The 114,308-nt window shown below is 59.5% G+C and carries 108 protein-coding genes (2 of these 108 only partly in view); 56 read left to right on the forward strand and 52 right to left on the reverse strand.

The annotated features are described in order from the left end of the window. The 4 genes from Q1B16_RS08540 to bchF form a co-directional block, all read right to left on the reverse strand. On the reverse strand, positions 1-2,546 hold the 5' portion of the coding sequence (locus Q1B16_RS08540; protein WP_299786603.1) for a magnesium chelatase subunit H. 1,024 nt of this gene lie to the left of the window's left edge; the window shows 2,546 of its 3,570 coding nt (coding positions 1-2,546); its start codon is at positions 2,544-2,546; the stop codon falls past the left edge of the window. Further along, on the reverse strand, positions 2,536-4,092 hold the full coding sequence (gene bchB, locus Q1B16_RS08545) for a ferredoxin:protochlorophyllide reductase (ATP-dependent) subunit B (protein WP_299786605.1): 1,557 nt from the start codon (positions 4,090-4,092) through the stop codon (positions 2,536-2,538). Before bchB ends, Q1B16_RS08540 begins: the two co-directional genes overlap by 11 nt. Positions 4,093-4,153: 61 nt before the next feature. Further along, positions 4,154-5,440, reverse strand: coding sequence for a ferredoxin:protochlorophyllide reductase (ATP-dependent) subunit N (locus Q1B16_RS08550; RefSeq protein ID WP_299786607.1), 1,287 nt, complete (start codon positions 5,438-5,440; stop codon positions 4,154-4,156). Then, complete coding sequence (gene bchF / locus Q1B16_RS08555) at positions 5,437-5,946, reverse strand: 2-vinyl bacteriochlorophyllide hydratase (RefSeq protein WP_299786609.1); 510 nt, start codon at positions 5,944-5,946, stop codon at positions 5,437-5,439. Before bchF ends, Q1B16_RS08550 begins: the two co-directional genes overlap by 4 nt. Before the next feature lie 294 nt (positions 5,947-6,240). On the opposite strand from bchF, the gene Q1B16_RS08560 reads away from it, so the two are divergent. The 7 genes from Q1B16_RS08560 (at position 6,241) to Q1B16_RS08590 (ending at position 13,936) form a co-directional block, all read left to right on the forward strand. Then, positions 6,241-7,026, forward strand: coding sequence for a hypothetical protein (locus tag Q1B16_RS08560; protein ID WP_299786611.1), 786 nt, complete (start codon positions 6,241-6,243; stop codon positions 7,024-7,026). Between the two features lie 62 nt (positions 7,027-7,088). Continuing rightward, the gene (ppsR, locus tag Q1B16_RS08565) at positions 7,089-8,447 is read left to right on the forward strand and encodes a transcriptional regulator PpsR (RefSeq protein WP_299786613.1); all 1,359 of its coding nucleotides are present in this window, start codon (positions 7,089-7,091) and stop codon (positions 8,445-8,447) included. 82 nt (positions 8,448-8,529) lie between these two features. After that, positions 8,530-9,435, forward strand: coding sequence for a chlorophyll synthase ChlG (gene chlG, locus Q1B16_RS08570; protein ID WP_299786615.1), 906 nt, complete (start codon positions 8,530-8,532; stop codon positions 9,433-9,435). Beyond that, a complete protein-coding gene (locus Q1B16_RS08575) occupies positions 9,435-10,718 on the forward strand; it encodes a BCD family MFS transporter (RefSeq protein ID WP_299786617.1) in 1,284 nt (427 codons plus the stop codon). The genes chlG and Q1B16_RS08575 overlap by 1 nt, the downstream gene beginning before the upstream one ends. Positions 10,719-10,720: 2 nt before the next feature. Next, positions 10,721-11,905, forward strand: a complete 1,185-nt coding sequence (locus tag Q1B16_RS08580) for a geranylgeranyl diphosphate reductase (RefSeq protein ID WP_299786619.1) — start codon at positions 10,721-10,723, stop codon at positions 11,903-11,905. Then, positions 11,902-12,450, forward strand: a complete 549-nt coding sequence (gene idi, locus Q1B16_RS08585) for an isopentenyl-diphosphate Delta-isomerase (protein WP_299786620.1) — start codon at positions 11,902-11,904, stop codon at positions 12,448-12,450. The genes Q1B16_RS08580 and idi overlap by 4 nt, the downstream gene beginning before the upstream one ends. Before the next feature lie 88 nt (positions 12,451-12,538). Beyond that, on the forward strand, positions 12,539-13,936 hold the full coding sequence (locus tag Q1B16_RS08590; RefSeq protein WP_299786622.1) for a DUF4214 domain-containing protein: 1,398 nt from the start codon (positions 12,539-12,541) through the stop codon (positions 13,934-13,936). A 3-nt stretch (positions 13,937-13,939) separates the two neighbouring features. Here the strand turns inward: Q1B16_RS08590 and dxs are convergent, their stop codons facing one another. The 13 genes from dxs to Q1B16_RS08655 all read right to left on the reverse strand — a co-directional run bounded on the left by dxs (position 13,940) and on the right by Q1B16_RS08655 (position 26,955). After that, positions 13,940-15,865, reverse strand: a complete 1,926-nt coding sequence (dxs, locus tag Q1B16_RS08595; RefSeq protein ID WP_299786624.1) for a 1-deoxy-D-xylulose-5-phosphate synthase — start codon at positions 15,863-15,865, stop codon at positions 13,940-13,942. 195 nt (positions 15,866-16,060) lie between these two features. Then, positions 16,061-17,137: a photosynthetic reaction center cytochrome PufC gene (gene pufC, locus Q1B16_RS08600; protein ID WP_299786626.1), complete on the reverse strand. Its 1,077-nt coding sequence runs from the start codon at positions 17,135-17,137 to the stop codon at positions 16,061-16,063. Next, positions 17,137-18,126, reverse strand: coding sequence for a photosynthetic reaction center subunit M (pufM, locus tag Q1B16_RS08605; protein ID WP_299786628.1), 990 nt, complete (start codon positions 18,124-18,126; stop codon positions 17,137-17,139). The genes pufC and pufM overlap by 1 nt, the downstream gene beginning before the upstream one ends. A 2-nt stretch (positions 18,127-18,128) precedes the next feature. Further along, positions 18,129-18,968 (reverse strand): photosynthetic reaction center subunit L, encoded by an 840-nt coding sequence (gene pufL, locus Q1B16_RS08610; protein WP_299786630.1) that lies wholly within the window; start codon positions 18,966-18,968, stop codon positions 18,129-18,131. Positions 18,969-19,105: 137 nt separating this feature from the next. Then, positions 19,106-19,261 carry a light-harvesting antenna LH1, alpha subunit gene (gene pufA / locus Q1B16_RS08615; protein ID WP_085627475.1) on the reverse strand — a complete coding sequence of 52 codons (156 nt, stop codon included), beginning with the start codon at positions 19,259-19,261 and terminating at the stop codon, positions 19,106-19,108. 14 nt (positions 19,262-19,275) lie between these two features. After that, positions 19,276-19,425 (reverse strand): light-harvesting antenna LH1, beta subunit, encoded by a 150-nt coding sequence (gene pufB / locus Q1B16_RS08620; RefSeq protein ID WP_072778079.1) that lies wholly within the window; start codon positions 19,423-19,425, stop codon positions 19,276-19,278. A 117-nt stretch (positions 19,426-19,542) separates the two neighbouring features. Then, positions 19,543-19,770 carry a cytochrome PufQ gene (gene pufQ, locus Q1B16_RS08625; protein ID WP_299786633.1) on the reverse strand — a complete coding sequence of 76 codons (228 nt, stop codon included), beginning with the start codon at positions 19,768-19,770 and terminating at the stop codon, positions 19,543-19,545. After that, a complete protein-coding gene (bchZ, locus tag Q1B16_RS08630) occupies positions 19,767-21,233 on the reverse strand; it encodes a chlorophyllide a reductase subunit Z (RefSeq protein WP_299786635.1) in 1,467 nt (488 codons plus the stop codon). Before bchZ ends, pufQ begins: the two co-directional genes overlap by 4 nt. Then, a complete protein-coding gene (bchY, locus tag Q1B16_RS08635; RefSeq protein ID WP_299786637.1) occupies positions 21,227-22,801 on the reverse strand; it encodes a chlorophyllide a reductase subunit Y in 1,575 nt (524 codons plus the stop codon). Before bchY ends, bchZ begins: the two co-directional genes overlap by 7 nt. Before the next feature lie 49 nt (positions 22,802-22,850). Then, complete coding sequence (locus Q1B16_RS08640) at positions 22,851-23,852, reverse strand: chlorophyllide a reductase iron protein subunit X (protein WP_299786639.1); 1,002 nt, start codon at positions 23,850-23,852, stop codon at positions 22,851-22,853. Beyond that, positions 23,849-24,790 (reverse strand): chlorophyll synthesis pathway protein BchC, encoded by a 942-nt coding sequence (gene bchC / locus Q1B16_RS08645; protein ID WP_299786641.1) that lies wholly within the window; start codon positions 24,788-24,790, stop codon positions 23,849-23,851. Before bchC ends, Q1B16_RS08640 begins: the two co-directional genes overlap by 4 nt. 148 nt (positions 24,791-24,938) lie before the next feature. Next, complete coding sequence (locus Q1B16_RS08650; RefSeq protein WP_299786643.1) at positions 24,939-26,078, reverse strand: methyltransferase; 1,140 nt, start codon at positions 26,076-26,078, stop codon at positions 24,939-24,941. Between the two features lies 1 nt (position 26,079). After that, positions 26,080-26,955, reverse strand: a complete 876-nt coding sequence (locus Q1B16_RS08655) for a polyprenyl synthetase family protein (protein WP_299786648.1) — start codon at positions 26,953-26,955, stop codon at positions 26,080-26,082. Between the two features lie 95 nt (positions 26,956-27,050). Here Q1B16_RS08655 and crtD point away from each other — a divergent pair, with 95 nt between their 5' ends. Both crtD and crtC read left to right on the forward strand, forming a co-directional pair. Further along, a complete protein-coding gene (gene crtD, locus Q1B16_RS08660) occupies positions 27,051-28,622 on the forward strand; it encodes a 1-hydroxycarotenoid 3,4-desaturase CrtD (RefSeq protein WP_299786651.1) in 1,572 nt (523 codons plus the stop codon). Next, positions 28,577-29,467, forward strand: coding sequence for a carotenoid 1,2-hydratase (crtC, locus tag Q1B16_RS08665; RefSeq protein WP_299787846.1), 891 nt, complete (start codon positions 28,577-28,579; stop codon positions 29,465-29,467). Before crtD ends, crtC begins: the two co-directional genes overlap by 46 nt. On the opposite strand, the gene Q1B16_RS08670 is transcribed toward crtC, so the two are convergent. From Q1B16_RS08670 to Q1B16_RS08680, 3 genes are read right to left on the reverse strand one after another with little or no spacing between them, the layout of a single operon-like run. Further along, positions 29,464-29,946 (reverse strand): TspO/MBR family protein, encoded by a 483-nt coding sequence (locus Q1B16_RS08670; protein ID WP_299786652.1) that lies wholly within the window; start codon positions 29,944-29,946, stop codon positions 29,464-29,466. The genes crtC and Q1B16_RS08670 overlap by 4 nt on opposite strands. 5 nt (positions 29,947-29,951) lie before the next feature. Further along, positions 29,952-30,992 carry a 15-cis-phytoene synthase gene (gene crtB / locus Q1B16_RS08675; protein WP_299786654.1) on the reverse strand — a complete coding sequence of 347 codons (1,041 nt, stop codon included), beginning with the start codon at positions 30,990-30,992 and terminating at the stop codon, positions 29,952-29,954. Continuing rightward, complete coding sequence (locus Q1B16_RS08680) at positions 30,989-32,539, reverse strand: phytoene desaturase (RefSeq protein WP_299786656.1); 1,551 nt, start codon at positions 32,537-32,539, stop codon at positions 30,989-30,991. The genes crtB and Q1B16_RS08680 overlap by 4 nt, the downstream gene beginning before the upstream one ends. A 123-nt stretch (positions 32,540-32,662) precedes the next feature. On the opposite strand from Q1B16_RS08680, the gene crtA reads away from it, so the two are divergent. From crtA to bchO, 4 genes are read left to right on the forward strand one after another with little or no spacing between them, the layout of a single operon-like run. Continuing rightward, entirely contained in the window at positions 32,663-33,370 is a 708-nt protein-coding gene (crtA, locus tag Q1B16_RS08685) for a spheroidene monooxygenase (RefSeq protein WP_299786658.1), read from the forward strand. Beyond that, positions 33,367-34,371, forward strand: coding sequence for a magnesium chelatase ATPase subunit I (gene bchI, locus Q1B16_RS08690; protein ID WP_299786660.1), 1,005 nt, complete (start codon positions 33,367-33,369; stop codon positions 34,369-34,371). Before crtA ends, bchI begins: the two co-directional genes overlap by 4 nt. Then, a complete protein-coding gene (locus Q1B16_RS08695) occupies positions 34,368-36,056 on the forward strand; it encodes a magnesium chelatase subunit D (RefSeq protein ID WP_299786662.1) in 1,689 nt (562 codons plus the stop codon). The genes bchI and Q1B16_RS08695 overlap by 4 nt, the downstream gene beginning before the upstream one ends. A 4-nt stretch (positions 36,057-36,060) precedes the next feature. Continuing rightward, positions 36,061-36,915, forward strand: coding sequence for an alpha/beta fold hydrolase BchO (gene bchO / locus Q1B16_RS08700; RefSeq protein WP_299786664.1), 855 nt, complete (start codon positions 36,061-36,063; stop codon positions 36,913-36,915). On the opposite strand, the gene Q1B16_RS08705 is transcribed toward bchO, so the two are convergent. The 3 genes from Q1B16_RS08705 to Q1B16_RS08715 are packed head-to-tail and all read right to left on the reverse strand — an operon-like array spanning position 36,888 to position 39,168. Then, positions 36,888-37,472: a Smr/MutS family protein gene (locus Q1B16_RS08705; RefSeq protein ID WP_299786666.1), complete on the reverse strand. Its 585-nt coding sequence runs from the start codon at positions 37,470-37,472 to the stop codon at positions 36,888-36,890. The two genes, bchO and Q1B16_RS08705, sit on opposite strands and share 28 nt — an antisense overlap. Then, entirely contained in the window at positions 37,469-38,470 is a 1,002-nt protein-coding gene (locus Q1B16_RS08710) for an MltA domain-containing protein (RefSeq protein ID WP_299786668.1), read from the reverse strand. The genes Q1B16_RS08705 and Q1B16_RS08710 overlap by 4 nt, the downstream gene beginning before the upstream one ends. Positions 38,471-38,508: 38 nt before the next feature. After that, a complete protein-coding gene (locus tag Q1B16_RS08715) occupies positions 38,509-39,168 on the reverse strand; it encodes a Tim44/TimA family putative adaptor protein (protein WP_299786670.1) in 660 nt (219 codons plus the stop codon). A gap of 104 nt (positions 39,169-39,272) precedes the next feature. Here Q1B16_RS08715 and Q1B16_RS08720 point away from each other — a divergent pair, with 104 nt between their 5' ends. Next, positions 39,273-39,764, forward strand: a complete 492-nt coding sequence (locus Q1B16_RS08720) for an FxsA family protein (RefSeq protein ID WP_299786672.1) — start codon at positions 39,273-39,275, stop codon at positions 39,762-39,764. A 66-nt stretch (positions 39,765-39,830) separates the two neighbouring features. Beyond that, positions 39,831-40,337, forward strand: coding sequence for a protein-export chaperone SecB (gene secB, locus Q1B16_RS08725; RefSeq protein WP_299786674.1), 507 nt, complete (start codon positions 39,831-39,833; stop codon positions 40,335-40,337). A gap of 2 nt (positions 40,338-40,339) precedes the next feature. Here secB and dnaQ read toward each other — a convergent pair whose 3' ends face one another. The 4 genes from dnaQ to Q1B16_RS08745 are packed head-to-tail and all read right to left on the reverse strand — an operon-like array spanning position 40,340 to position 43,041. Continuing rightward, on the reverse strand, positions 40,340-41,029 hold the full coding sequence (dnaQ, locus tag Q1B16_RS08730; protein WP_299786676.1) for a DNA polymerase III subunit epsilon: 690 nt from the start codon (positions 41,027-41,029) through the stop codon (positions 40,340-40,342). Continuing rightward, on the reverse strand, positions 41,022-41,615 hold the full coding sequence (gene coaE / locus Q1B16_RS08735; protein ID WP_299786678.1) for a dephospho-CoA kinase: 594 nt from the start codon (positions 41,613-41,615) through the stop codon (positions 41,022-41,024). The genes dnaQ and coaE overlap by 8 nt, the downstream gene beginning before the upstream one ends. Further along, on the reverse strand, positions 41,612-42,445 hold the full coding sequence (locus tag Q1B16_RS08740; protein WP_299786680.1) for a shikimate dehydrogenase: 834 nt from the start codon (positions 42,443-42,445) through the stop codon (positions 41,612-41,614). Before Q1B16_RS08740 ends, coaE begins: the two co-directional genes overlap by 4 nt. Further along, positions 42,442-43,041: a Maf family nucleotide pyrophosphatase gene (locus Q1B16_RS08745; protein WP_299786682.1), complete on the reverse strand. Its 600-nt coding sequence runs from the start codon at positions 43,039-43,041 to the stop codon at positions 42,442-42,444. Before Q1B16_RS08745 ends, Q1B16_RS08740 begins: the two co-directional genes overlap by 4 nt. Before the next feature lie 511 nt (positions 43,042-43,552). Between Q1B16_RS08745 and rho the strand changes: the two genes are divergently transcribed. Genes rho through Q1B16_RS08775 form a run of 6 tightly spaced genes read left to right on the forward strand, consistent with a single transcriptional unit; the run spans position 43,553 to position 50,320 of the window. Continuing rightward, positions 43,553-44,821 carry a transcription termination factor Rho gene (gene rho, locus Q1B16_RS08750; RefSeq protein WP_299786684.1) on the forward strand — a complete coding sequence of 423 codons (1,269 nt, stop codon included), beginning with the start codon at positions 43,553-43,555 and terminating at the stop codon, positions 44,819-44,821. A 21-nt stretch (positions 44,822-44,842) separates the two neighbouring features. Then, entirely contained in the window at positions 44,843-46,126 is a 1,284-nt protein-coding gene (mnmE, locus tag Q1B16_RS08755; RefSeq protein WP_299786686.1) for a tRNA uridine-5-carboxymethylaminomethyl(34) synthesis GTPase MnmE, read from the forward strand. Between the two features lie 3 nt (positions 46,127-46,129). After that, entirely contained in the window at positions 46,130-48,013 is a 1,884-nt protein-coding gene (mnmG, locus tag Q1B16_RS08760) for a tRNA uridine-5-carboxymethylaminomethyl(34) synthesis enzyme MnmG (RefSeq protein ID WP_299786688.1), read from the forward strand. Continuing rightward, positions 48,010-48,597, forward strand: coding sequence for a 16S rRNA (guanine(527)-N(7))-methyltransferase RsmG (gene rsmG / locus Q1B16_RS08765; RefSeq protein ID WP_299786690.1), 588 nt, complete (start codon positions 48,010-48,012; stop codon positions 48,595-48,597). Before mnmG ends, rsmG begins: the two co-directional genes overlap by 4 nt. Then, positions 48,590-49,402: an AAA family ATPase gene (locus tag Q1B16_RS08770; RefSeq protein ID WP_299786692.1), complete on the forward strand. Its 813-nt coding sequence runs from the start codon at positions 48,590-48,592 to the stop codon at positions 49,400-49,402. Before rsmG ends, Q1B16_RS08770 begins: the two co-directional genes overlap by 8 nt. Before the next feature lie 9 nt (positions 49,403-49,411). Continuing rightward, the gene (locus Q1B16_RS08775; protein WP_299786694.1) at positions 49,412-50,320 is read left to right on the forward strand and encodes a ParB/RepB/Spo0J family partition protein; all 909 of its coding nucleotides are present in this window, start codon (positions 49,412-49,414) and stop codon (positions 50,318-50,320) included. Between the two features lies 1 nt (position 50,321). Here Q1B16_RS08775 and hemW read toward each other — a convergent pair whose 3' ends face one another. From hemW to rph, 3 genes are read right to left on the reverse strand one after another with little or no spacing between them, the layout of a single operon-like run. After that, positions 50,322-51,467 carry a radical SAM family heme chaperone HemW gene (gene hemW / locus Q1B16_RS08780; protein ID WP_299786696.1) on the reverse strand — a complete coding sequence of 382 codons (1,146 nt, stop codon included), beginning with the start codon at positions 51,465-51,467 and terminating at the stop codon, positions 50,322-50,324. Next, positions 51,460-52,071: an RdgB/HAM1 family non-canonical purine NTP pyrophosphatase gene (rdgB, locus tag Q1B16_RS08785; protein ID WP_299786698.1), complete on the reverse strand. Its 612-nt coding sequence runs from the start codon at positions 52,069-52,071 to the stop codon at positions 51,460-51,462. The genes hemW and rdgB overlap by 8 nt, the downstream gene beginning before the upstream one ends. After that, positions 52,068-52,781: a ribonuclease PH gene (gene rph, locus Q1B16_RS08790; RefSeq protein WP_299786700.1), complete on the reverse strand. Its 714-nt coding sequence runs from the start codon at positions 52,779-52,781 to the stop codon at positions 52,068-52,070. The genes rdgB and rph overlap by 4 nt, the downstream gene beginning before the upstream one ends. Before the next feature lie 106 nt (positions 52,782-52,887). Between rph and hrcA the strand changes: the two genes are divergently transcribed. Next, positions 52,888-53,958: a heat-inducible transcriptional repressor HrcA gene (hrcA, locus tag Q1B16_RS08795; RefSeq protein ID WP_299786702.1), complete on the forward strand. Its 1,071-nt coding sequence runs from the start codon at positions 52,888-52,890 to the stop codon at positions 53,956-53,958. A gap of 4 nt (positions 53,959-53,962) precedes the next feature. Then, complete coding sequence (locus Q1B16_RS08800; RefSeq protein WP_299786704.1) at positions 53,963-54,529, forward strand: nucleotide exchange factor GrpE; 567 nt, start codon at positions 53,963-53,965, stop codon at positions 54,527-54,529. Here the strand turns inward: Q1B16_RS08800 and mutS are convergent. Beyond that, the gene (mutS, locus tag Q1B16_RS08805; protein ID WP_299787849.1) at positions 54,526-57,159 is read right to left on the reverse strand and encodes a DNA mismatch repair protein MutS; all 2,634 of its coding nucleotides are present in this window, start codon (positions 57,157-57,159) and stop codon (positions 54,526-54,528) included. The genes Q1B16_RS08800 and mutS overlap by 4 nt on opposite strands. A 115-nt stretch (positions 57,160-57,274) precedes the next feature. Here mutS and Q1B16_RS08810 point away from each other — a divergent pair, with 115 nt between their 5' ends. Both Q1B16_RS08810 and Q1B16_RS08815 read left to right on the forward strand, forming a co-directional pair. Beyond that, on the forward strand, positions 57,275-59,530 hold the full coding sequence (locus tag Q1B16_RS08810; protein WP_299786706.1) for an NADP-dependent malic enzyme: 2,256 nt from the start codon (positions 57,275-57,277) through the stop codon (positions 59,528-59,530). A gap of 2 nt (positions 59,531-59,532) precedes the next feature. Next, entirely contained in the window at positions 59,533-60,408 is an 876-nt protein-coding gene (locus Q1B16_RS08815; RefSeq protein ID WP_299786708.1) for a ribokinase, read from the forward strand. Here Q1B16_RS08815 and msrA read toward each other — a convergent pair. After that, complete coding sequence (gene msrA / locus Q1B16_RS08820; RefSeq protein WP_299786710.1) at positions 60,405-61,067, reverse strand: peptide-methionine (S)-S-oxide reductase MsrA; 663 nt, start codon at positions 61,065-61,067, stop codon at positions 60,405-60,407. The two genes, Q1B16_RS08815 and msrA, sit on opposite strands and share 4 nt — an antisense overlap. Before the next feature lie 161 nt (positions 61,068-61,228). Between msrA and Q1B16_RS08825 the strand changes: the two genes are divergently transcribed. From Q1B16_RS08825 to Q1B16_RS08835, 3 genes are all read left to right on the forward strand, one after another. Next, complete coding sequence (locus Q1B16_RS08825) at positions 61,229-61,948, forward strand: HAD family hydrolase (RefSeq protein ID WP_299786712.1); 720 nt, start codon at positions 61,229-61,231, stop codon at positions 61,946-61,948. A gap of 95 nt (positions 61,949-62,043) precedes the next feature. Beyond that, positions 62,044-62,457, forward strand: coding sequence for a hypothetical protein (locus Q1B16_RS08830; RefSeq protein ID WP_299786714.1), 414 nt, complete (start codon positions 62,044-62,046; stop codon positions 62,455-62,457). 309 nt (positions 62,458-62,766) lie between these two features. Then, positions 62,767-62,961: a DUF1508 domain-containing protein gene (locus Q1B16_RS08835; protein WP_299786717.1), complete on the forward strand. Its 195-nt coding sequence runs from the start codon at positions 62,767-62,769 to the stop codon at positions 62,959-62,961. A gap of 44 nt (positions 62,962-63,005) precedes the next feature. Here Q1B16_RS08835 and Q1B16_RS08840 read toward each other — a convergent pair whose 3' ends face one another. Next, a complete protein-coding gene (locus Q1B16_RS08840) occupies positions 63,006-64,229 on the reverse strand; it encodes an argininosuccinate synthase (protein WP_299786719.1) in 1,224 nt (407 codons plus the stop codon). A gap of 102 nt (positions 64,230-64,331) precedes the next feature. On the opposite strand from Q1B16_RS08840, the gene Q1B16_RS08845 reads away from it, so the two are divergent. The 3 genes from Q1B16_RS08845 to Q1B16_RS08855 are packed head-to-tail and all read left to right on the forward strand — an operon-like array spanning position 64,332 to position 67,161. Beyond that, positions 64,332-65,084 carry a hypothetical protein gene (locus Q1B16_RS08845; protein ID WP_299786720.1) on the forward strand — a complete coding sequence of 251 codons (753 nt, stop codon included), beginning with the start codon at positions 64,332-64,334 and terminating at the stop codon, positions 65,082-65,084. A 38-nt stretch (positions 65,085-65,122) separates the two neighbouring features. Further along, positions 65,123-66,349, forward strand: coding sequence for a threonine ammonia-lyase IlvA (ilvA, locus tag Q1B16_RS08850; protein ID WP_299786722.1), 1,227 nt, complete (start codon positions 65,123-65,125; stop codon positions 66,347-66,349). Then, positions 66,349-67,161: an SDR family oxidoreductase gene (locus tag Q1B16_RS08855; RefSeq protein WP_299786724.1), complete on the forward strand. Its 813-nt coding sequence runs from the start codon at positions 66,349-66,351 to the stop codon at positions 67,159-67,161. The genes ilvA and Q1B16_RS08855 overlap by 1 nt, the downstream gene beginning before the upstream one ends. Here Q1B16_RS08855 and Q1B16_RS08860 read toward each other — a convergent pair. Next, the gene (locus tag Q1B16_RS08860) at positions 67,158-67,490 is read right to left on the reverse strand and encodes an Hpt domain-containing protein (protein WP_299786726.1); all 333 of its coding nucleotides are present in this window, start codon (positions 67,488-67,490) and stop codon (positions 67,158-67,160) included. The two genes, Q1B16_RS08855 and Q1B16_RS08860, sit on opposite strands and share 4 nt — an antisense overlap. Positions 67,491-67,643: 153 nt before the next feature. On the opposite strand from Q1B16_RS08860, the gene Q1B16_RS08865 reads away from it, so the two are divergent. Beyond that, on the forward strand, positions 67,644-68,909 hold the full coding sequence (locus tag Q1B16_RS08865) for a fused response regulator/phosphatase (RefSeq protein WP_299786728.1): 1,266 nt from the start codon (positions 67,644-67,646) through the stop codon (positions 68,907-68,909). On the opposite strand, the gene Q1B16_RS08870 is transcribed toward Q1B16_RS08865, so the two are convergent. Further along, the gene (locus Q1B16_RS08870; protein WP_299786730.1) at positions 68,877-69,341 is read right to left on the reverse strand and encodes an NUDIX hydrolase; all 465 of its coding nucleotides are present in this window, start codon (positions 69,339-69,341) and stop codon (positions 68,877-68,879) included. The two genes, Q1B16_RS08865 and Q1B16_RS08870, sit on opposite strands and share 33 nt — an antisense overlap. An 86-nt stretch (positions 69,342-69,427) precedes the next feature. Here Q1B16_RS08870 and Q1B16_RS08875 point away from each other — a divergent pair, with 86 nt between their 5' ends. From Q1B16_RS08875 to Q1B16_RS08915, 9 genes are all read left to right on the forward strand, one after another. After that, positions 69,428-70,417, forward strand: a complete 990-nt coding sequence (locus Q1B16_RS08875; RefSeq protein ID WP_299786732.1) for an Hsp33 family molecular chaperone HslO — start codon at positions 69,428-69,430, stop codon at positions 70,415-70,417. Next, positions 70,410-71,006, forward strand: a complete 597-nt coding sequence (locus Q1B16_RS08880) for a CoA pyrophosphatase (RefSeq protein WP_299786734.1) — start codon at positions 70,410-70,412, stop codon at positions 71,004-71,006. Before Q1B16_RS08875 ends, Q1B16_RS08880 begins: the two co-directional genes overlap by 8 nt. Next, positions 71,003-72,148: a CCA tRNA nucleotidyltransferase gene (locus tag Q1B16_RS08885; RefSeq protein ID WP_299786737.1), complete on the forward strand. Its 1,146-nt coding sequence runs from the start codon at positions 71,003-71,005 to the stop codon at positions 72,146-72,148. Before Q1B16_RS08880 ends, Q1B16_RS08885 begins: the two co-directional genes overlap by 4 nt. A gap of 139 nt (positions 72,149-72,287) precedes the next feature. Next, a complete protein-coding gene (locus Q1B16_RS08890; protein ID WP_299786739.1) occupies positions 72,288-74,132 on the forward strand; it encodes an ABC transporter ATP-binding protein in 1,845 nt (614 codons plus the stop codon). Then, positions 74,133-75,986, forward strand: coding sequence for an ABC transporter ATP-binding protein (locus Q1B16_RS08895; RefSeq protein ID WP_299786741.1), 1,854 nt, complete (start codon positions 74,133-74,135; stop codon positions 75,984-75,986). Beyond that, the gene (locus Q1B16_RS08900) at positions 75,983-77,812 is read left to right on the forward strand and encodes an ABC transporter ATP-binding protein (RefSeq protein ID WP_299786743.1); all 1,830 of its coding nucleotides are present in this window, start codon (positions 75,983-75,985) and stop codon (positions 77,810-77,812) included. Before Q1B16_RS08895 ends, Q1B16_RS08900 begins: the two co-directional genes overlap by 4 nt. A gap of 39 nt (positions 77,813-77,851) precedes the next feature. Then, entirely contained in the window at positions 77,852-79,072 is a 1,221-nt protein-coding gene (locus tag Q1B16_RS08905) for a class I SAM-dependent RNA methyltransferase (protein ID WP_299786745.1), read from the forward strand. 12 nt (positions 79,073-79,084) lie between these two features. Then, positions 79,085-79,849, forward strand: coding sequence for an ion transporter (locus Q1B16_RS08910; RefSeq protein WP_299786748.1), 765 nt, complete (start codon positions 79,085-79,087; stop codon positions 79,847-79,849). 88 nt (positions 79,850-79,937) lie between these two features. Beyond that, entirely contained in the window at positions 79,938-80,423 is a 486-nt protein-coding gene (locus Q1B16_RS08915; protein ID WP_299786750.1) for a L,D-transpeptidase family protein, read from the forward strand. 62 nt (positions 80,424-80,485) lie between these two features. On the opposite strand, the gene Q1B16_RS08920 is transcribed toward Q1B16_RS08915, so the two are convergent. Then, positions 80,486-81,040, reverse strand: a complete 555-nt coding sequence (locus Q1B16_RS08920; protein WP_299786752.1) for a CAP domain-containing protein — start codon at positions 81,038-81,040, stop codon at positions 80,486-80,488. Between the two features lie 173 nt (positions 81,041-81,213). Between Q1B16_RS08920 and Q1B16_RS08925 the strand changes: the two genes are divergently transcribed. Both Q1B16_RS08925 and Q1B16_RS08930 read left to right on the forward strand, forming a co-directional pair. Continuing rightward, complete coding sequence (locus Q1B16_RS08925; protein ID WP_299786754.1) at positions 81,214-81,813, forward strand: L,D-transpeptidase; 600 nt, start codon at positions 81,214-81,216, stop codon at positions 81,811-81,813. A gap of 147 nt (positions 81,814-81,960) precedes the next feature. Further along, positions 81,961-82,152, forward strand: coding sequence for a ferrochelatase (locus tag Q1B16_RS08930; RefSeq protein ID WP_299786756.1), 192 nt, complete (start codon positions 81,961-81,963; stop codon positions 82,150-82,152). An 80-nt stretch (positions 82,153-82,232) separates the two neighbouring features. Here Q1B16_RS08930 and hemH read toward each other — a convergent pair whose 3' ends face one another. Continuing rightward, on the reverse strand, positions 82,233-83,297 hold the full coding sequence (hemH, locus tag Q1B16_RS08935; protein WP_299786758.1) for a ferrochelatase: 1,065 nt from the start codon (positions 83,295-83,297) through the stop codon (positions 82,233-82,235). A gap of 56 nt (positions 83,298-83,353) precedes the next feature. Next, positions 83,354-84,175 carry a methyltransferase domain-containing protein gene (locus tag Q1B16_RS08940; protein ID WP_299786760.1) on the reverse strand — a complete coding sequence of 274 codons (822 nt, stop codon included), beginning with the start codon at positions 84,173-84,175 and terminating at the stop codon, positions 83,354-83,356. 14 nt (positions 84,176-84,189) lie between these two features. Here Q1B16_RS08940 and Q1B16_RS08945 point away from each other — a divergent pair, with 14 nt between their 5' ends. From Q1B16_RS08945 to Q1B16_RS08960, 4 genes are read left to right on the forward strand one after another with little or no spacing between them, the layout of a single operon-like run. Beyond that, entirely contained in the window at positions 84,190-84,918 is a 729-nt protein-coding gene (locus Q1B16_RS08945) for a ComF family protein (RefSeq protein WP_299786763.1), read from the forward strand. A gap of 30 nt (positions 84,919-84,948) precedes the next feature. Beyond that, positions 84,949-85,206: a glutaredoxin 3 gene (gene grxC / locus Q1B16_RS08950; RefSeq protein WP_299786766.1), complete on the forward strand. Its 258-nt coding sequence runs from the start codon at positions 84,949-84,951 to the stop codon at positions 85,204-85,206. 5 nt (positions 85,207-85,211) lie between these two features. Further along, entirely contained in the window at positions 85,212-86,045 is an 834-nt protein-coding gene (locus Q1B16_RS08955) for a carbon-nitrogen hydrolase family protein (RefSeq protein WP_299786769.1), read from the forward strand. Further along, entirely contained in the window at positions 86,042-86,503 is a 462-nt protein-coding gene (locus Q1B16_RS08960; protein WP_299786771.1) for a MarR family transcriptional regulator, read from the forward strand. The genes Q1B16_RS08955 and Q1B16_RS08960 overlap by 4 nt, the downstream gene beginning before the upstream one ends. Here the strand turns inward: Q1B16_RS08960 and ubiG are convergent. Then, positions 86,500-87,255: a bifunctional 2-polyprenyl-6-hydroxyphenol methylase/3-demethylubiquinol 3-O-methyltransferase UbiG gene (gene ubiG, locus Q1B16_RS08965; protein WP_299786774.1), complete on the reverse strand. Its 756-nt coding sequence runs from the start codon at positions 87,253-87,255 to the stop codon at positions 86,500-86,502. The two genes, Q1B16_RS08960 and ubiG, sit on opposite strands and share 4 nt — an antisense overlap. 35 nt (positions 87,256-87,290) lie before the next feature. On the opposite strand from ubiG, the gene pip reads away from it, so the two are divergent. The 5 genes from pip to Q1B16_RS08990 all read left to right on the forward strand — a co-directional run bounded on the left by pip (position 87,291) and on the right by Q1B16_RS08990 (position 93,788). Then, a complete protein-coding gene (pip, locus tag Q1B16_RS08970; protein WP_299786777.1) occupies positions 87,291-88,262 on the forward strand; it encodes a prolyl aminopeptidase in 972 nt (323 codons plus the stop codon). Between the two features lie 83 nt (positions 88,263-88,345). Continuing rightward, positions 88,346-89,341, forward strand: coding sequence for an ABC transporter permease (locus Q1B16_RS08975; protein ID WP_299786780.1), 996 nt, complete (start codon positions 88,346-88,348; stop codon positions 89,339-89,341). Continuing rightward, a complete protein-coding gene (locus Q1B16_RS08980) occupies positions 89,338-90,540 on the forward strand; it encodes an ABC transporter permease (RefSeq protein WP_299786783.1) in 1,203 nt (400 codons plus the stop codon). The genes Q1B16_RS08975 and Q1B16_RS08980 overlap by 4 nt, the downstream gene beginning before the upstream one ends. Next, positions 90,537-92,183: an ABC transporter ATP-binding protein gene (locus Q1B16_RS08985; protein WP_299786786.1), complete on the forward strand. Its 1,647-nt coding sequence runs from the start codon at positions 90,537-90,539 to the stop codon at positions 92,181-92,183. Before Q1B16_RS08980 ends, Q1B16_RS08985 begins: the two co-directional genes overlap by 4 nt. A 63-nt stretch (positions 92,184-92,246) precedes the next feature. Then, positions 92,247-93,788, forward strand: a complete 1,542-nt coding sequence (locus Q1B16_RS08990) for an ABC transporter substrate-binding protein (protein ID WP_299786789.1) — start codon at positions 92,247-92,249, stop codon at positions 93,786-93,788. A 70-nt stretch (positions 93,789-93,858) separates the two neighbouring features. Here Q1B16_RS08990 and Q1B16_RS08995 read toward each other — a convergent pair whose 3' ends face one another. From Q1B16_RS08995 to regB, 11 genes are all read right to left on the reverse strand, one after another. Further along, the gene (locus Q1B16_RS08995) at positions 93,859-94,536 is read right to left on the reverse strand and encodes a D-lyxose/D-mannose family sugar isomerase (protein ID WP_299786792.1); all 678 of its coding nucleotides are present in this window, start codon (positions 94,534-94,536) and stop codon (positions 93,859-93,861) included. 98 nt (positions 94,537-94,634) lie between these two features. Continuing rightward, positions 94,635-95,945, reverse strand: a complete 1,311-nt coding sequence (gene hslU / locus Q1B16_RS09000) for an ATP-dependent protease ATPase subunit HslU (RefSeq protein ID WP_299786795.1) — start codon at positions 95,943-95,945, stop codon at positions 94,635-94,637. A 38-nt stretch (positions 95,946-95,983) separates the two neighbouring features. Beyond that, positions 95,984-96,541, reverse strand: coding sequence for an ATP-dependent protease subunit HslV (gene hslV / locus Q1B16_RS09005; RefSeq protein WP_299786798.1), 558 nt, complete (start codon positions 96,539-96,541; stop codon positions 95,984-95,986). Between the two features lie 114 nt (positions 96,542-96,655). Next, entirely contained in the window at positions 96,656-96,976 is a 321-nt protein-coding gene (gene trxA / locus Q1B16_RS09010; RefSeq protein ID WP_299786801.1) for a thioredoxin, read from the reverse strand. A 48-nt stretch (positions 96,977-97,024) separates the two neighbouring features. Next, positions 97,025-100,420: a double-strand break repair helicase AddA gene (gene addA / locus Q1B16_RS09015; RefSeq protein ID WP_299786804.1), complete on the reverse strand. Its 3,396-nt coding sequence runs from the start codon at positions 100,418-100,420 to the stop codon at positions 97,025-97,027. Beyond that, a complete protein-coding gene (gene addB / locus Q1B16_RS09020) occupies positions 100,417-103,362 on the reverse strand; it encodes a double-strand break repair protein AddB (RefSeq protein ID WP_299786807.1) in 2,946 nt (981 codons plus the stop codon). The genes addA and addB overlap by 4 nt, the downstream gene beginning before the upstream one ends. Beyond that, the gene (locus Q1B16_RS09025; RefSeq protein ID WP_299786810.1) at positions 103,355-104,035 is read right to left on the reverse strand and encodes a nucleotidyltransferase family protein; all 681 of its coding nucleotides are present in this window, start codon (positions 104,033-104,035) and stop codon (positions 103,355-103,357) included. The genes addB and Q1B16_RS09025 overlap by 8 nt, the downstream gene beginning before the upstream one ends. After that, positions 104,035-105,000 carry a phosphotransferase gene (locus Q1B16_RS09030; RefSeq protein ID WP_299786813.1) on the reverse strand — a complete coding sequence of 322 codons (966 nt, stop codon included), beginning with the start codon at positions 104,998-105,000 and terminating at the stop codon, positions 104,035-104,037. Before Q1B16_RS09030 ends, Q1B16_RS09025 begins: the two co-directional genes overlap by 1 nt. Continuing rightward, entirely contained in the window at positions 104,997-105,470 is a 474-nt protein-coding gene (gene tsaE / locus Q1B16_RS09035; protein ID WP_299786816.1) for a tRNA (adenosine(37)-N6)-threonylcarbamoyltransferase complex ATPase subunit type 1 TsaE, read from the reverse strand. The genes Q1B16_RS09030 and tsaE overlap by 4 nt, the downstream gene beginning before the upstream one ends. Positions 105,471-105,515: 45 nt before the next feature. Continuing rightward, positions 105,516-107,036 carry a PAS-domain containing protein gene (locus Q1B16_RS09040; protein ID WP_299786819.1) on the reverse strand — a complete coding sequence of 507 codons (1,521 nt, stop codon included), beginning with the start codon at positions 107,034-107,036 and terminating at the stop codon, positions 105,516-105,518. Positions 107,037-107,115: 79 nt separating this feature from the next. Then, the gene (gene regB, locus Q1B16_RS09045; protein WP_299786822.1) at positions 107,116-108,510 is read right to left on the reverse strand and encodes a sensor histidine kinase RegB; all 1,395 of its coding nucleotides are present in this window, start codon (positions 108,508-108,510) and stop codon (positions 107,116-107,118) included. A 117-nt stretch (positions 108,511-108,627) separates the two neighbouring features. Between regB and Q1B16_RS09050 the strand changes: the two genes are divergently transcribed. Then, entirely contained in the window at positions 108,628-109,254 is a 627-nt protein-coding gene (locus Q1B16_RS09050; RefSeq protein WP_299786825.1) for an SCO family protein, read from the forward strand. Positions 109,255-109,332: 78 nt separating this feature from the next. Next, entirely contained in the window at positions 109,333-109,887 is a 555-nt protein-coding gene (locus tag Q1B16_RS09055) for an ActR/PrrA/RegA family redox response regulator transcription factor (protein ID WP_299786828.1), read from the forward strand. Between the two features lie 6 nt (positions 109,888-109,893). Here Q1B16_RS09055 and Q1B16_RS09060 read toward each other — a convergent pair whose 3' ends face one another. Beyond that, positions 109,894-110,382: a GNAT family N-acetyltransferase gene (locus Q1B16_RS09060; protein WP_299786831.1), complete on the reverse strand. Its 489-nt coding sequence runs from the start codon at positions 110,380-110,382 to the stop codon at positions 109,894-109,896. Continuing rightward, positions 110,379-110,975, reverse strand: coding sequence for an HD family hydrolase (locus Q1B16_RS09065; protein ID WP_299786834.1), 597 nt, complete (start codon positions 110,973-110,975; stop codon positions 110,379-110,381). The genes Q1B16_RS09060 and Q1B16_RS09065 overlap by 4 nt, the downstream gene beginning before the upstream one ends. A 123-nt stretch (positions 110,976-111,098) precedes the next feature. Between Q1B16_RS09065 and ahcY the strand changes: the two genes are divergently transcribed. Both ahcY and Q1B16_RS09075 read left to right on the forward strand, forming a co-directional pair. Continuing rightward, the gene (gene ahcY / locus Q1B16_RS09070; protein ID WP_299786837.1) at positions 111,099-112,487 is read left to right on the forward strand and encodes an adenosylhomocysteinase; all 1,389 of its coding nucleotides are present in this window, start codon (positions 111,099-111,101) and stop codon (positions 112,485-112,487) included. 114 nt (positions 112,488-112,601) lie between these two features. After that, on the forward strand, positions 112,602-114,308 hold the 5' portion of the coding sequence (locus tag Q1B16_RS09075) for a DUF4214 domain-containing protein (protein WP_299786840.1). 144 nt of this gene lie beyond the right edge of the window; 1,707 of the gene's 1,851 nt are visible here — the first part of the coding sequence; its start codon is at positions 112,602-112,604; its stop codon lies beyond the right edge, outside the window.

Consider the following 114,308-nt stretch of genomic DNA (forward strand, 5'->3'; position numbering starts at 1 on the left):
GATTTGATGTTGTCCGATCCCCAAAGCACCAGCGCAACGGTGCGCGGCAGGCTCTTGTGGGTCTCCAGCAGCAACTGCGCCTGTCTCGCGCCATCGCGGCAGGCGTATTCGGTGGGCATACGGAACGGATCGAAAGCATGGATGTTGCGGCCCGTGGGCAGCACATCGGCAGAGCGGATCAGATCGCCACCCGGCACCGGCGGGGTATACCGCCCGTCCAGCGCGCGCATGAGACCGGCGAGTTCGGTTTCCTGCTGCAAAAGCGCATCGACCCGCGCGCGTGTGTCGTCATCGGCGGCTTCGATCAGCTTGAGATACTCGGCCCGGGCCGCATCGCTGAACGGCTTGCCAACGATGTGCAGCCCATCCGGGATCAGCGCGTCTTCGGTTTCCAAGAGCTTGAGCCAAAGCGCGTCGGGCGCCGTGCCCTCCATGTCCACCGCTTCGGCCTGTTCGGCGATAAGCGTCTCTAACTCGGCCCGTTCATGGTCTGACGGATCAAGCGAGCGCCACCGCGTCAGGCTGTCCTTCAGCTCTTGCAGACCTTTATAGAGACCAGATTGCGCCAAAGGCGGCGTCAGATGTGTGACTGTCACGGCACCCGAGCGGCGCTTGGCCAAGGATGCTTCGGACGGATTGTTCGACGCGTACAGATAGACGTTGGGCATTTCGCCGATCAGCCGATCCGGCCAGTCGCGCGCGCCAAGGCCCGCCTGCTTGCCCGGCATGAATTCGAGCGCGCCGTGCATGCCGAAATGCAGGACCACATCCGCACAGAACGTGTTGCGCATCCATTGGTAGAACTGGACGAAGGCGTGCGTCGGGGCGAACCCCTTTTCGAACAGCAGGCGCATCGGGTCGCCTTCGTAACCGAAGGTGGGCTGAACGCCGACAAACACCTTGCCGAACCGCGCGCCCAGAACGAAGACACCGCGTCCGTCCGACTGAATCTTGCCGGGGGCCGGGCCCCAGACCGCTTCGATGGCCTTCAAGGGCGGCGTGGTTCGCACGATGTCATCGGCGCTCACATGGGCGGCGACGTTGGCTTCCTGTCCGTATTGCTTGGCGTTGCCTTTGAGAACGGCGGCGCGCAGAGCGTCGACGGTTTCAGGCGGATCGAGGTCGTAGCCTTCGGCCTTCATCTGGTGAAGCGTGTTGAAAAGCGACTCGAACACGCTCAGATACGCGGCTGTGCCGACCGCACCCGCATTGGGCGGAAAGCCGAAGAGGACTATCCCGACATTCTTGTTAGCGTTGGATTTGCGGCGCAGCGTGGCCTGACGCAGGGTCTTTTCGGCAAGGCTGTCGATACGTTCGCGGCAGGGGGCCATTGCCTTGGACTGCGTGTCACAGGGGCACTGGTACTGGCAGCCATTGCAACCCTCGGGACCGTGACGCCCGCCAAAAACGGTTGGACAGGTCGCGCCATCGAGTTCGGGCAGCGCAATGAGCATCGTGGTCTCGATCGGACCAAGGCCCTGGTCGCCATTGGCCCATTGGCCCAGCGTCTGAAATTCGAGCGGGTGCGCCGCGATATACGGGATGTCGAGCTCTTCAAGAACCGCGACGGCAGCTTTGCTGTCATTGTAGGCCGGGCCACCAACAAGGCTGAACCCTGTCAGGGACACCATCGCGTCAATCGATGTCTGACCGTCCTTGCGGAAGAATTCGGCAATGGCCGGTCGGCCATCAAGGCCACCGGCGAAGGCGGGAACAACGGCCATGCCTTTGGCTTCGAAGGCGCGGATCACGGCGTCGTAATGTGCGGTGTCGTTGGCCAGCACGTAGGACCGCATCATCAGAAGACCGACTGTCGCCTTCACCTCGGCCGGGCGGGGCAGATCGGCGATATCGGTTGTGATCCGGTTGGGCAGATCGGGGTGATACAGAGCCACATCCGGGTATTCGATGGGCGCTTCGGCCTCGGCCCCCAGCCACTCTTCCCGGCCTTTGGCGTACTTGCCCAGAAGGTAGCGCACCATCGCTTCGATGTTGTCGTCGGAACCGCCCAGCCAGTACTGCATGACAAGGAACCAGGACCGCAGATCCTGCGCCTTGCCGGGGATCAGCTTGAGCATCTTAGGCAGGCGGCGCAGTTGCTGCATCCGCTTTTCGCCCTTTTCGACCTCTGAATCCTGCGACTTGGGCTTGAGCGATTTGAGCAGCTTCATCAGTCCCGAGGCAGGTTTGCTCATGTCGAGCTTGCCCAGCTTGGTCAGCTTGATGATCTGCGCGTCGGCGATCACGCCAATCATCCCGTCAACACGTTCGCGGGCGGCGCGCAGATCGTCCATGATCGGGGCGATGTGCTCTTCGAGGAACAGCAGGTTTGCCACGATCATGTCGGCATCGGCAATCGCAGCCTTGGTTTCGGCCAGAGTCTCGGGCGTTTCGGCCCACTCGGCCGCGGCGTGGACTGTTACGCTCAGGCCGGGGAAATCCTTGGCAAGGTTCAACGACGCCCGGGCCACGGGACCAGCAGCGTGGCTGTCCAGCGTGATGATGGCGATTTTATACGCCCGGGTTTCATCGAAACTATCGCGCATAATGGGCCTTCGCCTCGTAAAGGGTGTCGACGCTGATTTCCTGCACCCCGCGCTCGGACGCGAAGGTTTCGGTGTTGCGCTTGGCTTTGCCGCGCACGAAAAACGGGATTTTCTTCAGCTCTTTTTCGGCGGCAGGAAGCCACACAATTTCGACAGGACCGGTGTTCGCTTGCACGGATTCCGGCGTTTTCGTCTCTGTTTCGGAGGTTGCGTTGATGCCCATTTCGCGCAGCTTTGCCTTGCCGCCGTGATGGCTGGCACCGGCGTCGTCGTGGAATTCGAAATCTTCGCGGAACATGGTGAGCAGGTGCTCTTCCAGCCCCATGACCAGCGGATGCACCCACGTGTCGAAGATCACGTTCGCGCCTTCGATGCCCATCTGCGGCGAGTACCGCGCCGGGAAGTCCTGCACATGCACCGGAGCGGAGATGACGGCGCAGGGAATGCCAAGGCGCTTGCCGATATGGCGTTCCATCTGGGTGCCGAGGATCATCTCGGGGGCCAGCTCCTCGATCCGGCCCTCGACCTCGAGGTAATCGTCGGTGATGAGCGCCTCGACGCCGTACTCCTTGGCCAGACCGCGCAGCATCCGTGCCTGTTCGCGGTTGTAGCAGCCCATGCCGACCACTTCGAACCCCATCTCGTCCCGGGCGATGCGGGCGCAGGCGGCGACGTGGGTGCCATCGCCGAACAGGAACACGCGCTTGCCGGTCAGGTAGGTGCTGTCGACGCTGGCCGAATACCACGGCATCCGCAGGCGGCTGTCGTCCAGAACAGGCTCTAAATTGGCGATTTGGGCGACTTCCTTGACGAAATCACGGGTCGCGCCGACGCCGATTGGGACGGTTTTGGTGTAGGGCTGGCCAAACTCGCGCTCCATATAGCGTGCAGCGGTTTCTGCGGTTTCGGGATACATGAGTACGTTGAAATGCGCCTGACCCATCTTGGCGATATCGGATGGCGACGCGGGCATCGGGGCCGCGACATTCACTTCAATGCCCATGTCCATCAGGAGGCCGGTCACTTCGACGATGTCGTCGCGGTGCCGGAAGCCGAGGGCGGTGGGGCCGATCAGGTTCGCGGTCACACGCGCGGTCTTTTTCATCGGGCGGGCCAGAGCCTTGACGATCTGGTAGAACGTCTCGTCCGCGCCGAAGTTTTCCTTGCGCTGGTAGCTGGGCAGTTCGAGTGGAATGGCCGGGATCGGGAGACCGAGTGTTTCAGCCAGACCGCCGGGATCGTCCTGGATCAGTTCGGCGGTGCAGGACGCGCCAACGATCATCGCTTCGGGTTTGAAGCGTTCGTAGGCGGCCATCGCGGCGTCCTTGAACAGATAAGCCGTGTCCGCGCCCAGATCGCGCGCCTGGAAGGTCGTGTAAGTGACCGGCGGGCGGTGGTTGCGCCGTTCGATCATGGTGAACAGCAGGTCCGCATAGGTGTCACCTTGCGGGGCGTGCAGCACGTAATGCAAATTGGTCATGCCCGTGGCAACGCGCATCGCGCCGACATGGGGCGGGCCTTCGTATGTCCAGACGGTGAGCTTCATGAGAGCCTCCCGGGGCGCTGCCCCGGACCCCGGAGTTTATTTGGCAAAATGAAGGAGCGGATCATTCTGCCGCCTCCAGCTTGAGGAGGTCGCGGCGGCGCATGGGGCGCGAGAAGAGCCCCGCGAGGTCGCCCGCCTGCTCGTAGAAATGCACCGGCGTGAAGACCAGTTCGATGGCCCACTTGGTGGTCAGGCCCTCTGCCTCGAGCGGATTGGCAAGGCCAAGGCCGCAAACCGTGAGATCAGGGCGCGCGTCGCGGCAACGGTCGAGCTGTTTGTCCACGTCCTGTCCTTCGGCGATCGTTGGACCCTCGGCCAGCAGATCAAGATCGGGTGCCATGACCGTCTTGTGGATAAACGGCGCGCCGACTTCGATGGCATCCATGCCGCATTCGCGGGTCAGGAAACGGGCAAGCGGGATTTCCAACTGGCTGTCCGGGAAGAAGAAGACCGACTTGCCGCGCAGGGCTTCGGACGCCTGGGCCACGGCTTTGCGGGCGCGGGCGCGGGGCGCGTCGGTGACTTCGGCAAACTTCGCGTCGGACACGCCGAACTGATCCGCGATTGCGCGGAGCCATGCAGTTGTACCCTCTTCTCCGAACGGGAAGGGTGCCGCGATGTGATTGGCACCACGTCGCTGCAAGGCTTCATGCGTTTCCGTGAGAAATGGCTGTGTCAGCGCATAGAGCGTATTGGGGCCGATCCCATATTCGTCATTCACACGCGACGCGGGCAGAACACGGATCGGGCCAATGCCCATCGCCTCCAGCAAGCCAACCGCCTGTTCCTCGACAATATCGGGCAGCGCACCGACGAGCAGCAATTCACGCGCATCGGTCTGCGGCAGAACCGGCACCATCGCGGCAAGGCAGGCGTCTTCGCCTTGGGTAAAGGTGGTCTCGATCCCGGAACCCGAATAGCTCAGCACCCGGACGTTCGGCGCGAATTGCGCGCTCATCCGTTCGGCGGCCTTGGCGAGGTCCAGCTTGATCACCTCGGACGGGCAGGACCCGACGAGAAACAATTGCTTGATGTCGGGGCGGCGTTCGAGCAGTTCGCTGACCACGCGGTCCAGCTCTTGTTGTGCGTCCGCCATGCCCGCCAAATCAGTCTCTTCAAGGATTGCCGTCGCGAAACGAGGTTCCGCAAAGATCATCACGCCCGCAGCGGATTGCAGAAGATGCGCGCAGGTGCGGCTTCCGACAACAAGGAAGAACGCATCCTGCATCTTGCGGTGCAACCAGATGATGCCGGTCAGACCGCAAAACACTTCGTGCTGACCCCGTTCCTTCAACACGGGCGTGTTGGAACAGCCACGTGACGGCGGAGGCGCGAATTGTTCGGTCATGCCGGGACCTCTTCGGTCAGAGGTGTGTTCGCTGCTTGCAGACGTGCGACGCGCAGCTTCCAAAGAAACTGACCGGCATTGATCACGTAGGCGGCATAGGCCGCGAGTGCGAGCCACATTTCCTCGGCAGGGCTCAGTGCCCCGCTGAAGAGCGCCCAGACATATGCCATGTGCAATGCGATCACGAGAAACGAAAACACGTCTTCCCAGAAGAACGCCGGAGCGAAGAGATACTGGCCGAAGACGACCTTTTCCCAGATCGCTCCGGTAACCATGATAGTCAGGAGGAAAACCGTCTTGATCAGGATCGATATGGTCGCGGCCTCGTATCCCGCTCCGGTCAGGAGATAGCGCAGAACCAGTGCTAAAGAGACAAGGAAAACAAGGAATTGCAGAGGTGCGAGCACGCCCTGAATCGTCGTCCAAATACTGCTGTCCCGACGTGCGCGTTGCTCCTCCGTGTAGAGAAACACTGGCTTTCCAGCGGCGCGATGCGTTCCTGTCATGTCTGCGATTCCGTGTTCTGATGATTAAAAAGTATCGTCAGCTTCGGCTAAGTGTCAACTAAAACTTACACTCTGAAATTGACAGTTCGGCGCCGCTGGAAAAGTTTGCCTGATTCTCGATAATCACCACAAAACAGCTTTTTCTTTGGGTTTTTCGCTGCCATACGGCGTTGAAAGAAAAGCCTTCCACTCATATGTGTCAATTACCTTTGACATTAAGGCACAAGAATCAGAGACTATTGATGTCCGATATGCTTGACAGGTGTTGGGCTGTATCGGTTACGAGGGTTTGACATGGCAAACGACCATACCGACGACCGCGCCTCTTCTGAGGAAAGCCGGCTGGACATCTCTGCCTTGGCCTCGACGGTTCTTTCCGTGCTCAGTGACAAAGGCGAAGAGGGCGCGCAGACCATCAGAAGCAGTGTCGTTCAGAAACTTGTGGACGTCGCATTGCAACCAGGCGCGTTCAATTCCGAGTCCCTTCTCAATGATCTCAAGGATCGCCGGATCACCGCCGATCAGATCGTCGACATCTACATCCCCCAAGCAGCGCGCGAGATGGGCCGCATGTGGAGCGAAGATGTCATCGGCTTCGCCAAGGTCACGATCGCGACGGCACGGCTTCAGGGATTGCTGACGCTGCTGGCTCCGCCCTGGGCGGCGAAACCGTCCGAGAGCGTCGACGGCATCAATGTGCTTCTCCTGCTTCAAGGGAATGACAGCCATACGTTGGGACCACACGTGGCCACCGCACAAATGCGGCGCGCCGGTGCGTCGGTTCGCATTCTTTTCGGCGCGCGCGACGAGACGGTTATCATGGCGCTGTCGGAAGAAAGCTACGACATGGTTCTCTTTTCGGGCTCGCGCCCGGACGCGCTTGCATCAATTGCAAACTTGGTTAAACGCATTCGGACCGGTATCTTGACGCCCCCACCTCTCGTCTTGGGAGGAATTGTTCTCAACCTTGCGGACGGCGTCAAAGAGAAGACTGATGTCGATCTGGTGACAAACGATGTGAAGGTTGCGCTGAAGCTTTGCGAAAAGAACAAGTCCAGAAACAGGTCTTTGACGCGGTAATGAATACGAGTGGGTCCAGTTTCTGGAGCAGCGGCTCCGTTCCCCTCATCGACGCAGAAGTCTTGTCGAGTATCATCAAGGTTGCGTCGGACATCGCGTTGGTGGTGTCGCGGGACGGCAAGGTCTTGTCCGTCCTTATCAATCCGAACGAAACGTCGTTCGGAAAGTTGAACCATTGGGAGGGTCGGCCCCTCGTCGAATTCCTGACCCGTGAAAGCCGTCCCAAGATCGAAGCCGTCATGGAGTCGATGGAGAAGGGCGAAACGCCGTCTCGCTCCATCGAGCTCAATCATTCCGATAACGCCGTTTGGGAATTTCCGATCCGGTACAGTTTTCATCCGTTCGGTTCGGACGGATCGTTTCTGATGCTTGGCCGCGATCTGCGGCCAATCGCTGAAACGCAGCAACAGCTTGTTCAGGCTCAGATGTCGCTTGAACAGGGATACGAGGCAAGACGCGAATTCGATGCGCGTTACCGTCTTCTTCTGCGTACCGTTCGGGATTCAATCGTCTTCGTGTCGGTCAATGACGGGAAGATCAAGGATCTGAACGACCCCGCGGCGACTCTATTGCAATCCACGCGAGACGACCTCATCGGTTCGTCCTTCGCGCAGGAATTCCGGGACAAGCGGCCCGAGGAGTTCACCGAAGCACTCATCAATGCGTCCATGTCGGAAAGCGCGACCGGTCTCGAGGTGCAAGCCCGTCGGGGACGTCAGCGCGTGCTGGTCACGCCGCAAGTGTTTCGTGCCGCCGGAGAACGCATACTGATCTGCCGTCTGACCACGGCCGAAGAAGTCACCGCCCGTTTCGACAATCTGAGCAATAACCTCGCCTCGATGTTCGAGAAGGGTTCGGACGCGATCATCTTCACGTCCGACGCCGGTATCATCGAATCGTGTAATGACTCGTTTCTCGATCTGGTTGATGCCGCGCACGCGGTCGACGTGCGGGGGCGCAGCTTTGCCGATTTCCTTGGACGCGGTCAGATCGACATGAGCGTCCTCGTCGAGAATGCGCGGCGAACCGGGCAGATGCGGATGTACTCCACGAAGCTTCTGAACGATTTCGGCGCGAAAACCCCGGTCGAGATGTCAGTGACCTATTTTGAGGATCGCGGTGAGCCGACACTGGGCTTTGTCATTCGGGACATCAGCCGCGTCGACGCCATGCGCAAGGCGCCGATGCAGACGAACGAGGAATCGAGTCGCAACGTGATGGAGCTCGTCGGATCTGCGACGCTCAAGGAAATCGTGTCCGAGACCACAGATGTGGTTGAGAAGATGTGTATCGAAACCGCCGTCAGCCTGACGCGGAACAACCGCGTGGCCGCGGCCGAGATGCTCGGCCTGTCGCGTCAAAGCCTGTATGTGAAGCTGCGCAAGTACGGTCTTCTCAACAAGGATGCCGACGGCGAATAAAGCCGCGCCCGTTGTGCTCAAATGACAATTTGTCCATCCTGTTTCGCTTGATGTGAATCGATTTGTCGTGTCTAGTTGACACATGACTGTCAGCGTAAGTTTACATCAAGATCGCTACCCTGCCCCTTCGGCCATGCTGGAGCTGATCAAACCCGTCACATGGTTCCCGCCGATGTGGGCCTACGCGTGCGGGGCTGTCGCTTCGGGTGTGGCGATTACCGAACATCTTGGCCTATTGATCGTCGGCGTGATCCTGGCTGGTCCGGTCGTATGTGGCATGAGCCAGGCCGCCAATGACTGGTGTGACCGGCATGTCGATGCGATCAACGAACCCAACCGCCCCATTCCATCCGGCCGCATCCCCGGCCGCTGGGGGCTGTGGATCGCGCTGGCGATGTCCGTGCTGTCCTTGGCGTTGGGGGCGTTGCTTGGCACATGGGGCTTCATCGCCACTGTGGTCGGTGTGATCGCTGCATGGGCCTATTCCGTCGAACCGATCCGGCTGAAGCGGTCCGGGTGGTTCGGTCCTGGCCTGGTCGGATTGTCCTACGAATCCCTGCCTTGGTTCACCGGCGCTGCCGTTCTGAGCCAGACACTGCCCTCCGGCCCGATCATCCTGATCGCCCTTCTTTACGGCATCGGCGCGCATGGCATCATGACCCTCAATGATTTCAAGGCCTTGGAAGGGGATGCCCAGATGGGGGTGAATTCCCTCCCGGTGACACTCGGTCCTGAAAAGGCAGCGAAGGTCGCCTGCATCGTCATGATCGTTCCGCAGGTCTTCGTGATCCTTGCGCTGGCCAAGTGGGGGCAGTCGACCCATGCGGCAATCGTTCTCGCCCTTCTTCTGGGTCAGCTTTGGGCGATGTCCGTCATGCTGAAAGACCCGAAGGCCAAAGCGCCGTGGTACAACGCGACGGGCGTTCTGATGTATGTCTCGGGCATGATGGTTTCGGCCTTTGCCCTGCGCGCGGTAGGAGCGTTCTGATGACGCTGGGTTGGTTCGCAATCGTACGCTTGGGTCTGGTGCAAATGGCGCTTGGCGCGATCGTGGTCCTGACCACCTCGACGTTGAATCGGTTGATGGTGGTCGAGCTGGCGCTTCCCGCCGTTTTACCCGGCATGCTGGTCGGCCTGCACTACGGCATCCAGATCACCCGCCCGAATTGGGGCTTTCTGTCTGACAAGGGTGGCAACCGCACACGCTGGATCCTGCGCGGCATGTTGATCCTGGCGGCAGGCGGGATCCTCGCCGCGTTGGGTGTCGTCGAAATGAAATCGAGCTATTCGCTTGGCCTGACCCTGTCGGTCATCGCCTATGCCCTGATCGGTTTGGGCGCCGGGGCATCCGGCACGTCCGTTCTGGCCCTGCTCGCCACCGCAACCGCGCCGCACCGTCGTGCGGCGGCGGCGACAATCACCTGGCTGATGATGATTTTCGGCATTGCCATGACCGCTGGTGTCGTCGGGCAGCTGCTTGACCCGTACACCCCTGCCGTCCTGATCCGTGTCGTGTCCGGTGTGGCCCTCGCCGCGCTCGCGATCACCGTTCTTGCCACATGGCGTATCGAACGGGGTGTCGAAGCGGCGCCCGAACCCGATCCGGTGCCCTTCCGCGAAGGTCTGGCCGAAGTGTGGGGCGAACCCAGGGCACGGCTGTTCACGATCTTCGTTTTCCTGTCGATGACAGCCTACTTCATGCAAGAGTTAATCCTCGAGCCCTATGCCGGCTTGGTCTTTGGCTTCACTCCCGGCGAAAGCACGACTCTGTCAGGCATCCAGAACGGCGGCGTGTTTCTCGGGATGCTGACAGTCGGCATTGCAGCAACCGCGCTACGGTTCGGGTGTCTGCGCAACTGGGTCATTGCCGGATGCCTCGGCTCGGCAGCGAGCCTTTGTGTGATCGCGATGCTTGGCGGATACGCCCTGCCCCAAACCCTACTGCCCTCGGTCTTTGCCCTTGGGTTTTTCAACGGTACGTTCGCCGTCGCGGCCATCGGGTCGATGATGGCGCTGGCGGGAGAAGGCCGGGAAAAGCGCGAGGGCACGCGCATGGGTCTTTGGGGCGCGGCGCAAGCCATTGCCGCCGGGTTCGGAGGTCTGACCGGGGCGGCGGCCGCTGACGTGATGCGGACGCTGACCAGCGACGCACCGGCCTTCGGGGCCGTCTTTGTCTTCGAAGCGGGATTGTTCCTCTGCGCGGCCTTCATGGCTTTGCGCATCATGGAGGGCAGAAGCCCGCGCCAACCCGAACTGATCGCAGGAGAGTGACCATGTATGATGTCGTTGTCGTGGGCGGTGGCCCGTCGGGTGCAACCGCCGCCGAAGACCTTGCCCGGTCCGGGCACTCGGTCGCGCTTTTGGACCGTGAAGGGCGGATCAAACCCTGTGGCGGAGCCATCCCCCCGCGCCTGATGCAGGATTTCGACATCGGCGAAGAGCAACTCGTCGCCAAGGTGAACACCGCTCGGATGATCTCGCCGACAGGGCGGCATGTCGACATTCCCATCGAGAACGGTTTTGTCGGCATGGTGGATCGCAAGGATTTCGATCCCTTCCTGCGCGCCCGCGCCGAAGCCGCCGGAGCCGTACGGTTCACTGGCACATTCGTACGGATCGACCGCGACAAGAAGGCCAAGCGCCGTTGGGTGGTCTTCCGCGACAAGGAAAGCGGCGAAGAGCGCACACTCGAGACCAGGCTGATCATCGGCGCGGATGGTGCGAATTCCCGCGTTGCGCGCGACGAAATTCCGGGCGGCGACAAGGTGCCCTTAGTATTCGCCTATCACGAAATCATCGCCGCCCCTGAGAAGAATGACATCTATGACCCGATGCGCTGCGACGTGATCTATGACGGCGCAATCAGCCCCGACTTTTACGGTTGGGTCTTCCCGCACGGAGGCACCACATCCGTCGGAATGGGCACCTATATTCAAAGCGTAAACCTGAAAGACGCCACCGCTGCGCTGCGCGAAGCATCCGGGCTTGCAGGTTGTGAGACTCTGCGCAAGGAAGGCGCGCCCATTCCCCTGAAACCTCTGCGCTTCTGGGACAATGCGCGTGACGTGGTGCTGGCGGGCGACGCTGCCGGTGTGGTTGCGCCCTCAAGTGGTGAAGGCATCTACTACGCGATGATCTGCGGCCGCTTCGCCGCGACCGCTTGTGCGGCGACTTTGAAATCCGGGCGGATCACCGACCTCGCCCTCGCTCGCCGCCTGTTCATGAAAGAGCACAAGACAGTGTTCCGCGTGCTGGGCCAGATGCAGGACGCGTACTACAAAAGCGACTCGCGCCGCGAAAGGTTCGTGTCACTGTGTCACGATGTCGATGTTCAAAAGCTGACCTTCGAGGCGTATATGAACAAGAAACTCGTGAAGGCACGGCCCATGGCGCATCTGAAAATCGGCTTCAAGAACGCGCGGCATCTTCTGGGACTCGTGCGGGAGACGCATGTATGAGCCAGACACTGATCCCTGCTTGGCGCGGTGACACGCTCGAACCCGTCGAAAAGCTCGACGCTCATATCCGTGGGCTAAAGCACAAGGCGATTTCGGTGTTTGTGCTGCGCGGAGACGAGATCCTGATCCAGCGTCGCGCAATGGGCAAATACCACACGCCCGGTCTTTGGGCGAACACATGCTGCACGCATCCAAACTGGAAAGAAAGCAGTCTGGATTGCGCAAACCGGCGTCTGAATGAAGAGCTGGGCATCACCGGTCTGACGCTCGACTTCAAGGACCAGGTAGAGTACCGCGCCGATGTTGGTGGCGGACTGATCGAACACGAGGTTGTGGACATCTTCGTTGCCGAGGTCGATGCGGCCCCGAAGCTTTCGCTCAATCCCGACGAAGTCATGGCGACTCGGTGGGTGCGCTATGGCGATTTGATGCAAGAGGTCGTTAACGACCCCGGTCGGTTTACCCCCTGGCTCCGCATTTACCTTGACATGTATGCGCCACAAATCTTCGGAAAACTGGCGGTTTCCTGCGTAAACCAAGCATAAATTAGCTACTTTTAAACACAATCGCTCCTGTTTGTTGCCCCAGTCCGTCCCTAGACATTTATGTGGGGCTCGAACTGGGGAGTTTGAGATGTCTGCTGCCACCGCCAGTGATCTGGAACGGTATATGTTGGACCTCGTCAACGAGGAGCGCACAAGCCGTGGCTTGAATGCTCTCGTGCTCGACAAGGTCCTGAACGCATCTGCCGACGCGCATTCTTCGTGGATGCTCGACAATAACGTTTTCAGCCACTCCGGGATTGGTGGCTCAACGCCCACCGAAAGGATGGAGGCCGAGGGCTTTGATTTGTCCGGTTCGTGGCGCACGGCGGAAAACATCGCGGCACAGAGCGAGCGGGGCGATGAGGGCCTGTTCGACGATGTCTACGACCTGCACATCGCCTTGATGAACAGCGCCGGACACCGGGAGAATATCCTGATGCCCGAGCTCGAAGTCGTCGGCATCGGCATCCAGACCGGGACGTATTCCTACGACAGTGGCACGTATTACTCGGTCATGGTCACGCAGAACTTCGCAATGACCGGCGGCGAGACGACGCCCGACATTTTGGGCCCGTCGGCATCGGTGCCGGAGAACACCAATTCGCAACCGGACACGGCCGGTGTCCTCGTGGGCACTGCAACCGCAGAAAACCTTGTCGGGACCGATCAGAATGACACGATCACCGGGTCAGGCGGCAACGACATTCTGTCAGGACAAGGCGGGATCGACACCGCCGTCTACATGAACGATCGATCGAACTACGGTTTGACGATCAGTGATGACACGATCATCATCGAAGACCGCAGTGGTCGCGACGGGACAGACACCTTGAACAGTATCGAAATCCTCGACTTCGATGATACTTCCTTTGATCTGACAAAATTCACCAATGTGGGCAAATTGACGGATGCCGACATGCTGGCGTTCTGTGAACTCTATGTCGCCTATTTCAACCGGGCACCCGACGCCACCGGGCTTCTTTTCTGGGGATCGGAATTGGCGAGCGGCTCGTCCATGGACGAAATCGCACGGAAATTCTACGACTCACCCGAGACACAGTCCTTGTATGGCGGGTCGAACTCGACTTCCGACTTCGTGACCGCAGTTTACTCAAACGTTCTTGGTCGCGCGCCGGATGCCGCAGGCTTTACCTATTGGGTCGACGCGTTGGACTCGGGCTCGGTGGATCAAGCGTCCTTTATCCTCGCGATGATCGGCGGGGCCAAGGCGGCCACCGGAAGCGCGGTCGACGCGCAATACCTCGAGATGAAAGCCGAGATCGGCGCTTACTTTGCTGTGGTCAACGGGCTGAACAACGGTTCCGTGGCGCAGGCCGCGATGCAGGCGTTCGATGGGACCGTCGACTCCGTCTCAGAGGTCAAATCGATCATTGACGACCACGCGACCCTGGTCGACACGGCGCAAGGGTCGGAGTTCACCATCAGCGTGACCGGCCTCACAGACGACGCGTTGGATTGGGTCTGACCTTCACGCGCCTTTTGTAAGCGGCACGACCTTGCCATCGCTGGACGTCAGGGACACCGCTACCTTGTAAAGGTCAAAGCGCGTCATGCCCGCGTCAGCGTACATTTCGTCCGGGGACGCCTGATCGATGAATCGGTCGGGCAAGGTCATGGTCCGGATCTTGAGCCCGTGATCCAGCGCACCGCGATCCGCCAACTCGTGCAATACCATCGCCCCGAAACCGCCACGCGCGCCCTGCTCTACCGTGATCAGGGCATCGTGAGATCTGGACAGCTTGAGGATGAGGTCGATATCCAAGGGCTTGGCAAAGCGTGCGTCGGCAATCGTGACGCTCACACCATCTTTTTCGAGCAAGCGTGTCGCCGCTTCGACTTCGGCGAGATGCGCGCCGAAGCTCAGGAATGCGATATCGCTCCCCTCTTGAAGCACACGCCCCTTGCCGATTTCGAGCACCTCGCCGCGTTCAGGAAGCGCGACACCATTGCCGGACCCGCGCGGATAGCGGAAGGCGATGGGGCCGCTGTCATGCGCGACCGCAGTGGCGACCATGTGTTTCAGCTCCGCTTCATCGGCGGCGGCCATGATCGTCATGTTGGGAAGCGCGCTCAGGTAACCGACATCAAACGCCCCGGCGTGGGTTGCGCCATCTGCTCCCACAAGCCCAGCGCGGTCGATTGCAAACCGCACCGGCAAGTTTTGCAAAGCCACGTCGTGCACGACCTGGTCATAGCCCCGTTGCAGGAAGGTCGAGTAGATCGCGCAGAACGGCTTGAGACCCGAAGCCGCCATCGCCGCCGCGAACGTCACCGCGTGCTGTTCCGCGATACCGACGTCGAAGACACGCGCGGGAAAGCGGTCCGCGAGAATGTCGATGCCCGTGCCTCCGGGCATGGCAGCCGTTACACCGACAATGTTGGGATCGCGTGCGGCCTCTTCGGTCAACGCGTCGCCGAACACCTTGGTGTAGCTGGGCGCGTTCGGTCTGGATTTGGCCTGAGTGCCGGATTCGACATCGAATTTCGAAACACCGTGATACTTGTCGGCGCTGTTTTCGGCGGGGGCATACCCCTTGCCCTTCACGGTGCAGCAGTGGATCAGAACCGGACCGGTGGCGCGGGCGCGGGCGGCGCGCAGGACCGGAAGAAGCTGGTCCATGTCGTGACCGTTGATCGGCCCGATATATTCAAAGCCAAGCTCTTCGAACAGTGTTCCGGTGCCTTGCAAATTGCCCGTCACGAGCTGGCGCGCGCGTTTCGCGCTTTCGCGCATCGGTGCGGGCAAGGCTGCTTCGAACCCTTCGGCAAGGGACTTCATCTTGGCGAGCGGGTCGTTCGCGTACATCCGGCTCAGGTAGGATGACATCGCGCCGACTGGGGGGGCGATGCTCATCTCGTTGTCGTTCAGGATCACGAACAGCCGGCGGCCTTCGTGGCCCGCGTTGTTCATCGCTTCATAGGCCATGCCGGCACTGATGGAGCCATCACCGATGACGGCGATCGCATCGCCGGTCGGGCGGCCCATCTCGCGGCCAACGGCAAAGCCGAGGGCTGCGGAAATGGAGGTCGAGGAATGCGCCGCGCCGAAAGGATCGTATTCGGACTCGCTCCGCTTGGTGAAGCCGGACAGCCCGTCCTTCTGACGCAGGGTGTTCATTCGGTCGCGACGACCCGTGAGGATTTTATGGGGATAGCATTGATGCCCCACGTCCCAGATCAGCTTGTCCATTGGCGTATTGAACACCGCATGGATGGCGACTGACAGTTCGACGACACCGAGGCTGGAGCCAAGATGACCGCCGGTTTGAGACACGGCCGAGATCACCTCGGACCTCAGCTCATCGGCGACATCCTTGAGCGAGGCGTCGTCCATCTTGCGAAGGTCGGCCGGACCGGCGACGCGGTCGAGATGGGGGGTCTGGGGGCGTGTCATTTGGCAGTCTCCTCAAAGGACGTAGGGAAAAGAGGCGCCACGTTTACCAGGGGCTGCCCAGAAACGTGGCGCCGGTTCCTGTAGCCAACAGGAAGGGAACCGGGGTGTTGAGCCCCGCATCCGGTTTTGCATTTGGGAACCTATCAAAACCGGATCTGGCGACCCAAGCGATATCTCTACCGCTTGGGAATCGTATCAGGACTCGGGATCGGTGAGGGCCAGTTCCGGCCATTCATCGATCACGTTGAGACCTTGCAAAGGCTGCTGGTAGCCTTTGTGGCATGTCTTGCAGGCGGCTTTTGGTGCGTCAGCAAAGACCGGGCCAAGACGTTCTTCGGGATACAGTCCTTCGAGCGGAACAAGCCAATCGTTGTTGATTTCCTGAACCATGGTGATCCCCAGCATTTCCGTTGCCCATTGCGGCGTCACTTGCTCCGGGTCGTAGAACGCGCGGCTGTTGTGACAGAACACGCAGTTCACGCCGAGCGAGTTGGACACATAGTTCATGAGGCTGAACGTGCGTTCCGTGTCCTGCCAAGTCGGATAACCCTCTTCCGACGGATATGCGGCGACGTGAGCCTCAAGATCGTGAACTCCGATGCGACCGTAATCGAGAAGGTAGGACTCGAGCGCGTCGGACGGCAGTGAGGTGTACTGGCTTTGCACTGTCACGCGGTTCTGCACCGCAGCCCATCCGCCAGCGGCCTCGTTCACCGGACCAAGCCTGAACCAGATCTCGCTCGGAACCGCTTGGCCACGGTGACAGGTGTAACAGTTCACCCCCACCACCGCGTTCGATTGTACGTGGCCGATCCAGTCTTCGTTGATGGATTGGACCATGCCCACCATCGTGTACGCGATCTGGGTCTGGTAGTTGTCCGGGTCTTCCATCAGGTCGGGAATACCTGTCCAGGACCGCATCGCCACGACAAGTCGGGCGTAGTCTTCGTCCGATATGTTGCCCAAGGCGGGTGGCACGTTCTGCAACGCTTCGGCGCTGACCCCGGCGATATCTTCTTCCGTGATATCGTCGCGGCGCAGATACCCGGCGATTGTCGGATCTGCGTCACGGACTTCGCTGACGAATTCCGGCACGGACATGCCGGTGCCACGCGGTCCGGTTTGCAGACTGTCGGTCTTGAACGGTTGGCCGACGACAACGATGAAGGCGGCGACGGTGACGGCCACTCCGGCCGCCCCCACAAGGATCGCCGGACCGTAGATGTTGGTCGGGTTATCCCTGTTCCATGTATTGAACCACTTGGGAAGCATCAGTTCGACTCCTGTCCAATGAAGCCCTGGTACGTGGTGCCAAACGCTTCGTATCCGTAAGAGCCGTCATACATCGGAGCGAAGTGATGCTCCTGGGCCCAGATGAACCAGTTGTCCACAACGGTGCCGGTCAGAAGAATGCCGATGCCGCCGGTGATCGGGGTCAGAACCGCGAACCACCACGCCCAGCGGTGGATGCCTTCCATCGTGGCGTTGAAGCCCATCGTCCAGCGCCAGAACAAGGCGGCGCGTTCGGTGGCGGTGCCACGGTCCACGATCTGTTCCAGTTCCCGGTCGCCGCCATAGCGGGTGACAGCCAGAATGGTCGCGCCGTGCATCGCGAAAAGCAGGACAGAGCCATACAGGAACACGATCGAAAGCGCGTGGAACGGGTTGTAATAAAGGTTGCCGTACCGGATCGAAAACGCGGTGGTCCAGTCGAGGTGCGGGAAGATCCCGTAAGGCACCGCTTCTGACCAAGACCCCATCAGGATCGGACGGAAGAGACCCAGCACAAGGAACAGCCAGATTGCAGAGCCAAACGCCCAGAAGACGTGTTTGCCCATCTTGTGTTCCATGGCGAGCAGATAGGTCCGTGCCCACCAGCTCATCACCGACACCAGCAAGAAGAAGCTGGCGATGATGTACCATCCACCATCGTTCAGCGGTGGAATGCGCAACCCGTATTCCGGGCTTGGCGGTTCGAGCGCGAGCCAGAACAGCTGACGGATGAACTCGGGGATCGACCAACCGACCTGGGCCAGCATGTTCAGGCCGATGATGTTCAGCGCGAGGATACCCGTCGCGAGGGACACCATCCCGGTCCAACCAAGCCAAACGGGGCCAAGCTGTGCGTTGCCGATCCAGCCGATCAGGGTCGAAAAGCCGGGTCGGCCCATGCGTTCCTGACCGGATTGTTCGGTCTCCATGCCCCATTCAGGTGTGCCCTGAACCTGGACCTGTGTGAAAATGTTTTGATATTCAGCCATGATTACATCCCCACATTGGCGCCCCAGATGGGCAGTTCGAGCCACCAGTTCCACCACTCGGGCCAGCCTTTCGTCCAGACGGGACCAGAGATGATGATACAGATCGCGGACCAGAAACCGGCGTTCAGCGCGAGAAGCAGACCAACGCGGTGGATACCAAGTGTTCCGACCGAGTAGCCGATGAAATCACGAAAGAAGGTATCTTCGTGATCCGGCGTCTTCATCTCTTCACCCTTTTCGGGGTTCGCCGCCGACAGGATCAGGCCACCATGCAGCGCAAGCGCCAGGGTGGTGGTGAAGAAGAACGTCACCGCGATCATGTGGGCCGGATTGTAATGGAAGTGCAGATAGGCGTAGCCCGTGTTCGACACCCAGTCGAGGTGGCTGAAGATGCCATACGGGAAGCCATGCCCCCAGGCGCCCATGAGGAGCGGCCGGAAGATCACGAGGGTCATGTAAGCGAAAATCGCGACGCTGAAGGCGAACGGTACGTGATAGCCGATCCCCAGCTTGCGGCAGATTTCCACTTCGCGCAGCGCCCAGCTACAGAAAGCGCCCACTGCGCAGAACGTGATGATCTGCCAGAGGCCACCTTCCATCAGCGGTGCCATGCCCAGACCGTAACTCAGGTCGGGCGGCGCGATGTTGATGAGCCATGGATTGAATGTGCCTTGATCAGCCGCTCCCCACAGAATGAGGATCGTGCCGAGCAGAGCGAAAAAGGCGGTCGTGACTCCGAAGAAGCCTACGTAAAAAGGCCCAACCCAGAAGTCGAACAGATCGCCGCCGATCAGCGTCCCTCCGCGGACGCGGTATTTCTTTTCGAAGCTGAGCAGCGCCATCTTCTTAATCTCCGCGTTTGCCGGCGCGTCCCTCAAAGAGGTGCAGCCGTCATGTTTCAGTTCGGTTTTGCCGCGGGCGGTCCGGAATCGGGTGCCGCCCGCAGCGATCTTTTGAGCTCTTCCGAGCTCGCGAGCATTTACATGCCAGCGGCTGCTGCGGTTTCGAACCAGTTGATGCCGTTGGACAGCACCACCAGGTGAATCATTGCAGCCAGCAGGAAGAGGAAGACGCCCTGCGCGACAAACACGCGACGGGGATCAAAGATGAGCCAGATCTTGTAGAACTTTGCCATTTTCTAATCCTTCCTCAGAACCACGGGCGCCAGATGAAGGTTGCGAGGTGTGCAACCACTGCAACCGCCGAGAACAGCCAAAGGCCGCTCATGTAGACGGAATGCAGCTCCTGGGCCTGCTCGTCAGTAAGACCTGTGAATGACAGGTCGGTATTATCAGCCATGAACTTTCCTCCGGAACGTTATGCTGACGCCGCACTCCCTGCGGCCGGGTCCATCGGGGCTTGCGCCCCTCAGGTCCTGTCCACCCCGCCGGGTGGCCAGTCTCGTGATCTCGACCATCAGGCCGAGAAAATCAGGGGCGTGATCCGATCCGCTTCGCACCATGCGCGGGCCAATGGGCCGCGCAGGTTGAGCGTCTGTTTCTGGAACACATCGAGCATCCAGATCGCGGTCGCGAAGGGGATCGCGACGATGAAGATGATGCTGAAATAAACCAGGAACTCGGTTCCGCGTTTTGTGTGACCGTGCTTGTGAGGGCGCGTGTCAGAAGAGGTGAAATCCGTCATGTGGTCGGTCCTCCTTGGGATTTGGACAGGGCCTGAACCGTCTCGAAGACGACGCGTTCAGCACCTTGTTTCAGGGCTGCGGCCTCTGCGGCATCGCGCAGGTTCTTGGCGGCAGAAATTCGAGTGAGCACCGGATGCTCGGAAACGATCCGGTCCAGTTCGGCTTGCGCATCGGTGTCCCAAGGGAAATCCCGGCGCAGCGGTGTGAGGGTGGCATCCGCCCGATCCATTTCCGTGCCCAGCGGCAGGATATGGAACAGCGCATCGAAGAGGCCGTTGCAGACTTCCTGAAGCAGGTAGGTCGCGCCTGCATAGCCCATCATCGGTGTTCCGGTATGCCTGCGGATCGCGGCCCCAGGGAATGACGCAGGAATGAATGTCGGCTGCGGGCCATGCCCCGCCTTCATTTCGGCCAGGTACATCTTTTCGTTGATCGATCCCATCAGTACCAAGGGCTTCTTGGTGTGGATCATCGACCGCACTTCTTCGTTGTTGGTCTTCGCCCCGGCAACGCGGGCGACGGCAAAGGCGCAGGGCAGGCCAAGATCACCTTCGAGATAGTTGCGGATGCCACGGGCATAGGTCTCGTTCGCGACGATCCCAAAGGATGCTGTCGCAAAGAAGTCCTGCGTGACCGAGCGCCAGAGGTCCCAGACGGGCTTCAGCGTCGAATGCTTTTCCTGTTCGATGAACGGTTCCGGATCGAGACCCAGCATTTCTCCCAGCTTGCGCAGGAACTTTGTGGTGGAATCCATGCCGATGGGCGCTTGGAGGTACGGCTTGCCCAAGCATTCGCACAGGCCGCGACCGAATTCGCGATACATGCAGATGTTGACGTCAGCGTTCACGAGGTTCCGCATCTCGGCCAGATGTACGCCCAGCGGCATAACCATGTTGACCTCGGCCCCCATGCCTTCGACCAGACGCCGGATCTCGGCAAGATCAGACGGCATGTTGAACGTGCCATACATCGGGCCAAGGATATTGACGCGCGGTTTGGCATCTTCTTCGCGCTTCTTCTCGGGCGGCATACGACCCTTGGTCATGCCGAATTCCGTAAAGATCCACGTCATCGCGCGATCCGCGCTTTCCCACTGATCCTCGTCGATGGTCCGTGGCAGGAACCGCTGAAGGTTCGTGCCCATCGGAGTCACACCACCGCCGATCATCTCGGCGATCGACCCAGTAACCACGACCGCAGGTAGAGCTGGATCGAGCACACCCCAGGCGCGCTTCATCGCGCCCTCGGTCCCCTCTCGACCCAGCTCCTCCTCACCGAGGCCAGTCACCACGATAGGGAGTTCATGCGGAGGAAGCGCGTCAGTGTAGTGCAAAACGGATGTGACAGGCAGGTTTTCGCAGCCGACCGGTCCGTCGATGACAACTTGCAGACCCTTGACGGCAGTAAAGGCGTAAACCGCCCCCCAATAGCCGCCCGCGCGGTCATGATCCTGGATCAGCATTTCACACCCCCGTTCGCGGCGATGCGTGCCTTTTCGGCGCGTTCGAGCTTCTTGAGGTTTTGGGCGCGGTAGTCGGGACGCAGGTTCGGGGATTTTTCCCAGACGCCAGCCGTGTCACCGGTACCGACACCTTCGAAAAACGCCTTCATGTCGTCCATGCGAGACTTGCCCGCGATGGCTGCGTTGATCACTTCGGCCAATGATCCTGCCCCGGCCGGCCCCATAAGCGGACGGGCCGAAATCAGGTTCGTGTAGTAGAGACCGGGAATGCCCATCTCCTTGGCCTTCTGCACGACCGGAGTTGTGCCGATGGCAAGATCGGGCTTAACGGCTTCCATCGCGGCGCAGTCGTCTTCGAGCGACGCGCGATAGGTGACCTTGATGCCCTTGCTTTCCAACCACTCGCGATCCGGCTCGGACCACTTGGTCCGTGGGCAGGCGGTGCCGACATAGCGCAGGTCTGCGCCACTTTCGACCAACAGGCGCGCGACCAGCAACTCCGACCCTTCGTAACCGGACAGCGTGATCGTGCCCTTGATCGGCATGGCCGCAAGCGCGCCCTTGATTGCTGGCAGGAACGCGTTTTGTGCAGCGGCGATTTGGTCTTTCGGGATGTTGAACGCATCACCGATGTTCGCAAACCAAGCGGCTGTGCCGTCGTGGCCAACCGGGGCAGAGCCGACGATCGGGCGACCCGCCGCTTCGAATTCACGAATTGCGGCGGTGTAGAAAGGATGGATCGCTGCGACGACACCGCAATCCAGTGCTGCGTACAATTCGCGCCACTCACGGCAGGGAACCACGGGGCCAGCCGCAAGACCCATCGGGGCCAGCATCGCACCGATCATCATGGGATCAGCCGGGAACATTTCGCCCAGAAGGGCGACGGTCGGACGATCCGACTTGCCGCCATCGGGGGCTTGCACCGGACCTGCCTTCACCTCTTCACGGGCGTAGTTGAGCATCGCTCCGGCAAGAACATCTTTCGCCTCGGCGTGGGTCGGGATACCGAAACCGGGAACGTCGATGCCGACGATCCGAACGCCGTTGATTTCTTTCGGAAGCAGACGCAGCGGCACCCCGGAGGCGGTGGGCACGCACAGGTTGGTCACGACAATCGCGTCGAACCGATCCGGGTCGGCCATTTCGTGAACGCTGTCTCGGATATCTTCGTACAGCTTGCCAGTCACCAAAGTCTCGGAATTAAACGGCACATATCCAACCGAGCGACGTGCGCCATAGAAGTGAGACACAAAGGTCAGACCGTAAACGCAGCAGGCCGATCCCGACAGGATCGTAGCTGTGCGTTTCATCCGGAGGCCAACACGCAGCGACCCGAAGGCCGGACACATGGATTGCGGCTGGTCGTGCGGGCCTTTCGGATAATCCTTGGCGAACTGGTCCAGCATCTCGGAATTGCCCGCCATGCGTGCGGCCTTTTCCATTTCGGAGCCCGAGTGACACCCAAGCCCATCCGCCAGCACCGGCGCATCGGGGGCGTCGACCCGTGGTTCCCCACGGATCACCTCAACCTCTGCCGTCTCGTCGTATGTTGCTTCGTTTGTCACGTTTTCAACTTCTCATTTGGTTCCCAAGAGGCGGTCAGGGGGCTAGCCGTCACGCGTCGTCGTAGATCACTTCCAAAGACTCGGCCGGGGCCGCGTTTTTGCCGCGCATGTCCGTGTCGGTTGCGGGCACAAGCGTGTACCCGGCGCCAGTTTCGGACCCGTCGAACAGCTCAAGAAGTTGGTCCTGATTCAGGGGAGCGGGGCGCACGGGCGGCGCTTCGCCCACGTTCAGACCAAGCTCGGCAAAAAGGCTTCCCCAGGGGGACGCATCAGTGCCAACGATCTGGTAATTCGCGGATTTCTTGCGCAGGTCGTCATCCTGCGGGATTGAGGCCAGAACGGGGATTTTGACCGCCTCGGCAAAAGCCTGCGCCTCGCCCGAGCCGTCATCCTTGTTGATGACAAGACCGGCCACACCCACATTGCCACCAAGACGGCGGAAATATTCGACAGCGGAACAGACATTGTTCGCGACGTAGAGCGATTGAAGATCGTTCGACGCGACAAGGATCACCTTCTGCGCCATGTCACGCGCGATCGGCAGGCCGAAGCCACCGCAGACGACATCGCCCAGGAAGTCGAGCAAGACGTAATCGAAATCCCAATCATGGAAGCCCAGCTTTTCAAGCAGCTCGAACCCGTGGATGATCCCACGGCCACCACAGCCACGACCCACTTCCGGTCCGCCAAGCTCCATCGCAAAGACACCGCCGCGCTTGAAGCAGACATCGCCGATCTTCACCTCTTCCCCGGCCAGCTTCTTCTTGGTCGAGGTTTCGATGATCGTCGGGCAAGCCTTGCCGCCGAACAGCAGAGAGGTCGTGTCGGATTTGGGATCACAGCCGATCAGCAACACCCGCTTGCCCTGTTCGGCCATCATGTGGCTGAGATTCGCGAGCGTGAAGGATTTGCCGATCCCGCCCTTGCCATAGATCGCGATGATCTGGGTTTTCTTGGTGGCCTCGGTGGGCAGCACATCGGCAAGATCTTCGTTTGCCTCGTCACGTAGGCGCTGGTCGAAGTCTTTGAGATTTGGAACGTCGTCTTTCACGAAGGCGTCTCCCAGTTGAGGATCATTTTCAGGCAGGTCGGATCCTCGAACGCCGTGCGATAGGCGTCCGGAGCATCGGTCGCTGCCGCTTGATGTGTGATAAGGCCGTCAAGGCTCAGCGCGCCGTTCTCGACCAGCGTCCGTGTGGCCGCGAGATCATCGCGCGCCCATTCGGCGGCCACGCGGAACCGCGCCTCTTTCATGAAGGCGGGCGGGAAGGCGAATTGCAGCGGCTGGGTGTAGAAGCCGGCAAGCACGATCTCACCACCTTTGGCGATCCGACCGACAAGATCGTTCAGCAATCCGCCATTGCCGCTTGCGTCGTAGATCGACCGATAGTCCCTGCGGTCGTCGGCATCGGGATGCTTGACCTCGTACCCGTCGGCACCGTCGACACGATCGGGATTGATTTCCCAGACGGTTGGCGCTGGGGCGCCTGCGGCGATGGTGAGACGAGCGAGCAGCCGACCGAGAACACCGTGCCCGACGATCAGATCGGGCACCGTCTTGTCGAGCCCAGCCATCGCATGACGCGCCGTCGCTGCCAGGGCGAGAAGAGCACCCTGAGCGCCCAGCGCCCGGTCGATCCGAGTGACGCGATCCTGCGATGTGACCAGGCGATGCGTCGCGCCGCCGAACAGGCCGAACACGCCATCATAGCAGTTCGCACCCGGCACGAAGACATGATCTCCGGGCTTGTACCCGGTATTCGCACCCGCCTCGACGACTTCGCCGGACGCTTCGTAGCCGGGAATGAGCGGATATCCCATACCCGGAAACGGCGGCATGTCACCCGTCCAAAACAGCTTTTCCGTCCCGGTCGAAATGCCGGAATGAGCGATGTCCACCACCAGATCGTCAGGACCGGGATCGTTGAGTTGTACGGTTTTGAGAGCAAGGGTCTTGGGTGCGTTCAGCACAATGGCGTTCGTTTGCATCCTTACCTCCTCCGGTTCGAGTGCGACGGTTTCCTAGAATCGAATCCGGGGTGTCATCGGCACGTCTTCATGTGTCAGTTTATTCTTACACACATATCTGTCAACTATATTAGACACTTTGGAATGGAAAACACTGGTCTCGCAGGTTTCATGGCTTTGCAGCGGTCAGTGTGGTGGTCACAAACGGGCGGCGCGAAGGATATGTTTTGACGCTCGTGAAACCTGCATCGCGGCACAGAGCCCCGATCCTGTCGGCGCTGCGTACAGTGCCGGTCTGCAACGCCATGCAGTAGAAACTGAAATACACATCGCCAGCGATTTCCGGCGTTGTGCCGCCGGACATCGGTTCTGAAACCAGTAGCTGCCCGCCTTTCGGAAGTGCCTCGAAAACCTTGGCCAGCAACGCGACGACAGTGTGATCCTCGTGGTCGTACAGCACTCGGATCACAGAGATCACATCCGCGCCCTCAGGCAGCGGATCGTCACGAAAGGAGCCGGGAACAAAGTTCAGGCGGTCGCTTGCTTTCGACGCGCGCAGACGCGTCGTGGCGTTTGGCGCAACCGCAGGAAGGTCAAATACGGTCGCTTCAAGCTTCGGATACTTCAGAGCGGCAGCCTCGGCGAACACGCCGTACCCTCCGCCGATATCCAGAAGATGCCGAGCCTTGCCCAGGTCGACGCTGGCCAGCGTGTCCGCAGCAACAATCTCTTGCGACCGCGCCATCAGGTCGGAATATCTGTCGGAGGTGTCCGCGTCGGTCGCGTTGCCCGCGCCAAACACGTAAGGCCAGAAAGCTGCGAGTTCCGTGTCAACGTCGCCTCGCAACAAAGCGACCGGATCGCTGAGATCCCGGTAAAACGCAGCGTGATGACGGATCATGTCCTCAAGCCCCGGAACGCCGATCATCGCAGCGCCCTTGCGGGCCAAAGCATACCGGCCCGCACGATCGCGTTTGGTCAGCTTCATCGCTGTGGCTGCCATCAGAAGACGGTCCATTTTCTCGGATCGCAGTCCCAAGACCTGCGCCAGCTGATCGGCGCTTTGGGCACCCTCCATCAGCCGATGCAGAACGCGCAACTCAACCAAAGCGAAAAGAATCTGCGATTTGACGAAGCCCTGAACGATATCGAAAAGCTCAGCCCCATCTTTCGCAGCTGTTCCACGTGTCAGGGGAAACGAGGACGCCCAGCGCTGAAATGCGGGCCGAGCAATGATCCGCATCAGACGGGTGCGAAGCCCCAGCTTTGGACGGTATCCAACAGGCGGGATATCCGAGGCCAGCGCCATTCTACCCGGCTCGGGCGGCGCGGGTTTCGAGAACGGGGGTCAGACGTTCCGCTTGCATGCGCACCATTTCCGCCAATTGCGCCTCACCGGGGCAGGACGGGATCGACGAGATCGCGCCGGACAAGATATCCCTCAGCCGCGACTGCGCGCCGTCGACACCCAGCACGGTGACGGCATTGGGTCGTCCGTGCAGATCGTCTTGGCCCACTGGTTTGCCAAGCACTTCGCTGTCATACAAAGCGTCGCGCAGATCATCGGCGACCTGGAACGCCTCGCCGATGCGGGCCCCCAATTCGTACCACGGCTCTTCGTCCTGACCGGCGGCGATGGCACCCATCTGGGTCGCCGCGATGAACAAAGCGCCGGTCTTGGATTTGTGGTAGGCTGACAGGTCGATCTTGGCTTCGCTCTCCCATCCCTGCCCCGCGCAAATACCGTGCGGCATACCGGATTGTCGGCTCAGCGCTCGAATAAGTCGGATTGCGCGATCCGGCGAATGCTCCGCTGCCAGGGCAAGCACTTCGAATGCCAGAATGATCAGCGAGTCACCTGTCAGAACGGCAAGAGGCTCCGAATAGGCACGGTGCACCGATGGCTTGCCACGGCGCAGGTCAGCATCGTCGAAACAGGGAAGATCGTCATGCACCAGGCTGGCGCAATGGATCAACTCGAGCGCAGCTGCGGCCGCATCCGCCACCTTCGGCGAATCGTCTCCGCAAGCCATCGCGACCGACATCAGTATTGTCGGACGGATGCGCGCGCCGCCGGGCGTACACGCATAATGCAAAGCGTCCGACAACTTGGCGGGGGCAGTCCCGCCCTGTCCGATGCGAATTGCCGCCTCAACAGCGGAATTGATACGGGTCTGAAGTCCCATCGAACACTCCTGAAAACATTATATTGTCATCTTGATCTGACACACTAGTGTAAACCATACTGGACACTTGGCAATTGCGAGTCAACAATTCGATAATGAAAAAGCCACGACACAGTTCTGGCCGCGTCATTGTGATTGGTGCGGGGATCGGGGGGCTGGCGACCGCCCTGCCTCTGGTGCACCGTGGATTCGATGTGACCGTCCTCGAACGGCAGTCCGTTCCCGGCGGCAAGATGCGTCAGGTCAATGGCGTCGATGCAGGGCCGACCGTGCTGACCATGCTCGACGTGTTCGAGGCGTTGTTCGACGATGTCGGGGAAATGCTGTCGGATCACGTCACGCTGATCCCGCAAACCATTCTGGCCCGTCATTGGTGGCCGGGCAGCGGACCGCTTGATCTGTTCCCGGGTCGCGCCCAAAGCGCAGAGGCCATCGGAGCCTTCGCTGGGGATACGGCCAGATCGGAGTTCCTCACCTTTGCCGACCGCGCCGCGCGGCTTTTCGACGGGTTTCGGGACCCCGTGATGATTCACCCTGAGCCCAAGCTGGGCTCTTTGACATCGCATGTAATGAAGCACCCGTCGCTGATACGGGATATGGGCGTTGGCCAAACCCTGAAGAAGCTACTTGATCGCAGCTTCACGGATCCGCGCCTGCGTCAGCTTTTCGGTCGGTACGCAACTTATGTGGGCGGATCGCCGGATCGATCGCCTGCCCTATTATCCCTGATTTGGGACGCCGAAGCGCGTGGCGTCTGGTGCGTCAAAGGCGGGATGAGCGCGCTTGCGCAGGCAATTGCATCCCTGATCGAGCGCAAGGGCGGCACAATCAGAACAAACGCGGCGGTCCAAAAGATCAATACGGCCTTTGGCGGTGTGTCCGGCGTCACGTTGGAATCAGGTGAAACGCTCTACGCCGACCATGTCGTCTTCAATGGCGATCCGCGCGCGCTGGCCCTTGGTCTTCTTGGCGCCGCGACATCCGAAACCGCCAAGATGACCACCAAGCGTGCGCGTAGCCATTCGGCAAACGTCTGGAGCTTCCGCGCGACGCCGTCGGAAATCGACCTGGTTCATCACAATGTCTTCTTCTGTGATCCGTCGAAAAACGAATTCGCCGAGATCGAGCGCGGCTTCATCCCGTCCGATCCCTCGCTTTACGTCTGCGCGGAAGATCGCGGACAGGATAGCCCGACGCCCAAAACCGAACGGTTCGAAATCATCATGAACACGCCGCCTCTGACGCAGCGTGCGGCACAGCCCGAGGATTACGAGATATGTCACACACGGACTTTTCCCCTTCTTCGCCGCTTTGGGCTGAGCTTCTCACCGGAACCGGGACCGGACGGCCTGACGACGGCGAAGACCTTCGACGCGCTCTTCCCCGGCAGCGCCGGTTCGCTTTACGGGCAGACCCCGCACGGGATGACAGCCGCCTTGGAGCGGCCGACAGCACGGACCAGGATCAAGGGGCTGTATCTGGCGGGCGGCGGAACGCATCCGGGGGCGGGCGTCCCGATGGCGGCGCTCTCCGGCAGGCACGCGGCCGAGGCGATTGTGACGGACCGAACTTCAACCTCAAGGTCCCGGAAAACGGTTACGCCTGGTGGTACGTCGACGGCATCAGCGCGGACGGCAAACGCGCTGTCTCGGTCATCGGGTTCATAGGGTCGGTCTTTTCGCCGTGGTATCGCTGGTCAGGCCGCAAGAACCCCGAAGACCATGTCTGCATCAACGTCGCAACCTATGGGCCCGGCGGACGGTTCACGATGACCGATCGTGGCCAGCCTGCACTGCGTCAGACCGCGAACAGCCTTACCGTTGGTCCATCGTCGATGTCCTGGAAAAACGGGAAACTGGTGATCGACGTCAATGAAATATCGGGGCCTCCGATCATCAGCCGCGTCCGGGGGACCATCACCGTCACGCCCACCGCGATCACTCAGGTGGAGCTTCCGCTGACTGAAGACGGCGCCCATGTCTGGCGACCGTTCGGGCCGGTGTCTGACATCTCTGTCAATCTCGATGCACCCGGTTGGCAATGGGATGGCCACGGGTACTTCGACGCGAATTTCGGCACCCGCGCTTTGGAAGAGGATTTTTCTTACTGGACCTGGGGAAGATATCCGAACGCCGACGGAAGCACATGCTTCTACGATGCAACGCGGCTTGACGGATCAGAGCTTGGCGCAGGTTTTCACTTCGATGCCGATGGAACTGCGTCTGAAATCGACCTGCCTCCACAGCTTGAATTCAAACGCTCGCTCTGGGCGGTTCGCCGTGAAACGCGGGGCGATTATGGCTTCAGGCCGCGACAGGTGATGAACATGCTTGATGCACCGTTCTATTCCAGATCCATGGTCGAGACGCGATTGAACGGTGAAAAAACGGTTGGTGTGCACGAAGCGTTGGACCTGACGCGATTCAGGTCGCCTTTGCTCAAACCGATGCTGGCCGTCAGGGTGCCGCGCCGAAAAAACTGGTCATTCATCAATAAAGCGACGGGCGATTAAGCGACGGGCGCGCCCGCTTGTTTGGCTTCTTGCGGATTCAAACGCCAGACGCTCGCATTGAGAGCACCGGCAATCGTGACCCAGATGAGATATGGGATGAACAATGCACCGGCGATCCAATCGACCGACCATAGCGCCACCAATGTGGCAAAGACCGAGACCCACAAGGCCGACAGCACGAACATCCCCAGACGGATACGCTTCAGCCCGAAAAATACAGGCGTCCACAATCCGTTAAGCGCGACCTGCAACGCCCAGAACGCCATCGCAATCCCGTTCTCCGGCAGAAGCGCCACGCGTGCGCCGGCGGTTGCCATGCAAAGGTAAAGTGTTGTCCAGACCACCGGAAATACCCAATCCGGCGGAGTCCAGAACGGCTTGTTCAGATTTCGATACCACGGGCCCGGCGGAAACAATCCGCCGGTCGACCCTGCCGCGAAACAGGCCGCGAGAAAAATGCCGAACAAGAGCCAAAACATTTAACTCAGGTAGGCCGACCCTGCGCGCCATTCAAGGCATTTCGCTGTTCTCTCTCGCTCTGCGCGACTTGCGACAGCGCTTCGAACAGAGCATCGGACCGGGTCCGGCGCTGGCTTTGACGGCCAGCGGCATCCACAAGAAACTGCGTTTCCGGCAGGCTTCTGGCATAAAGCACGGCGGATTTCGGCATCACTACGGTCATCGCCGCGCGTGCTGCGGAAACCGCCAGCCAGCCCAGTTTCTGAGGCTTCGACGTGTGCGCCCGCGATGAGATCGAATCATATCCGCTGCTTTGAACCTGACCCCCGATACCGGCGTAGATAAAGCGCGCCGCGTAGATCCCAGGTCGTGCGGAGACCGGAAGGGCGGCAACACCGGCCTCGGACCGCATGTAAAGACGGTTGGCTTGCATCACCAAGCGACGTGTCATTTGGCGGATCGCTTTGGTCGGTCTGGGATCAGAAAGGAAGCGATCCGCGCTCAATCCGGCTTCGTCCAGCCAGTCGAGTGGCAGATAGATCCGGCCTTCAAGAGCGTCCTCTCCGATGTCCCGCGCGATATTGGTCAGCTGCATCGCAACGCCCAGATCGGATGCCCTTGCCAGCGCGTTCGGATCACGGACGCGCATCAAGACGCACATCATCACACCAACAGCGGAGGCGACGCGGGCGGAATAATCGAACAGTTCGGACAGGCTGTCGTATCGGCGGCCCATGGCGTCCCACGCCAAACCTTCGAGAAGCGCGTCGGGTAGGGCGCGCGGCATGTCGAACTCCTCGACCACGCGGGCAAAGGCCCGATCGGCGGCGGCGTTATCGGGCCGACCAGAATAAATCCGCTCCAGCCGGTCCTGAAGCTTGAGAACCGCCGCCGCTTTTTCCTGTTGAAGATCGACCGCATCATCCGCCAGACGGCAAAATGCATAGAGCGCCAATGAAGGGTCACGCACGCCCGCGGGCAAAAGCCGCGACGCCATGTGGAACGACAGGGACCCATGGCGGATCGCCTCGCGGCAGGCCTCCATGTCCGTCTGCGGGCAGGTCATCCGCGCACCGTGGCGGGGTCGGGAACAAGCTGTTCAAGCACTTCGGCGGACGAAATGACGCCCGGAAGCCCCGCGCCAGGATGGGTTCCTGCACCGGTGAGGAAAAGCCCCTTGAGTTCTTCACTGACGTTGTGCGGCCGGAACCACGCGCTTTGCAGGATGCGGGGTTCGATGGAAAAACCCGACCCGTGAGGCGAGAGGTATCGATCCTTGAACGTTTCCGGAGTGAAGACCTCGCTGGCTGTCACACGGCTCGAGAAGCCAGGCAAAAGCTGTTCCTCCAACGCCTTGGTCAGGCGCACCCGATACTGACGTTCGAGATCCTTCCAATCGGCGGCATCTTCGTGCCCCAAGTGGGGAACTGGGCTTAGAACGTAGAAAGTGTCGTCGCCCTCGGGCGCTGCACTTGGATCGGTCACGGTGGGCCGGTGGACGTAAAGCGAAAAGTCATCGGGTACTTTCCCGCCCATGAAGATGTCGCGCACCAGCTCTTTGTAGCGCGGTCCGTTGAGGATCGTGTGGTGCCCCACGTCCTTCCACATTTCGCGCGTGCCCTTGGTCCCGAAGTACCAGACATACAGCCCCATCGACCATCTGCGGGATTTCAGCTTTTTCGGCGTCCAACGTTTGCGCGGTTGATTGCGCAAAAGGTGGTCGTAGGTGAAGCCGGCATCGGCGTTCGACACTACGACATCGGCGGTCAGAACGTCACCCGAAGCGAGTTTGACACCCCGCGCCCGGCCATTTTTGACGAGGATCTCGTCAACCTCGGTCTCCATGCGCAGCGTTCCGCCCTGTTCGCCAATGATCTTGGCCATGTTTTCCGCAATCGCGGCGACCCCGCCCATCGCGTAATGCACCCCGAATTCCTTCTCGAGGTGCGACACGAGGATATACATCGACGTCACGTTGAACGGATCACCGCCGATGAAAAGCGGATGAAACGACAGGGCCATGCGCAACCGCTCATCTTTCACGCGTTTGGCCGCATGGGCATAAACCGACCGGTCCGCGCGGAGCATAGCGAAACGCGGCAGCACGCGAATCAGATCCGTCAGCTTGTGCATCGACCGTCGGCCCAAATCCTCGAACCCGAACCAGTATCGTTCCTCGCTGTCGCGCAAGAACTTTTCGTAGCCGGGCACATCGTCCGGAGACAGGCGCCGCACCTCTTCCCGCATCGCATTGGTGTCTTGCCGAGCGGTGAAACTGGACCCGTCAGGCCAGCGGATTTCATAAAAAGGGTCAAGCGGGCGGAGATCGACTTCTTCGTGGAAATCCTTGCCGCATGCTGCCCATAACTCTTTGAAAACCTGCGGAACGGTGACGATGGTCGGACCAAGATCGAACCGATGTCCGTCTTTCCAGATGCACGATCCGCGTCCACCCGGAACATCCAATTTGTCGATCACGGTGACGCGGTAGCCCAGCGCCCCCAATCGCATGGCCGAAGCCAATCCACCTAGCCCGGCACCGATGACGACGGCATGGGCCGAAGTCAGCTTGTCGGAATGCGCCGCCAGGGCCGTATCGAGTTTTGTCATCATTAGTCCATGATATACTGTCAACTTTACTTTACAATAATTTGCCGCTGGGGTGCGTCAATAAATTATATATCTTTACTGCTTGGGGATTATGTGTCAGACTTAGTTGACACTATGGGAACCGAAATGCAGACCGTGAGCCTGAGCTTTTATCGCTTTGACACACCGCTATCGCGGCTGTGGGCGCTGACGATGATGGGGGCCGCAAGACTGTCGCTGCCGCGAATCGAGGGGCTCCAGTTCTGGAAGCTGTGCGGATCCGGCACCGGCGAAGGGTTCACGCCAGTTCCCAACACCTCTGTCTACGCGATCCTGACAGTGTGGACCGATTTAGACCGCGCGCGCAAAGCGTTGGCACAAGAGCCGCTTTTTCAGCGCTACCGGTCGAAAGCATCAGAAGCCTGGACCTTGTTCCTGACGCCCTATTCCGCCCGCGGCGCGTGGTCCGGTAAGTCTCCGTTCAAACAAGAAGCGCCCGCGCCCTCTGGCCCGATCGCCGCTTTGACACGCGCAACGGTCAGGCCCGCTGTCGCCGCGCAATTCTGGAAGCGCGTGCCCGACATCAGCGGCGTGATCGGCGAAAACCCGAACGTCCTTTTCAAGATCGGCATCGGAGAAGTTCCGCTGCTGCAACAGATCACCTTTTCCATCTGGCCCGACTCCCAATCCATGGCCGAGTTCGCGCGCAAAAACGGACCGCACGCACAGGCCATTCGCGCAGTGCGTGACGGAAAGTGGTTCCGCGAAGAGCTTTACGCCCGCTTTCGGGTTACTGACGAGATCGGCAGCTGGGAAGGCCAATCCCCCCGTATTCTAAAGGATATCGCCGCATGAGACATCCGTTCCCCTTTTCCGCCATCGTTGGTCAGGACCAGATGAAACTGGCCATGATCCTGACGGCTGTCGATCCTGGCATCGGCGGCGTGCTCGTGTTCGGCGACCGGGGCACCGGCAAATCGACGGCGGTTCGCGCCTTGGCCGCGCTGTTGCCCGAGATTACCAAGCTCGACGGCAGCGCCACGAATGCCGCTGCGCCCGAGGACATGCCTGACTGGGCCGATCCGGTCTCGGGCAAAACGATCAACGTGCCAACACCCGTCATCGACCTTCCGTTGGGCACGACAGAGGATCGGCTTGTCGGCGCTCTCGATATCGAACGCGCGCTGAGCCGCGGAGAAAAGGCGTTCGAGCCGGGTTTGCTGGCCAAGGCCAACCGTGGGTATCTCTATATCGACGAGGTGAACCTGCTCGAAGACCACTTGGTCGACCTGCTGCTCGACGTGGCGCAATCCGGCGAAAACGTCATCGAACGAGAAGGCCTCTCGATCCGCCATGACGCGCGCTTCGTGCTTGTCGGGTCCGGAAACCCGGAAGAGGGCGAGTTACGACCTCAACTTTTGGATCGCTTCGGCCTTTCGGTCGAAGTCCGCTCGCCCAGCGATATCGAAGAGCGGGTAGAGGTCATTCGCCGTCGCGCCGCGTTTGACGTCAATCCCGATGCATTCGTCGAAAAGTGGTCGGTCGAGGACACCAAGATCCGCGATGCGATCCTGAAAGCGCGGGATGCGCTCAAGTCCATCGACGCACCGGACGAAACGTTACGGGATTGCGCTGGTCTTTGCGTGGCCATCGGATCTGACGGTCTGCGCGGTGAGCTAACCTTGCTTCGCGCTGCCCGCGCCTTGGCTGCATACAAGGAAAGTCCCGTTGTGACCCGCGATCATCTGCGGGCGGTCGCCTCGATGGCGCTCAGCCACCGTTTACGCCGCGATCCTCTTGACGATGCAGGATCATCGACCCGTGTGGATCGCACGGTCGAGGAAGTCTTTGCATGAGAGAAGACCCCTCTGCCATTAACGTGCAGGGCCAATTGGCCCTGACGCTTCTGGCAGTCGACCCGGTCGGGTTGGGGGGCCTTCACCTGCGCGCCCGCGCGGGACCAGTGCGCGATATGTTCTGCGCTCCGATCAAGACCATCTTTCCCAAGGCACGCCGGTTCGCACCATCCGTTTCTGACCTTCAGCTCTTTGGTGGCGTCGATATCGGCGAAACGCTCACCCGAGGCGAGATCATCCGCGCCAAGGGAATACTCGACGCCGCGACCCCAATGGTTTTCACCATGGCGGAGCGCTGTGAACCCGGTCTTGCCGCGCGTCTTGCGCAGAGTTTGGATTCGAACATCGGCCACGCCCTCATCTTGCTGGATGAAGGCGCAGAGGACGACGAGATTGCGCCGACCACATTAACAGAACGGCTTGCCTTCCGCGTCGATCTTGATGGGCTGCGCCATATCGAACTGGCCCAGTTGGTGATGGAAGAGGCCGACATCCTTGCAGCGCAAGCGCGTTTGTCGGCGGTTGAGGTCTCCGACGACGCTGCGGTTGCTCTTGCCGTTACAGCCGTCCGCTTCGGGATCGACTCCTTGCGTGCGCCGCTGATCGCCTTGGCAGCGGCCCGCGCGAATGCCGCCTTGAATAATCGCCAATCAGTCAACCAGGACGATCTTCAGATCGCGGTCCAGCTTGTCTACGCCCACCGCGCCACCCAGATTCCGGTCGAGGATGAAGCCGACGAGCCGGAGGACGACACATCGCCCGATGATACCCCGGATGCGCAAAGCCCGGACACGGACGAGTCGGAGTTCAACTTGCCCGACGACCTGTTGATCGACGCGATCAAGGCGGTCTTGCCCTTTGATGTGCTGGCCATGCTCGAAGGTTCGGGCCGGTTGAAGACAGCGAGCGGAAGCGGCGGTGCTGGGCAGAAGAAGCGCGGAAACCGTCGCGGACGGCCTTTGCCGTCGCGGGCAGGGCGCCTGGATGGCGGCAACCGGATCGATCTCGTCGCCACCTTGCGAGCCGCCGTTCCGTGGCAGACCATCCGCCGCAAGCAAAACCCGGATCGAACTGGCGTTCTGATCCGGCCCTCCGATATTCATGTCAAAGTGTTCCAGGAAGTTTCTGACCGGTTGGTCATCTTCGCCGTCGATGCTTCGGGATCTTCTGCAGTTGCTCGATTGGCTGAAGCCAAGGGCGCGGTCGAGTTGATGCTGAGCGATGCCTACGCCCGGCGCGATCATGTTGCCTTGATTGCCTTCCGAGGCGAGGGCGCCGATCTGATCCTGCCGCCAACGCGGTCTCTGGTTCAGACCAAACGCCGTCTCGCCGGGCTCCCGGGCGGCGGAGGTACACCGCTCGCCTCGGGTCTCAAAGCGGCGGCGGAATTGGCGCAACGCGTGCGCGCCCAGGGATTGTCACCCTCGATCGCCGTTCTGACCGACGGCCGGGCCAACGTGCCTTTGCCCGGTAAGACAGGACGCGCCGCTGCCAATGATGACGCGCAGGCGATGGCGCGGCATGTCCGGTCGCTCAATATTCCGAGCGCCATGATCGACACATCCGTACGGCCGCACCGTGATCTTCGTACGCTTTGCGGTGTGATGGATGCCCAATATATTCCCTTGCCACGCGCGGATTCCAAAGGATTGAGCCGGGCCATCGAGACAGCCCTTGGCGGGTGACGCCATGGATTCGGAAAGCCTCCTCACAGCATGGCCACACTCTGAACACTCGCGCTTCGTCGATGTACGTCCGCACCGCTGGCATGTTCAGGAAATGGGAAAGGGCGATACCGTGCTGCTGCTTCACGGCGCCAGCGGGTCCACTCATTCCTGGCGCGATGTCATGAGCAACCTTGCCCAAGACCACCATGTCGTTGCGATTGATCTTCCGGGACATGGCCTGACGCGGCTTGGTTCCCGTCACAGATCATCGCTACCGCTGATGGCGCAAGACGTCCAAAGCCTGATCGATCATGAAGGCTGGGATGTCAAAGCGATCCTTGCCCACTCCGCTGGCGCGGCGCTTGGGCTACGCATTCTTCAGGCGTCCAATACCGAAATTCCATTGGTCGCGGTGAACCCGGCGCTGACTCCGTTCAAGGGATTGGCAGGGGTCCTGTTTCCTATGGCGGCCCGCGTGGTGGCGCTCAGTCCGGTCATGGCCAAGATGATCAAGCGCAGGATGGCCGGGCCTGGACAAGTCGTGTCCCTGATGGAGACCACCGGATCGAAGATCTCTCCCGAAGGATTGAACCTCTATGCCAAACTGTTTCGCAGCGAGGCACATTTGGATGGAACGCTCCTGATGATGGCGCAATGGAAGCTCGACGGGCTGGTGGCCGATCTTCCGAAAATCACCGTGCCCTGCACATTCCTTGTCGGCGAAAACGACAAAGCCGTATCGCCTGCCTCGGTCAGAAAAAGTGCTGAAACGATGCCAAACGCCGAAGTCCTGTGTTTTGAAGGATATGGCCACCTTTTGCACGAAGAAGTGCCCGGTCTTGTCGCGGATCAGCTTCGTGCAGCCTTGCGCAAGTAAACATAGTAGGCGCCGCCACCGCCGTGTCGAATGTGCGCCTCCGCCACGTCCAAAACCGCCGAATTCAAGGGCGCCATCCTGAGCCACATCGGAACCTGCCGTTTCAAGATCCCACGCTGGCGCGGCATCGGATCATGCGGGTCGTCACGTTGGCCTTTGCCTGTGATGACAAGAACAAGTCGGAATCCCCGAGAGGTTGACGTAAGTATGAACCGGGTGAGGGCGGGATGCGCCTGATCCAGTGTCATCCCGTGAAGATCGATGCGAGCCTCCGGAACAAGCTTGCCCCGGCGCATTTTGCCGAAGGTCTTTTTGTCCATCGACGGTTTGGCGCGCGGCGCGGGTTGCGGTGTCGTGATTTGTCCGGTGGGCAGGGACGCTTTGCTTCCGATCCCGAAAGCTGTGGGCAGATCGACCTCTTCGCGCTCTGGCTTACGACGAACTGTCGGCTTCGGCGCATCCGCTGCGCGACGCAGGGCCTGCGGCAGAGGTTTCGTGCTATGCGCCACCTTCTGCCAGAGCTCGCGCTCCTCCGGGCGGAGCTTGCGGCAGCTCATTGCAGCGACTCGGGCAGATACGCATAGGCGCGCTGGATCGGCATGAGCACAACCATTCGGCCCGGATCCTTGATCCGCCCCGCTTTACGGCCGGCCTCGTCACCCGTGCCGAAAAAAACATCGGCGCGTTGTGCGCCTTTGATTGCAGACCCGGTATCCTGTGCGACCATCAGCCGACGCAGGGGATTTCGCCCGTCCTTTTCGATCCAGACCGGAGCGCCCAGCGGCGTAAAGGCGGGATCCACGGCAATCGACCGCATCGGCGTGATCGATCTGTTCATCGCCCCGAGCGGCCCCATGTCAGCCGGGACCTGACTGACCTCGCGGAAGAAGACGTAGGAGTCATTGTGGAACAGGAGATCCTGCCCCTCGATCGGGTTACGGCGCACCCAGTTCTTGATAACGTCGGCAGATACCTGATGAGCCTGGTAGACGCCGCGACGGACAAGCTCTTGCCCGATCGACTTGTAGGTATGTCCATTCGCACCGCCATATCCGACGCGGATCATCCGCCCGTCCGGATAACGCACGCGACCAGAACCCTGAACCTGTAGGAAAAACAGCTCGACAGGGTCATCGACCCACGCGATCTCAAGGCCACGGCCCTCCAAAACTCCACTGGTCAAGAGATCCCGACGCGTCAGCCAAGGGCGGATGTCCTCGGCCTCCTGCGGCATCCTGTAGAGGGGGTAGCGGTAACGATCCGTGCGGACCGGTGAGCCCGCGAGTTCCGGTTCGAAATAGCCGGTGAAAAGGGGATCCTTGCCATCCGTGATCAACATCGGTCGGAAGAAAAGTTCGAAAAACTGACGAGCATCGGTCGCATCGAACGCAAGTGCGCAGAGCGAGGCCCAATCCGGCTCATCAAGATCGGCACAGGTATTGCGGAAAACGGTCAGGGCCGATGCATGATCATCCTCGGCCCATCCATCCAGGTCTTCAAAGCCAAGGATGGAATACTGTGTTTCCGGCTCATTCGGCACAGCAGGTCCTGCCATCAGAACACCCAGGGAAATGGCTGCGCCGAGCCTTCGGATCATTCGCCCGTTGCGACAAGCTGCCAGTTCGGATCGTCCACACCCATACGGCGTGCATATGTCCAAACGTCTTTTTGCCGCTTCACTTGGGTCGGCGACCCCTCGATGATTTCGCCAGAGCTGTCGCGAACGGCGGAGGTCAGTTCCCCGATATATTTCACGGTGATTTCGGCTGTCGCGGTCTCGTCGTCGAAGGTGGCATCGACAAGAGACATTTCGCGGACGCCCACGAATTCCGCTTCGATGGTCAGGCCCTGTTCCTCGCGCGCTTCGACCACTTCGGCAAACGACTCGTACACATCTTCTGCGAGGAAAGGCTTGATATCGGCAAGCTCACCGCGCTCGAACCCCATAAGGATCATTTCATACGCACCGCGTGCGCCGCCAAGAAATTCGCCAACGCCAAAGGAAGGCTCCACACGCTTCATCCGGGCCAGCGCATCGGCGGCATCGCTTCCTGCGTCGACGTGATCGACGATGTCATGATCCGGCCCGCCCTCGATCACCTCGAAATCGCGACGCGACGACGAAGAGGACTCCTGTCGTGGCAGCGGCGGCTTTTCGAAACCTTCCCGTGTGCCCAAAACGCTTTTCAAACGCAGGATCAGAAACACGGCGATGCCGGCAAGCACCAAAAGCTGTATCAGCGGAGAATTCATCAGGACCTCGCCCAGACCAAAGTGGAAACGTCGTTGTTGAGTTCTTATGTAGGTGTTGGGCGTCGTATAGTCCACCGCGCGCCCAGCGAAAGGAGTGTCGCCTTATGTGGCTGTTTGTAGCTTTTTTGTTGGTCCCGCTGATCGAAATCGGTTTGTTCGTCCAAATCGGTGGCCTGATCGGGTTGTGGCCGACGCTGGCCATCGTGGTTCTGACCGCCATCCTGGGCACCTATCTTGTTCGGTCACAAGGCATTATGGCGCTCAACAATCTGCGCGGTTCGTTCTCCCGGCTCGAGGACCCGTCCGAGCCGCTGGCACACGGTGCGATGATCCTCTTGGCCGGCGCCTTGCTGCTCACGCCGGGTTTTTTCACCGATGCGGTCGGTTTTGCGCTCCTCGCGCCGCCGGTACGGTCGGCTTTGATCAACTATCTGCGCAAGCATATTGAAGTGCAGAGGTTCGAAATGGGGCCGCAAGACGACCCATATGGACCAAGGACCAGACGTCCTCGGGACACGGTCATCGACGGCGAGTTCCATGATATCACGGACTCCAAGAAGCCGACGCATCAGGGGTCGGGCTGGACGAAGCATTGAGGCTTGCCACATCGGCTGCTAAGCAGCGTCAAATTTTTGTAACCGCTCGATCCGAGGGAGAGACACATGGCTGATACGCCTGAAACCGCCGCAAACGGCGCGGCACAACAAGCTGCACCGGTAAAGATGAACGTTCTCGCGCAGTTCGTGCGCGACATGTCCTTTGAAAACATCCTTGCCCAGAAGGGCGTTCAGGGTGAGGTCCAGCCGGACGTTCAATTGCAAGTCAACCTCGACGCAAAGAAGCGCACCACCGAAAACCAGTACGAGGTGATCCTGAAGATTCAGGTCACGTCCAAGGCCAAGGAGAGTGGTGACACGCTTTTCATGCTGGAGCTTGAATATGCAGGTGTGTTCCACATCGAAAACGTACCGGACGAACAGTTGCATCCGTTCCTGTTGATCGAATGCCCGCGCATGCTGTTCCCGTTTGTCCGCCGCATCGTCAGCGATGTGACGCGGGATGGTGGCTTCCCGCCGCTCAACTTGGAAACCATTGATTTTCTTCAGCTTTATCGTTCTGAATTGGCGCGCCGGTCAAGCGGTCAGCAGGCGGAAACCGCTAACGCGTGACGCTACAGCCGCTTCCATAAGGCGGCCTCTCCAAGTGTTTCGACAAAGGCGGCGTGAGCCGCCTTTTCGCTGTCCGACAGGCGCGAAGCGAGCGCGGTTGGACGCGGCTGTGGCCGCCATTCCACCGACCCCGTATCGAGGTCGGCCTTGTTCTGTGAAACGCTCAGACCGAAATCCGGCTGCTTTCCCCCGATAAGTTCAAGATACACCTCGGCAAGAATCTCGGAGTCGAGCAGGGCTCCGTGCAGTGTCCGCGATGAATTGTCGATCCCGAACCTGCGGCACAGCGCGTCGAGCGACGCGGGCGAGCCGGGGAATTTTCGGCGAGCGATGGCGAGTGTGTCTACAGCCCGTTCGAATGGGATTGGAGTGCGTTTGACCCACGACAATTCGGCGTTCAGGAATTTCATGTCGAACGCTGCGTTGTGAATCACCAGCTTCGCATCAGCGATAAAATCAACGAAGGCTTGCGCGATATCGGCAAAAACCGGTTTGTCCCGCAGGAAGTCGTCGCCAAGCCCGTGCACCTCGAACGCCTCCTGCGGCATGGTGCGTTCCGGGTTGATGTATTGATGATAGGTCTTTCCGGTCGGGACATGGTTGAACAACTCGACCGCCCCGATTTCGACGATCCTGTCACCTTGCTCCGGCTCGAACCCGGTCGTTTCCGTATCGAGAACAATCTCACGCATCGGTCATTCGTTTCCTGATCTGCTCCAGAACATGGTGGACCTGCTGGCGTGCATGTTCAAGCGTGTCGGTTTCGATCACGAAATCCGAACGGGCGCATTTTTCGTCGTTCGGCATCTGTTTGTCGCGTATTGCCAAAAACTGGTCTCGGGTCATCGTACCCCGTTCCAGAACTCGCTTTTCCTGAAGTTCAGGCGAAACAGTGACACATACAACCGCATCCATCTCGGACTCGGCACCGGTTTCGAAGAGCAACGGAATGTCGAATACGATGATGTCAGAACTGACGCTATCAGCAAACCTCGCGCGATCGTCCTGAACCAATGGATGCACGATGGCTTCGATCTGACGCAGCGCATCGGAGTTCGTCGAAATGATACCGCGCAAAGCCCCGCGATCCACTGTCCCGCCGGAAATCGCATCGGGAAACAAGGCTTCGATCGGCGAAACGGCAGCTCCGCCAGTTTCGTAAAGGCGGTGCACGGCTGCATCGGCGTCCCACACGGCGCAACCCGCATCAGCGAAGAGTTGGGCCGTCGTCGATTTGCCCATCCCAATAGAGCCCGTGAGACCGAGCTTGAACGTCACCGAAGAACCGCCGCGCGGACATTTTCATCCACCACCGGGCGTTTTCCGAACCAACGCTCGAATCCCGGGACGGCTTGATGAAGGAGCATGCCGAGACCGTCGACAACGCGGCATCCCCGTTCTTCGGCTGTCTTCAAAAGGCGGGTCCGCAATGGCGTATAAACGAGATCATTCACGATCGCGCCGCGTCTCAATCCGTCGAGCGGCACCCGCATTTCCGGTTTGCCCGTCATCCCCAAGGATGTCGTGTTCACGACGAGATCGGCCTCATCAAGTACATTTCCGGCCTGGACCCATTCAACCACTTGAACCCGATGGCCGAAATCCTCGCGCAGTTTTTCAGCGCGGATGCGTGTGCGATTGGTCAGCATGATCTTCGGAACACCCACATCCAGAAGTGACGCAAGCACGGCCCGTGACGCACCGCCGGCACCGAACACGACGGCGGGCCCTGATTTGGGGTTCCAGTCAGGGATGGTCTGGCGGATGTTTTCGATAAAACCGTAACCATCCGTGTTGTCAGCATGGATCCGCCCGTCCTTGCGAAAGATCAGTGTATTTGCGGCCCCGATCAACGTGGCGCGGTCGGTGATGAGATCGGCAATCTCCATCACCTTTTCTTTATGCGGAATGGTGACGTTGGCACCCACAAATCCAAGATCGGCAAGACGCGGCAACAGATCGACAAGCTTTTCGGGCGCAATGTCCATTGGGATGTAGTGTCCCTTGAGGCCATATTTCCGAAGCCAGTAGCCATGAACATTCGGGCTTTTCGAATGCGCTATGGGATGGCCGATGACAGCGGCCAAAGGTATTTTAGTGTCACTCATCCGTCGATCCGTCCGATCAGTGTGAGCTGGTTGAGGAGTTCCAGCAGCGGGAGCCCCAACACCGTAAAATAGTCGCCCTGCACCTGCGTGAACAGGCGCGCGCCTTCTTCCTCGAGCTTATAGGCCCCAACCGAGTGGCGGATGCTGTCCCAGTTGCGCGCGAGATAGTTTTCTAGATAGCTGTCCGAGAAATCGCGCATCCGCAAACGAACCACGCCGACATGCCGCCATTTCGGTTCGCCGTCTTCATAGAGAACTGCCGCGGATAATAGCGTGTGAGACCGATTTCTGAGTTTCCTGAGCTGATCCCGTGCTTCGTCTGGCGTTTCGGGTTTGGCCAGGATCTCTTTCTCAACCGACAGAACCTGATCACATCCCAGCACCAAGACTCCCGGCGTTTTATCCGACACCTTGCGCGCTTTCATCTCCGCTAGTGTATCCGCAATGTCCCGAGGCGATGCGTTCTCGGCTTGCAAGGCTTGCCGCACGCTGTCCTCGTCGATTCGAGCGACCTGAACATCGAATCGTAGCCCCGTGTTTCGCAACAGGTCCGCGCGAATTTGGGACCCGGACGCGAGGACAAGATCGAGATTCATGTGGAGAACTCCGCGGACAAGTCGGGTTTGTTGACAGGAACGTTTTGAGGAAAACCGACCGCGACGGCAAGCCGATTGAAATCTCACCGACTTGCTCTTCGATCTTTTGGTGGTTTTACGTGGTGTGGAAAGGATAAGTCGGGACCCAAGATTTTTTAGGAGAATGTACAGAGGTGAGAGAATAATCCCGGATTTTTCCACACGGGATTTCATCATTTAAATTATCAAAAACAATGACTTGAACGAACTCTCACAGTGCCGTTCGCCAGTTGCTCACATGTTCCGTTTCTTCTCTAATCGTGGGATAAGATTGGGACAAAGCTTTAATCCACAGTGCCAAGGCAAGACTACTGAAAACAAAATCCTTTCTAATTTCTTTATTTATTTTTGAAAGAAGGGAGGTTTGACAGCTTGAGAACCCTCGTCTAAGAGCATCACTGTCCTGTTCTGGACGCGACCTTCCTGAGACAAAGAAGTTGAGACTGCCTCTGATCGCAGTCCTGGGTATTTCATGACAGAAAAGCTGAACCTTGCCGACCTCAAGGCAAAGAGCCCCAAAGACCTGCTGGCGATGGCCGAGGAACTGGAAATCGAAAACGCCTCGACCATGCGGAAGGGCGAGATCATGTTCCAGATCCTGCGCGAACGCGCGGATGAAGGCTGGACGATCTTCGGCGATGGCGTTCTCGAAGTCCTTCAGGACGGGTTCGGATTCCTGCGGTCCCCCGAGGCGAACTATCTACCAGGTCCCGACGACATTTACGTCTCGCCCGAGATGATCCGTAAGTTCTCGCTTCGGACCGGGGATACCATCGACGGGGAAATCAAAGCGCCCGAAGACAATGAGCGCTACTTTGCCTTGATGGATTGTACCCAGATCAACTTCCAGGATCCGGAACGCGCGCGTCACAAGATTGCTTTCGATAACCTCACGCCACTTTATCCCGACGAGCGTCTGACGATGGAGATCGAAGATCCCACGATCAAGGATCGCTCAGCCCGGATCATCGATCTTGTCGCGCCGATCGGGAAGGGGCAGCGTTCCCTGATCGTGGCGCCGCCAAGGACAGGTAAGACGGTTCTTCTGCAAAACATCGCGCATTCCATCGAGCGCAATCACCCGGAGTGCTATCTGATCGTTCTTCTGATCGATGAACGACCGGAAGAGGTCACCGATATGCAGCGGTCCGTAAAGGGTGAAGTCGTGTCTTCGACCTTTGACGAACCCGCAACGCGCCACGTGGCTGTTTCAGAAATGGTGATCGAAAAGGCCAAGCGTTTGGTCGAACATAAACGAGATGTTGTTATCCTTCTGGACTCGATCACAAGACTTGGTAGAGCTTTCAACACCGTTGTGCCGTCGTCAGGTAAGGTTCTGACGGGTGGTGTCGACGCGAATGCGCTTCAACGGCCAAAGCGATTCTTCGGTGCCGCGCGGAATATCGAAGAAGGTGGATCCCTGACCATCATTGCGACCGCCTTGATCGACACCGGAAGCCGAATGGACGAAGTGATCTTCGAAGAATTCAAAGGGACGGGTAACTCCGAGATCGTTCTGGACCGCAAGGTTGCGGATAAGCGCGTGTTCCCGGCGATGGACATTCTGAAATCCGGAACGCGGAAAGAGGATCTTCTTGTCGACAAGAACGATCTTCAAAAGACTTTTGTTCTGCGCCGTATTCTTAACCCGATGGGCACAACGGACGCGATCGAGTTCCTGATCTCCAAGCTCAAGCAAACCAAAACGAATTCGGAATTCTTTGACTCCATGAATTCGTGAAACTGACGGGCGTGCAACGTCATGGATACGATCTTTGCCCTGGCGACGGTACCGGGAAAGTCCGGCGTTGCGGTGATCCGCGTGTCCGGGCCGGATGCGGTCGCGAGTTGCGGCGCTTTCGGATTCAAGCCGCCGGAACCACGTAAATCAGCACTTCGGCGTCTTGTTCACAAAGATCGTGGGTTCCTTGACGAGGCCCTCGTCCTTTTCTTCGAAGATGGGGCAAGCTTTACAGGTGAACCCGTCGTCGAGTTTCACGTCCATGGAAGCGTGGCCACCATCAACGCCGTTCTGAATTCCTTAGGAGAACTGTCCGGGTATCGACCAGCGGATGCCGGCGAGTTCACGCGCCGTGCTCTGAACAATGGCCGTTTGGATCTGACCCAAGTCGAAGCCCTTGCGGATCTTATCGACTCAGAAACGGAAATGCAGCGCAAACAGGCGCTGAAGGGGTTTTCGGGACATCTACGTGAAAAGGCCGAAAGCTGGCGGAATGATTTGATCCACGCGATGTCCCTGCTCGAAGCGACGATCGATTTCGCGGATGAGGAGGTCCCGGTTGACGTATCGCCGGATGTTGAACGTCTGTTGCGTGGCGTTATCGAATCCATCGATCAAGAAGTCCAAGGGTTTGGTGTGGCAGAACGTGTTAGAACGGGGTTTGAGGTTGCTATCGTAGGCCCCCCCAACGCTGGCAAATCTACTCTTCTGAATGCGCTGGCAGGTCGTGACGCCGCCATTACCTCTGAAATTGCGGGAACCACTCGTGACGTGATCGAGGTCAGAATGGACCTGGACTCCGTTCCCGTCACATTTCTCGATACCGCGGGTCTTCGTGAAACCGATGACGCGATTGAAATAATTGGCGTCCAACGTGCAATTGACCGGGCCAGATCTGCCGACTTGCGCGTGTTTCTGGAAGGCGAGGGGACGTTTGGAGAGCTGAAACCGCAGGAGAATGACATCGTTGTTCGCGGCAAGGCGGATCTTCAACCTGATGGCCAAGGTGTATCAGGTCTCACCGGCGCAGGACTCCAACGTTTGATCGAAGATGTGAAAGTGTATCTTCTATCGTTAGCGACGGCAGCTGGCCTTGTCTCGCACGAACGTCAGAGAGATGTTCTGATCCAAGGTCGAGATGCTCTTAGTCATGCGATTAAGCTGTCAAGCCGTGGTCCAGAAAGCTATGATCTTGCGTCAGAGGAATTGCGATCCGCTATTTTTACACTTGAACGACTCGTAGGTCGTGTCGATGTAGAAGACGTGCTAGATAAGGTCTTCTCAAGTTTTTGCATCGGAAAATAAGGAGTGTTTCACGTGAAACAATTTGATTTCGATGTTATCGTTGTCGGTGGTGGTCATGCCGGTTGCGAAGCAGCACATGCGTCGGCACGGCTTGGCGCGAGAACCGCGTTGGTCACGTTGAACGAGGCCGGCATCGGCGTAATGTCCTGTAATCCCGCGATTGGAGGTCTTGGGAAAGGGCACTTGGTCCGGGAAATCGACGCCTTTGACGGTGTGATGGGTGTGGTTGCAGACAAGGCTGGCATCCAGTTTCGTTTGTTGAATCGTCGCAAAGGACCCGCCGTTCAGGGACCGCGCGCGCAGGCGGACCGGAAAATTTACCAAAGAGAAATGCTTGCGGCGACGAAAGCTCAACCCAACCTTGAGATCGTTTTGGGGGAGGTCACTGACCTCGTGGTCAACGGCACCCGAATTGAAGGCGTCAAGATTGATGGTGATCAGACCTTATCGGCGAAATCCGTTGTCCTCACAACGGGCACCTTTTTGCGAGGTGTGATCCATATCGGGGACCGGACCATCTCTGGAGGGCGCATGGGTGAAAAGCCATCCAATGGGTTGGCTCAGACTTTGGCGAAATTCGATTTACCGCTAGGACGACTGAAAACCGGGACTCCCCCTCGCCTTGACGGGCGTACGATCAATTGGGCAGGTCTGGACGAACAGCCGGGTGATGATGAGCCGGTCATGTTCTCGTTCCTTTCGAAATCGCCGACCGCACAGCAAGTGTCCTGCGCGATAACGCATACGAACGAGAAAACGCATCACATTATCCGGGACAACCTTTCGCGCTCGGCAATGTATGGCGGCCACATCGAAGGCGTTGGTCCAAGGTATTGCCCGTCAATTGAGGACAAGATCGTTCGTTTTGCCGACAAGACATCCCATCAGATTTTCCTGGAGCCGGAAGGTTTGGATGATCACACGATCTATCCAAATGGCATCTCCACTTCTCTCCCTGAGGAGGTCCAGATTGAATACGTGCGGTCGATCCAAGGGCTTGAGAATGCGGAAATACTCCAGCCAGGCTACGCGATCGAATACGACTATGTTGACCCAAGGGCGCTAAATCTCGATTTGTCGCTCAAATCTCGCGAGGGGCTCTATCTCGCAGGGCAAATCAATGGAACGACAGGTTATGAAGAGGCGGCTGCACAAGGGCTTGTAGCTGGTTTGAATGCTGCGCGTCGTGCTCAAGACAAAGAGTCGGTCACCTTCAGTCGGGCTGACAGTTATATCGGCGTGATGATTGATGACCTGACCTCGCGTGGCGTCACGGAACCTTACCGCATGTTCACTTCGCGCGCCGAATATCGACTTTCGTTGCGCGCGGACAATGCTGACCAGCGGCTCACGCAGAAGGCGATTGATCTTGGATGCGTTTCCGAAGAAAGACGTGCGGCTTTTGAACAAAAGATGAATCGTTTGATACGAGGTAAAAACGCTCTGGAGGCTATGATTGTGACATCGGGGCAGCTCATTGATGCAGGTGTTCCTGTGTCGCATGATGGTTCGAAACGATCAGGTTTAGAAGCTTTGGCAATTGAAACTGTATCGTGGGATGCGTTGATTGATATTTCGCCTGAGCTTGCTGAACTCGAACCGGAGGTCAGAGATCAGCTTTCAAAGGACGCTCTCTATGCGAATTACATTGAGAGGCAGAAGAAAGATATCGAGGCGCTTCGTAGAGATGAAGCTCAAGTGATCCCAGAGAATTTCGATTTCGGCAATATCGACGGCTTGTCGAATGAGTTGAAGCTTAAGTTAACGACCGCCAGGCCTGGGAACATCGCACAAGCGTCGAAGATCGATGGGATGACGCCGTCAGGCTTACTGTTAATTTTGTCTAAGCTCAGAAATCATGCGAAATCGGAAAAATTGGTTGGATGATTGTTTCACGTGAAACATCCGAGCGATTGCGCATTTATTCTGAACTTCTCCAGAAGTGGTCGCCTAAAATCAATTTGGTATCGCCCACATCACTTCAGGATGCCTGGGAACGTCATTTTGACGATTCTCTTCAGATCGCTTTACTGTGTCCGAGAAATGCGAAAACGTGGGTCGACATGGGTTCGGGCGGGGGTTTTCCTGGAGCAGTTGTAGCCATCGCGTTGGCGGACAAAGACTTAGAAGTCACTTTGATCGAAAGCGACCAACGCAAAGCTGCATTTTTGCGCACTGTTTCACGTGAAACAGAATGCAAGTTTACCGTCATAGCAGAGCGGATCGAAAATGTCAGTCCGCAAAGTGCAGATGCCGTCAGCGCACGCGCTCTTGCCAATCTGACGGATCTCCTAGGTTTCGCCGAACGGCACATAAATTTGCATGGAACAGCGTTTTTTCACAAAGGGGCGACTTGGAAATCAGAGGTTAAAGAGGCTGAAAACAAGTGGCGATTCACTTGCGAAACGCATAAAAGTACAACGAACGCTGATGCGGTAATTCTGGAAATTGGAGATCTCGCTCGTGTATGATCCGACGCGCCCAGCTGGCCCGAAAATCATTGCGATTGCGAACCAGAAAGGTGGTGTTGGCAAGACGACGACCGCGATAAATTTTGCATCTGCATTGGCCGAAATCGGCCAGAACGTGCTGCTTGTCGATCTTGATCCTCAAGGAAACGCCTCGACTGGCCTCGGGATCATGCCGGAGGATAGGCACGCGACCACGTATGATCTGCTTTTGGACGACTTCCCGCTGAATGATATCATTTGCAAGACAAGGCAAAAGAACCTGAGCCTCGTCCCATCCACAACGGACCTGAGTTCCGCCGACATTGAGCTGATCGCCAATGAAAAGCGAAGCTTTTTGTTGCACGATGCGCTTCGGCAAACCGACATGGATCAGTTTGGCTTCGACTTCGTGCTGATTGATTGTCCGCCATCTTTAAATCTTCTGACCGTCAACGCGATGGTTGCGGCGCATTCGGTATTGGTGCCGTTGCAAAGCGAATTTTTCGCGCTCGAGGGCTTGAGCCAACTGATGCTCACCATTCGCGAAGTCCGGCAATCGGCCAATCCGAAGCTTCGGATCGAGGGCGTCGTTCTCACCATGTATGATTCGCGGAACAATCTATCACAGCAGGTCGAGATGGACGCGCGCGATAACCTCGGCGATCTCGTGTTTGATACTGTGATCCCTAGGAACGTCCGCGTTAGTGAAGCGCCATCCTATGCGATGCCGGTTCTCGAATACGATTCGAACTCAAAAGGCGCCATCGCGTATCGTGCCTTGGCCCGGGAATTCTTGGGCAAGCACGAAACCATGTCAGCAGCGTAAGGGAAGAGCATGTCCGAGAAAAAAGAACAGCGTCGCGGATTGGGGCGCGGATTGTCCGCCCTGATGGCAGACATCGAACCCGGTGCGGACACCCAGGCGCAGCAGTCCCGGCGTCCGTCGCGAACTCTGCCAATCGATCAGCTTTTCCCAAATCCGGATCAGCCGCGGCGCAGATTCGATGCCGAAGCGCTCGAAGACCTTGCGAATTCGATTCGAAGCAAGGGTGTGATCCAGCCTTTGATCGTACGGCAGCGCGGATCATCTGATCGAGAATATGAAATCGTGGCTGGCGAACGCCGCTGGCGCGCGGCTCAGGCAGCCGGCGTGCATGAAGTTCCCGTCGTTGTCCGCGATTTCTCGGACGAAGACGTCCTTGAAATCGCCATTATCGAAAACATCCAGCGCGCCGATTTGAACCCGATTGAAGAAGCGGCTGGATATGAACAATTGATGTCGCGGTTTGGGCATACGCAGGAAAAGCTGGCGCAGGCCCTGGGTAAAAGCCGGAGCCATATCGCGAACCTATTGCGGCTTTTGAACTTGCCGGAGGACGTTAAGCAGTTTGTGACGGACGGTAAACTGTCGGCAGGCCACGCGCGCGCCCTCGTAACGGCCCCGGATCCCATTGCGCTGTCTAATGATATCGTTCGACGGGGTCTGTCCGTTCGCGAGACAGAAAAACTTGTGAAAGACGCGCTTTCACCAAAAACTCCGACGAGTACCGCTCGGCAAACAAGTTCTGGAGGCGGCACGAAAGACGCCGATACCAAGGCGCTCGAGGGCGATCTTTCGGCTGCTTTGGGGATGAAGGTGTCGATCAATCATGCCACGGGAAAGGATTCGGGGACTGTAACGATCAGTTATGACACCCTCGAAGACCTTGATGCGCTGTGCATGGTTCTGAGCGTGGGGCGATGATCTAGCTCTTCACGATTTGAGCGATCAGATGATTGAGCATTGGTCGGCCTTGGGCAGTTGCTCCAATCCGGCCGTTCTGGGACCAGACAAAGCCATCTTCGAGAAGCCGTTCAAAACGTTGCTGGTCGATAATGTGATCGATGTCTTCAATATCTAGACCTTCCAGAAGACGCATACCCATTATGAGGCGTTCTTCTGCGATATCTTGCGGCGGAAGCGTCTCACGTATCTTTACGCCAGAACCTTTTGACACAGCAGACAACCACGCTTCTGGTTGCTTCCAGCACTCCGTCGCACTGCGCTGCCCATCCAGTGTCAGACGTCCATGCGCCCCGGGACCCACGCCGACATAGTCACCACCGCGCCAATAGATGAGGTTGTGAACGGATTCCGCGCCCGGTCTTGCATGGTTGGACACCTCATAAGAGGGGAGGCCCGCGTTGTTGCACAGCTGCTGCGTCAGATCGTAGAGGTCCGCGCCGAGATCGTCGGTGGGCAGCCCTTTCAACGAACCTCGTTGAGCGCGATCCCAAAACGCCGTGCCTTCCTCGATTGTCAGCTGATACAAAGACAAGTGATCGACGGCCATATCCAAAGCCGTGCTTAATTCGACGCGCCAATCTTCGAGCGTCTGGTTCTGGCGGGCATAGATCAGGTCGAAACTGACCCGGTCAAAAAACGACCGCGCAACTTGGAAAGCGGATTGAGCCTCTTCCACACTGTGCAAGCGACCGAGTTTTCGCAGATCGGCATTGTTCAGAGCCTGAACGCCAAGCGATATACGGTTGACGCCATGACTTGCATATCCTTCAAAACGATGCGCTTCGACGGAGGTGGGGTTGGCTTCCAGCGTGATTTCGATGTTGTTCGCGAAATGCCAGACATCACGCGCCGCGTCTATGACCGCCTTGACGGTCTCCGGCTCCATCAGGCTGGGTGTTCCACCCCCAAAGAAGATGGAGTTGAGCACCCGACGTCCGGTATCAGCGCCCGCTCTTCGAATTTCCGTCGCTAACGCATCGGCCCACTTCGTTTGATTGACTGCGGCCCTGACATGGCTGTTGAAATCACAATAGGGGCATTTTGCGGCACAAAACGGCCAGTGGACGTAGAGGCCAAACCCGCGCTCTTGCCAGGGTTCAGCCAAAGCATCCTGCCACGAATTTGCGGAACGCGTCGGCGCGGTGGCTGATGCGGTTCTTTTCCCATCGGTCCATTTCGCCAAACGTCATGTCATACCCGTCGGGCTGAAAGACCGGATCATAGCCGTGGCCTTGATCGCCCCGCATGGGCCAAACGATCTGACCTTCCATTTTTCCCGGAAAAACCTCGTCATGTCCGTCAGGCCAGGCGAGCACAAGCGTACAGCAGAAGCGGCCCGTCCAAGGCGGTTCCACGCCGGACTCAAGTATCGCGTTATAGGCCTTTTCCATTGCCATGACAAAGTCGCGACCCATCTCTGTTTCTGCCCAATCTGCGGTGTATACGCCCGGAGCGCCATTCAGCGCGTCGATCTCAAGCCCGCTGTCATCGGACAGGGCAGGCAATCCGGTTGCCTTGGCCGCGGCATGCGCCTTAAGGCGCGCGTTCTCGACAAAGGTGGTTCCGTCCTCAATAGGTTCAGGCAGGTTCATCTCGGCCGCGCCCACGACCGAGACCCCGTAGTCCTTCAGAAGGTCGGCGATCTCTTCAAGCTTTCCCTGATTGTGGGTCGCCACGAGAAGCCGGTCACCTTCGAACTTGCGTGTCATTCCGCTGCCTTGAGTTGAAGCGCGACGAGTTCCTGGACGCCTGCGTCGGCGAGATCGAGAAGCTGACCCATTTGATCGCGGGAGAACGTTGACCCTTCCGCAGACATCTGAATCTCGATCAACTGACCGTCGCCGCGCATGATGAAATTGCCATCAACGCCAGCTTCGGAATCCTCGGGATAATCAAGATCAAGCACGGCCTGGCCAGCATAGACACCGCAACTGACAGCGGCGACCGGAGAGATGAGCGGATCGCTTGTCATTTCACCGGTTTTCATCAGCTTGTTCACCGCAAGTCGCAAAGCGACCCAACCCCCTGTAATAGAAGCACATCGCGTGCCGCCGTCCGCCTGGATGACATCGCAATCCACGGTGATCTGACGTTCCCCCAAGGCCACGCGATCGACGCCCGCGCGCAGGCTGCGGCCGATCAATCTCTGGATTTCGACCGTCCGGCCCTGTTGCTTGCCGGCCGAGCTTTCGCGGCGCATCCGGCTGGTGGTCGACCGCGGCAGCATGCCGTACTCTGCGGTGACCCAACCTAGCCCGGATCCCTTGATGAAGGGAGGAACCCGATCTTCGATCGTGGCCGTGCAAAGCACGTGGGTGTCGCCCATCCGGATCATGCATGATCCCTCTGCGTGCTTGCTGATCCCGGTTTCGATTGAAACCGCGCGCATTTCGCTTAATTTCCGTCCTGACGGTCTCATGGTATGTCCCTTTGATTGCCGTGTACGGATACAGGCAGGCTTTCCGGTTTCGCAAGCCAATAGTCTGTCATACCAGTGACAGTCATCAGCGGTACGAGGTGAGTGATTGAGCGACGGATCAAAACTTCTGGATGAATTGAACGACCGCTCGCGGGAGGTATTCCGCAAAGTGGTCGAAGGATACCTGTCGAGCGGTGAGCCGGTCGGGTCGCGTACCCTGACGCGTACGCTCGACGAAAAGGTCTCAGCTGCGACCATCCGGAACGTGATGCAGGATCTCGAATTCCTCGGATTGTTGGATAGCCCCCACATCAGCGCCGGACGCGTTCCGACACAGCTTGGGCTTCGCATGTTCGTTGATGGGTTGCTCGAGGTCAGGGATCTTGATCAGGACGACCGGCAAAAGATCGACGCGACCGTGACCAGCAACAGTCAGGATGTCGGAACGATTTTGGATCGCGTCGGATCGGCCTTGTCCGGTGTCACGCACGGGGCATCACTTGTCCTGACGCCAAAGCATGAAGCGGCGATCAAGCATATTGAGTTTCTGCCGGTGGGTGGCGATCAAGCCCTGGTGGTTCTCGTGTTCGCGGACGGCCATGTCGAGAATCGCCTCTTTACTCCGCCGCCCGGACAGACCCCGAGTTCCATGCGCGAGGCGGCGAATTTCCTGAACGCGCTTGTCGAAGGCAAGACGCTGTCGGACCTGCGGCGCACCATCAAGGACGACATCTCACGCAAGCGCCGTGAGCTCGATGCTCTGGCGGCGATCCTCGTGGAACAAGGGCTCGCGATCTGGGATGACAGCGCGGATATGTCAGGGCGGCTGATCGTGCGGGGACGGTCCAACCTGCTTGCCGAAGACACCCATGCCGAAGAGCTCGACCGAATCCGTGAGTTGTTCGACGATCTGGAACGAAAGCGGGACATCGCCGAATTCTTGGAACTGACGGAACAAGGCGACGGTGTGCGCATTTTTATCGGTTCAGAGAACAAACTTTTCTCACTTTCGGGTTCCTCTTTGGTGGTCTCTCCATATATGAACGCTGATCGTAAAATTATCGGTGCGGTCGGGGTCATTGGCCCAACGCGTCTGAATTATGGACGGATCGTACCGATTGTGGACTACACAGCGCAGCTCGTCGGGAAACTTCTCGGCGACCGCAACCAAGGGTAACGACATGGCCGAAACGGATCACACGAAGGATTTTCTCGACAGCCTGGCTGAGGCCGAGGCAGAGGAAAACGAAGCGTTGGAGGAAGAAATCAGCGACGAGGTCGCTGAGATCGACGCCCTGCGCGCAGAGCGGGATGATCTGAAAGACAAATTCATGCGGGCGCTGGCGGATGCCGAGAACGCGCGCAAGCGGTCCGACAAGGATCGGCGCGAGGCCCAGCAATACGGCGGCTCACGTTTGGCGCGCGATCTGCTTCCCGTGTACGACAACCTCCAACGCGCGCTTGATGCTATCCCCGAAGATCAGCGCGAGGCGTCTAAGGCCTTCATCGAAGGTGTCGAGCTGACAATGCGCGAATTGCTCAACGTATTCAGCAAGCACGGCGTCACCGCGATTCGGCCCGAGGTGGGCGACAAGTTCGATCCGCAGCACCACGAAGCGATGTTCGAAGCCCCTGTGCCCGGCACGACCGCGGGCGAGATCATTCAGGTGTCGACCGAGGGTTTCATGTTGTACGACCGCTTGCTGCGTCCGGCGCAGGTCGGCGTAAGCTCGATGCCGAAATCCTAAGTGTCGGCATCTGTAATCATTGCTTTAAGCTGATACAGAGCCTGTAACGCCTCAATCGGCGTCATTTCATCGGGGTGCAGGTCTTTGACCTGCGCCTCGATTTTGCTTTCGGTGGCAGGTTTCGTCGGTTGCGGTGACTGTGCGACCGCCGAAAACAGCGGCAGATCGTCGATCAAGGCCTTCGGCGAGGTGTTTTCACGTTCGCCCTTTTCCAATGCGTCCAGAACGGACCGCGCGCGGGTGATGACGGCCGGGGGTAATCCGGCGAGTTGTGCGACTTGCACACCGTAAGACCGATCCGCCGCGCCATTGCGGACCTCGTGCAGGAAGATCACGTCGCCCTCCCATTCCCGCACGGCCACTGTCGCGTTCTTGACCCCGTCCAGAGACGACGCCAGCGCGGTGAGTTCGTGGTAATGCGTCGCAAAAAGCGCGCGGACCTTGTTCACTTGCTGAAGATGCTCGAGTGTTGCCCACGCGATCGACAATCCATCATAGGTTGCCGTTCCGCGCCCGATTTCATCCAGGATCACCAACGCGCGGTCGTCGGCCTGATTGAGGATTGCAGCGGTTTCCACCATCTCGACCATGAACGTGGATCGGCCCCGCGCCAGATCATCGGATGCGCCGACCCGGCTGAAGATCTGGCTAACCAGACCGATATGCGCTGACTTCGCCGGCACATACGAACCGATCTGAGCCAAAAGCGCGATCAGCGCGTTCTGGCGAAGGTAGGTTGACTTACCCGCCATGTTCGGGCCGGTCAGAAGCGTGATCGCGGCGCGTTCGGTCTCTGCCGAAAGGTTGCAATCATTGGCGACGAACCTTGTATCACCCTGTGTCCTGAGCGACCTTTCGACAACGGGATGGCGCCCGCCTTCAATCTCGAACGCGCGGCTGTCATCGACGGTCGGGCGACACCAATCCAGATCGGTCGCGAGATCGGCCAAAGCTGTTGCCAGATCAAGTTCTGCCAAACCGCTCGCCAGTGCATTCAGGGCTGGCTGATGATCAAGAATTGCTTGACGCAGCACGGAATAGAGCCGCTTTTCGATGTCGATGGCTTCGGACCCCGCGTTCATGATGCGTCGCTCGAGCTCGGATAGTTCGACCGTGGTAAAGCGGATCTGGTTTGCAGTCGTCTGACGGTGGATGAAGGATTCGTTGAGTGGCGGGGCCATCATCTTTTGGGCATGAGTCGATGTCGTTTCGATGAAGTAGCCCAGTACATTGTTGTGCTTGATCTTCAGCGAAGACACACCAGCCATTTCGGAATACTGGGCCTGAAGACCGGCGATGACCCCGCGCCCTTCGTCACGTAGTTTGCGCGCTTCGTCGAGTTCTTCGTCATATCCAGGTGCGATAAACCCGCCGTCCCGCGCAAGAAGTGGAGGTTCGGCAATAAGCGCCTCATCAAGAAGCGTCATCACATCATCATGGCCCTTACATGCTTCCAAGGCTTGTCGGAGGATATCTGGCAGCTCTTGTGTCTCTAATGTCGCCGAAATGGCCTCTGCCTGACCCAGCGCGTTCCGGATCGCCGCCATATCCCGTGGCCCACCACGATCAAGGCCCAACCGCGACAGCGCGCGGTCCAAATCGGGCACCCGCTTGAGGGCATCACGAACCTCGGAAGCTACGGACGGCGTGGAAATCGCCCATGTGATGGCGTCTTGGCGGCTGCGGATCACAGCCAAGTCGCGCGAAGGGGTCGACAGCCTACGCTCAAGCAGCCGCGCACCGCTGGCCGTTGCGGTCCGGTCGATCACCGATAAAAGCGATCCAGAGCGGCCGCCTTGCAGAGAATGGGTCAATTCTAGGTTTCGGCGCGTCGCGGCGTCGATATGCATCGAATTGCCCAGCTTTTCCTGCTGTGGCGGACGAAGAAGGGGCAGACGACCCTTCTGTGTCAGATCAAGATATTCGATCAACGCGCCCATGGCCGAAAGCTCGGGGCGGGAGAACTGACCATACGCATCGAGAGAGGACACTCCGAACTGTTCCTTCAATCGTGCTTGTGCCCCGGTCGAATCGAAACTGGATTTTCCGAGCCAGGTTGGCTCCAATCCCAGATCATCCAGGACATTCGATACTGCGCTCTCGGTGCCTTCTGCCATCAGGATTTCGGCGGGCGACAGTTGGGCGAGTTCGGGTCCAACCCGTGCCAAAGACAGCGGCAGGACGTGCAGCGCCCCGGTTGAAATATCTGTCCAGGCGAGCGCCCATTCGTCTCTGACACAGGCCAAAGCCGCCAGAAAGTTGTGGCGGCGCGCCTCGAGCAGGGTCTCCTCGGTCAACGTACCGGGTGTAACCAACCGCACCACATCGCGTTTGACGACCGACTTCGATCCCCGTTTCTTTGCTTCGGCCGGGCTTTCCATTTGTTCGCACACCGCGACACGGAATCCCTTGCGAATGAGGGTCAGCAGATACCCCTCTGCGGCATGCACCGGGACGCCGCACATCGGAATGTCGTCACCATCGTGTTTGCCGCGTTTGGTGAGCGCGATGTCCAGAGCCTCGGACGCTGCGACAGCATCGTCAAAGAACAATTCGTAAAAATCACCCATGCGATAGAACAACAAAGCATCCGCATACTGGGATTTTATTTCCAGATATTGCGCCATCATGGGTGTGACGGGTGATTTATTCGCGTTCACAAGCTTCCCCTCGGTGCTTTGGCGTGACATTAAGGCGACCGACCCGGGTGGAAAACCCGATTTTGACCAATGAGGCCTCTACCGCATGTCCAATCCGAAGTTCACCCGCGAAGAAGCTCTTACCTTCCACCTCGAACCGACCCCTGGCAAATGGGAAGTACAGGCCACCGTCCCTATGACCACGCAGCGCGACCTGTCGTTGGCCTATTCCCCTGGCGTTGCCGTTCCATGCGAGGACATCGCGAAAGACCCCGGTTTGGCCTATGACTACACCAACAAGGGCAACCTCGTCGCCGTGATTTCCAATGGGACGGCGGTTCTGGGTCTGGGCAATCTTGGCGCGCTGGGCTCAAAACCGGTGATGGAGGGGAAATCCGTCCTCTTCAAACGGTTTGCCGACGTCAATTCCATCGACATCGAACTGGATACCGAAGACCCGGACGAGTTCTGTAAAGCGGTGCGACTTATGGGGCCCACATTCGGAGGGATCAACCTCGAAGACATCAAAGCGCCCGAGTGTTTCATCATCGAACAGCGGCTCAAGGAAGAGATGGACATTCCGGTCTTCCACGATGACCAGCACGGCACGGCGGTTATTTGCGCCGCGGGTCTCATCAACGCCCTGCATGTCTCAGGCAAAAAGATCGAAGACGTGAAGATCGTGCTTAACGGCGCGGGTGCCGCCGGGATTGCCTGCATCGAATTGCTCAAGCGGATGGGCGCGCGGCACGACAATTGTATCGTCGCCGATACCAAGGGTGTGATCTATCAGGGGCGCACCGACGGCATGAACCAGTGGAAATCGGCACACGCGGTGAAGACCGACGCGCGCACGCTGGAAGAGGCGATGGTGGGTGCGGATGTGTTCCTTGGTGTCAGCGCCAAAGGAGCCGTCACGCAGGACATGGTGCGGTCGATGGCGGACAATCCGGTGATCTTTGCAATGGCGAACCCCGATCCGGAGATCACACCGGAAGAGGCGCACGAAGTGGGGATGGATGCCATCGTCGCCACAGGGCGCAGCGATTATCCGAACCAGGTAAACAACGTTCTGGGCTTTCCCTACCTGTTTCGCGGTGCGCTCGACATCCACGCGCGGGCCATCAATGACGAGATGAAGATCGCCTGCGCACAGGCGCTTGCCGATCTTGCGCGCGAAGATGTGCCCGACGAAGTGGCGCTGGCCTATGGCAAGACACTGTCCTTCGGGCGCGACTATATCATCCCGACGCCCTTCGATCCGAGACTGATCCACCGTATCCCGCCTGCTGTCGCCAAAGCAGGGATGGAGACGGGTGCGGCACGGCGGCCGATCATTGATCTCGACGCGTACGAAGAATCGCTCAAGTCCCGCATGGATCCGACCGCCAGCATTCTGCGCGGCATCAACGCGCGGGCACGGTCGGCTCAGGCGCGGATGATCTTTGCCGAAGGCGACGATCCGCGCGTGCTGCGGGCGGCGGTGATGTATCAGCGGTCCGGTTTCGGCAAGGCGCTGGTCGTCGGCCGGGAGGCGGATGTGAAGGCCAAGCTCGAGGAAGCCGGTCTGGGCGACGCCGTGCGCGAGATTGAAGTGGTAAACGCTGCCAACACGCAGCACTTGGCCCGATACAAGGATGTTCTCTACGGCCGGCTTCAGCGCAAAGGCTATGACCACCAAGACATTCACCGCCTTGCTGCGCGCGACCGTCATGTGTTCGGTGCGCTGATGCTGCAACAAGGGCACGGTGACGCGCTTGTCACCGGGGCGACGCGGAAGTCGGCGCATGTGATGGAGCTTATCAACCACGTGTTCGACGCCGATGCGGCACACGGGGCCGCAGGAGTAACCGCGTTGCTGGTCAAGGGTCGGATCGTTCTGATCGCCGATACGCTTGTTCATGAATGGCCGGACGAGGAAGACCTTGCCAATATCGCCGAACGCGCTGCCGAGGTGGCCCGTCTGATCGGGCTGGAACCGCGTGTTGCGTTCGTGTCCTTCTCTACCTTCGGCTACCCGGTATCGGAGCGGGCCGAGAAGATGCACATCGCGCCACACGTCCTTGACCGCCGAGGGGTGACGTTCGAGTACGAAGGCGAGATGACCGTCGATGTCGCGCTGAACCGCAAGGCGCAGAAATACTATCCCTTCCAACGCTTGACCGGACCGGCGAATATTCTTGTCGTTCCGGCGCGTCATTCGGCGTCAATCTCGGTCAAGCTGATGCAAGAGATGGCGGGCGCAACCGTGATCGGCCCGATCCTGGCGGGCGTCGACAAGTCTATCCAGATTTGCTCAACCGCCATGACGGCTCAGGATATCCTGAACATGGCCGTTCTGGCGGCGTGTAAGGGGGGCTGACCATGGCGGTGTTTAACCTCGGCTCGATCAATGCGGACCTGTTCTATCAAGTTCCGCACCTGCTCGCGCCAGGGGAGACGCTTGCCTCAACCGACCACAGCCGAGGATTGGGCGGCAAAGGCGCGAATATGTCCGTGGCGATTGCCCGGGCCGCGGCGCGCGCGATTCATATCGGGGCGGTCGGTGCCGATGGGCGCTGGGCGGTCGAGCGGTTGTTGGAATACGGCGTCGACACGCGCCATATCATCGAAACCGACACACCGACCGGTCACGCCGTCATCATGGTAGATAACCACGGAGAAAATGCGATCCTGCTGTTTCCCGGGGCCAATCGGGCTTTGACAGAGACACATATCGAGACTGCACTTGCGGAAGCGACCGAAGCCGACACCTTTCTGTTTCAAAACGAGACCTCGGCACAGATCGAAGCTGCGACACTGGCCTCGGCCAAAGGTATGCGCGTGGTCTACGCAGCCGCGCCCTTCGATGCCGGTGCCGTCCAGGCCGTGCTTCCCTTACTCGACATCCTTGTGATGAACGCGGTTGAGGCACAGCAGTTGTCGGACGCCACCGGTAGTGCGCTTGCCGATCTTCCGGTGCGGGATGTCCTCGTGACACTCGGGTCAGAGGGCTGCCGCTGGATCAATACGGATGAAGGAAAGGACCAAACCTTCCCGGCCATCCCCGTCACGCCCGTAGATACGACAGGCGCTGGCGATACGTTCACCGGTTTTCTCGTCGCGGGGCTTGATCGTGGGCTGCCGATGGAACAGGCGATTTCGCTAGGCCAACAGGCTGGCGCAATCATGGTCACACGGCATGGGACTGCGGATGTCATTCCGGACCTGAAAGACGTCGAGGATGCGCGTCTCAGTTAGTTTCCGACAAACGGCGCGTCATTTCCCCAGAGTTGCTTGATCCGTTGATCCCGCCCGCAGCCTTCGCGATAGCGCTTGTAGGCGTCCTTTTGCAGGATCGGGCCAAAGCGGGTCAAAACACGGTTGGTCCCTTTGTAATAGTCCTGGTGGTAATCTTCGGCGTCGTAAAACGCTTTCGCATCGAGGATGGGCGTCACGATTGTACGACCAAGGGCTGCCTGCGCCTCGGCTTTGGCCTTCTCGGCGGCGGCACGTTCGGCAGAGTTAGAGACGAAAATCGCGGTGGCGTAGCTTTGCCCTCGATCACAGAACTGGCCGCCCGCATCGGTTGGGTCGATGGAGCGGAAAAAAAGGTCGTATAGCCGCGACCGGTCGATCACGCCACTGTCGTAAGTGATTTTCACGGCTTCGTAGTGACCGGTGCCACCTGCGGTAACTTGTTTGTAAGTCGGGTTGGCGACCGTGCCGCCGGTATAGCCGGAGACCGCTTCTTTCACGCCGCGAACCCGCTCGAAATCGGCCTCGACACACCAGAAACATCCACCCGCCACGATGATATCGCGCGTTTCCGCGGCTTTGGCTCCTTGGGTCTGCAAGACGATCCCGGCCAGAATCGCGAGCGTGAGAAGAATGGGATGTGAGCGGCGAAGCGGGCGCATGAGAAAACTCCTTTGTTGCGAAGCAGTCTGCATCAGATCAAAACCGCGACGCAAATTCCCAAAGGCAATATCACTGGAAGGTGAGTAGGGGTTACCTCTTGCGTGACCGACAGGGTGAGATAGCGTCCGGAAAACATCTTTTCGCAATAGAGAGCGTGTCCATGAAACTCGCGATGTGGTCAGGCCCGCGCAATCTGTCGACCGCAATGATGTACGCGTTCGCCCAACGCCGCGATTTTTCGGTTGTCGATGAGCCTTTCTACGGCCCCTATCTACGGTTGACCGGCCTGGATCATCCGATGCGCGAGGACATTCTACGCAGCAGGCCAGACGGTGCTTTCGAGGTGGAACAGTCTCTGATCGGACCGAACCCCGAAGAAAAACCGCATGTCTACCACAAGCATATGTGCCAGCACATGATCCGAGGCATTCCGCGCGAGTTCATGGCGGATTGCGTGAACGTTTTTCTAATCCGCCACCCCGCACGCGTCGTTGCCAGTTTTGCCAAGGGTTACGCCCAGCTGACAGCGGATGACATCGGGTTCGAGGCGCAACTAGAGTTGTTCAAGCATGTCCGTGCCCTCGGTCAGACCCCAATCGTGATCGACAGTGCCGATATCCGTAATGATCCCGAGGCAATGTTACAAAGGCTGTGTACTGCCATCGGTCTGGACTTCGATTCGGCCATGTTGACCTGGCCAGCCGGGCCGAAGCCCTATGACGGCGTCTGGGCGCCCCATTGGTATAAGTCCCTCCACGCAACGACGGGATTCGCCGGACCAGAAGGGCCATTGCCGAACTTGGTTCCGGCATTGCAGGAATTGGTAGAGCGGTCTCTCCCCGCGTATCGTGCGCTGGAAGCACAAAAGCTTCGGACCTGAAAAAATTTAGAATGGTTTGAAACTTTCGCTGTAGGTCCATCGTGGCTGTTGGTGTCCGCGGGAGATGTAATCCCGCATTCAACAGGAGACCGACAATGAAACTCACTCTCTCGACCACGATTTTCGCCCTGTCCGCCACCGTCGCAATGGCAGCGGGTCACTCGATGGCACCGGCCGTTGACGCAATGGACCAGGATGTGTCCGGCGGCACGGTCACAGCCGCTAGCGTGATCGCGCCCGCAAACGGATGGCTGGTGGTGCACCGCACCGATGCCGAGATGAAGCCGGGCCCGGTCGTTGGATATGCCCCGCTGAAGGAAGGCGAAAACACCGATGTCGCCGCGATCCTTCAGGACGAGGTCGCATCCGGCGATATGCTGATGCTGATGGTACACGGTGAAGACGGTGGCATGTCCACGGGTGTGTTCGAGTACACGCTTGGTGCAAAGGAAGACGGCCCGATCCGCGTGGACGACGCGCTGGTGATGAAAGTCGTTACGGCTAAGTGAACAACGCTCTCAATTGAATTAGTCCAAGGGCGCTAACTGGTTTTAATACAGCCCTTGGACATACTTACCGTAAAAAGCACAATATATCGTGCCTTCGTCTAAAAACGACTCGACTCCTTATCAATTTGCGGGAATCAATAGGGTGCCTACTCCAATAGGCACCCTATGACTGTCGCAAACGGACAGGCTGTCCTAGAAAGACACCGTGAGATTCACGGAATTTGGCCTCCCCGTCAAGAGAATAGCGACGTCCTTCTTGGCTCCGGCATTTGTGTCGGTGCCTCGTACTCCGTTGGAACTCTTGAACTGATGAAAGGTCAGACAATGTACTTCGTTCTTTACAAAGACAACGCCGGTTATTGGCGTTGGACGCTTAAAGCGTCAAATCATGAGGCCATTGCCGTTTCTTCCGAAAGTTATGTACGGAAGACTGATGCGCAACATGGTATCAACCTGACCAAGGCAGCATATAACGCTCCGGTTTACGAGCGTGAGGCAGCCTAGAAACTGAAACGGGGCGAGCAACAGCTCGCCCTTACCTTACTACCTTACTTCAACCGACGATTCCGCGCCGCAAGCAGTTTGAGGCGAAGCGCGTTCAGTTGAATGAAGCCCTGCGCGTCTTTTTGATCGTAGGCACCGGCGTCTTCCTCGAACGTGACATGCGCCTCCGAATAAAGCGAATGGTCTGACCAGCGTGCAACCGTGTTTACCGATCCCTTGTAAAGCTTCACGCGGACAGTGCCCGACACGTGCTCTTGCGAGGTGTCGATCAAGGCTTGCAGCATTTCACGCTCGGGCGAGAACCAGAAGCCATTGTAGATCAACTCCGCATAGCGCGGCATGATCGAATCCTTGAGGTGGCCTGCGCCGGAATCGAGCGTGATTTGTTCGATCCCGCGATGCGCTTCGAGAAGGACTGTCCCGCCCGGTGTCTCATAAATGCCGCGCGATTTCATTCCGACGAAACGGTTTTCCACAAGGTCCAGACGCCCCACGCCATGCTTGCCGCCAAGCTCGTTCAGCTTGGTCAGGATCGTGGCAGGGCTCATCGCTTCGCCGTTGATGGCCACGGCATCGCCCTTTTCAAAGGTGATTTCGACCATCTCCGGTGTATCGGGCGCGTCCTCGGGGTTGACCGTGCGCTGGTAGACATAGTCCGGCGCTTCCTGGCCCGGATCTTCGAGAACCTTGCCTTCGGACGAGGTGTGCAACAGGTTTGCGTCGACGGAGAACGGCGCTTCGCCGCGCTTGTCTTTGGCGATGGGGATCTGGTTCTTTTCCGCGAAGTCGAGAAGCTTGGTGCGCGAGGACAAATCCCATTCGCGCCAAGGAGCGATCACCTTGATGTCCGGGTTCAGCGCGTAGGCTGCGAGTTCAAAACGCACCTGATCGTTGCCCTTGCCGGTCGCACCATGGGATACCGCATCGGCACCGGTTTCGGCCGCAATTTCGACCAGACGCTTGGAAATCAGCGGTCGCGCGATGGACGTACCCAGCAGGTACAAGCCTTCGTACAGCGCGTTGGCGCGGAACATCGGGAAAACGAAATCGCGCACGAATTCTTCGCGGACATCTTCGATATAAATATTCTCGGGCTTGATCCCCAGCATCACCGCCTTTTCGCGCGCCGGTTCAAGCTCTTCGCCCTGTCCAAGATCGGCGGTGAAGGTCACGACCTCGCAACCGTATTCGGTTTGCAACCATTTCAGAATGATCGAGGTATCGAGGCCACCGGAATAGGCCAGCACAACTTTTTTGGGCGCAGACATGGGTTTTCCTTTAACGGGTTTGCCGGGGCGATTACTTGTTTTTCAAAGCAGGGGCAAGAAGTCGCCTCTGCGCGGAGCAGTGGAACAAAGAAGGTGCGTGTGATGCAAGGTTGGCAGATTTTCCGACATTCGTTCAATCTGGTGATGGCCAATCTGGATCAGGCTCTTCGCCTGTCGCTCGTGCTTTATCTCATTCAGAGCGTCTACACAGTCTACAGCTTTCTCAATCCGCCCGAGATGGCGGAGTTCGAGGGAACGCAGATTCCCGTGATGTCGCCCGAGACCATTCTGCCCACGATCCTGCTGGGCGTTCTGGCTGTCATCGCAAGCCTCTGGATCGCGGTCGCCTGGCACCGTTTTGCTCTTACCGGGGAAACCGCTTCCGGTTGGATACCGCAGTTTCATGGATCAGAGATCATGGGGTATCTCGGCCGGTCCATCCTGATCGGGATTCTCGTCGTGCTTGGTGTCGCGGTTGTGTCGATCCCGGTGGGGATCATCTCTATCGGACTGCCCGCGCTTGCAGGCATCATGTCGCTCCTACTGATCGGCCTTGGCGCTTACCTGTTTTTCCGATTGGGCGTGATGCTTCCCGCAGCTGCGTTGGGGGACAAGCTGACCCTTGGTGCCGCGTGGGACGCAACCCGCGGGCAAAGCGCCACCATATTGACGCTGTCCCTTATCGTCGTGGGTGCCAGCGTTGTCGTCCAGTTGCCATCATGGCTTAACGATGATCCGAATTCGGTCATCAACGTGGTGTATTCCCTGGTCGTCAATTGGTTCGCGACGATCATCGGGATCTCGGTTTTGACCACGCTCTACGGGCATTTCGTCGAAAACCGGCCCATTGACTGATCATCTGCCCAGATGCACCAAGTCCCTGAGGGGGATGTATGACTGATTTTGCCCAATCCGCGCGCGACGCGACACAAGCCATGCGCGAGGTGTTCCCGCCAACGCCTTTGCTGCGTAACGCGCATCTGTCCGAGCGCTACGACGCGGACGTGTATCTCAAGCGGGAAGACCTCTCCCCTGTGCGCAGCTACAAACTGCGTGGCGCGTTCAACGCGATGCGCAAACGGCCCGAGGTCGATCTCTTCGTCTGCGCGAGCGCTGGAAACCACGCGCAGGGCGTTGCCTTCATGTGTCGTCACTTCGGCAAAAAAGGCGTGATCTTCATGCCGGTGACGACGCCACAGCAGAAAATCCAGAAAACCCAGATGTTCGGAGGAGACAGCATCGAGATCCGCCTCACCGGGGATTACTTCGACGATACGCTCGCTTCCGCCCAGGATTTCTGCGCTAAAGCAGGGGGTCATTTCCTGTCGCCGTTCGACGATGAGGATGTGATCGAAGGACAGGCCAGCGTTGCGGTCGAAGTGATCGAACAGTTGGGTCAGATGCCGGACCACCTTGTTCTTCCGGTGGGTGGCGGCGGTTTGTCTGCCGGGATGCTCAGCTACCTGGGAACGGCGTGTCAGTACACCTTTGTTGAACCTGCGGGCGGTGCTTGTCTGCGTGCCGCGCTTGAGGCGGGCAGGCCGGTTCGGCTCGATTACGTCAACACCTTTGCCGATGGTGCTGCCGTGGGTCAGATCGGTCAGAAGACCTTCGCCCGGTTGAACGGGATCGGTCTGGCCAACACATTGACCATTCGTGAAGATCGCCTTTGTACGACGATCCTCGAGATGCTGAATGTCGAAGGGATAGTTCTTGAACCCGCCGGTGCGCTTTCCGTCGATGCGCTTCAGGATTTGGGGCAGTCGATCAAGGGGCGCACCGTTGTTTGCGTCACCACGGGCGGCAATTTCGATTTCGAAAGACTGCCAGAGGTCAAGGAACGCGCGCAGAAGTATCTCGGGTTGAAGAAGTATTTTATCCTTCGCCTGCCGCAGCGACCTGGCGCGCTCAAGGATTTCCTGAATTTCCTTGGCCCCGAGGACGATATCGCCCGGTTTGAATACCTCAAGAAATCTGCGCGCAATTACGGGTCTGTCCTCATCGGGATCGAAACGCGCAATGCGGACAATTTCAAACGCTTGTTCACGCAACTGGATAATGCAGGATTCACCTATCAGGACATCACCGACGACGATCTGCTGTCGCAATTCGTGATCTGATGCAGTTCGACGGCAAAACGGCGATCGTCACCGGGGCCGGGCAGGGCATCGGTGCCGCTTTGGCCCGCGCGTTGAGCGTGCGGGGCGTGCGGGTTCTTGCCAGCGACCTGTCGAGGGACAAGGCCGCCCGCATAGCAGACGAGATCGGCGGCGTTCCGCATCACGGTGACTTGTGTGACCCTGACGCGATTAAATCGATGATCGCATCGGCGGAATCGGCCTTGGGGCACGTGGATATCTTGGTCTCCAACGCCGGGTTTGCGATTGGCGAACCAGACGGACCTGCGTCGCAGTCCGATGCGCATTGGCAGAAAAGTTGGGACCTGCACGTGATGGCGCATTTGCGCGCCTCGAGACTACTACTGCCGCAGATGATCGCGCGCGGTTCGGGTGTGTTGGTGAACGTCGCGTCGGCCGCTGGTGTATTATCGCAGATTGGCGACGCGGCCTATTCGGCAACGAAACACGCCGCTGTCAGTCTTGCGCAGTCACTGGCGATCGAACATGGCAAAGACGGCATCCACGTTTCCGTGGTCTGTCCGCTCTACGTGGCGACGCCCTTGCTCGGCTATGAAGACAAGGTGACGGAGCGACCTCAAGGGGTGATCGAACCGGAAACAGTGGCAGAATCGACCCTGAACGGGCTGTCGGAGGGACGCTTCATGATCCTTCCGCATCCCGAGGTGCAGGCATTCTTTGAAAAGCGCGCTGCCGATACGGATCAATGGATCGCAGGGATGCAGCGCCTTCGCGACCGTGTGCGCGATCAGACGGACGGGGTCGATCCGGCAACGGTGCACCGCTTCATCTAGGCCGCAAAGCGCTGGGCGTATTCCGTTTCGAAAACCGTTCGGGATGACCTGTAGACGGCTTTCAATTCCATGGGATCGACCGTCACCCTGCCTTGAGCCGCATCCGCTTCGCCCGCGCTGCACATCGCTGACATCTCGCGAAAACCCAGGTTCACCGCCGATCCCTTGAGGAAGTGCAGGAGTTCTTGCATCTGCGGCGGATCGTTCATCGCGCCCTCCAGCCGGGACAGCGTGTCCTCAACCTCCAGCAAGAAGAGTTCAGCAACCTCATCAAAATCATTCGGCCCGATTTCGTCGCGAAGTTCGGTCACCCTTGCCCAGTCAATCATCGAAACCTCCTATTCCGATGTATGCGTAGCAACGAAAGGTAAAAAAACTGCGACAGTCGACGTAAAACTTCGGCGAATTTGAGCATTCATCTGCCGTTAACATCCAGCGCCTAAAGCATTGCTGGGGGCCGACGCATGGGTTGGTGAATAAGTATGTTACAGAACGCGAAGTTTGCGTTCCCCGATGCGCAGGATGCCTGTCTTCGGCGCGTTCTTGTCGTTGACGACAGTCTTGCGCAGCGTCGGATCCTCACCCTCATGCTCAAACGCTGGGGGTACGACGTGGCCGAGGCTGAAAATGCCGAAGATGGCTTGGCTTTGTGCGATACCTTTCATCCCGATTTCATCATTTCCGACTGGATGATGCCGGGGATGAGCGGTGTTGAATTCTGCGCTGCTTTCCGTGCTACGTCGCGTGCGACCTACGGGTATTTCATCCTTCTGACCTCCAAGTCGGAAAAAGCGGCGGTTGCGTCGGGTCTCGAATCGGGCGCCGACGATTTTCTTACCAAGCCAGTCAGCGGCGATGAACTCCGTGCGCGGTTGATCGCCGGCGCGCGTATCCTGTCGATGGAGCAGGAGCTAAAAGCGAAAAATGCTGTGATCGCCGACACGCTGGCAGAGCTGCAAAGCGTCCATGCTCTGATCGACAAGGATTTGCAGCAGGCGCGTATCCTTCAACACTCGCTGATGCCCAATCGCTCGGCCGCTTTCGGAAAAAGCCGGGTCAGTGTCCTCTTGCGTTCCTGTGGGCACGTCGGTGGCGACCTTGCCGGTATGTTCGGTGAGCAAAACGGCGATTTCGGCTTATTCAGTCTCGATGTCTCCGGGCACGGGATCACGTCGGCCATGATGACGGCGCGCGTCGGCGGGTATTTGAGTGCTGATTACCCCGACGAAAATCTCGCGCTGCTCAAGACGGCGAACGGTTATGAGTTCCTGCCGCCGCAAGAGGTGGCCGGTCGACTGAACCATCGCCTTGTCCGGCAGCAGGGCGTCACCGAATATCTGACGCTCGCCTATGTCCATGTCTGCGCCGCGACCGGGCACGCGCGTTTTGTCCAGGCGGGGCATCCGCCACCCGTGCTGATGCGCCGGACTGGTGAGGTCTGCTTTCTTGGTGACGGCGGTCTTCCGATCGGTCTGATTGAAGACGCGCGATACGAGGATCATGCGGTCGACTTGATGCCGGGTGACAGGATGCTTCTCTATTCCGACGGTATCACCGAAGCGGTTTTGCCGGATGGGTCAATGCTCGAGGAAGACGGCCTTCTCGATCTGATCCGCTCCGTTCCTCCTGATTGTACCGGGCCGGACTTTCTCGATGCTCTGTATTCGGGGCTTGAGGCACGAACCGGAACGATGTCGGACTTCGACGACGATATCTCAGCCGCGCTTTTGGAATATGGTGGTGTGTGACGCGAAACGGGCCACGAAATCGCGATCGCCGGTATTGGCCAACTGGTCCAATGCTTCTTCCGTGTTGAGCCACAGGGCCGTGTGATCCGGCTCGGTCGGGTCGCCGTACTGAACCACGGGCACGGCCATGTAGATCAGGCACAGTTTTTCGGCCCAGAGGTCGTATTCCGGCATGTAGGTGAACCGCCGATACGCCCCCAAACGACGAGGCCGAGCGATGCGCCAGCCGGTTTCTTCGTAGACTTCGCGCGTCAATGCTTGGATCGGCGACTCGCCCGGATCGACGCCACCCCCCGGCAATTGGACCTCGGGCGCAGGGGCTTTCTGATGCGTCAAGAGCAGGCCGTCACCCACCGGAAGAATCGCGTATGCGCCTGTTCTCAGCGTGTAGGATCGCCCCGATTCCGGCGCGTTACCGAACCTGCGCATCATGCCAATCCCTTTCTGCCCCTTGGACCTGCCCGATCGTCTCTTATATAGTTCCGAACATGCCGGAGGGCGGCAAGCAAGGAAATTCCATGACACTCGGTTCGAAACTCGCCTGGGACGACACAGTCCTGCCATTCCAACTTGACCACTCGAACATTCGTGGCCGTGTGGCCCGACTCGATGGGGTGTTGAGTGGCATCCTCAAGCAACACAACTACCCCGCATCCGTTGAGGCGCTGGTGGCCGAGATGGCCTTGCTGACCGCGTTGATCGGCCAGACGATCAAGCTGCGCTGGAAGCTGTCGCTTCAGGTTCAGTCGAAAGGTGCCGTGCGCATGATCGCGACGGATTTCTACGCCCCCGAGGCGGAAGGCGAACCTGCGCGCATTCGGGCCTATGCCAGCTATGATCCGGACAAGGTCAATGATGGTCCGGCGATGGACCAGATTGGCGACGGGTACTTCGCGATCCTGATGGACCAGGGCGAAGGCATGCAGCCCTATCAGGGGATCACGCCTCTGTCTGGTGAAACGCTGGCCAGCTGCGCCGAGGCGTATTTCGCGCAGTCGGAACAGCTTCCGACGAAATTCGCCCTGAGCTTCGGGCAATCGACCGAACCCGGAGTCGCGCAGCATTGGCGCGCCGGGGGCATCATGATCCAGCATATGCCGGACGCATCGCCCTACGCGAAAGACGGCGGATCGGGCGAGGGCGGTTTGCTTCTTGCCGACGATCTGTTGAGCGATGACGAGGGTGAAAACTGGAATCGGGTGAATTTCCATCTGGATACGGTCGACGACATGGAGCTGATCGGCCCGTCCCTGCCTGCGACCGATCTTCTATATCGCCTGTTCCACGAGGAAGGCCCGCGTGTGTTCGATGCACAGCCGGTTCGCTTTGGATGTACCTGTTCCGAAGATCGCGTGCGGCAAAGCCTTTCGATCTATTCGGCCCGCGACATCGAGAAGATGACGACGGACGAGGGCCGCGTGACCGCAGACTGCCAGTTCTGTGGCGCGCATTATGATCTGGACCCCGCGACGGTCGGGTTCGAGGCCGAAGAGGTGTCGGGTGAATGACAGATCACGGCTCGAAGCGGCTCTGCAACAGCAGAGCAATGCATCGTCCGATTTTGATCTGAACCCGGACGTTGCTCTGCCCGTGGGCCGCAAGTTGCGGCCTGCGGGCGTTCTCGTCGCGGTTTCGCCCTCTTCATTCGGGAGCCATGTGCTCCTGACGAAACGGTCTTCGCGGCTCAAACATCATCCCGGCCAAATCGCCTTTCCCGGTGGTAAACAGGACGACGGCGATGACGATGCAATCGCGGCAGCCTTGCGCGAAGCCGAAGAAGAGGTCGCTCTGCCGCGCGAGAAGGTGGATGTGCTTGGAACATTGCCGACCCATGAAACCGTCACGGGATTTCTTGTGACACCTGTGATCGGTTGGGTCACCGATCCGTTCGACATCGTGCCCGAACCCGGGGAAGTCGCCGAGGTGTTCCGTGTCCCGCTTGACCATGTGACCGACACTTCGCTGTATTCTGTTCAGTCCCGCCGGTGGCGCGGCACACGGCGGCATTACTACACGGTTCCCTTTGGGCCCTATTACATCTGGGGAGCGACTGCCCGTATCCTGCAAGGACTGGCAGAGCGGATGGAGCGCGTATGAAAGTTACCGGCGACTGGCTGACATCACCCAGCACGCAAGCGGTCTTTCAGGCGTTGCAGGCGGATGGTCACGACGTGTTCGCTGTTGGTGGTTGCGTACGGAACGCGCTGATGGCCGTGCCGGTGACAGATGTGGATCTTGCAACCGACGCAACGCCTGACACGGTCGAACACCTGAGCAAAGCGGCAGGGCTGAAACCCGTTCCAACGGGCAAGGATCACGGCACGATCACCGTGGTGGCGGATGGCGTCGGTTACGAAGTGACCACGTTTCGCGCGGATGCCGAAACTGATGGCCGTCGCGCCATTGTCCGGTTTTCCACCGACATGGCCGAAGACGCGGCGCGGCGCGATTTCACGATGAACGCACTTTATGCCCGGTCAGACGGAACCGTGATCGACCCGCTTGGCGGATTACCGGATCTCGAGGCGCGGCAGGTTCGGTTCATCGGGGACGCCAAAGCGCGGATTGCCGAAGACTACCTGCGAATACTTCGCTTCTTCCGTTTTGCCGCGTGGTATGGCGATCCGGCCGAAGGGTTCGATGCCGAAGGCCTGGCGGCGATTGCCGACTCTTTGGACGGTCTTGCGGGATTATCGAGAGAGCGCGTCGGCGCCGAAATGCTCAAGCTTCTGTCGGCGCCAGACCCCGCACCGGCAGTCGGCGCGATGGCGCAGACCGGCGTTTTGCGCGCCGTCTTGCCGGGCAGCGACGCGCGTGGACTGGCTCCTCTGATTCACCTCGAACAGGCAACGCATTCACAGATCGACCCGCTGCGCCGTCTCGCGAGCCTTGGCGCTTTCGACGGGGAAACTCTGCGCCTGTCAAAAGCCGGGCAAAGGCGACTTGCGCAGTATCAGGCCCTCATTTCATCCGCAGAAGGGTCGGCCGAGCTTGGCTATCGTCACGGGGCCGCGATGGCACAAGACGTAATGCTCTTGCGGTCGGCTCTGCTGGAAACGCCACTCGACCCGGAGTCGCTATCTGTAGCCCGCGTGGCTGCGGAGCATGTCTTTCCAGTGAAATCCGCAGACCTGATGCCCGAATACACCGGCCCCGCGCTGGGCGCGAAGCTTCGCGAGCTTGAGGATCGCTGGATCGCGTCCGGGTTTTCGCTGACGAAATCCGATCTGCTCGACTAATCGGGTTTTCTTGGGCGGAAACGCACGCTATCGTTGCGGCGTCTTACGGACAATACCGAACATTGCATTAAATGTCGCCCGGAACACCCATCACATCGGGTGGTTTGATCCGTGTCTTGTTCCCCGAGGAGAGCGTTCGGTGTTTCGCTTTTTTGAAAATCTGGTCGATCCGTACGGCGCCTACGACGAGAAGGACACGCCGCCCTCCCGGCTGCTTCCCTTCATGCTCGAATATGCCAAGCCGTTCAAAATGGTGTTCGTCTACGCCACGATAATGTCGATTGTCGTGGCGGCCATCGAGATCGGATTGATCTGGGCGATGGGCTGGGTTGTCGATATCCTTGCCGGTGATCCTGCTGAGGTCTGGGATGCCTATGGCGGATGGCTCATCGCTTTGGCGATATTCATCCTGGTGATCCGACCCGCGTTGCAGGCGCTCGACGTGCTTCTGCTCAACAACACCATTTTGCCGAACTTCGGCACGCTGATCCGCTGGCGCGCGCACAAGCATGTGCTGCGGCAGTCGGTGGGGTGGTTCGAGAATGATTTTGCCGGTCGCATCGCCAACCGGATCATGCAGACACCGCCCGCTGCTGGAGAGGCCGTGTTCCAGGTGTTCGACGCGATCACCTTCTCGCTGGCCTATGTCGTGGGCGCGCTGATCCTTCTGGGTCAGGCCGATCCGCGCCTCGCGATCCCGATGATCGGGTGGCTGTTCCTGTACGGCGCGCTGGTTGTCTGGACGGTCAAACGTGTCGGTCCTGCCTCTCAGGCCGCGTCCGATGCTCGGTCCGAGGTGACGGGCCGCGTTGTGGACAGCTATACCAACATCCATTCCGTCAAGATGTTCGCACATAACGACACCGAACTGACCTACGCCAAGGACGCGATCGAGAACACACGCCGTACCTTCCAGCGTGAAATGCGCCTATTCACGATCATGGATGTCGTTTTGGTCACCTTGAACGGTCTCCTGATCGTCGCTGTTGTCGGCTGGGCGTTCTGGCTCTGGATGCAGGGGCAAGCCAGCGTCGGTATCGTCGCGGCGGCAACGGCTCTGACGCTTCGGCTCAATGCGATGACCGGCTGGATCATGTGGGCCCTGACCTCGTTCTTCCGTCAGTTGGGCGTGGTTGCCGAAGGCATGGAAACCATCGCGCAACCGATCACGCTTGTGGATGATCCGGCGGCCAAGCGATTGGCGCTCGACCGGGGAAAGATCGAGATTCAGTCTCTGACACACCATTACGGGCGCGACAGCGGCGGATTGGACGCCATCAGCCTGACCATCGAACCGGGCGAAAAGGTGGGTCTGATCGGGCGGTCCGGCGCGGGCAAATCCACCTTGGTCAAGCTCTTGCTGCGGTTCTACGATCCCGAAAGCGGGCGTATCCTGATCGACGGTCAGGACATCACGAAGGTGACACAGGACAGCCTGCGCCTCGCCATCGGTATGGTCCAGCAGGACAGTTCGCTTCTGCACCGCTCGGTGCGCGACAACATCCTCTATGGCCGTCCCGACGCGACCGAGGCAGAGATGATCGCGGCCACCAAGCAGGCGCAGGCGCACGAGTTCATTCTCAACCTGCAAGATCCCGCTGGCCGCACCGGCTACGATGCACAGGTCGGCGAGCGGGGTATCAAGCTGTCTGGCGGTCAACGCCAGCGCGTGACCCTTGCCCGCGTGATCCTCAAGAACGCGCCGATCCTTCTGTTGGACGAAGCGACCAGTGCCCTTGATTCCGAGGTCGAGGCGGCGATTCAGGACACGCTTTACGGCATGATGGAGGGCAAGACCGTGATCGCCATCGCGCACCGCCTGTCCACCATCGCCCATATGGACAGGATCCTCGTCATGGATGAGGGCAAGATCGTTGAACAGGGCAGCCACGACGCGCTTTTGGTCAAGGGTGGGCTATATGCTGGTTTCTGGGCTCGCCAGTCAGGCGGGTTCATCGACCCGGATACGAAGGCAGCAGAGTAGATGCGGCAGTTCTTCCAGACCCTGATCCTGCGCGCCGGAAATCAGATCGACCCTGATGCACCGGCGCTCGGCGTTCCCCCGCTCAAACTGCGGCCCTTCATGGCATGGTGCCTGCGCGGCGGCTGGCGGGTGGTCTGGCTCGGCGTGGCGATCTCGGTTCTGGCCGGCATCACCGAGGTGGTGTCGATGCAACTTCTGGGAAGCGTCGTCGACGCGGTGGCCGAAACACCGTCCGACAGCTTTGTGGCGGACCACGGTTGGCTGATCGCGGCGTGCATCTTCGTCTTGCTGATCGCCCGCCCGCTGTTGTTCGGAGGGCTGGCGCTGACGCAGTCCGTCATGATCGGCCCCAATATCGGGATGCAGGTCATGGCGCGGATGTTCCGCTGGACGCTTGGCCAATCCGTGACCTTCTTCGACAATGATTTCGCCGGGCGTCTGGCGCAGAAGAAGATGCAGGCATCCACATCCCTGACCGAAATCGTGATCGAAACCGTCAACGCCGTGACTTTCGGCTTTGCCACGGTTCTTGGCACGGCGTTTCTTGTCGGTGCGGTGAACCTGTGGATGGTCGTCGCGCTGGCTGTCTGGTTTGCGGTCTACATCCTGTTTCTGCGGGTCATGCTTCCGATCATCCGCAGTCGCTCTGCCGCACGGGCCGAGGCCAAGGCGCAGGTCACCGGTCAGGTCGTGGATACGATCAGCAACATCAAGACGGTCAAACTTTTTGCCGGGGATCGGCACGAGGACGGCAAGGCGCTGGGCGCGATGGAAGACCTGCGCCGCACAGCCCTGCGGTTCGGCGAGGCACAGACACTGTTCCGCCTTGGTCTCATGTTCATCGCGGGGGTTCTACCGGTCGTATTGGTTGGCATGGCGATCGCGTTGCGCGGCACCGGTGTGACCCCCGGCGACATCGCCGCAGTGGGGGCCGTAGGTATCCGCCTGTCGCAGATGACCGGCTGGATCAGCTACACGATGATGGTGATCTACAGCCATGTGGGCGAAGTCGAGGACGGTATGAACACCCTCGCTCCGCCGGATCGGATCGAGGACGGACCAAGCGCGCCCACCCTGAATGTGTCGGAGGGTCGTATCCAGTTCGATCGTGTGTCCTTTGCCTATGGGCAAAAAGAGGGCGGTATCGAGAATGTGACGCTCGACATCGCACCGGGTGAAAAGCTCGCCATCGTGGGCGCGTCCGGGGCGGGAAAATCGACGCTCGTGTCGCTGCTGTTGCGGCTCTATGACACCGAAACAGGCACGATTTCCATTGATGGGCAGAACGTGTCCGAGGTGACGCAAGAAAGCCTGCGCAGCCAGATCGGAATGGTCACGCAAGAGACCGCGATGTTCAATCGCTCCGCGCTCGATAATATCCGCTACGGTCGTCCCGATGCCACCCCCGAAGAGGTGTACGAGGCAGCCCGTCGCGCTGAGGCGCATGAGTTCATTCAGGATCTGGCCGATCACATGGGCCGTAAAGGCTACGAGGCGCATCTGGGCGAAAGGGGCGTCAAGCTGTCAGGCGGACAACGCCAACGCATCGCGCTTGCCCGCGCCATCCTCAAGGATGCACCGATCCTTGTGCTGGATGAAGCGACAAGCGCGCTTGATTCCGAGGTCGAGGCACAGATCCAGTCGGCGCTCGAGCGCGTGATGGAGGGCAAGACCGTCCTCGCCATCGCGCACCGTTTGTCGACGATCGCGAGCATGGATCGGATCATCGTGATGGATCAGGGCCGGATCGCGGAAATGGGGAGTCATGACGTGCTGTTGGCCCAAAACGGGCTTTATGCCCGCTATTGGGAACGGCAGTCCGGCGGGTTCATCGGCGCGCAGGCGGCGGAATGAAATTCGTTTCGGACCTGATACGCCCGTTCGAGCCCGCAGAAGGCCCGCCCCCGCAGGACATGCTGCCCTTCATGCGCTGGGCGCTGCGCGGGGCCGAACGCGCGATCCTGATCGCCTTTGCCATCACCTTTGTCACCGGCATCTCCGAACTGGTCGCAGCGCGGTTCACCGGCTGGGTGATCGACCAGACGGCCACCGCCGAACAGGGCGCATTCCTGGCCGTGTTCTGGCCGGTGATCGTCGTCGGGGTGTTGTTCTTTCTGGTGATCCGGCCGCTGATCTTCGTGATGGATGCGGGTGTGACCGGCGTTCTGCTGGGGCCGAACCTCTACCCGATGGTCCTCGCCCGACTGAACCAGCACACGCTGGGTCATTCGATGCAGTTTTTCGAAAACGATTTCGCTGGACGGTTGAGCCAGAAGGCCCTGCAAACTGCCCGTGCGCTCACCGATATGGTGATCGAAGTGTCGGACGTGGTGATCTATTCGCTCGCCATGTTCATCGGGGCGTTCTTTCTCATGGCGTCGATCGATTCGCGCCTTCTGCTGGTGTTCGTGATCTGGGCGGTCTTCTACGTCGCCGCGCTACGATACTTCATCCCCCGCGTGCAGAAACGCTCCAAGGCGCGGGCTGGCGCGCGGACTCAGGTGACTGGGCAGGTTGTCGATATCTATTCCAACATCGCTGCCGTCAAACTTTTCGCGCGCGACGCCGATGAAGACACCGCGACGCGCGGTGCGCTGGACGAATACCGCGACAGGTCGCTCGCCTTTGGCACGCTGTCCGCCGTGTTCCGCATGGTGCTTATGACGCTGGGTGGGATGCTGCCGCTGTTCGCCATCCTAGGTTCGCTCTGGCTGTGGAGCATCGGCAGCGCCTCTGCCGGGGATATCGCGATGACGGCCATGATCACAACGCGTCTGTCCATGCTGACCAACCGTCTGGGCCGCGTCGCCATGTCGATCTTCACCAATATCGGAGAGGTCGAGGACGGCATCGGCACTCTGACCCCCAGACACGGCATCACCGACCGTCCCCACGCGCGGCAAACTGCGCCGAGAGGACCGGTTCATTTCGATCATGTGACCTTCGCTTACGGCGGTGCCGGGCAGGCGCTGACCGATTTCGACCTGAAGATCGCCGAAGGGGAGAAGGTCGCGCTTGTCGGGGCGTCTGGCGCGGGCAAGTCTACCGTCGTGTCGCTTTTGTTGCGGCTCTATGACGTGCAAAAAGGCCGTATCACGCTGGGCGGAACCGACATTCGCGACATAACCCAGATCGCGCTGCGCAAAGATATCTCGGTCGTTCGGCAGGAAACCTCGATGTTCAATCGGTCCGCGATGGAGAACATCCGCTACGGCCGCCCCGATGCCAGTGACGAAGAGGTGTTCGAAGCCGCGCGGCGTGCGTCGGCGCATGACTTCATCCTTGATCTGGTCGATCATCGGGGTCGCAAAGGCTATGCCGCGCGTCTGGGCGAACGTGGGGTGAAGCTTTCGGGCGGGCAGCGCCAACGCGTCGCCTTGGCCCGCGCAATTCTCAAGGATGCGCCGATCCTCGTCCTTGACGAAGCCACCAGCGCACTCGATTCCGAGGTGGAGGCGGAGATCCAGACAGCACTCGATCATGTCATGCGCGGCAAGACGGTTCTGGCCATTGCGCACCGCCTGTCTACCATCGCGAGCATGGACCGGATCGTGGTCATGGATCAGGGACGTATCCTCGAGGTTGGAACGCATGACGCGCTTCTGGCCAAAGGCGGTCTTTACGCGCGCTACTGGGACAGGCAATCGGGCGGCTTTATCGGTGCCGAAGCGGCGGAATAGCTCTCGACCCGCGCATCAGGCTGAGGCACAAGCCGCGACATGACAACCGTGACAATCAAACGACTGGGGCATCTGGGCGACGGCATCGCCGATGGGCCGATCTACGTGCCCGGCGCTTTGCCCGGCGAAGTGGTCAGCGGCAGGCTCGATGGCGAACAGCTGCGCGATCCCAAGATCGACACGCCGTCGGAGAATCGGGTCAAACCGCCCTGTCCCCATGCGAAATCCTGCGGCGGATGCCAGTTGCAACACGCCTCCGACGCGTTCGTGGCGGATTGGAAACGCAATGTGGCGCGGCAAGCCCTCGCGTCACAAGGCATCGCCGTTGACCTTGCCGATCCGATCACGTCTCCGCCAAAGTCGCGGCGCCGAGCCACGTTCTCGGTCCGGCGCACCAAGAAGGGTGCGCTTGCGGGTTTTCACATGAAAGCCTCCGACACGATCATTGCGGTTCCGAATTGCCAGCTTGTGCATCCCGATCTTGCCGCCGCCCTGCCGATGGTCGAGGCGCTGGGCGTGCTTGGCGCATCGCGCAAGGCCGAACTGTCGGTGCTTGTCACCCGGACAGAGACCGGGCTCGACGTGTCGGTCACTGGCGGCAAGGAGATGGACGTCGAGTTGCATCAAGCGCTTTCCGACCTCGCCCGGGAGTACGACCTTGCCCGCATCGCCTGGGACGGAGAGATCGCGCTGCAACGGCGGAACCCGGTCTTGCGCCTTGGTCCCGCAGACCTGACACCGCCGCCCGGCGCGTTTCTTCAGGCCACGCAAGAGGGCGAGGCGGCGCTGATCGGCGCGGTGAAACAGGCTCTAAATGGGGCGAAACGTGTTGCTGACCTGTTTGCAGGATGTGGCACCTTCGCGCTGCCGCTGGCGCAGGACGCGATGGTGCATGCCGTCGAAGGTGATCGCGACATGATCAACGCTCTGGATCACGCGTGGCGTAATGCTGAAGGCTTGAAGCGGATCACCCACGAAGTGCGCGACCTGTTTCGCAACCCGCTCCAACCCGAGGAACTGGCCAAATGCGATGGCGTCGTGTTCGACCCGCCACGTGCCGGCGCCGCGGCGCAGGTGGCCGAACTGGCGCAATCAAAAATCCCCCGGATCGCGCATGTGTCCTGCAACCCCGCCACCTTTGCGCGGGATACTGCCACTCTGATCCGTGCGGGATATGATCTCGAATGGGTCAGGGTGGTTGATCAGTTCCGTTGGTCGACCCATGTGGAACTCGTGGCGCTGTTGCGTCGAAATAACTGAAGAGGCAGCGCAATGCGCAACAAGGTCGCCGCGTTTCTGGAGCAGGCGTGGGTAACGAATTTCATCATCGGTGTGATTCTCTTAAACGCCGTCCTTCTCGGGCTCGAGACTTCGGACGCTGTCATGGCGGCCGTCGGACCGCTGATCCTTGCGCTTGACACGGCGTGCCTGATCATCTTCGTGATCGAGATTGGACTGAAGCTTTTTGCCCAAGGCTTGCGCTTCTTCCGAAACGGCTGGAACCTCTTTGACTTCGTCATCGTCGGCATCGCGCTTGTCCCTGCGACCCAAGGCTTCTCCGTACTCCGCGCCTTGCGCATCTTGCGGGTGCTGCGCGTCATCTCGGCCACGCCGCGCCTGCGTCGCGTGGTTGAGGGCTTCATCACGGCCCTTCCCGGCATGGGCAGCGTGTTTCTTCTTATGGCGCTGATCTTTTACATCGGTGCCGTGATGGCGACCAAGCTGTTCAGCGACGCTTTTCCGGAATGGTTCGGGGATCTAGGAAGCTCGGCCTATTCGCTTTTCCAGATCATGACGCTTGAGTCTTGGTCCATGGGCATCGTGCGCCCGGTGATGGAGGTCTATCCGTGGGCTTGGGCGTTCTTCGTGCCGTTCATCATGGTCACGACCTTCGCGGTGGTGAACCTGCTTGTCGGTCTGATCGTGAATTCGATGCAGGACGCCCATGCGGAGGAATCGAACGAAAAAACCGACGCCTACCGCGATCAGGTGCTGGCCCGACTGGAGGCGATCGAAAAGAGGCTGGATCAACGCTGATCCGGCAGCGGGACTCACGCTTTCGTTTTCCTGTTCTCAAGATCGTATGGTACAGTGCCAAAAAAACAAATCGGGCAGTGTATTTCCAATGTTGAGAATTCTGTGTCTTCTGGCGCTCTTCCTCGGTCTGACGGCCTGTGGGAAGTTCCCCACCTATAACGGCCCCGAGGTGACTCGGGTGGTTGTGCAAAAGGCGGATCGCAAGATGTATCTCTTGCACCATGACGCCGTCCTCAAAACCTATGATATCGGTCTGGGCTTTGCGCCCGAGGGCCACAAACAGGTCGAAGGCGATGGCAAAACGCCCGAAGGCGAATACCTGATCGACCGCCGCAACCCGAACAGCGCGTTCTACCTGTCCATCGGCATCGATTACCCACGGCCACGCGATATCGAGGTCGCCAGTACCATGGGTAAATCCCCCGGAGGCGATATCTTCATTCACGGACGACCGTGGAAAAACCGCAAGGGCGGCCGCGACTGGACGTGGGGCTGCATCGCCGTGACCAATCGCGAAATGCGGGAAATCTACTCGATGGTCCGGAACGGAACGCCGATTACGATCAACCCGTGATGGGTCAGAGGGTCTGACCCATTGTTTCGCACGCGAAACATTGGGTCCGGACCGGACCTATATTACGACGGCGCGTTTACAGGGACAAAACCGGTTTCATCCGGCGCGGCGAGAATCAGGTTCCACCAGATCTTGCCGTTCGATTCCTGATACCACGAGAAGCCCATTTCCCGTGCCGACGGATCGAGAATCACCGTGCGGGTGTTCTCGGCTTCCATCCATGCGGCGAGCGTTTCGAGCTCTGTCTCGTAGGTCTCGGAAATCGCTTCGCCGACAAGACGCCCGTTATATCCGGTGCGCTGAATGCGGGTGATCGGGGATGACCCGTCCGATCCGAAATGCCAGGGGCGATTCTGAACGCTCATGTCGCGCGCATGGGTGGCTGCGGCTGCGTTCAAACGTGAGTCGAGCTCAAGAGCCGGGGCGCCCGACGCTTGCCGCAGCGCGTTGATCGCGTCGAGCATACGGAATTGGATGCGCCCGGTATCGCCGGGGCGAATGCGATAGAGTTTGGGCAGGGGCCTGCCATCGGGGCCAAGCGTCGGAGCCGGTGGTGCGCCAGCACAGGCGGTCAGTGCCAGAGCGGCTGCTCCCAAGAGAAATGTCGAACGCTTCATGATAGGCCATCCCGAATTAATCGTAAGGTGCTTAGCCTTAGTCATGGGTGGGATCAAACACACAAAGCCGAGATTTGCCGATATGACATTCCTTTGAATTGCGACTGAGGCATTCACGCCATATATGTAAGACTATAGTTTTCTGAACCTTTTGCAGAAGAAGAGGCCATCAAATGGCAGACACACCGCGTTTTCCCGTAAATCGCCGCAGCTTCCTGGCTGGCTCCGCCGCCATGATCGCAACGCCTGTCGTCGCACAGGACGTCAATGACGGATCGACCATCGAAATGGAGAGCGATCTATCTTCGAACGTCCGTCGCAACATTTCGAGCTTCCGCACACTCGATTGGCGTCCGTATTTCAGTGACCTGAACAACGGCGCGATCCTCGTCGACATCGATTCGCGTGCGCTGCACTACTGGCAGGAGAACGGAAATTACCGGCTTTACCCGTCTTCCGTCCCTCTGACCGAGGATCTGACACGCCGCGGACGTACGAGCGTGACCTACAAGGATCCCGAGCCGGATTGGCGCCCGACACCGTCGATGAAGCAGCGCAATCCCGAATGGCCAGACTACGTTCCTCCGGGCCCGGACAACCCGCTCGGCACGCGTGCGTTGCACCTCAGCTGGACCTACTACCGCATTCACGGAACGCACGACACGCGCAAGATCGGGCGTCGGTCTTCGAACGGCTGCATCGGTCTTTACAACGAGCATATCGAAGAACTTTACGAGCTCGCGCAGGTCGGCACGCAGGTGTTGCTAATTTGACGACATAGCGGCAAGGCAGGAAAGTCGTGCGATAAGATAGGTTTGCATTTACCACGATATACTGCTTAGAGAGTCTTACGAGGTAAGTCTTGGGTGCCTGTCGTGTGATGCTATTGCGCGCCGACATGCAAATATCTGGAGGTTAATATGAAGAAACTCGTTCTCGCCGCTGCGTTCGCTGGTGCTGCTTCGACAGCAATGGCCGGTTCTTACGCGAAAGATGACGTTGTCATGGAGCCGGTTGTTGTGGTTGAAGAAGCACAACAAAGCTCCTCGTCTGCAGGTCTCATCATCCCGCTGGTCGTTATCGCCCTGCTGGCTGCTGCTGCTGCTGACTAATCCACGGCGGATTACACTATCGAAAAAGGCGGTGCATCAGCACCGCCTTTTTTGTTTTCAGACCCGTGTGACCGAAACGATCACTCCAGCCATCCGTTCAAATTTTCTTCGATCACCGCCGAAAGCGCCGCGATATGCGCGTCGTCGTCGTTGAGGCACGGAATATAGGTGAAATGCTCACCGCCGGCTTCTTCGAAGCTTTCCTTGATCTCTTCGTTGATCTCTTCCAGCGTCTCGATGCAATCGGCTGAGAATGCAGGCGCACAGACCGCGATGTTCTTTTTTCCATCTTCCTCGGCAAGCCGCGCGACCTCTTCCACGGTGTAAGGCTTCAGCCACTCTTCCGGGCCGAACCGCGACTGGAATGTGGTCACGATCTCAGACTCGTCCCAACCAAGACGCTCTTTCAGAAGGCGCGTCGTCTTCTGGCACTGGCAGTGATACGGATCGCCTTCCATCAGGTAGCGCTTCGGCACACCGTGATAGGAACAGACCAAGATGTCGGGGCGCGTTTCCATCTTGTCATAGGCGCGTTCGATGGATTGGGCCAATGCTTCGATATAAAGCGGATGCTCGAAATAGGGATCGACGGTGCGGACAGTCGGTTGCCATTTCTCATCCATCAGGGCGCGAAAAAACTGATCATTCGCGGTGGCCGAGGTGGCACCGGCGTAATGCGGATAAAGCGGGAAAAACAGGATCTTGCGGCACCCGGCCTCGACCATCTCGCGGACCTTGGATTTGGTCGACGGATTGCCATAGCGCATGCAGAAATCGACCATGACCTGATCGCCGTAGCGGTCCTGCATCGCTTTCGTGATCTTCGCGGTCTGATCCTTGGTGATCGTCATCAGCGGGCTTTCGCCCTGTTCCTCGTTCCAGATCGACTTGTACGCTTCACCCGAGCTGAAGGGACGCTTGGTCAGGATGATAAGCTGCAACAGAGGCTGCCAGAGCCACGGGCTGTAGTCGATGACCCGGCGGTCCGACAGAAACTCGTTCAGATACCGACGCATCGGCCAGTAGGTGTAGTGGTCCGGTGTGCCAAGATTGGCCAGGAGAATACCGACCCGCTCTGCCGACACTTTCGGGTGGTCGGTCGGTGCGTGGGTCGGGCGTTGAGCTGTTTTCGTCGCGTCCAACATCGGGCCAGGATCCTTAACTTTGTTTAGCGGGCTAACTAACCTCTATCCCGGTCAGGTCAATCTTTCAGAGGCGTTTCGACCGTGTTGAGTGCATCCGCAAGCCGTTGCGCTGCGGAACCGGGCCGCAAGGGCTGCGGTTGAGAAGCATCGGGCGCCCAACCTGTCAGCGTGATCATCTCGAAGGTCGCAGTCACACGGCCCGCGTCGTCGGAATAGGCATCCGCATAAAGCTCCATCGCTCGAAGCAGAACATCGCGCCGGGTCGCGGTTTTGAGGCGGCTGGACACAGCGTTGGTTTCGCCCATCGCCCGCAGATCGTGCATGAGGTGCAGCGGCGTCTGATAGCTGGTCGTCAGCACCGCGCTGTCAGCGACCGGCAAGGCAAGCCCTGCCCGTTGCAATAATGCCCCGAGGTCGCGGATTTCGCCCATGGGCGCCACGCGCGGGGACAAGCCGCCGGTAATTTCGATCTCTGCCTGACCCAATGCCGCCCGCAATTCCTGAAGCGTCTGGCCCCCAAGCAACTGCACCAGAAGCAAGCCATCGGGTTTCAGCGCGCGTCGGCATTGGATCAACTGCCCGACGGGGTCGTTCGCCCAGTGAAGCGCCATTGCGTGCACAACGACGTCATGTGTGCTTTCTTGCAGGTCCAGAACATCCGCGTCGGGGACAATACGCGCGTTTGGAAGAGCGTCGCGCCAGACATCTGGGAAAGGTGTCACGATCGCCGGTGCGCGAAAGGTTTTGTTAACCAATGACAGGCGATCCTGCATGTCGGCGCGGGCCTCCTCGTGGAGGAATAGCGCGGGATTGGACCTCGCGCGCTCTCGGTGACGGGCCAGCGCTGTGCGGTCGAAAAGGGCAGGGGTTTCGGACATGATCGGCAGATAGGATGCTCCACACCGGATTGCAAACCGTGCTGCGCATGATCTATCCGCCGCGCTGCTTGGCCTGCGGTGGTTTGGTCGAACAGGAGAACGGCCTGTGCGCCACCTGTTTCGCTCAGACCCCGTTCATTACCGGGCTTGTATGCGACCTCTGCGGTGTGCCGCTGCCGGGAGCGTCCGATGACGCGGCGCATTGCGATGATTGCCTGGCCATCGGGCGGCCTTGGGTGCAGGGCCGTGCGCCCCTGCGGTACGAAGGTGTTGCGCGACGGCTTGTGCTTGGGCTGAAACACGGGGATCGACACGATGTGGTTGGAACGGCGGCCGACTGGATGGTCCAGGCGCTGCCGAAGCGCGTCCCGGACGATGCCTTGGTCGTGCCTGTACCGCTTCACGTGACGCGGTTGCTGCGGCGGCGCTACAATCAATCCGCTCTGCTCGCCCAGGCGATCGCGTCTCGAACCGGTCGGGCCTTCTGTCCGAATGCATTGCGGCGCACCAAGAGAACCCTGTCCCTCGACGGGAAATCCCGTGATGCGCGGTTTGCGGAACTGTCCGATGCCATTTCAGTAAACCACCGGTTCGAGCAAGCTGTCCTCGACAGGCCCATTCTGTTGGTGGATGACGTCATGACCTCTGGCGCGACACTGGCAGCCTGCGCCCAAGCCTGCCACATCGCACAGAGCCGCGAGATTTATGTCACGGTTCTGGCGCGCGTTGCAAAGGCTGCTTAAATCCCCGACAATCCATCAAGGGGAAATGCCATGAAAACCATTGAAATCTACACCTCGCCGCTCTGCGGTTTCTGCCATGCGGCGAAACGTTTGCTGACCCAGAAGGGCGCAAGCTTTACCGAGATCGACGTTCTCGCCAATCCGGACCGCAAGCCCGAGATGATCCAGCGTGCCAATGGCGGCCGGACCGTGCCGCAGATCTTCATCGGGGACACGCATGTCGGCGGCTGTGACGAGCTTTATGCCCTGGATCGCGCGGGCAAGCTCGATCCCTTGCTGGCAGCCTGACGACGATGCGGGCGGGCTTGTTGCAACTGACCTCGTCGGACGATCCACACGCCAATCTGGCGACCGTGATCGACATGATGCGAAACGCGGCGGTGGACGGGGCCGAGTTCATCCTGACGCCCGAGGTCACGAACTGTGTCAGCAACAGCCGCTCGCACCAGCGCAGTGTTTTGAAGCATCAGACCGAGGATCCCACGCTGGCCGGATTGCGCGAAGAGGCGGCACGGTTGGGGGTCTGGCTTTTGATCGGTTCCCTCGCGCTGAAGGCCGATCCGCCAGAGGAGCGTTTTCTCAATCGGTCTTTCCTGATTACTCCCGATGGAGAGATCGCGGCGCAGTATGACAAGCTGCATATGTTCGACGTTCAGGTGACCGAGACCGAGACGTTTCGAGAATCCGAGGGCTTTGCGCCCGGCAACCGTGCGGTCGTTACCGATACGCCATTCGGTAGGGTGGGCATGACGGTTTGTTACGATGTCCGCTTCCCGTATCTGCACCGCGCCTTGGCCAAAGCCGGGGCGGAGATCCTGGTTGTTCCGGCAGCGTTTTCGCCCGCGACCGGACCGATGCATTGGGAACCGCTCTTGCGGGCGCGCGCGATCGAGACGGGCTGTTTCGTGCTGGCCCCCGCGCAAACCGGGAAGCACAAGATCAGCCAAGGCAAACCGCGCACAACGCATGGGCATTCGCTTGCCGTTTCGCCCTGGGGTGAGGTGCTTCTTGACGCCGGTGATCAGCCGGGGGAGTATCTTGTTGACCTGAACATGGGCGACGTGGCAAAAGCCCGGCATAAAATTCCGTCTTTACAGCACGATAGAGAATTCTCTGGCCCCGGATGACCGATAGCAGCCCCCTTGCCATTTCGCTTTTCAGTGAATTGCTGACTGCGGATCAGCTGCTTCGGAACCGGCTGACGCGGGTGCTGCCGAACAAGATGGAAATCTCGCATTTCTCGGTGCTCAATCAATTGGCGCGGGGCGGGTCGGAGAAAACCCCGGCGCAACTGGCCAAGACGTTTCACGTCACGCGGGGGGCCATGACCAATACCTTGGGCAAGCTCGAGGCGGCGGGTTATGTGCACATCCGCCCCGATTGGGACGACGCGCGGCGCAAACAGGTGTCGATCAGTCCTGCTGGGTTGTCGGCGCGCGATGCGGCAATTGCGGCGATCACGCCGTTGATTAACGAGATGGTCCAGGAGCTTGGCGATGCCAAGGTGCGGGCCGCGATCCCGGTTCTGCGAGAATTGCGGGTCAAGCTGGAAGAGCCCGACGGAAAAGCCCAGCGGCCCGTTTAGGGTTTCAGCGACGTTGCGACGTAGTTCACGCTCAGGTCGCGGTCGGATAGGCTCCACTTCCATGACACCGGGTTGAAGACGAACCCCTTGCGATCGACGGGGTTCAGCCCCGCTTTTCGAAGCAGGTCGTAAAGCTCGTCGGGGGTGACGAACTTGGCCCAGTCATGTGTGCCCTTCGGCAACCAGCGCATCACATATTCCGCGCCCACGATGGCGGCAGCGAAACTTTTTGCGGTGCGGTTGATCGTCGAAGCGAGGTGAATGCCGCGCGGTTTCAGCAAATCCGCGCAGGCGGTCAGAAAGGCGAGCGGATCGGCTACGTGTTCCACCACCTCCATCGTCAGCACCGCGTCGAAGGTTTCGCCGCCGGTAGCCACCGCTTCGGCTGTTGTGTGGCGATAGTCGATCTCGAGGCCCGACTGCCGCGCATGCGCCTGTGCCACGGGGATATTGGCGCCACCCGCGTCGATGCCGACAACGGTTGCGCCAAGGCGGGCCATGGGTTCGCACAGCAAACCGCCACCGCATCCGATGTCGAGAATCCGCAACCCGGCGAAGGGAGAGGGTTTATCCAGATCGCGATCGAACTCCGCCGCGATCTGGGCGGTGATATAATCCAACCGCACCGGGTTCATCATATGCAGGGGCTTGAACTTGCCATTGGGGTCCCACCATTCGGCGGCCATCGCTTCGAACTTGGCGATTTCGGACGGATCGACGGTTGTCGTTGCAGTCACCGGACATTTCCCCATGGTCTTTTGGTATTTGGTGCCAATATAGATTGAGTATGGATAAATTCCCGAGCCAAAAGCGCGCAGTGCAGTACCTTTATCCCCCCATCGACCCCTTCGATCAGCGTATGCTGTCAGTGGGAGATGGGCACACTGTCTATGTGGAGCAATGCGGCGCGGAAAACGGGATTCCGGTGATCGTTCTGCATGGTGGGCCGGGGGGTGGATGCAGCCCGTCGATGCGGCGCTATTTCGATCCCAAGGTGTTTCGCGTCGTTCTGTTCGACCAGCGCGGCTGTGGCCGGTCGCGACCTCATGCAAGTGTGAGCAACAACACCACATGGGATCTCGTGGCGGATATCGAGCTGATCCGTGAGACGCTGGGCATCGACGAATTCATCGTGTTCGGCGGAAGCTGGGGGGCGACGCTTGCCTTGATCTACGGCATCAGCCACCCGGATCGCGTGCGCCATCTTGTTCTGCGCGGTGTGTTCACCATGACGCGGGCCGAGCTGGATTGGTTTTACGGTGGCGGGGCGGGGCAGTTCTGGCCGGAAACCTGGGCGCGCTTTGTCGATATGATCCCCGAGGATGAACGCGACGATCTGATCGGCGCGTATCATCGACGGCTGTTCTCTGGCGATCTGCGCACCGAAACGCGGTTCGCACGGGCGTGGTCGGCGTGGGAGAATGCTCTGGCGTCGGTATACTCAAGCGGGTCGGGTGGAGAGTCTCCGGGCGATTACGCGCGTGCTTTCGCGCGGCTTGAGAACCATTATTTCATCAACGACGGTTTCCTCGAGGAGGACGGCTGGATCCTCAAGAACATGGATCGGCTGTCCGGCATTCCCGGAGCGATCGTTCAGGGCCGATATGACATGATCTGCCCGCCGGTGCGGGCGTGGGAATTGGCCCGCGTCTGGCCGGACTGCGACCTTCGCATGGTGCGCAATGCCGGACATGCGTTGTCCGAGCCCGGAATCAGTGCAGAGTTGGTTCGTATAATGGACGAAATTTCAACAAGTTAGAAACCGGGCTGTATTAGATGTTTACACCTTGCGAGCGCTTGGTAACGTATGCAGGTCTTGGAAACTCAGGTTAAGCCAAACCCTTGCAATCTGTCATTCGCATCATTCTTCAACGGCTTGCGCTCGGGTTGCTGACCCTCTTCGTGGTTTCCATCGTCATTTTTACTGCCGTGAACATGCTTCCCGGTGACTTTGCGGAGGCCATTCTTGGCCAAGGCGCCACGCCCGAAGCGGTCGCGTCGATCCGCCGGGATCTGGGTCTCGATCAGCCGCCGATCACGCGCTACTTCCAGTGGCTTGGCGGCGCGCTTCAGGGCGATCTTGGCAATTCCTTCGCACAGGCGAATTTCGCGAGCTTTGCCGGTGCCGACACCGGCGTGAGCACAACGGTCGCGCAGCAGATCGCGCCCCGGTTCGAGAACACGATGTTTCTGGCGGCGGTGACAGCATTCATCGCGGTTCCGGTGTCCCTGACGCTTGGCATTCTCGCCGCGTTGTTTCGCAATTCGGTGTTCGACCGCGCGACCAATGTCACGACGCTGACGTCGATTTCGTCACCGGAATTCTTCTTGGCCTATGTGCTGATCCTGTTTCTGGCGGTTCTGAACCCTGTCCTTCCGTCGCTGTCCAACATCTTCGACGGCATGTCTTTCGGCGAGCGATTGGAGAAGACGCTCCTGCCTGCGCTGACGCTGACGCTGGTCGTCACCGCCCACATGATGCGCATGACGCGCGCGGCGATCATCAACCTGCTCGCCTCTCCCTATATCGAGATGGCGCGGCTCAAGGGGATGTCGCCGATGCGGGTGATCGTGAAACACGCGCTGCCCAATGCGCTGGCCCCGATCATCAACGTGATCGCGCTCAACCTTGCCTATCTCATCACCGGGGTTGTGGTTGTCGAAGTGGTGTTCGTCTATCCCGGCATCGGGCAGTTGTTCGTTGATAGCGTGAAGATCCGGGATATCCCAGTGGTTCAGGCGTGCTGCCTGATCTTCGCGGCGGCGTATATCCTGCTCAACCTGCTCGCCGACATTCTGTCCATCCTGTCCAACCCGCGTCTGAGGCATCCGAAATGAGCACGCTTCTGACATTGGCCTTATTGCTGGTCGGCATCGCAGCGAGCGGTTGGGTGCTCCGGTTCGCGGGGCAGAAGGCAACGGGCAACGCGCCGACCTTCCGCGACATGCCCTTTGCCGTGGCGTTCGGTTATGTGCTGGGTGCCTGTCTGCTGCTGTTTTCGGTCTGGTATTTCTTTCAGCCCACGGTGACAGAAGCCGGCGTTCCCAATGCGGGTGTCGTCTTTTTCCGCTGGGCCGTGCAGTTCTTCATCATCGCGACCATCGCCGCGTATCTCTTCCGCGTGTTGGGGCGGTCGGTCGGCACAGCGTGGAGCAAGAAGCTGTTTCGGCAGATGCCTCTGACGGCGAGCTTCGGTGTGCTCGTCGTCATTCTATACGCCTTCACCGCGATATTTGCAGGATGGCTCGCGCCGCACGGCCAGGAAGAGATCTTTACAAGGGTCAACGTCTTGCCCGGCGGGAACGCCGCCACGGGGGGCGATCCGTTGCATCCCTTGGGAACGGATCAGATCGGGCGCGACCTTCTCAGCCGTCTGATTTACGGCGCGCAGAATACGGTCGGTATCGCCTTTGTCACAGCCTGTCTGGCCTTCTTTCTGGGCGGCTCGCTTGGCTTTCTGGCGGCGACCTTGCAAGGCTGGCTGGATCAGGTGCTGAGCCGCGCGGTGGATGTGCTCATGGCGATCCCGTCGCTGATCTTTGCGTTGCTGCTGATGACCATTGCCAGCGCCTGGGCCGGGTCGGAGCGATGGCTGCTGACGGTCTACATGATCATCATCATCGCTGTGATCGACAGCACGCGCGTCTTCCGACTTGCCCGCGCGGTTGGTCTCAACATCGTCGTGATGGACTATATCGAAGCGGCCAAGCTGCGGGGCGAGGGGCTGTCTTACCTGATCTTCAAGGAAATCCTGCCCAATGCAACGGCACCGCTGCTGGCCGAATTCGGACTGCGGTTCTGTTTCGTGTTTCTGACGATTGCGTCGCTGTCATTTCTGGGCGTCGGTATCCAGCCGCCCCTCGCTGACTGGGGCACGATGGTGCGCGACTCGGCGCAGTTCATCAACTTCGCGGCCTTCTCGCCGCTCACCGCCGCGTTGCCGCTTCTGGCGGCGGGGGCGATTGCCTTGCTGACGGTGGGGGTCAACTTCGTGGTCGACTGGATGCTGCACAGAAGTTCGGGGTTGAAGGAATGAGCCGCCTTGTCGAGATTCGCGATCTCTGGATCGAAGGGCGCAGCGATGAAACCTGGTCGCCGATCATCAACGGTGTGAGCCTGTCGCTCGACCAAGGTGAGGTGCTTGGCCTTATCGGGGAATCGGGTGCTGGGAAATCGACCCTCGGTCTGGCCGCCATGGGGTTTACCCGCGATGGCGTGCGCATTTCCAAGGGGGCGGTAGAGTTTGACGGGATCGACCTGATCAGTGCGTCCGCTGCGAAAAAACGGGAGCTGCTGGGCAAACGGATCGCCTACGTCGCGCAGTCGGCGGCGGCGAGCTTCAACCCGGCGCACAAGCTTATTGACCAACATACCGAAGGTCCGGTTCAGCATGGGGTCATGTCCCGCGCAGAATCCGTGGAAGACGCCATCGAGCTTTATCGCCGGTTGCGCCTGCCGAACCCCGAAGAGATCGGTTTCCGTTATCCGCATCAGGTCTCGGGCGGGCAGCTTCAGCGCGCGATGACGGCGATGGCGATGTCCTGCCGTCCCGACCTGATTATCTTTGACGAGCCGACCACCGCGCTCGATGTGACCACGCAGATCGAAGTGCTGGCCTCGATCCGGGATATCGTCGATCAGTTCAACACCGCCGCGATCTACATCACGCATGATCTTGCCGTCGTGGCGCAGATGGCGGACAAGATCAAAGTTCTCTTGAAGGGCGACGAGGTGGAAGAGGCCGACACGCGAACCATGCTGTCGCAGCCGAAAGAGGACTACACCAAAAGCCTTTGGGCGGTCCGCGCATTCGAGCGACCACAAAAACCCGCAGTCCACACGAGCGCAACGCCGGTGGTGTCAGTTCAGAACGTGTCGGCAGCCTATGGCAAGATCCCGGTCCTGCATGACGTGAGCTTCGACATCCACGAGGGCCGGACCGTGGCAGTCGTGGGTGAGTCGGGTTCCGGTAAATCGACGACCGCGCGGTGTATCACGGGGCTGTTGCCACCGACGCAGGGTGTGATCCAGTTCGACGGTCAATCCCTGCCCGCGAGTTACAAGCAACGCAACAAGGACCAGTTGCGGCAGGCGCAGATGATCTACCAGATGGCAGATACGGCGCTGAACCCGCGCAAGACAATTGGCGAGATCATCGGTCGTCCGGTGCAGTTCTACATGGGATTGACCGGCAAGCAGAAACGCCGTCGCGTGGAAGAGCTTTTGGAAGAAATCGAACTGCCCGCTGCGGAATATCTCAACCGCCTGCCCAGCGAGCTTTCGGGAGGTCAGAAGCAGCGCATCGGCATCGCCCGCGCGTTGGCGGCGGAACCGAAATTCATCATTTGCGACGAGGTGACAAGCGCGCTGGATCAGCTTGTCGCGGAAGGTATCCTGAAACTGTTGGCACGGCTTCAGGATGATCTCAAACTCAGTTATATGTTCATCACCCACGATCTTGCGACGGTGAAAGCCATCGCCGACGAGGTGGTCGTGATGAAGGAAGGGGAAGTGGTGGAGCAGGGCCCCAAACGCGAGATGTTCATCCCGCCGCACCATCCCTACACCGACCTTTTGCTGAGCTCCGTGCCCGAAATGGACCCGGACTGGCTTACCAATCTGCTCGACGAACGCGGAGTTGATAACATCGGCGACGCCGCAGTTGATAAGATGTCATGAGAATCGGTCCATGAAGGGCTGTCCGGCGGCAAAGGACCGCCTCAAAATCACAGGGAGACGATGATGACTCGTATTTCAAGACGTGGACTACTCAAGACCGGCGCTGCCGCCGGTGTGCTTGCGGCAAGTGGCCTGCCACTGCGCGCGCAACAACGGGGCGGCACGCTGCGCCTTGGTCTGGCCGGGGCGAACACCTCGGATAGCTGGGACAGCCGGACCCATTCCGACAGTTTCATGATCATGGCCGGTCACGGGGCGGTGTTCGACTGTCTGACCCAAGTTGCCGCAAGTGGCGAGTTGGTCGGCGAACTGGCGGAAAGCTGGGAAGCGTCGGCAGACGCCGTGACCTGGACATTCAAACTCCGCCCCGGCGTGACCTTCCACAACGGCAAGCCGTTCGGTGCGGACGATGTTCTGGAATCGCTGAACATGCATACGGCAGAAGGCGCGAAATCGGCGGCCAAGCCGATCGTCGAAAACATCGCCGAGATGACCAAGGTCAGCGACAGCGAGGTGCAATTCACGCTGAAAGCCGGTAACGCGGACTTCCCGTTCCTGTTGTCCGACTATCACCTGTGCATGTTCCCCGCAGGCCAGATCGAAGAGGCCATTGCGCAAGGCATCGGCACGGGCCTTTACAAGGTCGAAAGCTTCGACCCAGGCGTGCGTGTGCTGCTGAGCCGTGTCGACAGCCACTACAAGGACGGTGAAGCAGGCTGGTTCGACAGCGTTGAAATGATCGCGATCAACGACGCGTCGGCCCGGATGAACGCGCTGATGACCGGTCAGGTTGACGCGGTGAACCGGGTCGATTTCAAGACCGAGCCGCTCATGCGCGCAAATCCAATGATCAACATCTTCGAAGTGACCGGAAACCAGCACTTCACCTTCCCGATGCTGACCAATGTCGATCCCTTCACCGACCTCAAGGTGCGTCAGGCGCTCAAGCACGCGGTCAACCGTCAGGAACTGGTGGACAAGATCCTGCTTGGCCACGGTGCGGTCGCCAACGACAACCCGATCGGGCCCGCGAACCAGTATTTCGCCGACGATCTGGAAATGAACGACTACGATCCCGACAAGGCGGCATCGCTTCTTCGCGAAGCAGGTCTCGACGGTCTGTCCATCGACCTGTCCGCAGCCAATGCGGCCTTCCCGGGCGCGGTCGATGCGGCGCAGCTTTATCAGGCGTCGGCCAAGGCGGCGGGCATCAATATCAACGTGGTTCAGGAACCCGATGACGGCTACTGGTCGAACGTTTGGCTGAAAAAGCCGTGGTGCGCCTGCTACTGGTCGGGCCGTGCAACCGAGGACTGGATGTTCTCGACCGCGTACGAAGCCGGTGTGCCGTGGAACGACACGGGCTGGGAAAATGCCCGGTTCCAAGAACTGTTGCTGACCGCGCGCGCCGAGCTCGACAGCGACAAGCGCCGCGAACAGTACCGCGAGATGCAGATGCTGGTTTCCAAGGAAGGTGGCACTGTCATCCCGATGTACGCGAACTTCGTCGATGCGCATTCGACCAAGCTCACCAATTCGGGCACCATCGGTAACGTTTTCCAGATGGACAGCTCGCGCTTGATCGAACGCTGGTGGTTCGCGTAATCGAGCGATCTCTTGAAACGGAACGCCCCGCCGCTTGGCGGGGCGTTTTGCGTTCAGGTGAGCGGAAATTTTACAGGTGCGTGTCGTAATCCGACACCAAGAGGTGCAGCGGCGCTTCGTCCTCTTCGACGTTCGAAAAGCGGCCGATCGGTTGTTCGAAGATATTGTCGGTCAGGTCGTCATTCACCGTCGAAACCTCTCCGATCAGAACATCCCCGCCTTCGCCCCAGAATGCGTGCCAGTTGTTCGGGAAAAGCGTCACTGACTCGCCGGGATCAAGCTTGAGATGGCCTCCGGCGGGCAGGCGGCGCATCATCCCGTCGACCATGACAGATACATCGGCGCTGCGGTCGATCGCGCCGCCTGCGTCGGCCATGAACAGTTCGAGCACGAGCGTTCCCCCGCCGCGATTGATGATGTCTTCGACCTTGAGGTCATGCCGGTGCATCGGGCTAAGCTGCCGGTCTCGGGAAATCATGATCTTCTCGGCGTAGAGCATCGCGGATGTCTTTCCCAAATCGTGGCTCAATCCGTTGCGCGTCGTAAACAGAAACAAGCCCAGATCGTCAAAGTTTCCCTGGCCATAATCGGTGATGTCCCAACCCATGCGCCGCGCTTTAATCTCGGCGTGGTCACTGGTCTTCAGCTCGTCTGGTGACAGATAGGCGAAGGGCGGCAGGGCATAGCCGAATGACCGGATGAACGCCTCGCTTTCGTGCAGGATATCGTTGATGCGGGACCGTTTCATGTGCACCTCACGGGTATGTTGGCGCTAACGTACCCAATACGTGCTGCCAGTGGAAGCGACGGGAGCCTCCGGCGGGAGTTTTTCTGGCAAGATGAAGATCAGAGCACGTACCGGCTCAGGTCGGCCGAGCGGGTCAGTTCGCCCAAGTGCTTTTCGACAAAGGCGGCATCCACGGTCACTTCTTCGCCGGGCTTGTCCGGTGCGTCGAAGCTGAGGTCTTCGAACACCCGTTCCATCACCGTGTAGAGGCGACGTGCGCCGATGTTTTCCACCGACTGGTTCACGTCCGCTGCGATTTTGGCCAAAGCGGCGATCCCCTCATCGGTGAAGGTGACGGTCACTTCTTCGGTCGCCATGAGCGCCGTGTATTGGAGCGTCAGCGCGTTGTCGGTTTCGGTCAGGATGCGCACGAAATCCTCTTCGGTCAGCGCGCGCAGGTTCACGCGGATCGGCAGACGCCCCTGAAGCTCGGGGAGCAGATCTGAGGGCTTCGCGATGTGAAACGCGCCGGAGGCGATGAAGAGGATGTGGTCGGTCTTGACCGGGCCGTGTTTGGTGCTGACGGTCGTGCCTTCGATCAACGGCAGCAGATCTCGCTGCACGCCTTCGCGGCTGACATCGCCGCCGCGTGTTTCCTGCCGGGCGGCGACCTTGTCTATCTCATCGAGAAAGACGATGCCGTTCTGCTCGACCGCTTCAAGGGCAAGTTCCTTGACCTGCTCATCGTCCAGCAGCTTGTCCGCTTCTTCCGCGATGAGGGTTTCGTAGCTTTCGGCCACGGTCATCCGCTTGCGCACTGTACGACCCGAGAAGGCTTTGCCGAAGAGATCGCCCAGATTCATCATGCCGCCACCGCCCATGTTGGGCTGGCCGGGAATGTCCATTGTCGGGAAGGGGCTGGACGTGTCGAGCAGCTCAAGCTCGATCACGGTGTCATCCAGCAATCCATCCTTGAGCTTCTTGCGAAACATCTCGCGCGTGCCCTCGCGGGCGCCTTCCCCGGCAATCGCTTCGATCACGCGCTCCTCGGCGGCTTCGTGCGCGCGGGCTTTCACATCTTCGCGCATCTGGTCACGGGTCATCGCGATGGCCGCATCCACCAGATCGCGGATGATCTGTTCCACATCCCGGCCGACATAGCCGACTTCGGTGAACTTGGTCGCTTCGACCTTGATGAACGGTGCCTTGGCCAGCTTCGCCAGACGGCGGCTGATTTCGGTCTTGCCGACGCCGGTTGGCCCGATCATCAGGATATTCTTCGGATACACCTCTTCGCGCAGGTCGTCGGAAAGCTGCTTGCGCCGCCAGCGGTTGCGCAGGGCGACGGCCACGGCACGTTTGGCATCCTTCTGGCCGATGATGAACCGGTCCAGTTCGCTGACGATTTCGCGGGGGGTGAGGTCGGTCATTCTTGTATTCCTTTCGGCGACAGGAGACACATCCACGATCAGGCGCTGATCGTCTCGACCGTGAGGTTGCCGTTTGTGTAGACGCAGATATCCGCTGCGATGGCCATTGCTTCGCGGGCAATCTGTTCGGCGTCCTTGTCGGTGTCCATAAGCGCGCGACCGGCGGCGAGGGCGTAGTTGCCGCCCGATCCGATGGCGGTGACATCGTGCTCGGGTTCGAGCACGTCGCCCGCGCCGGTGATGACGTACAGGTCCTTGCCGTCCGACACGATCAGCATCGCTTCGAGCTTTTGCAGGTACTTGTCGGTGCGCCAATCCTTCGCCAATTCGACGCTGGCCCGCTGCAATTGTCCGGGTGTGGCTTCTAGCTTGGTTTCCAGACGCTCCAGCAGCGTAAACGCGTCCGCCGTCGATCCGGCGAACCCCGCGACCACATCGTACCCGCCGGGTGAAATGCGACGCACCTTACGCGCGGTGCCCTTGATCACGGTTTGTCCGAGGCTGACCTGTCCGTCGCCTGCGATCACAACCTTGCCGCCCTTGCGGACGCCGATGATCGTCGTGCCATGCCAGCCGGGGAAGTCGTTGTCAGCCATGAGAGGTCCTTTTCGCGTTTCTGTCGATATGGGCCGAACGACCAAGTCGCACAAGCCCTGCAACGCAAAACGCCCGGCACAGCTGGCCGGGCGTTCGCCTGAAAAACAATGAAATCAGATGCTTTCGTCGATCCAACCCTTGAGCGCGGCCTTTGGCGCAGCGCCGGTTTTGTTCGACACGACCTGACCATCCTTGAAGATGAAAAGTGACGGGATACCGCGCACACCCATGGCAGCGGCGGTGTTCGGATTGCTGTCCACATCGACCTTGGCGATCTTGACGGCATCGCCATATTCAGCGGCCAGCTCTTCCAAGGCGGGGCCGATCTGTTTGCACGGGCCACACCATTCGGCCCAGAAGTCTACGACAACGGGAACGCTGGAATTCTTGACTTCGGCATCGAAGGTTTCATCGGTGACGGCGACGGTGGACATCAGGTCTCTCCTTGCGGCTCATGCGCGGGTTTCTGTCGGATCATGAGACTATGTACCCTCAGCAGGGGCGTCAAGGTGGTGTGCTCTTGCGAGCGCGTGTGTCGTGATCGGCTCCGGCAATGGCATGTAAGTGGCCGTGCGGGTCCACAGAAGGCCGCATTCGATCGCTCTGTCGGGGTAAATCGCAGCGAGCATTGCGCGATACGCGCCCATCTGCCGCAACAGCCCCTCGGGCACTTGTTCCGCTGTCTCCGGGACGGTTCGGTTCGTCTTGAAATCAAAGGCGATTATCCTGGTTTCGGTGACCAGAAGGCGGTCGATGATCCCGTGAAAGATCATGCCGGGGAACGCGTCGAGAGAGGCCGTTACGGGCACCTCGGCCAGCGCCGTTGGTGCGAAAAAAGGAGAAAGGTCGGGTGCGTCCAAAATGGCGATGGCTTCCTGAACGAGGTCCTCTGACATTGGATGGTCCGACAAAAGCCTGGACGCGATCGCGTGTCGTTCGGCCGGAGGCACGTCCGGCAGCACCTCGAGAAGCAGGTGGATCAGCGTGCCGCGCTCCTTGGCGATATCGCTGAGGTCCCCGTCTGCTCCGGCAAGCGCCTTGGCGCCTCCCAGATCGGAGGGGCTCAGCGTGGTCTTTTCCGGGATCGAGAGGTCCGCGGGTTTCGTGAAGAGGTCCGGCAAGACGATCTCGGGCTCTTTCGTGATATCGACTTTGGCCGGGGCCGGCGCGGGCCAATCGAGGTGCTCGAGCCGTCGCCCATGATCCGGTCCGTCGTCGCCGAAGGCAAAGCGATGGGGATTGCCACCGCACGCATCTATAGTCGCCGCGACACGGTCATGCCAGCTTTGCGCAGTGTTGTCGGCTTTCCCTGCCGCCGCCACGACGAGCCATCGTTCCGCCCGTGTCAGAGCCACATAAAGCAGGCGGTCCTGTTCCTCTTCATCGGCCTCCCGCGCCTGATTAACGGCGGCCGCCTGAAGGGCAGCACGGGTTTTGTCCGCTCCGCGCCAGTGGATCGTACCATCGGCGGTCACGAAAGTGTCCCGGCTTGTCTGCGACTGTTTCTTGTGGGTGTCGGGAAGGATGACGATCGGCGCTTCCAGACCCTTGGCGCCGTGGATCGTCATGACCCTGATCCGTGCGCCAGCGGAGTCGACCGTACGCTTGATCTCGATGTCGTCGGTCTCCATCCAGTGCAGAAAGCCGGTCAGGCTCGGGATGTCCGTCTGCTCGTAGGCCAGAGCCTGGTTCAGCAGCGCGTCGATCCCATCCTCCGCTTCTTCCCCGAGGCGCCCAATCAGCTTTTGCCGTCCCTGATGACGGATCAGGATCCGCTCCAGAAGGTCATAGGGCCGCAGGAAATCAAGGTTCGCGCGCAGATCGTCCAGCACGGCGAGAACGGCTGGGAAATCGTCTTTCCGCCTTCGTAATTCTTCCCAAAGATGCGGTGATTTTCGGCGATGTGCCAGATCGAAAATGGCCTGTTCATCCAGCCCGAACAGGGGCGACCGCAGGGCGGAGGCCAAAGAGAGACTGTCCTCCGGCGTGGCCAGAAACGCGAGGAGCGCGCGCAGGTCCTGAACCGCAAGTTCGGCCATGACCTTGAGCTTGTCGGCGCCTGCGATCGGCAATCCCAGCTTTTTGCAGGACTTCAGGATCTCGTGGAACAGAGCTCCGCGACTGCGCACAAGGATCAGGAAATCGCCTGCATGTACGGGCCGCGTCTCAAGACTTCCATCCGACGCATGCCCGGTTGGCAAGGCCGTGCCGTCTTTCAGCGTCTGGTCGATGAATCGCGCGATTCGCTGGGCGAGGATGACATTGTGGTGAGTCGGGCTGACACGATCCACCGGAGTGTCCCAGGGCATGTCCTCTGCGCCGTCGTCGGCGGGCTCGATCAGCGGCCAGAGATCGACCCGGCCGGGGAGGCTTTCGTGAAAGGAAATGTGAGTCTGATCCGGCAGAAACCCGGCTTTGTCTCTGCCTTTGAACACCTCGTCCACCAATCGCAGGATCGGCACCGAGGACCGGAACGAATAGCTGAGCTGACCATCCTGAAGCGGTGCATCGGTTGATTGCATCTGGTCCCGAAAGGACGCGCGCATCGTGTCGAATTCGCGCGGATCGGCGCCCTGGAAGGAATAGATCGACTGTTTCTTGTCGCCGACAACAAAGATCGTGCGCCGCACATCGCTTCTGGCACCTTCGCCAGAGGTGAACTCGCGTGCCAGCTGGTTGATCACGTCCCATTGCGCGGGGCTCGTGTCCTGCGCTTCGTCCACAAGGATATGATCGATGCCGCCGTCGAGGCGATACAACACCCATTCCGCTTGCCGCTTGTTGGTCAGAAGCCCGCGCGTGCGGGTGATCAGGTCATCGAAATCGAGCCAGCCGCGGGCCTGTTTTTTGTCCTCGTACCGGGTCAAAAAGGTGCCAGCGAAGCGGTGGAGGATGGTGTCTTTGTCAACCGCGTCCAGGGCCAGCCGTTTCTCGCGCGCTGCTTCGACCCTGTCGTAGAGGTCTTCGAGCCTGTTTACGCTGCCGGCCAGCGATCCGGAGCGAAGTTTCGCCGTGGGGGGGAGCGTTTTGCGACGGTCGCCCTTCTGGGTGAAGACGAGGTTCTCGAGGACAAGCAGCGCATCGAGGTCTTCCGACCGGGCCGCCTGAATGGCATCGGCGAGATCGTTGTCGGTTTTTCCGCCTGTGCGCAGATCAGGCACTATTCCGGCCAAAAACGGTATGTCGCCCGTCGCAAAGACCGTCGCGAGTACCATCGACAACGTGTCCTGCGGCGCGAGCCCGTAGCGCTTCGCCAATTCATCGCGCGTCAGGGGAGGCGTGAACCCGTCGCGTTGGTTGACCACGGCGCTGGCCAGTTCGTGCAACGGGTTGTTCGACGCGACACGCGCAATATCGGCAATCAGTTCCGCGTCCGGTCCGCCCGCCATTTCGTCCAGAACCTGCTCGCGCAGCAATTGCGCCGTTCGGTCATCGATCTCCTGGAATTGCGGACTGACTCCGGCTTCGAGAGGGAAGCGGCGCAGGATCGACGCGCAGAAGGCGTGGATGGTCTGAATCCGCAGGCCCCCGGGGGTTTCGATGGCACGCGCGAACAGGGTGCGCGCGCGGGCGAGGAAATCTGGGGTCAGCAGCGCCGGGTCCTCGCCCAATTCGGACAGCTGCGCCGTAAGATCGGAATCCGCCAGCATCGCCCATTCGCCAAGGCGCTTGAACAACCTGTTCTGCATCTCGCTTGCGGCCGCATTGGTGAAGGTCAGGCACAGGATGTGTTCGGGTCGTGCATCCCCTAACAAAAGCCGCGCCACGCGGTCGGTCAGAACGCGGGTTTTCCCTGATCCGGCATTGGCCCCCAACCAGGTGGAGGCTGACGGATCAGCGGCTCGCACCTGCGCTTCGGTTGCGTCGTTTCGGATCATGTCAGGTGTACCTTGACCGCCGGGTCCGACGCGTTCCATTCGCCATAACGCGAAAGTTGGTCGAAATCCGATCCGAACGCGTCTTTGTGCATCCGGTTGCGCGCCGTGTATCCCGTGTTCGGGTCGCGATAGGCGTCTATCAGCTTGCGCAGCATTGCGAGCGTCTTTTCCGGTGGCGCCTCATCCAAGGGCGCGGGAACTTCGTTGCCGGTGCCGCCAAGGGAAATGTATCGCGCCTCTGCGACGCTTCTTGGGGTCAGGTCCGCAAAGCCGCCCTCGGCAACGATGGCGGCCGTGACGAGCAACTGGACGTCGAACAAGAGTTGGCGATCCCGCGTCGGCGCGGTTCCGGTTTTGTAATCATAGATCAACGCCTCGCCCCGATCGTTCAGGTCGATCCGGTCGGCCTTAGCGGTGACACGGAACGGCGGATCACCGAGGGCAATGGCGCCGGTTCGCTCGAACTGCACGGGCCAGGACTTGCTCCGTCGCGCCCGTTCGTTCTCTACAAACCAGCGCGCGATCTTCTCGATGCGGACACGCCACTGGATGCGGTCGGTGGGCCATGGTACCTTTGCGTCCAACAGGTTCCGCGCAACCGACAGCAGGTAATCTTCGGTCACGAGATCTGTATCTTTGGGCGAGTCAGAGACGAATTTCTCGAAAATCTCGTGGATGACCGTCCCCCTGTGCATCGCGCTTGGCGCGTGCTGAATCGGGTTCAAGGGGCGCAGGCGCAGCACCTTCGATGCGTAGATCGCGAAAGGATCCCGAATGAGCCTTTCGATATTGGTCACGGACAGTTCCGTAGGCCGCGCAATCACCGGCGGCGCGGGAGAGGGCCGTGGAGAAAGTGGTGCGGGGAGTGGTGTGTCGAGGCGTTTCCCAAGATCGAGCCAGCGCTGACCGCGTGCCTCCATCGCCTTTATTGCGTCGGGGCCCCCGGTGTCGCGCAGACCCTGCAAAAGGTTCGTCAGCCGGTTGAGCCAGCGCGACGGCACGGTTTCCGCATCTTCAGAGCGCTCCGCCCGCGTCAGCCAGACCTCCTTGGCTCCGATGGCCTGCTGAAAATCATGCGCCGCCAGGCCAATGCGCCTTTCCGGCAGCAGAAGACCGGCCTGCTGTCGCATCCGGCGATTGAGCCACGGATCCGGCGGTGGCGCATCCGGCCAGGAGTGTTCGTTCAGCCCGCCGAGGATCACCAGATCGGCCCCCATTACACGTGCTTCGATCGTCCCCCAAATGAGGATATGCGGATGCGGCGCGTCCCGGTCACGGACTTCTTCGGCGCGAAGGATGCCGTCGACCAGATCAGCGTAGTCCCGCGCGGTCATGGGCCCGCTGTGCGCCGCGTTCTCGAGCAGGTCGTCGCACGCCTTGCGACAGGTCTCTCCGGCCTTCTTGGCCCAGAGTTCGGATGCATCGTCACTCGTCGATCCGGCGCAGACGGCTTCGGTTGTCGCCAGATGCGCTCGCACCAGTTCTGTCAGCGGCAGCGACGCCGTATGCGCCGGGCGCAGCAGCCAACGGTCGATCCAGGCCAGCCAATTTTCCGCCTCGCCCGCCTTTTTCCACGATTGGAGCTGTGTGAGATCGGGATAGGGCACGCCCTCGTTCCGCATGAACAGCTCCAACTCGGACGTCCACAGCCGGTGCTGCCCGCGATCCGCGCCGATGTGGCAGAGGGGATGCTTGAGGATGGTCAAGAGCGCGTCAGCCGTTGGACCTTGCACCGTCATCTGGGCGATATGGCGCAGCAATCGACCGGGTGCCGAAAGCTGTGCGGGGGTGCCCGCGCTGTCATCGGGAAGGATGTTCCAGCGATCCAGAAGGGCCGTGACCCGGCGGGTGAGCATCCGATCCGGGGTGATCAATGCGGCGGTGATGCCGTCTTCGGCCGCCTGCCGCAACCGCATGGCAATCGCACGCGCCTCATCCCGTGGAGAGGCCGCTTTGACCAATGTCAGAGACTGAATTGCCTCTTCCAGAGGTGGGAGGTTTGGCCCATCGGACAGCCATTGATCGGTCACAGGGGCTGGGCGCATGGCCAGTGACACCAGCGCATTTCGGGCGGGGTTCTGCGGAGGCGTTGCCGTCCATGTCTTCACGTCGCCCCGGTCGCGCCGAACGTGGTCCAGCAGACGGGCGAACCGGAATTGCGGGTGGTCCTCGCCCTGCATCGCTTCGGTGTTGCGGACATCGTCCTGCAACATATCCCAGACCGCGCGCGGCATGTCGAAATCAAATCCCGGCAGGATCACAGCACCTTGCGGCAATTTCAGAACAGCCGTCATCAGCGCAAACGCAGACCCCCGCGACCCCGTCGATCCAGCGACGATGATCGGATGGTCGGGTGGTGCGTCACGCCATCGGTCCAGACGGTGTGCAAGAACCATCCGGTTGAGCGCCGCGGCGTCTGGAGCCTCTGATGTTGGGTCGAAATACGGGGTCACGATATTCAGAAATCGTTGCGCGCGTTCCCAGTGACCGGACTGATCCGTCACGTCCAGCGCCGCGATGTCGTCCGGTGTGACACCCTCGGCCTGCATTTCGTCCAACAACGCGCCAAGGCTCTGAGCAAGGTCATAGACGGCCGAGCGCGGGGCGAGCTTTGGGTCGGTATCGATCAGACGGCGCACGAGTTCCGACAATTCCAGCTGCCTGCGCAGCGCGGGAACCGGCTTGGGAAGCCGCGCCTTGTCGATCGGGTCCGCCAGATCGGTGATCAATCGGATTCGGGGCAGGAAGCCCGCGCCAAGAGTGTCGAAGACCGCCTCTACCCTCCGCTGCATCCGGCGTGTGTTCAGGATCAAGTCTACGCGTGCCATCGCCTCGGGCGGCTCATCCTTGAGACGGGCCTTCAGACCCAGCACAAGCTCGCGGGCGAAATCTGCGCCCGGAGGGAGAGCGAAGAGCCGTGATGTTTCGCTTGGATCAAACATCAGTGTACCCAAGCATGTCTTCGGCCAGAGTGATCCCGCCAGGGTGCCCGACATCGCACCATTCGCCCGGATAGCGGATCGCCCGAAGCGTGCCATCCGCTTCCAACTGATCCCACACAGACTTCAGGGAAAAGACGTTTTCGGCAACGTTAGAGACGATATCGGCCCGGATCATGTGAACGCCGGAATAGATTGTTTCCGTACCCCATGTCGCGCGCCCATTGGTGTCGATATCAATGTCGCCTGTCCCGACATGCCCAATCGCCTGCGCTTTGGGAACGCAAAGAAGAAGCGCCGTCAGGTCGTCTGTCCACGTCTCTTTGAGCATCAAAAGCGGATTGGGCCCGTCCCACACCGCGTCCGTGTTCATGGTGAACACGACTTCCGTTCCCAACACCGGTAAAGCAGCTTTCAGCCCGCCACCCGTGTCGAGGATGTCGGGCATTTCGACCTGGACGTGGACCGGCGCGTCCGAGAAATACTCGACGATCTGTTCGGCCTTGTAATGCGCGTTCACCACGACTTGGTCGGGCTTCATCTCGTCCACGAAATCCATGGCGTGCGCGATCAGGGGTCTGCCAGCGACAGGGATCAACGGTTTGGGACGGTCCTTCGTCAGCGGCCCCATGCGTGTTCCGAAACCGGCGGCGAACAACATGACGGCATCCGGCATCACGCCACCCCCGACGTTAAGCGATCTTCGGTCGGTTCTGGAAAGAGGTCGCTCACCAGTGTCTGCAACGGCTGTGCGACAGGGGCGGACAGGCTGGTTCTGATATGCGCCCAGACACGCGGAACCAACGCCATGTAGCCCGGCTTGCCGCGGTCTTTTGCCAAGCGCGCGAAGATCCCAAGGATGCGCAGGTTGCGTTGCAGGCCAAGCAGGTGGAACGCCGTCACGACCTCGGTTTCCGTGCGGCCCGAGGTTTCGATGTAGTAGCGGAGGGTTGAGTTCACGCATGCCTCGGACACGTCGCGGCGTGCGTCCTGGAGCATGGACACCAGATCGTAAACCGGTGGGCCGGCGAGCGCATCCTGGAAATCGAGAAGACCGACACGGCGTACCCCATCGCGGTCCGGAAGCCAGATCATGTTTTCCGCATGAAAATCCCGCAGAACGAGAACCGTTTCCTTCGGGAGATGCCGCTCCAAAAGTTCGGTCAACCGCAGCGTGATCTCTTCGGCGCGATCATCTGGCGCGACGCCCAGCATCGAGAGATAATGCGTAAAGGCCGGTTCGATCATCTCGCCAAGAAGCTGAGGGGTCGCCGTGACCAATCCGGAAGGGACAGGTTGGGACTCAAGATGGTACAACAGGTCGGTCGCCGCTTCATAGAGCGGGATTTCCTTGTCAGGTGCGTCAGCGATCACGCGCGCGAATTGCGCATCGCCAAAATCCTCGAGCAGCATGAAATCGTCGGATTGTGCAAAGACCTCGGGGGCGGACAGACCGACTGACCTAAGATGCTCCGCAAGGGCGGCAAAACGTGGGATATCACCCCGCGGATCAATCATCAGAATGGCGCGTTTCAGGCCTGAACAGAGCCTGATATAGCGTCGCGCAGAGGCATCCCCCGCCAAAGGGAATTGCTCGGCCTCGTCCCAGCCGTTGATTTGCAGGAAATGGTCGATCTTCATGAAAGCGCCTCTTGCAAGCGGTCATTCCACGAAGGATCGGTCCAAGTCAAAGTGATCTCGCGTGTATCATTGTGGTGCGGGTCGTCGAACCGAAGCGACAGTGCGGTGTCAGGCGTCAGATTGCCCAGCCGCTCGGGCCATTCGATCAGGCATATTGCGCTTTGGAACGCGTCCAGAAGGCCAAGTTCGATGATCTGATCCGGGTCGGGCAGCCGATAGAGGTCGGCATGCCATAACTCGCAATCCGGAAGGTCGTAGGTTTGGACAAGCGTGAAGGTGGGCGACGGCACGTCTTCGGGTTCGGCCAGCCGCGACAGGATCAAGGCGCGGGCGAAATGGCTTTTCCCTGCCCCGATCTGTCCCTCGAGCAGCACGCAATCCCCGGGTTGCAACCCAGCACCCAATTTCGTGGCGAGCCTTGCGGTTTCATCCGGAGAACGAGAGGTGAAGGCCGCACTGCTTTGGGTCATGCGGGCATGTTTACCCGCCTGCTGGCGGGTCGCAAGATTGGAACGTCACGCTGGCAGGGAAACCATGTGCAACCTGTCCGTTTCGCTAGTTTCGTCCCGACGTTTCTCGGCATGGCAAAACCGCACGAGTGTCGATCCGAAACAGATCGGATCGACCCGGCAGATGACCTCGCGCCCGTCTTTCGAACGAAGCTCGCTGTCCCAACTGGCGCGTTCGGAGGTGCTGATGACGAAATCACGGAGTTCCGGCCAGACCGGGCTCGGGTGAAAGGCCGCTTTCCATTCCTGCGTTGCGTCGACGATTGTGGAGTCCGCGATGCAGGTATCGGGATCGACCTTCCACATTTGCTTGTACGCTTCGTTGCAGGCCGTGAGGACGCCTTGTTGATTGAAGACGGCAACGGCGTCTTCAAGGACGTCGAGAAGCGATTGCATGGTTTCGAGTTCTGTCCGAAACCCTCGGGTCAGAGACACTTCGGCGGTGATATCGTTGAACAGGAACGCGATCGCCCCGTCCGGATAGGGGCGGCCCGTGACGTCCAAGGTTTGCCCCCCGGCGAGGTTCCAGGTCTCCCGAAACCGGTCATCACTCGCCGCCGCCACCAGCTTCGCCATCCGTTCGCGCCAATCATCGTAGCATTTCGGCTCTGGCATGACCTGTTTCTCGCGGAGCTTGTCGAAGAATTCGAAAAGAGCGGGACGGCTGCTTAGAAACTCGACCGACACGGCGCTGAGATCGATAAGCGCGGGATTGAAAAGCGCAAGACGTCGGTCGCGGTCGAAAATGGCCAGACCAGTCGTGAGATTGGCGAATGTCTTTGACAACGTCTGAACGAAATTGCGCTGGGCCTCTTCGGCGCGCACCACGGCGTCGATCCCGGTGGCAAAGTACAGGGTTCCGGTTTCAATTTCCTTTTTCGTCACTTCGAGCCAGCGTTTCTGCGTGTGACCGAGATCTGGGGCATCCAGCTTCAACCGTCGTGAGCGCAAGACATCCGAACGCGACAACAGGTCGGAAATGTGATCGGCGAAAGCCCGTGGCCCGCCATGCGCATCAGCATACCGCGCAAAGGCGTCGTTGCCCCAAATGAAGTCGCCGTCAGAGCTCAGGCTCCAGATCGGTTCGGGAGCGTGGATCAGAGCAGGTCGCAGTCGGGTGAGAGTGATCTCGTTCTGGCGCGCTTGAAACCAATCGGTGTTTTGATCGCCCGAGGGCGAAAGCGTGACGCGGCATCGTCTGCCCGTTTGTTCAACGTTCAATTCGATGCCAGCGTCTGTGCGTATAGCGGCCAGATCAGTTATGTTTTCGGGAAGAGCGGGAATGAACGGCAGCAATGCCAGCCTGACGTCGGACCATTCCGCAGACCCGGCGTGATCCGTTAAAAGCGGCCAGATCGCATCGTCCGCGTCGATCAGGCGATCCTCCTCGAAAATCATGCAAAGGTCGGTATCCGTAGTTTTGACCGGCTCTGGATCGGTGCGCCGGACCAAAAGGACGATGGCGGCGATGGTGACGCCGGCACAACCCACCCCAATCAGAATTGATATCAGAAAAAGCGAATCCATCGGACCATCCGGCAACCTCGACCCGTCCATTGGACGCAGAGATGATTAACGGATGGTTAAGGTTACCGCGCCAGACCGCTCAGACCTCGAAGGAGGGGTTCTCCCCGATGCCTTCGCCCTTCGGCAGACTCGGGGGAACGATGGCCTCTCGCGGCCACACGACTTCGACAACGGCTCCGCGTCGCTTCGACGACCCGTTCACCCGATCCGCGCCGTTGGCAAAGCTGAGCTCGGCGCCGGACCGTTGGAGAAGCGTTTTGGCGATGAAGAGACCAAGGCCCATGCCTTCGTACTCCGGACGGGTCGTGCGGTCCCGGTCCGAACGACGGTTTCTCACGAAGGGATCGCCGATGCGGCCCAGCATGTTGGTGGGGTAACCGGGTCCGTCATCCATGATCCGAATGGACACGGTGTTCTCGGTCCAGCGCGCCTCGACCCAGACGGTCGAGCGCGCGAAATCGACGGCATTTTGGATGAGGTTGCGCAGTCCGTGGATGATCTCGGGCCGACGAAAGGCGAGCGGCGGGTCGAAGCTTTCGTCGTTGTCGCTATCGCTCTGCGCGTCGATCAGCACATCTTTTCCCCGATTCAAATGCGGCTCGGCGGCTTCGCGGATCACTTCGACCAAGGGCGCGGATCGGATGTGCAGGTCTTCCTTCCCGGCACGTCCCATCGACTGGAGAATGTCGCGGCAACGATCCGCCTGTTCGCGGATCAGGCGGGCATCGTCCTGAAGGTCGGGTCGATCCTCGAGATCCTCCATCAGTTCGGCGCTTGTCAGCTTGATCGTGGCGAGCGGTGTTCCCAATTCATGCGCCGCAGCGGCCACGACGCCCCCAAGGTTGTTGAGCATCTGCGTCCGGCTGAGTGCCATCTGCGTGGCCACGACGGCGTCGTTCATCGAATTCATCTCGTCCGTGATCTGTCGCGCGTAGAGTGACAAAAACACGATCGCAATGGTGATCGCCGTCCATTGTCCGAACACGAAGACATCGGCGATACGCATGATGAATCCCTGCTCGGTCCGCAATGGCAGATGGAAGAAGACCATCAAGGTCACAAGAACCAGCGCCGTCGCGCCGATGATGATCGTTGATCGCAGGCTCATGATCGTCGCGGATACGAAAACCGGTCCGAGGATCAGAATGGTGAATGGATTGTGCAGCCCACCGGTGAGGTAGATCAGGAAACACAGTTGAAGCAGGTCGAACAGCACCATGAGGAAGTTCTCGGCTTCGTTCAGGCGCTTGTTTTCGGGGAAGACGAAGATGGCGATGAGGTTGCCGACGATCGACACACCGATCGCGAGGTAGCACAGCCCAAGCTCGAGCTGGAGATTGTACAGGCGTTGCGCCAGCGTGATCGCAGTCAGCTGCCCGACAATAGCGAACCACCGAAGCCAGATCATCGTGCGGAGACGGATGAAGCTTCCCCGTTGTCTTTCCTGAAACAGTCCGAACTCGGCTTGCGTCATCTGCGCCCTTTCGTCACTTGCGTCGGATTTCAAAATCCTTACCTCGGCTGTAGCGAAGCATAGGCGAGGCTCTTGCGATGAGAAGGGCTTTGTTGGATCACGGATCAAGAGGATGACATGGTACGTTTGGCAGCGATTTCGGCGGGCGTGGCTCTTGTCGCTCTGATTGGCGGCGTCTGGTACGTAAGCATGCCATCGGGCGGCGGGGACGACAAATACGCCTCGTGTCGAAGCACGGCGGTCGCAGGTGGGTCGGATACGATCGGCGGGCCGTTCACTTTGGTTAACTCCCAAGGCGAAACGGTCACGGACGAAGATGTGATCACAAAGCCGTCGTTGATCTATTTCGGCTATACCTTCTGCCCGGATGTCTGCCCTCTCGATACTGTGCGGAATGCTGAAGCGGTCGATCTGCTTGCGGAACAGGGATACGAGGTTACTCCGGTCTTCATCTCCATCGACCCGAACCGCGACACGCCCGAGGCGGTCGGAGATTTCGCAGCCAATCTGCACGAGAACATGATCGGCCTGACCGGTTCTGAAGAGCAGGTTCAGGCGGCAAGCCAGGCCTACCGTACGTACTACCGCCGTCAGCCGGGGGACAACGAATACTATCTCGTCGATCACTCCACCTTTAGCTATCTGGTCATGCCCGAGGACGGCTTCGTGGAGTTTTTCCGTCGCGACCTGACCCCCCAGCAGGTTGCGGAAAGGGCGGCCTGCTTTCTTGACGTTGCCGGGTAGCACGCCATTTGTTCGTTGAAGTTGGAAATTTCGCCGGTAATACTGACGGATAACGCAACTCGACGGGAGTGAACGACGGTGAGCGAGCGGACCTTGGACGATCTCGGAGACGACAAAAGCCTCTTGCTTGTCGATGACGACGAACCGTTTCTGCGGCGTCTCGCGAAGGCGATGGAGAAGCGGGGCTTCGAGGTTGAGACCGCTCCGTCAGTCACTGCCGGGTCCGCCATCGCAACCGCGCGCCCTCCGGCCTATGCCGTCATAGACCTTCGGCTCGAGGACGGAAACGGCCTGGATGTGGTCGAGGTGATCCGTGACAAGCGCCCCGACAGCCGCATCGTTGTTCTGACGGGCTATGGCGCGATCGCGACGGCGGTTGCGGCGGTCAAGATCGGTGTGACGGATTACCTGTCCAAACCGGCCGACGCCACCGACATCACCAATGCGTTGCTGGCCAAGGGGGATGATCTTCCGCCGCCGCCGGAAAACCCGATGAGTGCGGATCGTGTGCGTTGGGAGCATATCCAGAGGGTCTACGAACTTTGTGATCGCAATGTCTCGGAAACCGCGCGCCGCCTGAACATGCACCGCAGGACCTTGCAGCGCATTCTGGCGAAACGCTCGCCGCGCTAGGCCAACTCAGCCCAAATCGTATCGCTTGCTGACCTTCGCCACCGGCGTGCCATCAGCGAGTGTTTCATCGGGATGATGCGCGTAGGTCTCGAAACCCCGGCTTTGATAATAGGCCAGCCCTCCCGAATTATCGGTGCGGATCGTCGCGTTGATCCACGAATAGCCAAGCTCTTTCGCCGCACGCCAGGACGCCTCGAACAGGTTTGACCCGACACCCAATCCGGTTTGTCCCACACGGACAAAGCTCGCGATGTCACAGGCCTCGGGCGGCAAATCCGGGTGCGGTTCGACGAATTGAAACCCAAGGATCCGACCGTCTTGGTCTTCCGCCACGTGCCATGCCGACCGATCCGGATCCTGCGCCATCCATGCCAGGATGGTCGTCCGGGTCACCTCACCAGTATGGGCGGTGGTCCCACCCGTGCGGATAATGGCTGACAAAAGCTCCGCCATCTCCCTGGCGTCCAACGCGCCCGCGCGGCGGATCGTGATCACGCCATCTGCCCAAGTAATTTCGCGTGGCGCGATGTGAATTCGTTGCGGACCTCTACCGGCGGTCGCAAGACGATGGACAGGTCGGCGATCAGGTCCAGATCGGGCGCGCCGAAGAACTTGTCTGCCTCCGCCCGCGTGAACCCGGCAATCTGGGTCGCCTCCATCCAGGCGCTGATGCGGTCGGCTTTCTTGATCTGTTTCTTGAGCTTCGCGGGGGTGACGGCCGGCAGGCCGAAGCGAATGTGGATCGCTGCGGTCAGCCGATCATCCAACGCGCCGTAACCCGACCCGACCGCGGCTTTCACAGGAGAAATCATGTCGCCGATCACGTATTCCGGGGCATCATGCAAAAGCGCGGTCAGCCGGTCGCTCGGCACCGCGTTGGGACAAAGCCGCGAGAAAAGCGTTTCGACCAACAGCGAATGTTCGGCGACCGAATAGGGGTAATCGCCAAAGGTCTGACCGTTCCAGCGCGCGACGAAAGCCAAGCCATGCGCGATGTCCTCGATCTCGATATCGACCGGTGTCGGGTCCAGAAGGTCGAGCCTGCGACCGGACAGCATCCGTTGCCATGCACGTGAAGATTTCGCCATATTAGCCTCGTTTTCGACGTGGGTAGAGCGGCGGCGGGCGCTTGTAAACACGCACGCATTGCCGGGGCGGTGACCCCGTGCTAACTCGCCCACCAACAAATGATCACATGTGGAGCGCCGACAATGGCCAAGGATTATATCGTCAAGGACATCGCTTTGGCCGGGTTCGGCCGCAAGGAACTGGACATCGCGGAAACAGAGATGCCGGGTCTGATGGCGCTGCGCGAAGAATATGGGTCCGAAAAGCCGTTGTCCGGCGCGCGCATTGTCGGGTCGCTTCACATGACGATCCAGACGGCTGTTCTGATCGAAACGCTCGTCGCGCTGGGCGCCGATGTGCGCTGGGCGTCGTGCAACATCTTCTCCACGCAAGACCACGCGGCAGCAGCGATCGCCGAGGCGGGTGTGCCGGTCTTCGCGATCAAGGGTCAGACGCTGGAAGAGCATTGGGATTACCTCGACAAATCCTTCATGTTCCCGGAAGGCGCGAACATGATCCTCGACGATGGAGGCGATGCGACGCTCTATGTCCTGCTAGGCGCGCGGGCTGAAGCCGGGGAAGAGATCATCCCGGTCCCGCAATCCGAGGAAGAAGAGGTGATCAAGAAGCAGATCGCCAAGCGCATGGAGCAATCACCCGGCTGGTTCACCAAGACCCGCGACGCCATCAAGGGCGTGTCCGAGGAAACGACGACCGGCGTCAACCGCCTCTATCAACTGATGCGCGAAGGCCAGCTTCCCTTCCCGGCAATCAATGTGAACGACAGCGTCACCAAGTCGAAATTCGACAACAAGTATGGCTGTAAGGAATCTCTCGTCGACGGGATCCGTCGCGCCACCGATACCATGATGGCCGGCAAGGTCGCCGTGGTCTGTGGCTATGGCGACGTGGGCAAAGGTTCTGCCGCGTCTTTGGCCGGTGCCGGTGCCCGTGTGAAAGTCACCGAAGCCGACCCAATCTGCGCACTGCAAGCTGCCATGGACGGGTTCGAAGTGGTCCTTTTGGAAGACGTGGTGGGCACCGCCGATATCTTCATCACCACAACCGGCAACAAAGACGTGATCCGCATCGAGCATATGCGCGAGATGAAGGACATGGCCATTGTCGGCAACATCGGCCACTTCGACAACGAGATCCAGGTGGCGAGCTTGCGCAACCATAAATGGACCAACATCAAGGAACAGGTGGACATGATCGAAATGCCGTCGGGCAACCGGATCATCCTTCTGTCCGAAGGCCGCCTTTTGAACCTCGGCAACGCCACCGGCCACCCGTCCTTCGTGATGTCCGCCAGCTTTACCAACCAGGTGCTCGCGCAGATCGAGCTATGGAAGAACGGCGGCCAGTACGAGAACAAGGTCTACATCCTGCCCAAGCATCTGGACGAAAAAGTCGCCCGCCTGCACCTAGGCCGGATCGGCGTAAAGCTGACCCAACTGTCGCCGGAACAGGCTGCCTATATCGGTGTCACACCCGACGGTCCGTTCAAGCCCGAGCATTATCGGTATTGAACCAGTCTAATCAAGAAAAGCGGCGATTGCCCCGCGAAAGTGCGCCAATCGCCACGTTTCGGCCCCAAAAGCGGTCAACCTTAACGCGAAACACGTGCGTTCAAGGAAGACGTCATGCCAACCGTATATGGTAAGGGCTGGGCCGAGGAATTGTTCCCGGTCAGCGAAAGAGACACCCTGTTTCTAGGGAACATGGGCAACGACACAATCCACCCCGGCGTGGGCGAGGATACGATCAACGGCGAGATCGGAAATGATTGGGTCAGCTACAATACGCTGCGCGACGGCGAGCCGTTCATCGACCGTGGCGTCGAGGCAAACCTGCTGACCGGATCGGTTTTCATCCATGTCAACGAAACGCCTGTCCGGCATGTGCTTGAGAACATAGAGAACCTTGCGGGAAGCCGGTTCGACGATACCCTGATCGGCGACAATGCCGCCAACGTGTTCCAGGGATTTGACGGGAATGACATGATCCGTGGTCTTGCCGGGAATGACACCATCTTTCCGGGTGACGGAAATGATACGATCTATGGAAACGAAGGGGATGACGATCTTTATGCGGGTCGGGGCGATTCTCTACTGCACGGAGGAGATGGCACCGATTGGGCGATGTTCAGCACGACGACGAACAACGTTCCGATCTTCACCGGCGGTGTTAATGTCAATTTGAACCATGAAATTGCACGGGTGCAAACAGCCACAGCAACCTCCACGCAAACGCTCCGGCAGATCGAAAACGTGCAGGGAACCGACAGCGCCGATGTCCTGACTGGCGATGCAACGGATAATTGGTTGTCCGGGCTGCATGGCGACGATGTTCTGATTGGTGCGGCGGGCGATGACATCCTGTTTCCCGATCTGGGCAATGACACTGCCGATGGCGGCGCGGGCGACGACATAATCGCTTACGACTTCGGGTCATTCGACAGCGGCCTGACCATCGACGCGGCTTTCGGCACAACGACGGGCCGAGCGAATGGTCAGTCTTTCACAGATGTATTCCAGAACTTTGAAGGTTACAGCGGTACGCGTTTCGCCGACAGGATGCAGGGCAGTGGACGGGCGGAAACAATTGGCGGCAACGAGGGCGATGACACTCTGATCGGCAGCGGCGGGAACGACACGCTTTACGGAGGTGATGGCGTGGACATCGCCATCTTCAACGGCGATGCCAACCGCTTTACCATCGAGATCAGTCTTGACGGCCAGCCCACCCGCATCGTCGATCGGTCCGGGGCCGCGGCCATCGACATTGTCGAAGAGATCGAGCTGATCGGGTTCGATGACCGGCTTTTCACGTTGATCGACGAAGGTCGGAATTCGATCATTCACTCGCGCAACGCGGGAGACTTGCTGAGTTTCCTGACCGAGGTCTATATCGTTTATTTCAACCGGGCCCCCGATGCCGAGGGGCTGCATTTCTGGATGGACGCGTTTCTCAACACCCATTGGGCCATTGACGACCTGACGCAGGCATTCTTCGATCAACCCGAGACGCGGGCACTCTACGACGGCGTTCCGACTGCCTCCGAATTTGTGGAGCGTGTCTATCAGAACGTTCTTGATCGCCGTCCTGATGCCGAAGGTCATGCCTTTTGGGTCGATGTGCTTGAACGCGGTGCGGTGAGCGAGGGGCGGTTCATTTACGAGTTTCTCGACGGGGTAAAATCCTTCGATCCGCCCGATTCCAGCGTAGCGTATGTTCTTCAGAAATCTGAAGACAGGGAATACCTCAACGATAAAACTGCCCTCGGACTTCGCTATGGCGCGACATATGGGTTGAACGACGTCGAGATGGCCCGGCAAGTCATGCAGATC

The sequence above is a fragment of the uncultured Marivita sp. genome (genome assembly GCF_947488135.1).
Lineage (GTDB): Bacteria > Pseudomonadota > Alphaproteobacteria > Rhodobacterales > Rhodobacteraceae > Marivita.

Coding starts and splice junctions, on each gene's coding strand:
- Q1B16_RS08910 (WP_299786748.1), top strand. CDS start 79,085: ATGCGCAACAAGGTCGCCGCGTTTCTGGAGCAGGCGTGGGTAACGAAT.
- Q1B16_RS08775 (WP_299786694.1), top strand. CDS start 49,412: ATGTCCGAGAAAAAAGAACAGCGTCGCGGATTGGGGCGCGGATTGTCC.
- crtA (WP_299786658.1), top strand. CDS start 32,663: ATGCAGACCGTGAGCCTGAGCTTTTATCGCTTTGACACACCGCTATCG.
- Q1B16_RS08830 (WP_299786714.1), top strand. CDS start 62,044: ATGAAACTCACTCTCTCGACCACGATTTTCGCCCTGTCCGCCACCGTC.
- pufQ (WP_299786633.1), bottom strand. CDS start 19,770: ATGACGGATTTCACCTCTTCTGACACGCGCCCTCACAAGCACGGTCAC.
- Q1B16_RS08985 (WP_299786786.1), top strand. CDS start 90,537: ATGAGCCGCCTTGTCGAGATTCGCGATCTCTGGATCGAAGGGCGCAGC.
- Q1B16_RS08575 (WP_299786617.1), top strand. CDS start 9,435: ATGACGCTGGGTTGGTTCGCAATCGTACGCTTGGGTCTGGTGCAAATG.
- Q1B16_RS09040 (WP_299786819.1), bottom strand. CDS start 107,036: ATGGATTCGCTTTTTCTGATATCAATTCTGATTGGGGTGGGTTGTGCC.
- bchF (WP_299786609.1), bottom strand. CDS start 5,946: ATGACAGGAACGCATCGCGCCGCTGGAAAGCCAGTGTTTCTCTACACG.
- Q1B16_RS08650 (WP_299786643.1), bottom strand. CDS start 26,078: ATGGCGCTGGCCTCGGATATCCCGCCTGTTGGATACCGTCCAAAGCTG.
- Q1B16_RS08930 (WP_299786756.1), top strand. CDS start 81,961: ATGAAGAAACTCGTTCTCGCCGCTGCGTTCGCTGGTGCTGCTTCGACA.
- addA (WP_299786804.1), bottom strand. CDS start 100,420: ATGATCCGAAACGACGCAACCGAAGCGCAGGTGCGAGCCGCTGATCCG.
- pufM (WP_299786628.1), bottom strand. CDS start 18,126: ATGGCTGAATATCAAAACATTTTCACACAGGTCCAGGTTCAGGGCACA.
- Q1B16_RS08990 (WP_299786789.1), top strand. CDS start 92,247: ATGACTCGTATTTCAAGACGTGGACTACTCAAGACCGGCGCTGCCGCC.
- Q1B16_RS08870 (WP_299786730.1), bottom strand. CDS start 69,341: ATGATGCGCAGGTTCGGTAACGCGCCGGAATCGGGGCGATCCTACACG.
- Q1B16_RS08590 (WP_299786622.1), top strand. CDS start 12,539: ATGTCTGCTGCCACCGCCAGTGATCTGGAACGGTATATGTTGGACCTC.
- Q1B16_RS08680 (WP_299786656.1), bottom strand. CDS start 32,539: ATGATGACAAAACTCGATACGGCCCTGGCGGCGCATTCCGACAAGCTG.
- Q1B16_RS08860 (WP_299786726.1), bottom strand. CDS start 67,490: ATGATTGACTGGGCAAGGGTGACCGAACTTCGCGACGAAATCGGGCCG.
- msrA (WP_299786710.1), bottom strand. CDS start 61,067: ATGCGCCCGCTTCGCCGCTCACATCCCATTCTTCTCACGCTCGCGATT.
- chlG (WP_299786615.1), top strand. CDS start 8,530: ATGACTGTCAGCGTAAGTTTACATCAAGATCGCTACCCTGCCCCTTCG.
- rsmG (WP_299786690.1), top strand. CDS start 48,010: ATGATTGTTTCACGTGAAACATCCGAGCGATTGCGCATTTATTCTGAA.
- addB (WP_299786807.1), bottom strand. CDS start 103,362: ATGTTTGATCCAAGCGAAACATCACGGCTCTTCGCTCTCCCTCCGGGC.
- Q1B16_RS08895 (WP_299786741.1), top strand. CDS start 74,133: ATGCGGCAGTTCTTCCAGACCCTGATCCTGCGCGCCGGAAATCAGATC.
- rph (WP_299786700.1), bottom strand. CDS start 52,781: ATGAGACCGTCAGGACGGAAATTAAGCGAAATGCGCGCGGTTTCAATC.
- Q1B16_RS08710 (WP_299786668.1), bottom strand. CDS start 38,470: ATGGCAGGACCTGCTGTGCCGAATGAGCCGGAAACACAGTATTCCATC.
- Q1B16_RS08815 (WP_299786708.1), top strand. CDS start 59,533: ATGGCGGTGTTTAACCTCGGCTCGATCAATGCGGACCTGTTCTATCAA.
- pufA (WP_085627475.1), bottom strand. CDS start 19,261: ATGGCAAAGTTCTACAAGATCTGGCTCATCTTTGATCCCCGTCGCGTG.
- Q1B16_RS08995 (WP_299786792.1), bottom strand. CDS start 94,536: ATGAAACGGTCCCGCATCAACGATATCCTGCACGAAAGCGAGGCGTTC.
- pufC (WP_299786626.1), bottom strand. CDS start 17,137: ATGCTTCCCAAGTGGTTCAATACATGGAACAGGGATAACCCGACCAAC.
- pufL (WP_299786630.1), bottom strand. CDS start 18,968: ATGGCGCTGCTCAGCTTCGAAAAGAAATACCGCGTCCGCGGAGGGACG.
- Q1B16_RS08955 (WP_299786769.1), top strand. CDS start 85,212: ATGCGGGCGGGCTTGTTGCAACTGACCTCGTCGGACGATCCACACGCC.
- Q1B16_RS08865 (WP_299786728.1), top strand. CDS start 67,644: ATGTTACAGAACGCGAAGTTTGCGTTCCCCGATGCGCAGGATGCCTGT.
- rho (WP_299786684.1), top strand. CDS start 43,553: ATGACAGAAAAGCTGAACCTTGCCGACCTCAAGGCAAAGAGCCCCAAA.
- Q1B16_RS08655 (WP_299786648.1), bottom strand. CDS start 26,955: ATGGGACTTCAGACCCGTATCAATTCCGCTGTTGAGGCGGCAATTCGC.
- Q1B16_RS08740 (WP_299786680.1), bottom strand. CDS start 42,445: ATGAGTGACACTAAAATACCTTTGGCCGCTGTCATCGGCCATCCCATA.
- Q1B16_RS08810 (WP_299786706.1), top strand. CDS start 57,275: ATGTCCAATCCGAAGTTCACCCGCGAAGAAGCTCTTACCTTCCACCTC.
- pufB (WP_072778079.1), bottom strand. CDS start 19,425: ATGGCTGATAATACCGACCTGTCATTCACAGGTCTTACTGACGAGCAG.
- pip (WP_299786777.1), top strand. CDS start 87,291: ATGGATAAATTCCCGAGCCAAAAGCGCGCAGTGCAGTACCTTTATCCC.
- dnaQ (WP_299786676.1), bottom strand. CDS start 41,029: ATGCGTGAGATTGTTCTCGATACGGAAACGACCGGGTTCGAGCCGGAG.
- Q1B16_RS08940 (WP_299786760.1), bottom strand. CDS start 84,175: ATGTCCGAAACCCCTGCCCTTTTCGACCGCACAGCGCTGGCCCGTCAC.
- Q1B16_RS08745 (WP_299786682.1), bottom strand. CDS start 43,041: ATGAATCTCGATCTTGTCCTCGCGTCCGGGTCCCAAATTCGCGCGGAC.
- trxA (WP_299786801.1), bottom strand. CDS start 96,976: ATGTCCACCGTCGCCGTCACCGATGAAACCTTCGATGCCGAAGTCAAG.
- Q1B16_RS08800 (WP_299786704.1), top strand. CDS start 53,963: ATGGCCGAAACGGATCACACGAAGGATTTTCTCGACAGCCTGGCTGAG.
- Q1B16_RS08715 (WP_299786670.1), bottom strand. CDS start 39,168: ATGAATTCTCCGCTGATACAGCTTTTGGTGCTTGCCGGCATCGCCGTG.
- grxC (WP_299786766.1), top strand. CDS start 84,949: ATGAAAACCATTGAAATCTACACCTCGCCGCTCTGCGGTTTCTGCCAT.
- Q1B16_RS08905 (WP_299786745.1), top strand. CDS start 77,852: ATGACAACCGTGACAATCAAACGACTGGGGCATCTGGGCGACGGCATC.
- Q1B16_RS08960 (WP_299786771.1), top strand. CDS start 86,042: ATGACCGATAGCAGCCCCCTTGCCATTTCGCTTTTCAGTGAATTGCTG.
- Q1B16_RS09065 (WP_299786834.1), bottom strand. CDS start 110,975: ATGGCGAAATCTTCACGTGCATGGCAACGGATGCTGTCCGGTCGCAGG.
- Q1B16_RS08885 (WP_299786737.1), top strand. CDS start 71,003: ATGAAAGTTACCGGCGACTGGCTGACATCACCCAGCACGCAAGCGGTC.
- bchO (WP_299786664.1), top strand. CDS start 36,061: ATGGATTCGGAAAGCCTCCTCACAGCATGGCCACACTCTGAACACTCG.
- Q1B16_RS09025 (WP_299786810.1), bottom strand. CDS start 104,035: ATGCCGGATGCCGTCATGTTGTTCGCCGCCGGTTTCGGAACACGCATG.
- Q1B16_RS08670 (WP_299786652.1), bottom strand. CDS start 29,946: ATGTTTTGGCTCTTGTTCGGCATTTTTCTCGCGGCCTGTTTCGCGGCA.
- crtD (WP_299786651.1), top strand. CDS start 27,051: ATGAAAAAGCCACGACACAGTTCTGGCCGCGTCATTGTGATTGGTGCG.
- Q1B16_RS09050 (WP_299786825.1), top strand. CDS start 108,628: ATGGTACGTTTGGCAGCGATTTCGGCGGGCGTGGCTCTTGTCGCTCTG.
- tsaE (WP_299786816.1), bottom strand. CDS start 105,470: ATGACCCAAAGCAGTGCGGCCTTCACCTCTCGTTCTCCGGATGAAACC.
- bchB (WP_299786605.1), bottom strand. CDS start 4,092: ATGAAGCTCACCGTCTGGACATACGAAGGCCCGCCCCATGTCGGCGCG.
- Q1B16_RS08705 (WP_299786666.1), bottom strand. CDS start 37,472: ATGAGCTGCCGCAAGCTCCGCCCGGAGGAGCGCGAGCTCTGGCAGAAG.
- ubiG (WP_299786774.1), bottom strand. CDS start 87,255: ATGGGGAAATGTCCGGTGACTGCAACGACAACCGTCGATCCGTCCGAA.
- Q1B16_RS08560 (WP_299786611.1), top strand. CDS start 6,241: ATGGCAAACGACCATACCGACGACCGCGCCTCTTCTGAGGAAAGCCGG.
- secB (WP_299786674.1), top strand. CDS start 39,831: ATGGCTGATACGCCTGAAACCGCCGCAAACGGCGCGGCACAACAAGCT.
- Q1B16_RS08915 (WP_299786750.1), top strand. CDS start 79,938: ATGTTGAGAATTCTGTGTCTTCTGGCGCTCTTCCTCGGTCTGACGGCC.
- Q1B16_RS08825 (WP_299786712.1), top strand. CDS start 61,229: ATGAAACTCGCGATGTGGTCAGGCCCGCGCAATCTGTCGACCGCAATG.
- hslU (WP_299786795.1), bottom strand. CDS start 95,945: ATGACCGACCTCACCCCCCGCGAAATCGTCAGCGAACTGGACCGGTTC.
- Q1B16_RS09030 (WP_299786813.1), bottom strand. CDS start 105,000: ATGAAGATCGACCATTTCCTGCAAATCAACGGCTGGGACGAGGCCGAG.
- hslV (WP_299786798.1), bottom strand. CDS start 96,541: ATGGCTGACAACGACTTCCCCGGCTGGCATGGCACGACGATCATCGGC.
- Q1B16_RS08550 (WP_299786607.1), bottom strand. CDS start 5,440: ATGACCGAACAATTCGCGCCTCCGCCGTCACGTGGCTGTTCCAACACG.
- Q1B16_RS08900 (WP_299786743.1), top strand. CDS start 75,983: ATGAAATTCGTTTCGGACCTGATACGCCCGTTCGAGCCCGCAGAAGGC.
- Q1B16_RS08845 (WP_299786720.1), top strand. CDS start 64,332: ATGCAAGGTTGGCAGATTTTCCGACATTCGTTCAATCTGGTGATGGCC.
- hemH (WP_299786758.1), bottom strand. CDS start 83,297: ATGTTGGACGCGACGAAAACAGCTCAACGCCCGACCCACGCACCGACC.
- Q1B16_RS08925 (WP_299786754.1), top strand. CDS start 81,214: ATGGCAGACACACCGCGTTTTCCCGTAAATCGCCGCAGCTTCCTGGCT.
- Q1B16_RS08920 (WP_299786752.1), bottom strand. CDS start 81,040: ATGAAGCGTTCGACATTTCTCTTGGGAGCAGCCGCTCTGGCACTGACC.
- Q1B16_RS08720 (WP_299786672.1), top strand. CDS start 39,273: ATGTGGCTGTTTGTAGCTTTTTTGTTGGTCCCGCTGATCGAAATCGGT.
- Q1B16_RS08945 (WP_299786763.1), top strand. CDS start 84,190: ATGCTCCACACCGGATTGCAAACCGTGCTGCGCATGATCTATCCGCCG.
- dxs (WP_299786624.1), bottom strand. CDS start 15,865: ATGACACGCCCCCAGACCCCCCATCTCGACCGCGTCGCCGGTCCGGCC.
- ahcY (WP_299786837.1), top strand. CDS start 111,099: ATGGCCAAGGATTATATCGTCAAGGACATCGCTTTGGCCGGGTTCGGC.
- mnmE (WP_299786686.1), top strand. CDS start 44,843: ATGGATACGATCTTTGCCCTGGCGACGGTACCGGGAAAGTCCGGCGTT.
- crtB (WP_299786654.1), bottom strand. CDS start 30,992: ATGACCTGCCCGCAGACGGACATGGAGGCCTGCCGCGAGGCGATCCGC.
- Q1B16_RS08840 (WP_299786719.1), bottom strand. CDS start 64,229: ATGTCTGCGCCCAAAAAAGTTGTGCTGGCCTATTCCGGTGGCCTCGAT.
- rdgB (WP_299786698.1), bottom strand. CDS start 52,071: ATGACACGCAAGTTCGAAGGTGACCGGCTTCTCGTGGCGACCCACAAT.
- Q1B16_RS08580 (WP_299786619.1), top strand. CDS start 10,721: ATGTATGATGTCGTTGTCGTGGGCGGTGGCCCGTCGGGTGCAACCGCC.
- Q1B16_RS08855 (WP_299786724.1), top strand. CDS start 66,349: ATGCAGTTCGACGGCAAAACGGCGATCGTCACCGGGGCCGGGCAGGGC.
- ilvA (WP_299786722.1), top strand. CDS start 65,123: ATGACTGATTTTGCCCAATCCGCGCGCGACGCGACACAAGCCATGCGC.
- Q1B16_RS08695 (WP_299786662.1), top strand. CDS start 34,368: ATGAGAGAAGACCCCTCTGCCATTAACGTGCAGGGCCAATTGGCCCTG.
- mutS (WP_299787849.1), bottom strand. CDS start 57,159: ATGATGGCGCAATATCTGGAAATAAAATCCCAGTATGCGGATGCTTTG.
- bchI (WP_299786660.1), top strand. CDS start 33,367: ATGAGACATCCGTTCCCCTTTTCCGCCATCGTTGGTCAGGACCAGATG.
- Q1B16_RS08835 (WP_299786717.1), top strand. CDS start 62,767: ATGAAAGGTCAGACAATGTACTTCGTTCTTTACAAAGACAACGCCGGT.
- idi (WP_299786620.1), top strand. CDS start 11,902: ATGAGCCAGACACTGATCCCTGCTTGGCGCGGTGACACGCTCGAACCC.
- regB (WP_299786822.1), bottom strand. CDS start 108,510: ATGACGCAAGCCGAGTTCGGACTGTTTCAGGAAAGACAACGGGGAAGC.
- Q1B16_RS08980 (WP_299786783.1), top strand. CDS start 89,338: ATGAGCACGCTTCTGACATTGGCCTTATTGCTGGTCGGCATCGCAGCG.
- Q1B16_RS08875 (WP_299786732.1), top strand. CDS start 69,428: ATGACACTCGGTTCGAAACTCGCCTGGGACGACACAGTCCTGCCATTC.
- bchC (WP_299786641.1), bottom strand. CDS start 24,790: ATGCAAACGAACGCCATTGTGCTGAACGCACCCAAGACCCTTGCTCTC.
- bchZ (WP_299786635.1), bottom strand. CDS start 21,233: ATGCTGATCCAGGATCATGACCGCGCGGGCGGCTATTGGGGGGCGGTT.